The 115,343-nt window shown below is 35.9% G+C and carries 101 protein-coding genes and 4 tRNA genes (1 of these 105 only partly in view); 66 read left to right on the top strand and 39 right to left on the bottom strand.

Annotated elements, in window-relative coordinates; translation table 11 throughout:
* The 6 genes from ACXX8U_RS10075 to ACXX8U_RS10050 all read right to left on the bottom strand — a co-directional run.
* On the bottom strand, positions 1-625 hold the 5' end (the start) of the coding sequence (locus tag ACXX8U_RS10075; RefSeq protein WP_458566403.1) for an aromatic amino acid hydroxylase. It extends 1,133 nt beyond the left edge of the window; 625 of the gene's 1,758 nt are visible here — the first part of the coding sequence; it begins with the start codon at positions 623-625; the stop codon falls past the left edge of the window.
* A gap of 219 nt (positions 626-844) precedes the next feature.
* On the bottom strand, positions 845-1,981 hold the full coding sequence (locus ACXX8U_RS10070) for an esterase-like activity of phytase family protein (RefSeq protein ID WP_458565734.1): 1,137 nt from the start codon (positions 1,979-1,981) through the stop codon (positions 845-847).
* 44 nt (positions 1,982-2,025) lie between these two features.
* Positions 2,026-2,424: a group III truncated hemoglobin gene (locus ACXX8U_RS10065; protein ID WP_458565733.1), complete on the bottom strand. Its 399-nt coding sequence runs from the start codon at positions 2,422-2,424 to the stop codon at positions 2,026-2,028.
* A 59-nt stretch (positions 2,425-2,483) separates the two neighbouring features.
* On the bottom strand, positions 2,484-3,020 hold the full coding sequence (locus ACXX8U_RS10060; protein ID WP_210788418.1) for a DUF4136 domain-containing protein: 537 nt from the start codon (positions 3,018-3,020) through the stop codon (positions 2,484-2,486).
* Between the two features lie 45 nt (positions 3,021-3,065).
* Positions 3,066-5,078, bottom strand: coding sequence for a urocanate hydratase (hutU, locus tag ACXX8U_RS10055; RefSeq protein ID WP_458565732.1), 2,013 nt, complete (start codon positions 5,076-5,078; stop codon positions 3,066-3,068).
* A 65-nt stretch (positions 5,079-5,143) separates the two neighbouring features.
* On the bottom strand, positions 5,144-5,320 hold the full coding sequence (locus tag ACXX8U_RS10050; protein ID WP_458565731.1) for a C1orf53 family protein: 177 nt from the start codon (positions 5,318-5,320) through the stop codon (positions 5,144-5,146).
* 729 nt (positions 5,321-6,049) lie between these two features.
* Between ACXX8U_RS10050 and ACXX8U_RS10045 the strand changes: the two genes are divergently transcribed.
* From ACXX8U_RS10045 to hemL, 4 genes are all read left to right on the top strand, one after another.
* Positions 6,050-7,888, top strand: coding sequence for a DUF8693 domain-containing protein (locus tag ACXX8U_RS10045; protein WP_458565730.1), 1,839 nt, complete (start codon positions 6,050-6,052; stop codon positions 7,886-7,888).
* Between the two features lie 91 nt (positions 7,889-7,979).
* Positions 7,980-8,876 carry a 1-aminocyclopropane-1-carboxylate deaminase/D-cysteine desulfhydrase gene (locus ACXX8U_RS10040; RefSeq protein ID WP_458565729.1) on the top strand — a complete coding sequence of 299 codons (897 nt, stop codon included), beginning with the start codon at positions 7,980-7,982 and terminating at the stop codon, positions 8,874-8,876.
* On the top strand, positions 8,869-9,759 hold the full coding sequence (locus ACXX8U_RS10035; RefSeq protein ID WP_458565728.1) for a glucosaminidase domain-containing protein: 891 nt from the start codon (positions 8,869-8,871) through the stop codon (positions 9,757-9,759). Before ACXX8U_RS10040 ends, ACXX8U_RS10035 begins: the two co-directional genes overlap by 8 nt.
* A gap of 30 nt (positions 9,760-9,789) precedes the next feature.
* Positions 9,790-11,076, top strand: coding sequence for a glutamate-1-semialdehyde 2,1-aminomutase (gene hemL, locus ACXX8U_RS10030; protein WP_458565727.1), 1,287 nt, complete (start codon positions 9,790-9,792; stop codon positions 11,074-11,076).
* A 71-nt stretch (positions 11,077-11,147) separates the two neighbouring features.
* Here hemL and ACXX8U_RS10025 read toward each other — a convergent pair whose 3' ends face one another.
* Positions 11,148-11,612: a DUF4890 domain-containing protein gene (locus ACXX8U_RS10025; RefSeq protein ID WP_458565726.1), complete on the bottom strand. Its 465-nt coding sequence runs from the start codon at positions 11,610-11,612 to the stop codon at positions 11,148-11,150.
* A gap of 405 nt (positions 11,613-12,017) precedes the next feature.
* Here ACXX8U_RS10025 and ACXX8U_RS10020 point away from each other — a divergent pair, with 405 nt between their 5' ends.
* Entirely contained in the window at positions 12,018-13,556 is a 1,539-nt protein-coding gene (locus ACXX8U_RS10020) for a DUF4394 domain-containing protein (protein WP_458565725.1), read from the top strand.
* A gap of 78 nt (positions 13,557-13,634) precedes the next feature.
* Here the strand turns inward: ACXX8U_RS10020 and ACXX8U_RS10015 are convergent, their stop codons facing one another.
* Both ACXX8U_RS10015 and lysS read right to left on the bottom strand, forming a co-directional pair.
* Positions 13,635-14,150, bottom strand: coding sequence for a hypothetical protein (locus ACXX8U_RS10015; RefSeq protein ID WP_458565724.1), 516 nt, complete (start codon positions 14,148-14,150; stop codon positions 13,635-13,637).
* Positions 14,151-14,375: 225 nt separating this feature from the next.
* Positions 14,376-16,085 (bottom strand): lysine--tRNA ligase, encoded by a 1,710-nt coding sequence (gene lysS / locus ACXX8U_RS10010; protein WP_166133475.1) that lies wholly within the window; start codon positions 16,083-16,085, stop codon positions 14,376-14,378.
* Between the two features lie 310 nt (positions 16,086-16,395).
* On the opposite strand from lysS, the gene ACXX8U_RS10005 reads away from it, so the two are divergent.
* Both ACXX8U_RS10005 and lipB read left to right on the top strand, forming a co-directional pair.
* The gene (locus ACXX8U_RS10005) at positions 16,396-17,124 is read left to right on the top strand and encodes a hypothetical protein (protein WP_458565723.1); all 729 of its coding nucleotides are present in this window, start codon (positions 16,396-16,398) and stop codon (positions 17,122-17,124) included.
* Between the two features lie 112 nt (positions 17,125-17,236).
* Positions 17,237-17,953 (top strand): lipoyl(octanoyl) transferase LipB, encoded by a 717-nt coding sequence (gene lipB / locus ACXX8U_RS10000; RefSeq protein WP_458565722.1) that lies wholly within the window; start codon positions 17,237-17,239, stop codon positions 17,951-17,953.
* Between the two features lie 4 nt (positions 17,954-17,957).
* Here lipB and rnhB read toward each other — a convergent pair whose 3' ends face one another.
* Positions 17,958-18,617, bottom strand: coding sequence for a ribonuclease HII (gene rnhB / locus ACXX8U_RS09995; RefSeq protein WP_458565721.1), 660 nt, complete (start codon positions 18,615-18,617; stop codon positions 17,958-17,960).
* A gap of 196 nt (positions 18,618-18,813) precedes the next feature.
* Here rnhB and ACXX8U_RS09990 point away from each other — a divergent pair, with 196 nt between their 5' ends.
* The 7 genes from ACXX8U_RS09990 (at position 18,814) to ACXX8U_RS09960 (ending at position 29,387) form a co-directional block, all read left to right on the top strand.
* Positions 18,814-21,849 carry a SusC/RagA family TonB-linked outer membrane protein gene (locus ACXX8U_RS09990; protein WP_458565720.1) on the top strand — a complete coding sequence of 1,012 codons (3,036 nt, stop codon included), beginning with the start codon at positions 18,814-18,816 and terminating at the stop codon, positions 21,847-21,849.
* Positions 21,850-21,866: 17 nt separating this feature from the next.
* A complete protein-coding gene (locus ACXX8U_RS09985) occupies positions 21,867-23,408 on the top strand; it encodes a RagB/SusD family nutrient uptake outer membrane protein (protein WP_458565719.1) in 1,542 nt (513 codons plus the stop codon).
* 209 nt (positions 23,409-23,617) lie between these two features.
* The gene (locus ACXX8U_RS09980) at positions 23,618-25,576 is read left to right on the top strand and encodes a putative porin (protein ID WP_458565718.1); all 1,959 of its coding nucleotides are present in this window, start codon (positions 23,618-23,620) and stop codon (positions 25,574-25,576) included.
* 175 nt (positions 25,577-25,751) lie between these two features.
* Positions 25,752-27,113 (top strand): pyridoxal-phosphate dependent enzyme, encoded by a 1,362-nt coding sequence (locus ACXX8U_RS09975; RefSeq protein WP_458565717.1) that lies wholly within the window; start codon positions 25,752-25,754, stop codon positions 27,111-27,113.
* A gap of 123 nt (positions 27,114-27,236) precedes the next feature.
* Complete coding sequence (locus ACXX8U_RS09970; RefSeq protein ID WP_458565716.1) at positions 27,237-27,737, top strand: 3'-5' exonuclease; 501 nt, start codon at positions 27,237-27,239, stop codon at positions 27,735-27,737.
* A gap of 88 nt (positions 27,738-27,825) precedes the next feature.
* On the top strand, positions 27,826-29,100 hold the full coding sequence (locus tag ACXX8U_RS09965; protein ID WP_458565715.1) for a DUF2851 family protein: 1,275 nt from the start codon (positions 27,826-27,828) through the stop codon (positions 29,098-29,100).
* Positions 29,101-29,159: 59 nt separating this feature from the next.
* Complete coding sequence (locus ACXX8U_RS09960) at positions 29,160-29,387, top strand: PspC domain-containing protein (protein WP_166133493.1); 228 nt, start codon at positions 29,160-29,162, stop codon at positions 29,385-29,387.
* A gap of 43 nt (positions 29,388-29,430) precedes the next feature.
* On the opposite strand, the gene ACXX8U_RS09955 is transcribed toward ACXX8U_RS09960, so the two are convergent.
* Positions 29,431-30,894, bottom strand: a complete 1,464-nt coding sequence (locus ACXX8U_RS09955) for an APC family permease (protein WP_458565714.1) — start codon at positions 30,892-30,894, stop codon at positions 29,431-29,433.
* Between the two features lie 250 nt (positions 30,895-31,144).
* Between ACXX8U_RS09955 and ACXX8U_RS09950 the strand changes: the two genes are divergently transcribed.
* The 22 genes from ACXX8U_RS09950 to ACXX8U_RS09845 all read left to right on the top strand — a co-directional run bounded on the left by ACXX8U_RS09950 (position 31,145) and on the right by ACXX8U_RS09845 (position 51,195).
* A complete protein-coding gene (locus tag ACXX8U_RS09950; protein WP_458565713.1) occupies positions 31,145-32,041 on the top strand; it encodes a ComEA family DNA-binding protein in 897 nt (298 codons plus the stop codon).
* A 176-nt stretch (positions 32,042-32,217) separates the two neighbouring features.
* Positions 32,218-33,387, top strand: a complete 1,170-nt coding sequence (locus ACXX8U_RS09945) for an acyl-CoA dehydrogenase family protein (protein WP_458565712.1) — start codon at positions 32,218-32,220, stop codon at positions 33,385-33,387.
* A gap of 299 nt (positions 33,388-33,686) precedes the next feature.
* Positions 33,687-33,881 carry a 30S ribosomal protein S21 gene (gene rpsU / locus ACXX8U_RS09940; RefSeq protein ID WP_072993116.1) on the top strand — a complete coding sequence of 65 codons (195 nt, stop codon included), beginning with the start codon at positions 33,687-33,689 and terminating at the stop codon, positions 33,879-33,881.
* Between the two features lie 241 nt (positions 33,882-34,122).
* Entirely contained in the window at positions 34,123-34,659 is a 537-nt protein-coding gene (locus tag ACXX8U_RS09935; RefSeq protein ID WP_458565711.1) for a hypothetical protein, read from the top strand.
* Positions 34,641-35,294: a hypothetical protein gene (locus ACXX8U_RS09930; RefSeq protein WP_458565710.1), complete on the top strand. Its 654-nt coding sequence runs from the start codon at positions 34,641-34,643 to the stop codon at positions 35,292-35,294. Before ACXX8U_RS09935 ends, ACXX8U_RS09930 begins: the two co-directional genes overlap by 19 nt.
* Before the next feature lie 185 nt (positions 35,295-35,479).
* Positions 35,480-36,370, top strand: a complete 891-nt coding sequence (locus ACXX8U_RS09925) for a tyrosine-type recombinase/integrase (RefSeq protein WP_458565709.1) — start codon at positions 35,480-35,482, stop codon at positions 36,368-36,370.
* Positions 36,371-36,408: 38 nt separating this feature from the next.
* Positions 36,409-36,711, top strand: a complete 303-nt coding sequence (gene hpf, locus ACXX8U_RS09920) for a ribosome hibernation-promoting factor, HPF/YfiA family (RefSeq protein ID WP_210788394.1) — start codon at positions 36,409-36,411, stop codon at positions 36,709-36,711.
* A gap of 90 nt (positions 36,712-36,801) precedes the next feature.
* A tRNA-Thr gene (locus ACXX8U_RS09915) sits at positions 36,802-36,878 on the top strand.
* Positions 36,879-36,908: 30 nt separating this feature from the next.
* A tRNA-Tyr gene (locus tag ACXX8U_RS09910) sits at positions 36,909-36,989 on the top strand.
* 76 nt (positions 36,990-37,065) lie between these two features.
* Positions 37,066-37,137, top strand: a tRNA-Thr gene (locus ACXX8U_RS09905).
* A 52-nt stretch (positions 37,138-37,189) separates the two neighbouring features.
* Complete coding sequence (gene tuf, locus ACXX8U_RS09900; protein ID WP_166138789.1) at positions 37,190-38,377, top strand: elongation factor Tu; 1,188 nt, start codon at positions 37,190-37,192, stop codon at positions 38,375-38,377.
* Positions 38,378-38,436: 59 nt separating this feature from the next.
* A tRNA-Trp gene (locus tag ACXX8U_RS09895) sits at positions 38,437-38,507 on the top strand.
* Between the two features lie 17 nt (positions 38,508-38,524).
* Complete coding sequence (gene secE / locus ACXX8U_RS09890; protein WP_086455318.1) at positions 38,525-38,722, top strand: preprotein translocase subunit SecE; 198 nt, start codon at positions 38,525-38,527, stop codon at positions 38,720-38,722.
* Positions 38,723-38,730: 8 nt separating this feature from the next.
* Positions 38,731-39,282 carry a transcription termination/antitermination protein NusG gene (nusG, locus tag ACXX8U_RS09885; RefSeq protein ID WP_166138786.1) on the top strand — a complete coding sequence of 184 codons (552 nt, stop codon included), beginning with the start codon at positions 38,731-38,733 and terminating at the stop codon, positions 39,280-39,282.
* Between the two features lie 66 nt (positions 39,283-39,348).
* On the top strand, positions 39,349-39,786 hold the full coding sequence (rplK, locus tag ACXX8U_RS09880; protein ID WP_166138783.1) for a 50S ribosomal protein L11: 438 nt from the start codon (positions 39,349-39,351) through the stop codon (positions 39,784-39,786).
* A 13-nt stretch (positions 39,787-39,799) separates the two neighbouring features.
* Positions 39,800-40,489, top strand: coding sequence for a 50S ribosomal protein L1 (rplA, locus tag ACXX8U_RS09875; protein WP_039111376.1), 690 nt, complete (start codon positions 39,800-39,802; stop codon positions 40,487-40,489).
* 22 nt (positions 40,490-40,511) lie between these two features.
* Positions 40,512-41,024 (top strand): 50S ribosomal protein L10, encoded by a 513-nt coding sequence (gene rplJ, locus ACXX8U_RS09870; RefSeq protein ID WP_458565708.1) that lies wholly within the window; start codon positions 40,512-40,514, stop codon positions 41,022-41,024.
* Between the two features lie 86 nt (positions 41,025-41,110).
* Positions 41,111-41,479 (top strand): 50S ribosomal protein L7/L12, encoded by a 369-nt coding sequence (gene rplL / locus ACXX8U_RS09865; protein ID WP_166138772.1) that lies wholly within the window; start codon positions 41,111-41,113, stop codon positions 41,477-41,479.
* A 275-nt stretch (positions 41,480-41,754) separates the two neighbouring features.
* Positions 41,755-45,567 (top strand): DNA-directed RNA polymerase subunit beta, encoded by a 3,813-nt coding sequence (rpoB, locus tag ACXX8U_RS09860; protein WP_458565707.1) that lies wholly within the window; start codon positions 41,755-41,757, stop codon positions 45,565-45,567.
* 267 nt (positions 45,568-45,834) lie between these two features.
* Positions 45,835-50,148 (top strand): DNA-directed RNA polymerase subunit beta', encoded by a 4,314-nt coding sequence (gene rpoC, locus ACXX8U_RS09855; protein WP_458565706.1) that lies wholly within the window; start codon positions 45,835-45,837, stop codon positions 50,146-50,148.
* 82 nt (positions 50,149-50,230) lie between these two features.
* On the top strand, positions 50,231-50,536 hold the full coding sequence (locus ACXX8U_RS09850; RefSeq protein ID WP_210788391.1) for a DUF3467 domain-containing protein: 306 nt from the start codon (positions 50,231-50,233) through the stop codon (positions 50,534-50,536).
* 305 nt (positions 50,537-50,841) lie between these two features.
* Positions 50,842-51,195 carry a hypothetical protein gene (locus ACXX8U_RS09845; protein ID WP_458565705.1) on the top strand — a complete coding sequence of 118 codons (354 nt, stop codon included), beginning with the start codon at positions 50,842-50,844 and terminating at the stop codon, positions 51,193-51,195.
* Positions 51,196-51,288: 93 nt separating this feature from the next.
* Here ACXX8U_RS09845 and ACXX8U_RS09840 read toward each other — a convergent pair whose 3' ends face one another.
* Together ACXX8U_RS09840 and ACXX8U_RS09835 are read right to left on the bottom strand one after the other, a co-directional pair.
* Positions 51,289-52,878 carry a peptide chain release factor 3 gene (locus tag ACXX8U_RS09840; protein ID WP_458565704.1) on the bottom strand — a complete coding sequence of 530 codons (1,590 nt, stop codon included), beginning with the start codon at positions 52,876-52,878 and terminating at the stop codon, positions 51,289-51,291.
* Positions 52,879-53,049: 171 nt separating this feature from the next.
* Positions 53,050-54,486, bottom strand: coding sequence for an alpha-amylase (locus tag ACXX8U_RS09835; RefSeq protein WP_458565703.1), 1,437 nt, complete (start codon positions 54,484-54,486; stop codon positions 53,050-53,052).
* A 582-nt stretch (positions 54,487-55,068) separates the two neighbouring features.
* Here ACXX8U_RS09835 and ACXX8U_RS09830 point away from each other — a divergent pair.
* From ACXX8U_RS09830 to ACXX8U_RS09810, 5 genes are all read left to right on the top strand, one after another.
* Positions 55,069-56,484, top strand: a complete 1,416-nt coding sequence (locus tag ACXX8U_RS09830) for a peptidylprolyl isomerase (RefSeq protein ID WP_458565702.1) — start codon at positions 55,069-55,071, stop codon at positions 56,482-56,484.
* Positions 56,485-56,596: 112 nt separating this feature from the next.
* Positions 56,597-57,550, top strand: coding sequence for an AAA family ATPase (locus ACXX8U_RS09825; protein ID WP_458565701.1), 954 nt, complete (start codon positions 56,597-56,599; stop codon positions 57,548-57,550).
* A 325-nt stretch (positions 57,551-57,875) separates the two neighbouring features.
* The gene (locus ACXX8U_RS09820) at positions 57,876-60,647 is read left to right on the top strand and encodes a bifunctional aconitate hydratase 2/2-methylisocitrate dehydratase (protein WP_458565700.1); all 2,772 of its coding nucleotides are present in this window, start codon (positions 57,876-57,878) and stop codon (positions 60,645-60,647) included.
* A 123-nt stretch (positions 60,648-60,770) separates the two neighbouring features.
* Entirely contained in the window at positions 60,771-63,038 is a 2,268-nt protein-coding gene (locus ACXX8U_RS09815) for an aconitate hydratase (protein WP_458565699.1), read from the top strand.
* 882 nt (positions 63,039-63,920) lie between these two features.
* On the top strand, positions 63,921-65,339 hold the full coding sequence (locus ACXX8U_RS09810; protein ID WP_458565698.1) for a C40 family peptidase: 1,419 nt from the start codon (positions 63,921-63,923) through the stop codon (positions 65,337-65,339).
* A 38-nt stretch (positions 65,340-65,377) separates the two neighbouring features.
* Here ACXX8U_RS09810 and ACXX8U_RS09805 read toward each other — a convergent pair whose 3' ends face one another.
* Both ACXX8U_RS09805 and ACXX8U_RS09800 read right to left on the bottom strand, forming a co-directional pair.
* Entirely contained in the window at positions 65,378-65,830 is a 453-nt protein-coding gene (locus ACXX8U_RS09805) for a VOC family protein (RefSeq protein ID WP_458565697.1), read from the bottom strand.
* A 32-nt stretch (positions 65,831-65,862) separates the two neighbouring features.
* Positions 65,863-66,918, bottom strand: coding sequence for a glycosyltransferase family 9 protein (locus ACXX8U_RS09800; protein WP_458565696.1), 1,056 nt, complete (start codon positions 66,916-66,918; stop codon positions 65,863-65,865).
* Positions 66,919-67,324: 406 nt separating this feature from the next.
* Here ACXX8U_RS09800 and ACXX8U_RS09795 point away from each other — a divergent pair, with 406 nt between their 5' ends.
* Positions 67,325-67,552, top strand: coding sequence for a CDGSH iron-sulfur domain-containing protein (locus ACXX8U_RS09795; protein ID WP_166138710.1), 228 nt, complete (start codon positions 67,325-67,327; stop codon positions 67,550-67,552).
* 142 nt (positions 67,553-67,694) lie between these two features.
* Here the strand turns inward: ACXX8U_RS09795 and ACXX8U_RS09790 are convergent, their stop codons facing one another.
* From ACXX8U_RS09790 to ACXX8U_RS09750, 9 genes are all read right to left on the bottom strand, one after another.
* Positions 67,695-68,828 carry a GAF domain-containing protein gene (locus tag ACXX8U_RS09790; RefSeq protein WP_458565695.1) on the bottom strand — a complete coding sequence of 378 codons (1,134 nt, stop codon included), beginning with the start codon at positions 68,826-68,828 and terminating at the stop codon, positions 67,695-67,697.
* Positions 68,829-69,126: 298 nt separating this feature from the next.
* Positions 69,127-69,990, bottom strand: coding sequence for an NAD(P)-dependent oxidoreductase (locus ACXX8U_RS09785; protein WP_458565694.1), 864 nt, complete (start codon positions 69,988-69,990; stop codon positions 69,127-69,129).
* Positions 69,991-70,226: 236 nt separating this feature from the next.
* Complete coding sequence (locus ACXX8U_RS09780) at positions 70,227-70,703, bottom strand: hypothetical protein (protein ID WP_458565693.1); 477 nt, start codon at positions 70,701-70,703, stop codon at positions 70,227-70,229.
* A 163-nt stretch (positions 70,704-70,866) separates the two neighbouring features.
* Complete coding sequence (locus ACXX8U_RS09775; protein ID WP_458565692.1) at positions 70,867-71,721, bottom strand: carboxypeptidase-like regulatory domain-containing protein; 855 nt, start codon at positions 71,719-71,721, stop codon at positions 70,867-70,869.
* A gap of 240 nt (positions 71,722-71,961) precedes the next feature.
* Entirely contained in the window at positions 71,962-72,399 is a 438-nt protein-coding gene (locus ACXX8U_RS09770) for a hypothetical protein (protein WP_458565691.1), read from the bottom strand.
* A gap of 155 nt (positions 72,400-72,554) precedes the next feature.
* Entirely contained in the window at positions 72,555-72,953 is a 399-nt protein-coding gene (locus ACXX8U_RS09765; protein WP_458565690.1) for an energy transducer TonB, read from the bottom strand.
* 177 nt (positions 72,954-73,130) lie between these two features.
* Positions 73,131-73,562, bottom strand: a complete 432-nt coding sequence (locus ACXX8U_RS09760) for an RDD family protein (protein ID WP_458565689.1) — start codon at positions 73,560-73,562, stop codon at positions 73,131-73,133.
* 142 nt (positions 73,563-73,704) lie between these two features.
* Positions 73,705-74,430 (bottom strand): SIMPL domain-containing protein, encoded by a 726-nt coding sequence (locus ACXX8U_RS09755; RefSeq protein WP_458565688.1) that lies wholly within the window; start codon positions 74,428-74,430, stop codon positions 73,705-73,707.
* A gap of 253 nt (positions 74,431-74,683) precedes the next feature.
* Positions 74,684-76,408, bottom strand: a complete 1,725-nt coding sequence (locus tag ACXX8U_RS09750; protein WP_458565687.1) for a T9SS type A sorting domain-containing protein — start codon at positions 76,406-76,408, stop codon at positions 74,684-74,686.
* A 491-nt stretch (positions 76,409-76,899) separates the two neighbouring features.
* Here ACXX8U_RS09750 and ACXX8U_RS09745 point away from each other — a divergent pair, with 491 nt between their 5' ends.
* On the top strand, positions 76,900-78,306 hold the full coding sequence (locus ACXX8U_RS09745) for an APC family permease (RefSeq protein ID WP_458565686.1): 1,407 nt from the start codon (positions 76,900-76,902) through the stop codon (positions 78,304-78,306).
* A gap of 1,064 nt (positions 78,307-79,370) precedes the next feature.
* Here the strand turns inward: ACXX8U_RS09745 and ACXX8U_RS09740 are convergent.
* Together ACXX8U_RS09740 and ACXX8U_RS09735 are read right to left on the bottom strand one after the other, a co-directional pair.
* Positions 79,371-80,819: a glyceraldehyde-3-phosphate dehydrogenase gene (locus ACXX8U_RS09740; RefSeq protein ID WP_458565685.1), complete on the bottom strand. Its 1,449-nt coding sequence runs from the start codon at positions 80,817-80,819 to the stop codon at positions 79,371-79,373.
* A 158-nt stretch (positions 80,820-80,977) separates the two neighbouring features.
* Positions 80,978-82,378 (bottom strand): trypsin-like peptidase domain-containing protein, encoded by a 1,401-nt coding sequence (locus ACXX8U_RS09735; protein ID WP_458565684.1) that lies wholly within the window; start codon positions 82,376-82,378, stop codon positions 80,978-80,980.
* 137 nt (positions 82,379-82,515) lie between these two features.
* Between ACXX8U_RS09735 and dapF the strand changes: the two genes are divergently transcribed.
* From dapF to ACXX8U_RS09710, 5 genes are all read left to right on the top strand, one after another.
* Positions 82,516-83,298, top strand: a complete 783-nt coding sequence (gene dapF / locus ACXX8U_RS09730; protein ID WP_458565683.1) for a diaminopimelate epimerase — start codon at positions 82,516-82,518, stop codon at positions 83,296-83,298.
* Between the two features lie 74 nt (positions 83,299-83,372).
* Positions 83,373-83,915 (top strand): GNAT family N-acetyltransferase, encoded by a 543-nt coding sequence (locus ACXX8U_RS09725; protein WP_458565682.1) that lies wholly within the window; start codon positions 83,373-83,375, stop codon positions 83,913-83,915.
* Between the two features lie 80 nt (positions 83,916-83,995).
* On the top strand, positions 83,996-85,036 hold the full coding sequence (mltG, locus tag ACXX8U_RS09720; protein WP_458565681.1) for an endolytic transglycosylase MltG: 1,041 nt from the start codon (positions 83,996-83,998) through the stop codon (positions 85,034-85,036).
* Positions 84,987-85,928, top strand: coding sequence for a DUF2279 domain-containing protein (locus tag ACXX8U_RS09715; protein ID WP_458565680.1), 942 nt, complete (start codon positions 84,987-84,989; stop codon positions 85,926-85,928). The genes mltG and ACXX8U_RS09715 overlap by 50 nt, the downstream gene beginning before the upstream one ends.
* Positions 85,929-86,025: 97 nt before the next feature.
* Entirely contained in the window at positions 86,026-86,667 is a 642-nt protein-coding gene (locus tag ACXX8U_RS09710) for a peptidoglycan-binding protein LysM (RefSeq protein ID WP_458565679.1), read from the top strand.
* Positions 86,668-86,743: 76 nt separating this feature from the next.
* Here ACXX8U_RS09710 and scpA read toward each other — a convergent pair whose 3' ends face one another.
* The 4 genes from scpA to udk all read right to left on the bottom strand — a co-directional run bounded on the left by scpA (position 86,744) and on the right by udk (position 91,405).
* Positions 86,744-88,882, bottom strand: a complete 2,139-nt coding sequence (gene scpA / locus ACXX8U_RS09705) for a methylmalonyl-CoA mutase (RefSeq protein WP_458565678.1) — start codon at positions 88,880-88,882, stop codon at positions 86,744-86,746.
* Positions 88,883-88,942: 60 nt separating this feature from the next.
* Positions 88,943-90,310 (bottom strand): methylmalonyl-CoA mutase subunit beta, encoded by a 1,368-nt coding sequence (locus tag ACXX8U_RS09700; RefSeq protein WP_458565677.1) that lies wholly within the window; start codon positions 90,308-90,310, stop codon positions 88,943-88,945.
* An 81-nt stretch (positions 90,311-90,391) separates the two neighbouring features.
* Positions 90,392-90,715, bottom strand: coding sequence for an FtsB family cell division protein (locus ACXX8U_RS09695; protein WP_458565676.1), 324 nt, complete (start codon positions 90,713-90,715; stop codon positions 90,392-90,394).
* Between the two features lie 81 nt (positions 90,716-90,796).
* Positions 90,797-91,405 (bottom strand): uridine kinase, encoded by a 609-nt coding sequence (gene udk, locus ACXX8U_RS09690; RefSeq protein ID WP_166138832.1) that lies wholly within the window; start codon positions 91,403-91,405, stop codon positions 90,797-90,799.
* Positions 91,406-91,554: 149 nt separating this feature from the next.
* Here udk and ACXX8U_RS09685 point away from each other — a divergent pair, with 149 nt between their 5' ends.
* The 4 genes from ACXX8U_RS09685 (at position 91,555) to ACXX8U_RS09670 (ending at position 93,911) form a co-directional block, all read left to right on the top strand.
* Positions 91,555-92,136, top strand: coding sequence for a Crp/Fnr family transcriptional regulator (locus ACXX8U_RS09685; protein ID WP_458565675.1), 582 nt, complete (start codon positions 91,555-91,557; stop codon positions 92,134-92,136).
* An 89-nt stretch (positions 92,137-92,225) separates the two neighbouring features.
* Complete coding sequence (locus tag ACXX8U_RS09680; RefSeq protein ID WP_458565674.1) at positions 92,226-92,981, top strand: pirin family protein; 756 nt, start codon at positions 92,226-92,228, stop codon at positions 92,979-92,981.
* 38 nt (positions 92,982-93,019) lie between these two features.
* On the top strand, positions 93,020-93,550 hold the full coding sequence (locus ACXX8U_RS09675; protein WP_458565673.1) for a YceI family protein: 531 nt from the start codon (positions 93,020-93,022) through the stop codon (positions 93,548-93,550).
* 61 nt (positions 93,551-93,611) lie between these two features.
* Positions 93,612-93,911 (top strand): hypothetical protein, encoded by a 300-nt coding sequence (locus ACXX8U_RS09670; RefSeq protein WP_458565672.1) that lies wholly within the window; start codon positions 93,612-93,614, stop codon positions 93,909-93,911.
* An 82-nt stretch (positions 93,912-93,993) separates the two neighbouring features.
* Here the strand turns inward: ACXX8U_RS09670 and ACXX8U_RS09665 are convergent, their stop codons facing one another.
* The 5 genes from ACXX8U_RS09665 to dnaA form a co-directional block, all read right to left on the bottom strand.
* Positions 93,994-94,875: an SDR family oxidoreductase gene (locus tag ACXX8U_RS09665; protein ID WP_166138604.1), complete on the bottom strand. Its 882-nt coding sequence runs from the start codon at positions 94,873-94,875 to the stop codon at positions 93,994-93,996.
* Positions 94,876-94,954: 79 nt separating this feature from the next.
* Positions 94,955-96,082, bottom strand: a complete 1,128-nt coding sequence (locus ACXX8U_RS09660) for a methionine aminotransferase (protein WP_458565671.1) — start codon at positions 96,080-96,082, stop codon at positions 94,955-94,957.
* A gap of 223 nt (positions 96,083-96,305) precedes the next feature.
* Positions 96,306-97,028, bottom strand: a complete 723-nt coding sequence (locus ACXX8U_RS09655; protein ID WP_458565670.1) for an SAM-dependent methyltransferase — start codon at positions 97,026-97,028, stop codon at positions 96,306-96,308.
* An 82-nt stretch (positions 97,029-97,110) separates the two neighbouring features.
* Positions 97,111-97,581 (bottom strand): low molecular weight protein-tyrosine-phosphatase, encoded by a 471-nt coding sequence (locus ACXX8U_RS09650; RefSeq protein ID WP_458565669.1) that lies wholly within the window; start codon positions 97,579-97,581, stop codon positions 97,111-97,113.
* A gap of 7 nt (positions 97,582-97,588) precedes the next feature.
* On the bottom strand, positions 97,589-99,016 hold the full coding sequence (dnaA, locus tag ACXX8U_RS09645; protein ID WP_166138592.1) for a chromosomal replication initiator protein DnaA: 1,428 nt from the start codon (positions 99,014-99,016) through the stop codon (positions 97,589-97,591).
* Positions 99,017-99,200: 184 nt separating this feature from the next.
* Between dnaA and ACXX8U_RS09640 the strand changes: the two genes are divergently transcribed.
* Positions 99,201-99,605 carry an acyl-CoA thioesterase gene (locus tag ACXX8U_RS09640; RefSeq protein ID WP_458565668.1) on the top strand — a complete coding sequence of 135 codons (405 nt, stop codon included), beginning with the start codon at positions 99,201-99,203 and terminating at the stop codon, positions 99,603-99,605.
* A gap of 31 nt (positions 99,606-99,636) precedes the next feature.
* On the opposite strand, the gene ACXX8U_RS09635 is transcribed toward ACXX8U_RS09640, so the two are convergent.
* The 3 genes from ACXX8U_RS09635 to ribD are packed head-to-tail and all read right to left on the bottom strand — an operon-like array spanning position 99,637 to position 101,941.
* Positions 99,637-100,260: an IMPACT family protein gene (locus ACXX8U_RS09635; RefSeq protein WP_458565667.1), complete on the bottom strand. Its 624-nt coding sequence runs from the start codon at positions 100,258-100,260 to the stop codon at positions 99,637-99,639.
* A gap of 42 nt (positions 100,261-100,302) precedes the next feature.
* The gene (locus tag ACXX8U_RS09630; RefSeq protein ID WP_458565666.1) at positions 100,303-100,905 is read right to left on the bottom strand and encodes an HAD family hydrolase; all 603 of its coding nucleotides are present in this window, start codon (positions 100,903-100,905) and stop codon (positions 100,303-100,305) included.
* Complete coding sequence (gene ribD / locus ACXX8U_RS09625) at positions 100,883-101,941, bottom strand: bifunctional diaminohydroxyphosphoribosylaminopyrimidine deaminase/5-amino-6-(5-phosphoribosylamino)uracil reductase RibD (RefSeq protein WP_458565665.1); 1,059 nt, start codon at positions 101,939-101,941, stop codon at positions 100,883-100,885. The genes ACXX8U_RS09630 and ribD overlap by 23 nt, the downstream gene beginning before the upstream one ends.
* 103 nt (positions 101,942-102,044) lie before the next feature.
* On the opposite strand from ribD, the gene ACXX8U_RS09620 reads away from it, so the two are divergent.
* Complete coding sequence (locus ACXX8U_RS09620; protein ID WP_458565664.1) at positions 102,045-102,536, top strand: GNAT family N-acetyltransferase; 492 nt, start codon at positions 102,045-102,047, stop codon at positions 102,534-102,536.
* 26 nt (positions 102,537-102,562) lie between these two features.
* Positions 102,563-103,417 (top strand): peptide chain release factor N(5)-glutamine methyltransferase, encoded by an 855-nt coding sequence (gene prmC / locus ACXX8U_RS09615; RefSeq protein WP_458565663.1) that lies wholly within the window; start codon positions 102,563-102,565, stop codon positions 103,415-103,417.
* A gap of 287 nt (positions 103,418-103,704) precedes the next feature.
* Here prmC and ACXX8U_RS09610 read toward each other — a convergent pair whose 3' ends face one another.
* Positions 103,705-104,946 carry an ABC transporter permease gene (locus tag ACXX8U_RS09610; protein WP_236362916.1) on the bottom strand — a complete coding sequence of 414 codons (1,242 nt, stop codon included), beginning with the start codon at positions 104,944-104,946 and terminating at the stop codon, positions 103,705-103,707.
* 373 nt (positions 104,947-105,319) lie between these two features.
* Here ACXX8U_RS09610 and hisS point away from each other — a divergent pair, with 373 nt between their 5' ends.
* The 11 genes from hisS (at position 105,320) to ACXX8U_RS09555 (ending at position 115,032) form a co-directional block, all read left to right on the top strand.
* Positions 105,320-106,696: a histidine--tRNA ligase gene (hisS, locus tag ACXX8U_RS09605; RefSeq protein ID WP_458565662.1), complete on the top strand. Its 1,377-nt coding sequence runs from the start codon at positions 105,320-105,322 to the stop codon at positions 106,694-106,696.
* A 403-nt stretch (positions 106,697-107,099) separates the two neighbouring features.
* On the top strand, positions 107,100-107,678 hold the full coding sequence (locus tag ACXX8U_RS09600) for a nucleotide exchange factor GrpE (protein WP_458565661.1): 579 nt from the start codon (positions 107,100-107,102) through the stop codon (positions 107,676-107,678).
* 57 nt (positions 107,679-107,735) lie between these two features.
* Positions 107,736-108,851 carry a molecular chaperone DnaJ gene (dnaJ, locus tag ACXX8U_RS09595; RefSeq protein WP_458565660.1) on the top strand — a complete coding sequence of 372 codons (1,116 nt, stop codon included), beginning with the start codon at positions 107,736-107,738 and terminating at the stop codon, positions 108,849-108,851.
* A gap of 149 nt (positions 108,852-109,000) precedes the next feature.
* A complete protein-coding gene (locus ACXX8U_RS09590; RefSeq protein ID WP_166138561.1) occupies positions 109,001-109,924 on the top strand; it encodes an ABC transporter ATP-binding protein in 924 nt (307 codons plus the stop codon).
* Positions 109,925-109,975: 51 nt separating this feature from the next.
* Positions 109,976-111,292, top strand: a complete 1,317-nt coding sequence (locus ACXX8U_RS09585) for an ABC transporter permease (protein ID WP_458565659.1) — start codon at positions 109,976-109,978, stop codon at positions 111,290-111,292.
* 179 nt (positions 111,293-111,471) lie between these two features.
* Complete coding sequence (locus tag ACXX8U_RS09580; protein WP_166138554.1) at positions 111,472-112,635, top strand: sigma-54-dependent transcriptional regulator; 1,164 nt, start codon at positions 111,472-111,474, stop codon at positions 112,633-112,635.
* 86 nt (positions 112,636-112,721) lie between these two features.
* Positions 112,722-113,420, top strand: a complete 699-nt coding sequence (locus ACXX8U_RS09575; protein ID WP_458565658.1) for a DEAD/DEAH box helicase — start codon at positions 112,722-112,724, stop codon at positions 113,418-113,420.
* Between the two features lie 11 nt (positions 113,421-113,431).
* Entirely contained in the window at positions 113,432-113,650 is a 219-nt protein-coding gene (locus tag ACXX8U_RS09570; protein ID WP_166138547.1) for a DUF2007 domain-containing protein, read from the top strand.
* Between the two features lie 34 nt (positions 113,651-113,684).
* Positions 113,685-113,930 (top strand): hypothetical protein, encoded by a 246-nt coding sequence (locus ACXX8U_RS09565; protein ID WP_458565657.1) that lies wholly within the window; start codon positions 113,685-113,687, stop codon positions 113,928-113,930.
* 1 nt (position 113,931) lies between these two features.
* A complete protein-coding gene (locus tag ACXX8U_RS09560; RefSeq protein ID WP_458565656.1) occupies positions 113,932-114,231 on the top strand; it encodes a type II toxin-antitoxin system RelE/ParE family toxin in 300 nt (99 codons plus the stop codon).
* Positions 114,232-114,234: 3 nt separating this feature from the next.
* On the top strand, positions 114,235-115,032 hold the full coding sequence (locus ACXX8U_RS09555; RefSeq protein WP_458565655.1) for a Cof-type HAD-IIB family hydrolase: 798 nt from the start codon (positions 114,235-114,237) through the stop codon (positions 115,030-115,032).
* Positions 115,033-115,343 lie beyond the last annotated feature (311 nt).

Below are 115,343 nucleotides of genomic sequence, written 5' to 3'. Positions count from 1 at the left end.
TTTCTGAGAGTTCTCCCATATTATTTTGCAAATCTTCAACCGCTTTTTCAGCAGCAGCAATAGTGGCCTCAGGCGTACCTTCGGCTTCTTTTACAATTGATAGGTAACGAATTGCCTCATACATTTCGTAATCCTTGTGCGATGATATCGCTTTGCAACCAATTTCACCAAATCGACGCAAATATTCAGCATATTCGGGATTAGCAATAATAGGCGCGTGTCCGGCACCTTCGTGAATAATATCGGGAGCTGGAGTATATTCAATATGTTCGAGTTGTCTGATGTCTGATGCAATAACCAATACATTGTAAGCTTGGAATTCCATAAAGGCATTTGGCGGAATAAATCCATCAACTGCAACCGCAGCCCAGCCTATTTCGCTCAAAATACGGTTCATTCCGTACATACTCGGAATATTGTCAATTTCAATCCCTGTTTTCTGTAAACCGTCTAGGTACGAATTGTGGGCTACCTTTGATAAATACGCCACATTTTTTCGCATCACATAACGCCAAACCGCTTGGTTAATGGGCGTGTAATCGCTATAATCTTGAGGTTTAATAAATTGTCGTAAGTGCTTTGGCAATCGGTCTAATAACGGATTGCTTTCTATAGTTGAGTTCATGTCGAAAACGTTGTAGTTCAGCTGCAAAAATACGAATTTCAGGAGCCATTTCCCGCTTTTCATGGCAAGTTTTTGCACATCCGTTTGTTTTTCTACAGTTTCGGCAGGAGCTTCCGTTGGTCGCTCTGCCGCAACAAGAAAAATCAAAACGGCTCTAGCAAAAAGCTTTCTATTTCAATCGGGGCTAGGGGTGTATTGCAAAAAAGTCGCCTCGATTTATTACTCGATTACCTCAAATAACAAAAATTGCGTTTTTTGTTTGTCTGAAAAATTATTGTCGGTTACTAACACTAGCGATCTGTTGCCATTGTCAAGTCGAGGGCCAAAGGTTATTCCCTCAATATTATCGATAAAAATCCCGAGTTCATCCAGATTTAAAATCAATTTTTTTGATGCCAATTGAATGTTGTTTGCTAGCAATGACGTACTGTTTTTTACATCAGTCGCATTTTTTAAATCACACAAGAAGATTTTTACCGTGCACGCTTGCGTACCTGTAGAGTAGGACCGTTCTACCACCAAAAGTTGATTTTTTCCGTAATATTGAATGGCCGAAATACCATTAACAGCAAAGGAACCTGCCGGCGATGGCGCTTTTGCAATCGGCTCTAATTGATAACCGAATTGCGCTATATTCTGATTTTTTTGGGTGTCAAATTGGTACAGCCTGATCAAACCTCCGGTGTTTAAATTCGCCTGTGGACCGTCTTCAAACAAAGGTTCTTCTAAATTGGCAAAGCAATTTTTATAATCGAAATCGAAAGTTAAACCTTCTAGCGTGCCATTGTTTCTTGGGCCTTTTTCAATTTCCTGCATCTGTAAATTTCCAGGTAGTGTCATTTCGGTTACGTAAGTCCCGTTGGTGTCCATGATGGTCAAGGCAGGATTTTGCAACACTTTTTTCCCGGAGCTTAATACGCGAGCGCCTTCACTACTCCAAAGCAAACTTTTAGTTTTTGCATTGTAACGCAAGTCTTCAGGATCGGTTGATAGGTTGGGTGTCGTTTCCCAATTGGCAAAGGATTCTCCTTTTTCGTTTTGCAAACGATAGGTATTTTTAAAAGCAACCTCGCTAATGGCGTTGTTTTGAATCGCGATGGAAGCAGTGTAAAAACGAGCTTCTTGGTAAATAGAACGATCGTCGCAAGCTAGATAATACAAATTGTTTTTAGTATCGTAATCAATTCCAGATAAACCGCCTACCGTTGTGTTTTGAAAACTTGTGTTAAACGGAATTTCAATTTGATTCAAAAATCGCAATTGAGGCGCTTTTTCTGCTGACAGACTTGCTTTGTTTGTCGCGCAAGCTAAAAATAAAAAGGAACTAAGTAAGACGAAAATGGAGTTACGTATCATTATTTTTTAGGGTTTGAAAACTTTTGAACTGAAGTTAATAACTTTTAGTCTTTGTTTTGTTGCTGTTCTAAGTTTCTGAAATAATCAATTTTATAATGAAACATATCGGCCATTCCTTTGGCTCTGTATTTGGCTTCGTCAACCAGCGGTCCCGCAAATTGCGCATCAGCATTTTCATTAAATAGTTGCATCCAACGGTTAAAATGTTCTTTGCCAATAGGCAATTGCTTGTGTGGCGGAAACGGGCTACCAGAATACGAGTGTACTTCGAGTAGAATTGTTTCCCAAAACCCGTACATTTTTTCGAGGTGTTCCGGCCATTTGTCGCCTATTTTAGCATTAAAGATCGGTCCAATCAAATCGTCTGTTTGAACTTTGGCATAAAAGGAATTAACCAAAATTTTAATATCATCTAGTGTTTTTATATCGTGCAGTGTAGTCATAATAAAGTATAAAAAAAGCCTACACAAAGGTAGACTTTTCGTTTTATTAACGGGTGTTCCTATTTTGCTTTCGGCGGAAATTGAGCTAAAATTTGGTTTACAAATTCGCTTATTCTTTTTTCCTTGTTACCGCGATTCTGGGTGATATTACCGATACCTTCTCCTTGCCAGATTAATTCTTTCTTTTTAGCATCGATTAAATCAATAAACAAAGTGCCCTCAACGCTAGAAGAAGCAAAGGTGTTGTTGCCGCCCCATAAAAATGGATTCCAACCCCAACCCCAGCCGTAACCCCAACCCATGTTGAATTGGTTAACGTCGATTCTTTCTCTTTCTTTAGTAAAAATGTTGACTAATAAATCAGGATTTTCGCTTTTAGTCATTCCTTTTGCGCTAAGCTCAACGTCAATTGCGTTTAGAATTCGTTTTTTGTCCAGTTGTGAAATTTCGACTTTATCAATTCCGTTTTTATGGAATGCATACGTTTTGTATTGTGAAAAATCAACTTTCGAATCAAAATCAGATTGCACCCGAACGGAGGCGCAGGAAGCCAATACAAAAACGAATAGTACAGAGAGTAATTTAATTGTTTTCATGGTATTTCAGTTTGATATTAATGGGACTTATTTTATGTTCTTTATTTACTTGCTGAGCAAATCATCGCTAACTTCATTAGGTATGGTCACTTGCAGCAAAGGTTGCGCAGCCATTGCTCTTTTGATTGCAAAAATTGCACCTTCGTTGCGCGCCCAACTACGTCTGGAAATTCCGTTGTTTACATCCCAAAAAAGCATTGATTCTAAACGCTTTGATGCTTCTTTAGTGCCATCAAGAACCATACCAAAACCACCGTTAATTACCTCGCCCCAACCTACGCCTCCGCCATTGTGAATAGATACCCAAGTTGCGCCCCTAAAACTGTCTCCAATTACGTTTTGAATGGCCATATCGGCTGTAAATCGGGAGCCATCATAAATGTTAGATGTTTCTCTGTACGGAGAATCGGTTCCGGAAACGTCGTGGTGATCGCGTCCTAAAATTACTGGTCCTATTTCGCCACGGGAAATTGCTTGATTGAATGCTTCGGCAATTTTTATTCTTCCTTCGGCATCAGCATAAAGGATTCGGGCTTGTGAACCCACCACTAACTGATTTTCTTGTGCGCCTTTTATCCATTGAATGTTATCAGCCATTTGTTGCTGAATTTCTTCAGGTGAATTTTTCATCATTTCTTCTAGAACATCGCAGGCAATTTTATCGGTTTTTGCTAAATCTTCTGAATTTCCTGAGGCACAAACCCAACGGAATGGCCCAAAACCGTAATCAAAACACATTGGTCCCATAATGTCTTGAACATAGCTGTTATATTTGAAATCTATATGGTTTTCTGCAAAAACATCCGCTCCAGCTCGAGAGGCTTCGAGTAAAAAGGCATTCCCGTAATCAAAGAAATAGGTTCCTTTTTCGGTGTGTTTGTTTATTGCATCAGCGTGACGACGTAATGTTTTTTGAACCTCTTCCTTAAATTTAGAAGGATTAGTAGACATTAATTCATTCGATTCTTCGAAAGTATAGCCAATTGGATAATAACCTCCAGCCCACGGATTGTGCAGTGAAGTTTGATCAGAACCCAGATCGATGTGCAAATTTTCTTGGTCAAATCGTTCCCAAACATCAACGACATTTCCGAGATATGCAATCGAAACGACTTCTTGATTAGTTAATGCTTTCTGAACTCTTGGTACTAATTCGTCAATGTTTTCAATCACTTCATTAATCCAACCTTGCGAATGACGAATATGGGTAATTTTCGGATTTACTTCGGCGCAAACAGTTACACATCCGGCAATATTTCCCGCTTTCGGTTGTGCGCCACTCATTCCGCCTAAGCCAGAAGTAACGAATAAACCACCTTTAGGAGCTTTTTTAATTTTTCTAAAACCATTCAAAACTGTGATTGTAGTTCCGTGAACAATTCCTTGTGGACCAATGTACATGTAGCTACCCGCTGTCATTTGTCCGTATTGTGACACTCCCAAGGCATTCATTTTTTCCCAATCATCCGGTTGAGAATAATTTGGAATCACCATTCCGTTGGTTACAACCACCCTTGGTGCCTCTTTGTGCGAAGGGAATAATCCCATTGGATGCCCAGAATACATGCTGAGTGTTTGCTCGTCGGTCATTTCGGCTAGGTATTTCATGGTAAGCAAGTACTGCGCCCAATTTTGAAATACAGCGCCATTGCCACCGTAGGTAATTAATTCGTGCGGATGTTGTGCAACAGCATGATCCAAATTATTTTGAATCATTAACATGATCGCTTTTGCTTGTGTACTTTTCCCAGGATATTCGTTTATTGGTCGGGCATAAATTTCGTAATCCGGTCGAAAACGATACATGTAAATTCGACCGAAAATTTCTAATTCCGCTTTAAATTCTGGAAGTAATTCGGCATGCTGCTGTGGCTCAAAGTAGCGTAAGGCATTTTTGAGAGCCAATATTTTTTCGTCATCAGATAAGATTTCTTTTCGTTTGGGTGCATGATTAATTGCTGTAGGTGCAGTTGGATCAGCAAATCGGGCACTGTCATACGGTTTAAGTTGTGGTAAAACTTTTGGTATTCCTTGAAGTATTTGTTCTTGAAAAGTCATTTTTTGATGTGTTTTTATTCGTTTTTACCTGAATATGTTATTTGAAAACTGAGACTGAAAACTGCTTACTTTTTTAATGTTCCTGTTTTTTTATTAAACCCGTACGGACAATGTCTGCAGCCATTTTTACAGCAATAACCGCGTTTTAAATGGTGTTTTTCGGTAAAGCATTTGTATCCTTCTGGAGTATAATAGAAATCTTCGCCCTCTGTCAATTTATTTTCATTACTTTGGCTTGTCATAGTGTAATTTGAATTTATTGGGTCTTTTATTACTGCGAATTCGAGCTTTTAAAATGGCCTAGACCCATTACAAACTTATAAATTTTAAAGCGAATGTTTTTGATTGTGGCCAAATATTTAATTCCGAAAGGATACCGCAGCATCACTCTTTTTCCGTTTATCATTTTTAATGATAAAAGTGAAAAACAAGATCTTGTGTTGGTACAGCATGAAAAAATACATCTGAGACAGCAACTAGAGCTTTTAATTGTTCCCTTTTTTTTGTGGTACACTATTGAATTTTGTTGGCATTTGTTAAAACTAAAAAAATGGCAGCTCGCGTATCGCGCAATTAGTTTTGAGCGTGAGGCGTATGCACACGAGCGGGACTTGTTGTTCTTGGAAAAGAGACCCCTTTTTAATTTCTTCCGTTTTTTAAACTAGGGTAGTTCTATTTATTGGTAAAATCGAATTAAATAAAAGTCTTTTTAAAAAATGAAATAATTGTTTTCACTAGGTAATTCGATTGTTTGAAGTTTTTTCGTTTTTAAGTTATGAATTATAAGAAAAAGAATATATTTTAATACAAATAATGTATTTAATCGATTTTTTATACTTTTTATCGGTTTTTTTAACCTTTTCTAACTGTTTTTTTTTGTAGCTTTGTCTCGTTGCAGAACAGAAAGATTTATTTCAAATCAATGCAACGAATTTAAGAGGAACTAGAGTCATAAATTAATTGTAGCAATTATGAAGACAAAATTACTTAAGAGATCAGCCGTTTTAGTGATGGTTCTTTTTCAATTTCAAGTTTATGCGCAAATGTATGTGAGTCCAAATAGTTTTGTGTTTGCCAAAAATCAAGTGGTTTTTGTAAAACAACAAGTCGAGCTTTACGCAGCAACAAGTAATCTGTACTTACGAGATAATGCGCATTTGGTGCAAGGAAGTACTGGCGGAAGTGCAAATAAAGGCTTGGGTAGTTTATCTGTTTTTCAAGAAGGGACAACAAATAACTTTCAATTCAATTATTGGTGTTCACCAGTTGGAGGAGCAAATGCAACTGCTGGGAATTCACCTTTTGGTATTTCACAATTAAAAGATGTGACTGGTTTGATTAGTTCTACTGATGCTGTCATTTTACCTATGAATAATTACAATGGCCAAGCAAATCCGTTATCTATTGCTCCCTATTGGATTTACAAATTAGCTGGGACATCCAATTATGCAAATTGGGTTTCAGTTGGTGCTGCATCAAATATCAATGCAGGTGAAGGCTTTACTATGAAGGGAACTGCGGGAACCAATACAACGACTGTATATGGAGTTCCTAACAATTCAGGAAGCAATCAGCGATATGATTTTAGGGGAAAGCCAAATGACGGAACTATTCAAATTCCAGTAGCAGCTTTACAATTTACCTTAACAGGTAATCCTTATCCTTCTGCGATTGATTTGTCAGCTTTTTTGACAGAACAACTAAATACTACTGGTATTGCCTATTTTTGGGAGCATGATAAAACGGTATCTTCTCATTACATTGCTGATTATAAAGGCGGTTACGGAGCTTTTTCGCCTGCAGGTGGTGTTGGTGCAGGAGTTTATGTGCCAGCTACTTTTTATTCGTATGATGGCTCAGGTAACCCAAGCACAGTTGGTACTACAGGTGGATTGTTTGAAAGACGATTTTCGCCAGTTGGACAAGGCTTTATGATCAGAGGTGCGGCAAATGGAATGGTTGAAATGAAAAATAGTTATCGCGTTTTTGTAAAAGAAGGCGCAGCAAACAACTCTCAATTTGAAAGAGTTCAATCTAAAAAAGATAAATCTGTTGATTCCAATGTTGCATTTTTATCACGAGTACAGTCTGTTTCTGGTTTTGATTATAAGACAGTAAGTGTAGCAGTAACACCTCAAATTAGAATCAACGCTTTGTTAAATAATCAAGGAATCCGCCAACTAGCATTGGCTTTTATGCCAGAAGCTACAGACGGTGTTGATCGCGCTATGGATGCCTTGTCTTCCAGTGATAGCGCAGCTGCCGATATGTTTATTGCACTTAATAATGCAGAATATATTATTAATGTTACCAATTTTGACATTGATAAAAAAATTGCTGTTGGTTTTAAAAATGATAAGCCCGCGAATTACAAAATTACCGTAAAAGATATTATGAATTTAGATGCAGTGAATGCTGTATACTTACACGATAAGGTAAGTGATGCTTATTACGATATTAAAAATAACTTTCATGATTTAGATTTGCCTGCAGGAAAAAACACAACACAATTCGAAATTACTTTCCGTAAGAGCACAACATTAGGAATTGATGAATTGAAGGCTGAAAACTTTATTGTTTATCACAATAACAACTCAAAAAGCGTGGTAATCGAAAATCCAGAATCACTAGATTTGAGCTATTGCGGCATTTATGATATTGCTGGGAAATTATTGTTTTCTAAAAAAGATATTGGTTCAAATGTAAAATATGAGTTCCCTACAAATGGTTTAGCAGATGGGATATATATCGTTAAATTAAATTCAGCAGATAATAAAACAGTTGGAAAAAAAATTATTGTAAAAAATTAAGTTAGTGGATTTGGTTACGGAAAAAGTGCAACTCGCGAGGGTTGCATTTTTTATTGTTTAATAGTTTTACCTTTGTCGTAAATTGAGAACATTGAATCAAATCTTGCCGCAGCTTTTTTCTAATAATTGTACTATTGCCATTAAGCGAGAGGACTTATTGCATCCTTTTGTTTCAGGCAATAAATTCAGGAAACTAAAATACAATTTGCAGCAAGCTAAAAAAGAGCAGCACTATACATTACTCACTTTTGGAGGTGCTTTTTCAAATCATATTGCCGCAGTAGCGTATGCAGGTAAAGCGAATGGATTAAAGACTATTGGTGTGATTCGTGGTGAAGAACTCATTGATAAAATATCCGATAATCCTACCTTGCTTTTTGCACAAGAGTGTGGCATGCAATTTCATTTTGTGACTCGTTCACAATATCGAGAAAAGGAAAATCCTGCATTTTTAGAAAATCTACAATCGCAATTTGGTTGGTTTTATACCATACCAGAAGGAGGAACAAATGCACTAGCAATCAAAGGATGTCAAGAAGTTTTAACCCAAGATGATGTCGAGTACGATTTTATATGCTGTGCTGTAGGTACTGGTGGTACAATATCTGGAATCATTGCTAGTACGCAACCTTCCCAAAAAGTTTTAGGATTTCCTGCTTTAAAAGGTGATTTTTTAAGCAATGAAATTCGTAATTTTGTAAATCAAGACAATTGGGAGTTGATTACAGAGTACCATTTTGGTGGCTATGGTAAAGTAAATTTAGAGCTGGTAAAATTCATTAATGAGTTTTATTCAAAATTTAAAATTCCGCTTGATCCAATTTACACAGGAAAAACCGTGTATGGGGTTTTTGACTTGATTGAAAAGAATTACTTTCCTGAAAATTCTAAAATATTGATTGTGCACAGTGGCGGTTTACAGGGTATTGCAGGCATGAATTTAAAATTAAAAAACAAACAGTTACCAACGATAGATGTCCATGTTTAAAAAAATAATACTTCTTTTTTTCGTCATATTATTGGGTTCTTGTAACAGTACAAAACCCATTATTACGACAAAAAAACCGGTTTCAAATACAAAAGTAACTCCTACTAGGATGATTAAAAAAAATCCTGTTTCGACTGTTACCAAAACGAAGCCAATTCCGAAAAAAGTAACCTCTACAAGTACTAAAAAACCCGAAATAGAAACAATTGTTTCTACCTCAAAAACGGTGGTTACCTCTGATGTGATTGTAATGTATGTGGCAAAATTTAAGGATATCGCCATGAATAATATGAAATCTTATGGTATTCCTGCCAGCATTATTTTGGCGCAAGGAATACTAGAATCGGGTGCCGGAAAAGGTGATTTGGCCTTCAATGCCAACAATCATTTTGGTATAAAATGCCATGTAGGATGGACCGGTGACAGTGTTAAACACGATGACGATGCTTCGCAAGAATGTTTTCGCAAATACGAAAGCCCATCAGAATCGTTTCGAGATCATGCTTTATTTTTAACAACTAGAAGTAGGTACGCTAAGTTGTTCCAATTGCCAAAAGGCGATTACAAAGCATGGGCGCATGGATTGCGTGTAGCGGGTTATGCCACTGATCCTAAATACCCAGACAAACTTATTTCGTATATAGACCGATACCAATTGCATCAATACGACAATCAAGTATTAGATATTAATTACATACCATCAAAAGAAACGGTGGTGCTAGTGCAAAATAATGAGCTAAATGAGGCCGAATATGTGGTGCAAAAAGGGGATACTTTGTATTCGATTTCTAAAAAATTTGCATTAAAAATAGAAGAATTGAAAGAAAAAAATAAGTTATCAGACAATAGCCTTTCTATAGGACAACGTCTGGTTGTGAAATAAATCACTAACACTAATTCTCAAAATAATACAATGTTATATCAAAGAAGTAGTCAGCTTTTTGCTGAAGCAGAAAAAGTAATTCCTGGAGGAGTAAACTCGCCAGTTCGTGCCTTTAGGGCAGTAGGAGGAACTCCTATTTTTGTAAAAAGTGCCAAGGGAGCCTATTTGTATGATGAAGATGGTAATCGTTTAATTGATTACATCAACTCTTGGGGTCCGATGATTTTGGGTCATGCCTATGAACCAGTTGTACAAGCAGTAATTGAAAAAGCAAAGTTGGGTACCTCATTCGGAATGCCTACTGCTTTAGAGACTGAAATCGCAGCATTAGCCGTTAAAATGGTGCCTAATATTGATAAAATTCGATTTGTCAACTCAGGTACTGAGGCGTGTATGAGTGCAATTCGTTTAGCTAGAGGATTTACTAAAAAAGACAAAATAGTAAAATTTGCAGGTTGTTATCACGGTCATTCTGACTCGTTTTTAATTCAAGCGGGTAGTGGAGCAATTACTTTTGGTTCGCCAAATAGTCCAGGCGTTACCGCGGGTACTGCAAAAGATACCTTACTAGCCAAATACAATGATTTAGAGAGTGTTAAAGCATTGATCGAAGCAAACAAGGGCGAAATTGCCGCTATTATTGTAGAGCCTGTAGCAGGAAACATGGGATGTATCCCGCCTCAAAAAGGATTTCTTGAAGGTTTGCGTAGCCTTTGTACAGAAAACGGAATTCTATTAATTTTTGATGAGGTTATGACCGGTTTTCGTTTGGGAGCAGGCGGTGTTCAAGAATTAATGCAAGTAAATGCAGATATCGTTTGTTTTGGGAAAGTAATTGGTGGAGGTTTACCAGTAGGTGCTTTTGCAGCACGTGAGGAAATCATGAATTATTTAGCACCACTTGGTCCTGTTTATCAAGCAGGAACCTTGTCTGGAAATCCTTTGGCTATGGCAGCAGGATTGGCTATGTTGCAAGCATTAGATCAAGATAGAAGCATCTTTACCAGATTGGCAGAGAAAACGGCTTATTTGGCTGCTGGAATAGCACGTGTGCTCGAGGCAAACCAAGTAACGTTTACAATTAATACTATTGGTTCAATGATATCGGTTCATTTTGATGCTGATCCAGTTGTTGATTTTCAAACGGCAGCAAAAGGAGATAATGAAACGTTCAAGAAATTCTTTCACGGTTTGTTACAGGAAGGGATTTATATTGCACCTTCGGCTTATGAAACGTGGTTTATCACTGATGCTTTAACGTATGAGGATTTAGATTTTACAATTGAAGCCATAGATAGAGTGTCTAAAACTTTTTAGTAACTTATTATTTAAAAGTAAAAGCCCAAAATGGAATGTCATTTTGGGCTTTTTTATGTGCAATATTAATTTTATTTATTGGTATTAGTTTTACTTGCTTTGCGTTGTTTGTGCATGGCAAGGCGGTCGTGCATGCGATCGGTTTTATTTTCTTTCATCGTTTCCCACTTCTTAAACTGCTCGTTAGAAAGTATTTTTTTCATTCGTGCTTTCATTGCAATTTGATTGTCTAGCATTTGATTTTTTATTGCAAAACGTTCATCAGCAGTTGGTTTTTTAGCATTTTCTGCTTGTTTTTCTTTTCGGTTAGCCAATTCAACCTCTCTTTTGTCGCTCTGCTCGTTTAGAACAGCTCGAATTTTTTTTTGTTGCGCTGTTGACAAATCAAGGTCTAAAGTCATTTTTTTTAAATGCAACTCTTGTCTTTGTTCTTTTGTTAATGGATTCTCTCTCAAATTTCTACGACCTTCCATTTTTTCTTGTGCATTACTTGCCATTCCTACAATTAATGCAACTGCAATTAGTACTTTTTTCATTGTGTTTTGTTTTTTGGATTAATACTATTAAGATGGCTTTGAAAGCTAATAGTTTAATCCTTAACATAAGTTTATCGTTTAGTACATAAGTTTTTGTGTTTAGAATCAAGTGGTATTTTGTAAAGCAATTTATGTTTTAACAGTTTGATTTGCAAGGATTAAATACTTTGTTGTTTAAGATTTACGGCTTGTCATTTATACAAGGGGCTAGTGATTTCAAGTCCAAAATAAAGATTTTCAACATTTTTTTTTGTAAATGAATTAGGAACGGGAGAAGCCAACAAAATAGGGTCTTTTTAGATTTTTAGAGTTGAAAATAATTTTGTTTTTTAATTTTTTTCAGAGTAGCTGGAAACCAGATTTAAAAATCTTTCGTACATCCTTTTATAACTAAATAAACAAACAATGAAAAACAATCAACAAAACTTAGGTTTAGCTTCCATATTTGGACTAGCTATTTTATCAATTTTTACGGTTTCATGTAATGATGATGACGTAAAGGAAATGGAAACTCCTGTTACACCACCTGTTGTGGTAGCACCGGATGTTAATTTTACTGCTTTGGCTAGTAATAATACTATCTTAACGTATAATGCACGTAATTTAAACACTGCAACGTCAACAACTGCTATTATTGGTCTGCCAATGTCAGAAAACATTGTGAGTATTGATTACAGACCAGCAACTGGTCAATTGTACGGTTTAGGTTCTTCAAGCAGACTGTATGTGATTAATGAAAAAAGTGGACAAGCAACGGCGCTAGGAGCTGCAGCTTTCTCTCCGGCATTGGCGGGAGGAAACGCATCAATTGATTTTAATCCAACGGTTGATAGAATTCGTTTAGTAACTGATTCAGGTCAAAATTTAAGATTACACCCTGAATTAGGAACAGTAGCAGCAACTGATGGTGCTATAAACGGTGGTGGTTCAGCTAAAATTGGCGCTGTAGGTTATACAAATAGTATGGCAGGAGCATCTTCTACTTTATTGTATGATATTGATTTTGAACAAGATAAATTATATATTCAAAATCCACCAAATAACGGAGCTTTGCAATTAGTGGGTGACTTAGGCGTGAATTTTGAGGGAACTGGAGATATGGATATTTTGGCAGATAATTCTACAGCATTAGCGGTAACAAACAGTAACAATGTATCTACATTATTTACAGTTAGCCTATTGACTGGGAAAGCAGAAAATGTTGGTAAATTTACTGCATCAGTAATTAGTATTGCATTCAAAACGAATCCAATAGCCTACGCTACAACAGCAGGAAATATGTTAGTTCGTTTCAATCCAACAAACGGTACTAGCAATAGCGTTGCACTTACAGGACTTGCTTCAGGCGAAAGTGTAGTAGGAATCGATTTCAGACCTGCAACAGGTGCGTTGTTTGCTATTACAAATCAAAGTAGATTATTTACAATCAATACAGCAAGTGGTGCTATGACTGTTGTTGGTACAGGGTTAGCTACGCCATTATCGGGTACTTCTTTTGGATTTGATTTTAATCCAACAGTAGATAGAATTCGTCTAGTGAGTAACACGGGACAAAACTTGCGTTTACACCCAGACTTGGGAACCATAGTGTTTACAGATGGTAACTTGAATCCAGGAACTCCATTTGTCAATGCTGCAGCATACACTAATAATTTTGCAGGTGCTACAACAACGGTATTATTTGTACTTGATTCACAAACTGATACCATGTTCCGTCAAGATCCACCAAACAACGGAACATTAGTTTCTATTGGAAGTTTAGGAGTTAATATTGATGCGGATAGTGGATTTGATATTGGAGGAACAAGTGGAAGTGCTTTTGCTCTACTAAAAGTTAACGGTGTAACAGGAGTTTACAGCTTGAACACTACTACAGGAGCTGCAACAAAAGTAGCAGATCTTAATATACAAGCTACTGCAATGGCCGTAGGTTTAGGGTTTTAACAGTTAGATTGTTTTTTGCATTAGTAAGCCAACTCTGGGAAGGGTTGGCTTACTTGTTTTTATATACTGAAGAAGTGCTTAAAAATGCAGTGCAAAACCTATGTTTAGTTGTAAAGCGTTATCATAGAATTGTTTGTGTGTAGCTAGATTGTATCTTATTCCAGGTTCAATACTCACGTTTTTTCCTAAAAATAAGGCATAACCAATTTGTGTACCGACATATGTAGGATTTAAATCAGCATCCCCAAAACCGATACCGTTATACGATAATTCAAAAGGAATCAAACCTTTAAAATAGTATTTAGCTCCAATTTTGTAGGCAATAGGTTCACCAACTCCATCAATTTCTCCGTAGCCCAAACCAAGTTTAATAGCAAGGTTATCTTTAATAAAATAGCCGCCTTCTGCTCCAATATTAAAGGAGTTTACGCCATTAGAATTACTGAAATATAAAGCAGTAGAACCTACATTATTTCCAAAACCAGTATTGGCTTCAATTAACCACTTGCCTTTTAATAGTTGATCATCTTTGGCTTGTCCATTTGCAAATGCAAATGCGCACAGTGCAAATAATGACGTTGTAAATTTTTTCATATCTATTTTTTTTAGTAAAAATAGAACTTAAAACAAAATACGTGTGATTTTTAATACATATTTAACGTCTTTATGATTTTGTCAAAAAATTAGCGAATTCAAACTATATCTTTTAAATTTAGCTAAGGTTTAGTAGCAGTAAAGCTCTGTTATTGTAACTGAAGTTGGTCTAAAAAAAAGGAACTCCATTACGAAGTTCCTTTTAATGTTCTATAATAAGATCTATTATTCCTTCAATCGGCAAGCTTTCACATCACCATCCACTACAACTTCGGTCATGCCTAATGAAGAAAGGTTTTTCATGGCTTTATCCCATTTTTTACCGCTAAGTCCTGCATTGTTCTTTAATAAACCAAACTCCATTTGATTGTTATTTGCTTGCAAAAGTGTTACAATTAGCTTTTCGTCTTCTTCAAGTTCAATTTTAACTTGTTTTTTCTCAGGACGCATTTGCGGAAACAACAATACTTCTTGAATTGATGAATTATTAGTTAAAAACATCATCAAACGGTCCATTCCAATTCCCAATCCAGAGGTAGGTGGCATACCATATTCAAGAGCTCTTAAGAAATCTTCATCGATTGTACCGTTCGCCTCATCATCACCTTTTTCTGCCAAGCGCATTTGATCTTCAAAACGTTCTCTTTGATCAATTGGGTCATTCAATTCTGAATAGGCATTGGCAACTTCTTTTCCGCAAACCATTAATTCAAAACGTTCTGTAAGTTCTGGATTGTCACGGTGTTGTTTACAAAGTGGCGACATTTCTTTAGGGTAATCCGTGATAAAGGTGGGTTGAATGTAATTTCCTTCGCATTTAGCGCCAAAAATTTCATCAATAAGTTTCCCTTTACCCATTGTTTTATCAACATCAATTCCCATGCCTCTCGCTGCTTCAAACAATTCTGCTTCTGTTTTACCAGAAATATCAAAACCAGTAAAGTGTTTGATAGAATCTGTCATCGTAACGCGTGCATAAGGCGCTTTAAAATTGACTTTATGTTCTCCAAAAGTAGCTTCGCTAGTACCATTTACGCTTACAGCGCAATGTTCTAGTAAGTTTTCGGTAAATTTCATCATCCAGTTGTAGTCTTTGTAGGCTACATATATTTCCATAGCGGTAAATTCTGGGTTGTGCGTACGGTCCATTCCTTCATTTCTAAAGTTTTTAGAAAACTCATACACCCCATCAAATCCACCAACAATTAATCTTTTTAAGTACAATTCGTTCGCAATTCGCATGTATAACGGAATGTCTAATGAATTGTGATGCGTAATAAATGGCCTTGCAGCGGCTCCTCCAGGAATAGGTTGCAAAACTGGAGTTTCAACTTCAAGATATCCTGCATTATTAAAAAAAGAACGCATGGCGTTAAACAACTTGGTACGTTTGATAAACGTTTCTTTAACGTGATCGTTTACAGTTAAATCAACATAACGACGGCGGTATCTTTGCTCAGGATCGGCAAATGCATCGTAGGTTTTACCATCGGCATCTGTTTTTACAACAGGAAGTGGCTTCAACGCTTTAGCAAGCACCGTTAATCCATAAACATGAACAGATATTTCACCAACTTGAGTCTTGAAAACCGTTCCGCGTACTCCAATAAAATCACCAATATCCAAGAGTTTTTTGAACACTACATTGTACATTGTTTTTTCCTCGTCATTCGACACATCATCTCTCGAAATATATACTTGAATACGGCCTTCGGCGTCTTTCAATTCAGCAAATGAGGCCTTTCCCATGATACGTTTTCCCATCAAACGTCCTGCTAAAACCACTTCTTTTCCTTCATACTTTTCGAAATCGGCAAGGATTTCGCTAGAATATGCGGTGGTGATAAATTCGGCTGCTGGGTAAGGCTCAATGCCTAAATTACGTAATTCGGTTAGTGCTTCTCTGCGTAATATTTCTTGTTCGGATAATGCCATTTTATGCTGATTTTAAGAGCGCAAAGATACTATATAAGTTTTTAAATCTAAAGCTTAAAATACAAGGTTTTTTGAAGCGCATTTTTTCGTTTTTTATAAACGTTTTTTCCCGCTTTCCACTATATCTTTTTTACTTGTTAAAAAAAAAACAAGTAAAAAAGGATGCCGCTGCAAACGAAGTTCACTGAACTCCGATTGAAATAAATGTATAGTGAAGTAATCGGGGCTAAGGGAGTCGTTTTATTTTTTCAGTAGCTAATTTTTTAAATGTAAAATTCGTACTTTTGGATTCCTGTTCTAAAAAGGAATTATGAAATATACAATCTTGACTTTACTGCTAAGCTTTTGCTGTATAAGTTGTCAGGTAAGCGAAACTTTAACTATTGATGAAAAGGGTCAAGGTTCAATAACAGTTACCGAGCTTCGCGATGAGCAAAGTTACATGCAGCTTGTCGGTGAGGAGTATACAAAAGAATCTTTTTTTAAAGATGAAACTTATCTTTTTCAAGATGTGATTGCTAAACATCAAGAAACATTTGCGCGACTTCCTGATTCTGAAAAAGCAATTTTCCAAAAGTACGCAGTGGTGACAGTACATGAATTTAAGAGTGCAATTGAAAAAGTTTTTCGAACCACAATAAAACACTCTTTTAATTCAGTAGAAGAAATTCCTGATTTGTATAAAACAGAGGATTACGCAGATGATATTGTAAACAATTATGCGTTAGTAGCCGAGGAGCATTATTACGTGGTTAGCTTTTGTTTAAGAGACAATGTATTTTCAAGGAAAGTGAAAATTACGAATCCAACCGAATTAAAAAAGCAGCAAGATGAAATTAGCAATTTAAAAAAGCGATACGAAGCATTTAACCTCAAACAAAATCTATTGCTTGACTATCATTTTGCTCGAAAAATTAAATCGGTTTCCAATCCATTAGCTCAAATTAGTGAAGATCGTAAATCATTGCAATTAAAATTGCTGCTTTCTGATTGTTTATCTGATCCTGAGAGTACCAATTTAGAGGTGTTTTTTGAGTAAGGAACAAAACTCATAACACCTTTTCTTCACTTTAAACTTTGTACCTTTGCATTTATTATATATATAGGTTGTGCACTATGTACTGCATAATCTCCAAAAATTGTATCTAGGCATGAACAAAACCATTCAATTACAGGATTTAGGATTACAAGATTATAAGCAAACTTGGGAGCTTCAAGAGGAACTATTTAAAGGAATTGTTGATTTAAAAATTCGAAATCGCAGAGAAGAGCTCGACTTGGCTACGCCTAATTATTTTCTTTTTGTTGAACATCCTCATGTGTATACACTTGGTAAAAGTGGTGACTTAGATAACTTGCTTTTATCCGAAAAACAATTGGAAGCAAAAGGCGCTACTTTTTATAAAATCAACCGAGGTGGTGATATTACTTATCACGGACCGGGACAAATTGTAGGTTACCCTATTTTAGACCTTGAAAATTTCTTTACAGATATTCATAAATATTTACGTTTTTTAGAAGAAGCCATTATTCTTACTCTTCAAGAATATGGTTTAACCTGCGGCCGAAGCGAAGGCGAAACAGGTGTTTGGTTAGGTGTAGGAACACCATTTGCCCGAAAAATATGTGCGATGGGAGTGCGTGCCTCTCGTTGGGTGACTATGCATGGCTTTGCTTTGAATGTAAATGCTGATTTGGGATATTTTGATAATATCATACCGTGTGGCATTCGTGGTAAAGCAGTAACTTCTTTGCAAGTAGAGTTGGGGGTTGAAAAAGTAGATGAAGCCGAGGTGAAAAGTAAGATAATCAAACATCTTACCGATTTATTTGAAGCCCAATTTGAAGAGACCACTATTAAGGATTAAATTTTTATAATTCTAATTCATATTGTTCAGGTAAAAGTCTAAATGACATGCGGTGGTATTTAGTTACGCCGTATTTACGTATGGCTTCTCGATGTTCTTTAGTTGGGTAGCCTTTATTTTTTTTCCAGTTATACATTGGGAATTCTTCATGTATTTGCTCCATGTACGCGTCGCGATAGGTTTTTGCCAAAATAGAGGCAGCGGCAATACTCCTATATATAGAGTCACCTTTGATAATGCTCGTACTTTTAATGTTGTTTAGGATTTCTATTTCATGTGTGGTGAATGGTCTATTGACTCTTTGTTTAATGCCGCCTTTTGGAATAAAAGGACTGTTACCATCTACAATTATCGATTTGGGTTTAACCGTAAGAGCAATAATGCATTCTTGCATTGCTCTAATAGATGCGTTCAAAATGTTTAACTCATCTACAGCGGGAGCATCCAAATGAACTACTGAAAATGTTATCGCTTCACTTTCTAAAATAGGTTGAAGTTTTAATCTAGTTTTCTCTGATAATTGTTTACTGTCGTTTAAAAGTTCATGTTTGAAATTTGGTGGTAAAATAATAGCTGCAGCTGTGACGGGGCCTGCCAAGCAACCGCGGCCAGCTTCATCAGTACCCGCTTCTAATGCAGCTTCTAAAAAGTAAGATTTTAACATTTTCTGTTTTTTGTGTAAAAGTAGATAAATTCTTTAAATTTTGAGTGATATGGAAGGGAAGTGCTGCTATTGTTGTGATGTTAGTTTTTTTTATGTAAATCTTTTGAGGATTATATTTTGTTAAAAAAATTCAAATGCTTGCTTATTTAAGATTTATTTGTGATTTTTGCGATATAACTAATTCAATTTATTAAATATGAGATCAAAGTACAAATGGATTATGACGCTACTTGTAGCGTTTTCAATGCACTTATCGTTTGCTCAGGAGAAAACGATAACTGGGGTGGTAACAGATGTTACCGGTCCTCTTCCTGGAGTTAATGTTGGAGTAAAGGGTTCTAAGACTGGTGTGCAAACAGATTTAGACGGTAAGTATTCTATTAAAGCTAAAACGGGCGATGTTTTAGTGTTTTCATTTGTAGGTATGACTGAAACAACTAAAGTAGTAGGTGCTGCTAGTAGTGTTAATGTCTTAATGACGGACAATGCGAAGGTTTTATCTGAAGTTGTTGTTCAAGGGTATAGAACAGTTACCAAGAAAACTGCCGTTACTGCAGCCGCTTCTATTTCTGCTCAAACTATTGAAAACAGGCCTAATGCTAACGCATTGAATACAATTCAAGGGCAATTAGCGGGTGTTAATATCACAGCAAGCACTGGTCAGCCAGGTGCTAAGCCTTCTGTAATTATTAGAGGTGTTGGTACACTTAATGGTAATACAGATCCATTGTATGTTATTGACGGTTTTCCATCAAACAGTGATGGATTTAGATCAATCAATCCAAATGATATTCAAAGTTTAGATGTATTAAAAGATGCTTCTGCTGTTTCAGAGTATGGATCTAGAGGATCAAATGGTGTAATTGTTATTAAAACGAAAAAAGGAAGTTTTAATGATGACAAAACTACTTTTAGATATGCCACTCAATACGGTATTTCAACTTTACAAAAGCAAAGATATTCTTATGCAGATTCTAAACAATTGCTGACAATTGAGAAAAGATTTGGAAGAGGAAGAGGTGCTACTCTAACTGATGCTCAAATAGCTAGTTATGGAATTGATACGGACTGGGTTGATTATTTTTTCAGAACTTCAACATCGGTAAATCACAACTTAAGTATCGAACAAAACGGTAAGAATTTAAACTCTTTCACATCTTTAAGTTATTTTGATCAAGACGGTATCTTGTCAGAGACAGGATTGAAAAGATTTACAGTTAGAAATAACATCAATGGTAAATCATCTTCTGAAAGATTCAAATATTCCTTAAATTCAGCTGTTGGTTACTCTAAAAGTAATGAGTCTACAGGTCTTGGTACAGGTGGAATCAATCAGAACATCGTTTTGGGTGCATTTCAATCTGCTCCTTACATCGATCCAAGTGAGTACAAAGGCTCTAGAGAAGTTCTTCAGCTTTACAACACAAGTGGTACATTGTTATACACTCCTCTTTTTCTAATTGATAAATTGAAAAAGTTTAGTAACTTAACTGAAGAAATTAGAATTGACTTAGCTGCTGAGGCTTCTTACAAATTGACAAAAGGGTTGACAGGTCGTGTTAGAACTGCTGGACAATTGCTAGAAAATAGATTTACAGAGGCTAGATTCCCAATATCTTTTAATACATTATTGTTTTTACAGCCAGGCCAAGTTTTTGGAGGGTATGAAATCATGAATCAAAGACGTGAGTTCTTGTTTAGTAATTTATTTCAATTAGATTACAACAAAACTATAGGTGATCATACGTTCAATGTTGCTGCATTTTCAGAGTATAATCACTCTAGATTAAATGTAAACAACTTTACGCAAAATGGTTTAGATCCTGTTTTATTTGTGCCTAATACTGGTGCTGGTTATGTAGGTGATACATCTGCTAATGATTTTAACGTACCAGCAGTATCTGCGTTACAACTTAGAAATGATTTGATTTCTTACTTTGGTACAGTAGACTACGATTACAAAAAAATGTTTGGTTTGGTCGCATCTTACAGAATAGATGGATCAAGTAGGTTTATTAAAGAAAATCAATTCAACAATTTTTATTCTATCGGAGGTAGAGCAAACCTTGAAGAGTTAGGTTTTATAAAATCTTTAGGTTTTGTAAACGTTTTGAAATTAAGAGGTTCTTATGGTACTTCTGGAAATCAGCGTATTGTTGATGGTTCTATCTACGCAGGTATTAATCCACCAGCATTTGCAGATATTTATCCAGGTACTAACAATGCTTACAACAACGGTCAAGGATATGGTCTGACAATTGGTTTTCCTCAATTAAGATGGGAGACTACAACTCAGTACAATGTTGGTCTTGATTTTGAATTTTTCAAAAGTGCTTTGAGAGGTTCGTTTGACTTTTACAACAAACAAACTGATGATTTGTATTTAAGTGAGCCTTTAGCTCCTGCAACAGGTGCTTTAAGTATTACTAAAAACTCAAACGCTTTCGTAATAAATGAAGGTTTTGAATTGAATTTAGCTTACGATTTAGTTAAAAATGAAAATGTAAAGTTAACACTTAGAGCCAACGGATCTATCAACAATAACTCTATAGATGGTATATCTGCAAATAATGGACGTATAGTGGGAACAACTATAATAAACCAAAATGGTGGTAAGTTAAATCAGTTTTTTCTTTACAAATATTTAGGAGTTAACCCTGTAAATGGTAATTTATTGTTTGAAGATATTAACGGAAACCCTACTGAATCACCAACTGGTGCAGACAGAAAAGCTACTGGTAAAAATGCGTTACCGAAATATCAAGGTGGTTTTGGTTTTGATTTTTCTTACAAAGGATTTTTTACATCTACTACCTTTACTTTTGCTCAAGAAGTTGATCGTTTTGATTTTGATTTGTCAGGTCTTTACAGTAGTGGTAGAATTGGTCAATTCAATGTCACAGATGATTTGTTAAATGCATGGACTACTACTAATACTACATCAAATGTGCCTAGATTAAACGCGTCAAATTTTGGTGCAGAATCTTTGTCTGATCGTTTCTTGAGAGATGCATCATACGTAAGACTAAGAAATGCTCAAATGGGTTATAGAGTTCCAAAGAAATATCTTGAAAGAACTTTCATGTCTGATTTAGCATTTACTATTCAAGGTGAAAACTTATTTAACATTACAAAGTGGAAAGGTTTTGACCCAGAAAGCGCTAGATCTGGAGACCAAAGTCAGTATCCAACTGGAAAAACATTCACTTTCGGTGTTGATTTGAAATTTTAATTATAATTTATATGAAAATGAAAAAATTATTTATACTTTCATTACTCGCAGGTGCATTAACTGTATCTTGTAATAATGATTTATTAGAGCCATTTACACCAGGGTCATTAACTGCGGATTTAGCTATTACTTCTTCTAGTGATTTGCAACGTGTTATGAATTCTACTTATGGTCTTGCTGCAAATAGAGAAGACATTGTGTTTTCATCTGTGTTTACTGATGAGGCTGGGATCGGTTTTGCAAACGGAGGACAAGGAATTAGTGATAACTATATTTTCTTTCTAAATATTTCGTCTGCATCGCCAGATATTATTTGGTCAAACAGTTATTTTGTTTTGTCTCGTGCCAATCGTGTTATTACTTTTGCGGATGATTTAATTGCAAAAACTGCTGCAAGTAATACAGCCGAGTTAGCAAAATTGAGATCACTAAAAGCAGAAGCTTTAACTATTAGAGCTATGGCACATTTAAAAATCATGGCTTATTTCTCACCAGATTTGAAAAGTGATGCTGCACTAGCAGGTGTGTTAGCCGATAAGATCATTTTTTCTAGTGATCCTGTGCAACAGAGATCAACTAATGGTGTTTTTTATGCTGCTATTCATAAAGATCTTGATGATGCATTAGCAATTTTTGCTACTACTCCATCTCCTTATACTGGAGCTGCTGCTAAGTTATATGCTAATGCTAACTTGGCAAGGGGTTTAAAAGCCAGAGCTTACGGTTACAAAGGCGACTTTGCTAACGCTGAGATTTGGGCAAATAATGTTATTTCTGGCTCTGGTTTAGTTTTAGCCAATGCTACAAATTATTCAAGTGTATTTTTAACAGACGCTGAACCTGTAAACACCGAAGTTATTTTTAGATTAAAACGTACTTTGCAGCAGTCTGCTCAAGGTACTAACTTAGGAAATGGATGGGCTTCGGTTAATGCTACTTTTGGTGGTTCTCCATTTTTTGAAATTTCAAGAGCTTTATATAATAAAGTTGACGCAACTCCTGGTGATGTAAGAAGAGCTGTTATTGTTGCTCCTACATCTGTAGTTGATCCAAACTACGCTACATCTGCTGACTACATCAAAACTGATGTACTTGTACTTGGAAAGTATCCAGGTTCAGCTTCAGTAGGTAATCTTAATTCAGATTATAAAATAATGAGATTGTCTGAAATGTATTTCCTACGTGCTGAAGGAAGAGCATTTGCAAATGACTTATTAGGTGTTGCGCAGGCTATCAAGGCTATCAGAGACAATCGTTTTGCTACTGCTCAACCATTGCCAGTGTATGCTAATGCAACTGCTGCTTGGAAAGCGATTTTAGATGAAAGAAGAATAGAGCTCGCTTTTGAAGGTCATCGTTTTATTGACTTGAAAAGATTAGGTGTTTTAGCAGGTGGTTCTTCTATCGATAGAGATCCTGCAGATTACAGCTCTAAATCGGCTAGTTATCCTGCTGCGAATCCATCTAATTTACCATTGTCTAGTACTAAATTTGCTTTGCCAATTCCTATTTCGGAATTGAATGCTAATCCAACGATTACTCAAAACCCTGGATACTAATTAGATTTCAAATCTTTTTAAGATTTAGTATATTTATTAAGACCGCAAGTACATACTTGCGGTCTTTTTGTTTTATTTTTATTTGCTCATTTTGAATTTATGAATGTGTAGTATTTTTTTCAATAGTAATTTTTAGAGTTTTTTTTTAATTGACTCATCATTTAAAGGATTAGATTTATCTTTACACCTTAATTTATGATATTTCGAATATGAGAATCGTTTTTTTGCTTTCCTTTATTTTGTTTTCTGTGTTCGTGAGTGCGCAGGATAAAGAACAAAACGCAAACAAAGACCAATCCAATCTGGGTATGGTCAACGCGAAAAAGAAGAGTGCCGACAAAGTTGCTACTTTAGATTTATACCGTTTCATTAGTTTAGATAACGACACTACCTATATAGATACTTCGCTTACCATTCAAAAAGAGTACAGCCATAATTACTTGCGTAAAGACATTTTTGGTCTTTTACCATTTGCAAATGATGGGCAAACTTATAATACCTTGCAATTTGGTCTAAATGCTTATTCTCCACTGCCGGAAATGGGATTCAAAGCAAAACATTTTAATTTTCTTGAGGCGAATCAAATTCGTTATAACTCAGTAGCTACACCTATAACTGAACTTTATTTTAAAAGCACTATTGGTCGTGGACAGTCAGTTGATTCGTTCCTTAGTTTAAATACTTCTGAAAATTTGAATTTTAGTATCGCCTATAAAGGACTTCGTTCAGAAGGTAAGTATTTGAACCAACTCTCTAGTACCGGTAATTTTAGGTTTACGGTTAATTTTAATTCTAAAAACAAAAGGTACTTCGCCAAAGCTCATTATACCTACCAAGACATTTTAAATGAGGAAAATGGTGGTATTACGACTATTACTGATTTTGAAAGTGAAAATCCAAGTTTTAATAACCGCCAGCGTTTTGAGGTTTTTCTAACTGATGCAAAGTCGTTTTTAAAAGGACGAAGAATTTTCTTGGACCAAAATTTCAGAATCAATCCAAAAAAAGGCAGTAATAATCTTTCGGTTGTACACCAAATTAATTATGAAAATAAATTTTTTGAATACAACCAATTAACAGTGCCCTCAAATGTGGGTCGTACAGAGGTAAATCGTTTTGGACCCTCATTTACTGATACCGGTATCAATGACCAAACCCGTTACAACCGCATGTATAACAAAGCGGGTCTTGTTTACGAAAATACCACTTTGGGTGTATTTGAATTTTTTGTTGATGATTTTCGTTCTAATTATTACTACAACCGTGTGTTGTTTTTTGATAATCAGGAACCTATTCCAAATACGTTTAATCAAAATATTAATTCAGCAGGTGGCCAATACACGTATAAAAAAGACAATGTTCAAGGTAAATTTTTATACTCGCGTAGCATTACCAATCAGTCTTTGTCTAACCTAGATGCGCAAGTTGCTTATGACTTGAACGACGATTATCAGTTTACTTTTCAGTATCAAAACTTGAATAAATTACCTAATAATAACTACAATTTATACCAAAGTAGTTACATAGAATACAATTGGTCTAATGATTTTAAAAACGAAAAAATCAATGTTATCAAAGGAACGGCTACAACTCCCTTCCTGAATGCTGAACTTCATTTATCAGTTCTCAACGATCATCTCTATTTTGTAGATGTATCAACCGCTGAGCAAAAAAGTGAGCGTACACAAATCATAGCACCTGCACAGTACAACGGAACAATTAAGTATCTTTCTGTAAAATTGGGTAGAGAATTTCAGTTTGGCAAATTCGCTCTTGACAACACTGTACTGTATCAAAAAACAGAACAAAATGATGCTATTTTAAATGTTCCAGAAATAGTAACTCGTAATACTATTTATTACTCTGATTACTTGTTCAAAAATGCACTTTTTCTGCAAACAGGTATTTCTCTAAATTATTTCACTAAATATTTAGCCAATGAGTACAATCCAGTAATTGGTGAGTTTTTTGTGCAGAATGAAAAAGAAATTGGGAATCATCCTAATTTAGATTTTTTTATCAATGCTAAAATTCAGCGCACACGTATTTATTTCAAAGCAGAGCATTTCAACTCGTCATTTACCGGAAATAATTTCTATGCCTCACCAAACAATCCGTCTCGTGATTTCACAATCCGTTTTGGTTTAATTTGGAATTTTTTCAATTAATCTATTTGGGCGTTTTGTCGTGCTATCCGCTCTATCTTTGCTTGCTTAAAGAAAGCAAGCAAAGGATGCCGCTACTATCACGAACGCAATCTGTCTTGAATAAGATTAATTTCTAACAAAACACTATCTTTGCATTCGTTTTTGTAACAAATCTTAAATTTAAACATACTTTTTTATGCATTACGCAGAAAATATATTAGGTACTATTGGTAATACTCCACTAGTAAAACTAAATAGAGTTACCGCCGAAGTTGATGCCTTGGTACTAGCAAAAGTAGAAACCTTCAATCCGGGAAATTCTGTTAAGGACAGAATGGCCATGAAAATGATTCAAGATGCAGAGGCTGATGGTCGTTTACAGCCGGGAGGGACTATCATTGAAGGTACTTCTGGTAACACCGGTATGGGATTGGCTTTGGTTGCTATCATAAAAGGATACAAGTTAATCTGTGTGATTTCGGATAAACAATCCAAAGAAAAAATGGATATTCTTCGTGCCGTAGGTGCTAAAGTTGTAGTTTGCCCAACTGATGTTGAGCCTACTGATCCGCGTTCTTATTATTCTGTTTCTAAACGTTTGGCTGAGGAGACTCCTAATTCTTGGTACGTAAATCAATACGATAACCCTTCTAATGCAATTGCGCATTATGAGCAAACAGGACCTGAAATTTGGAAACAAACCAATGGGAAAATTACTCATTTTGTAGTAGGAGTAGGTACAGGTGGAACCATTTCTGGAACTGCTAAATATTTAAAAGAGCAAAATCCAAACATTAAAATTTGGGGAATTGATACTTACGGTTCTGTTTTTAAGAAATACCATGAAACCGGAATTTTTGATGAAAACGAAATTTATTCGTACATCACCGAAGGAATTGGAGAAGATATTTTACCTAAAAATGTTGACTTTTCTCTAATCGATGGTTTTACAAAAGTGACTGATAAAGACGCTGCAGTTTACACCAGAAAAATTGCTTTAGAAGAAGGTATTTTTGTTGGGAATTCAGCAGGGGCAGCCATTAAAGGTTTGTTGCAATTGAAAGAGCATTTTACACCTGAGGATGTTGTTGTGGTACTTTTTCACGATTCAGGAAGTCGTTATGTAGGTAAAATGTTTAATGATGATTGGATGAGAGAAAGAGGCTTTCTTGAAGATGAGATTACAAAAGCAGCTGATGTTATCAAAGATCATATTGATAAACCGCTTGTAGTTGTTCGTACCGAGGAATTGGTTTCGCATGCCATAGAGCGTATGCGTAAATACAAAATATCACAAATTCCAGTAATTGATATTAATGGTTTTGTTGGCTCAGTTGACGAAAGTGATTTGTTTCAAAGCTATGTCGCAAACAAAGACGTTGCTGATAAACCTATTAAAGATGTTATGGGCAAACCATTTCCAGTTGTAAGCGAGAGCACTCCAATTGATGAAGTGTCTCGTTTGTTTACGAAAGAAAATGCCGCAGTATTAGTAGAATTGGCTAATGGAAAACACCATATTATTACGAAGTACGACATTATTGGTTCCATAAAATAATATAAGAATTTCAACCGCAGTACAGCAAAATCTAACTACATACGTTTTGATTTGCTATACTGTGGTTTTTTTATACCCCATACCCATCTTTACTATTTGTTTAAATTTTATAATTCACACGCAATGACCTTTACTGCTATTGATTTTGAAACTGCTATTTCTTTTCATCCTTGTTCAGTAGGTATTGTGACCGTTCAAGACGGAATAATTGTCGATGAATACGTAAGTTTAATTCAGCCGCCCAATAATAGTTATAGCCCGTACACTATCGCGGTACATGGAATCACACCAGCTGATACACGTTATGCTCCGACTTTTCTGGATATTTTTCCTGAGATTAAAAAACGCTTGCAAGGACAAATTGTAGTCGCACACAATGAGAGTTTTGATCGGTCTGTACTTCAAAAATCGATGGCGATGCATGAATTGCAGTATCAAGATTTAGATTTAAAAGACAGTTGGGAGTGTACTGTGAAATTGTACAGAGCCAAAGGTCTAAAGCCTACAACTCTTAAAGATTGTTGCCGTGTCATGAATATTAAATTGCAACATCATGAGGCTTTATCTGATGCGCGTGCTTGTGCTAAGCTGTATATAGCTCATCTTTTGGGTGTAATTGATTGATTATCTGTCAGTAGTTGCTTTTGAATCTTTATTTTCTTATTAAATTATAATCTTTTTTTGTACATTAGGTCTGTTTAAATTTAGATCTATGAAGGAAGATTTTTTACATTACATCTGGAGATTTAAAAAATTCAGCAGTTTCGAAATGACAACTACAAGTGGTGAGGCTGTAACTGTGATTGCCGCTGGTCAATATTTAGAATTAGCCGGTCCTGATTTTTTTAATGCTCAAGTCACAATTGGGGATCAAAGATGGGCTGGGAATATTGAAATTCATGTAAAATCATCTGATTGGTACCTTCATCATCATGAGCAAGACCCAGCTTATGAAAATGTGATCCTTCATGTTGTTTGGGAACATGACACCGAAATTTTTAGAAAAAATAACAGTACCATCCCAGTTTTGGAACTTAAAAATTATGTTGACGCTCAAACAGTGCAAAATTACAATGTTTTAATAGAACCTAAATCTTGGATTTTTTGTGAAAAACACCTAGCTAGTATAGCTAATTTTGTTTGGAGTAATTGGAAAGAGCGTTTGTTTTTTGAAAGATTAGATCGTAAAGCAACGCCTATTTTGGCGTTTTTAGACCAATCACAAAACGACTGGGAGGCTACTTTGTTTTGGCTATTAGCCAAGAATTTTGGGTTAAATACCAATGGGGATATTTTTCTAAGGATGGCGCAATCTATTCCTTTTTCAGTTATTCGCAAAGAACGTTTAGAGCTTGCTAATTTAGAAGCTTTGCTCTTTGGTTTGTTAGGTTTGTTAGATCAAGAGCATGAAGATGCGTACTTCAAGGATTTAAAATTTAGATTTTTGTATTTGGTGCACAAGTACAATTTGGAGCCACGAGTTGAAGGTACAGTGCAGTTTTTTAAACACCGTCCGGATAATTTTCCAACTGTTAGATTGTCGCAATTGGCGCAATTATACCATCAAAATGCCAATTTATTCGAACTTTTGATGCAAGTACAAACTATTGAAAAATGGTATCATTTGTTTGAAATTTCAGCATCTTCTTATTGGGATTTGCACTATCAATTTGATAAAAACAGTATTAAAAGGACCAAAAAGTTATCTAAGTCTTTTATTGATTTGCTTCTGATCAATACTATAATTCCCATGCAATTTGCTTACGAAAAGAGTAGAGGTGGCGAAGCTTCAGATAATTTACTGACGATAATGGAAGGAATTGCAGCAGAAAAAAACGCTATAATTACTAAGTTTTCTAGTTTTGGGATTGATGCCTATAATGCATTTGATTCGCAAGCTTTATTGCAGCTCAAAAATGAATATTGTAATAAAAGTAAATGCTTAGAGTGTGCAATTGGTGTCGATTTACTAAAAGCTGGACTTTAATTTTACTAGAGTTATTTCATCCTGTATTTTTTGTAGATTTGTTCTAATAATTAAATAGTATGTCAGTAATTATAAAACTCAAGTTTTTTTTCGAAAAACACGGATTTCATGTGTCTTCACGATTGGCCGATACTTTAGGAATGCGTGCTAGTAGCGTACGACTGTTTTTTATTTACTTATCGTTTGTCACTGCTGGGTTGTGGTTTGCAGTGTATCTAACGTTGGCTTTTTGGATAAAGTTAAAAGATCTTATCCGTGCTAAACGTACTTCGGTTTTTGATTTATAGTATAAAAAAAGGCTCCTAATTTTAGGAGCCTTTTTCGTTTTATTTATTCTTCTGGGTTATTCAGTTTAGAATTTCTTTTTCCGTACAGGAAGTAAATCACCATACCAATTGCTAGCCATCCTAATGAGAATAATTGAGCATCTTTACTCAAGTTTACCATCAAGTAAGTATTGATAGCAATTCCGCAAACTGCAATTACTGGTAAAGCAGGAACTTTAAAACTACGTTCTAAAGTAGGTTGTTTTACTCTCAAAATCCAAACGGCGATACATACCATTGTAAAGGCAAATAAGGTACCAAAACTAGTCATTTCAGCAAGCTTACTAATTGGTGTGAATGCAGCAACGGTAGCGATAAAAGCACCTAAAATCATTAAGTTGGTTCTTGGAGTTCCAGAAAGCGGGTTGATTTTAGAGAATACAGCTGGAATTAATCCATCTTTTGACATTCCTAAAAAGATACGTGATTGTCCCATGATCATTACCATCAATACAGAAATTAAACCTACCGTAGCAGCGATCGTGATGATGTATCCAGCCCAAGCTTGACCTGCAATATCAAATGCGTATGCAACAGGAGCTTTAATTGCCTCTGGGTATTTACCTAGTGGGTTGAAATCTTGGTAACTAATCATACCAGTTAACACAAGTGAAACTAAGATATAAAGAACAGTACAAACTAATAATGATGCAATAATTGCAAAAGGTACGTCTTTCTTTGGGTTGATGGCCTCACCAGCTTGAGTAGAAACAGCATCAAAACCTACATAAGCAAAGAAAATTGCAGCTGCTCCCGAAACAATTCCAGCTAAACCGTATGCTTCATGTGGTTTGTCATCAACAATAATTGTTTGTGCTTCTGGGATAAATGGAGACCAGTTGTCTACATCTATAAAGAATGCTCCAGCAATAATTACGAAAATTACAGCAGATACTTTTAAAATTACAATGAAGTTGTTCGCGCTTGCCGCTTTTTCAGTTCCTTTAATCAGTAATGATATAACTAATAATACGATTAGAAACGCTGGTAAGTTCATACTAAATCCTTCTCCGGTGTAACTTCCTGGATCTGCGGTTAAGTATTCGGGTAAGCTTATGCCAAACATCTTGAGCATCTTATTGAAATATCCCGACCATGACACGGCGACCGTCATCGAGCCCATGGCATACTCTAATATTAATCCCCAGCCAATAATCCAGGCAAATATTTCTCCAATAGTTCCGTAGGCATAGGCATAGGCAGAACCTTCAACAGGTAATATAGATGCAAATTCAGAATAACATAAAGCTGCAAATACACAGGCAATACCTGCAATTACAAATGAAAGAGCAAGTGCGGGACCTGCGTGATTATAAGCTCCAGTTCCTGTTAATACAAAAATTCCTCCTCCTATGATGGCTCCAATACCAATAGCGGTAAGGCTCCACTTACCTAAAACTCTTTTTAATTGACTTTTTTTCATATCAGCTTCAAAAGCCGATACTGGTTTAACTCTCCAGATTGACATGGTTGTTTAATGTTTTAAGTTATTAAGCACCAAATGTATTCTTTTTTACAAAAAATAAAAACAATTATTGAATTTTAAGTTGTAAAAAATGTCTCAAACTCTTTTTTATTATTGATTTGTCATAATTACCGCAATATGATAAAAGTTGGTTGTATGTTGAGAATCAATTTTTTTACAGTAATTCGTAATGAGTTTCGTATTTATTTCTTATTTTTAAAACTAATCTAGTGTGGTGCCAATTTTTAAGCCTATGAGAGTATTAAAAACCATTGTTTCCTATTTTAATTATACCAAACAGCAACGTACGGGTGTTTTAATACTGTTAGTTTTTATCGTCATATTACAAAGCTTAGTGTTTTTTTGTGATTGGTCTGTCATAGAAAAAAAAGATCCTAAAGAGCAAACATGGTTGTCTCTGCAAAGTACCATCGACACACTTAGTGATAATTCTAAAAAAGCGTCAAGCAAAATATATAAATTTAACCCTAATTTTATTTCTGACTACAAAGGATATAAATTAGGGATGTCAGTAGCAGAGATTGACCGCCTATTTGCTTTTCGAAAACAAAATAAATATGTCAATTCTGCAGCTGAGTTTCAAATGGTGACTCAAATTTCCGATTCGCTTTTGCAAGTAATTGCTCCGATGTTTCAGTTTCCGACTTGGGTAGCAACGAAACCCAAAAGTGACTACAGCAAAAAATCGTTTGATTATAAAACGGCTGCAGGGGCTAAAGAAAAAATCATTGTTAAAGATATCAATCTCGCAAGTCAAGATGATTTTATGAAAATTTATGGCGTTGGTGAGGCATTGTCTGCCAGAATTATCAAGCAGCGCTCCACTCTTGGTGGATTTGTAAGTATGGAACAATTAATAGAAGTTTGGGGCTTATCCCCTGAGGTAGTTTCAGAATTGAACACACATTTTCAGATCGGCGCATCGCCGGCTGTTATAAAGTTAGATATCAATAATGCATCTCTAAAAGAATTAAGTCAGTTTTATTATTTTAAAGGTGGCCTTGCTCGCGATATAATTACCTACCGTAGCATGAAAGGAGATTTTGCTAAAATTGAGGATTTAACAAAAATTAAAGGATTTCCTGTTGATAAAGCAAAAATAATTGCCTTATATTTGGACTTTCGTTAGAAGTTGCTGGTTTTGGGAGCTACGTAGGTTTTTTATCTCGTTTAGTTTGAGTGAACTATTAAAGTAAAGGGTCTTTCTTGAGATTAGTTGATGTATTGTTGCATTTAATAATTGTAAGCCTCAGTCCAACAATGACGACCTTAATTTTCATTGTTAAAAGAAAAAAATAATAGAATATGAATTCAGTTTACTTCACAGAAGAGCATCAGGCCTTCAGAGAAAGTTTAAAAGATTTTTTGCAAAAAGAAGTGGTGCCTCACATTGAAAAATGGGAAAAAACAGGTACGATAGAGCGTTTTATCTGGAAAAAATTTGGCGATATGGGATACTTTGGGATTAATTACCCAGAGGCGTACGGCGGGATGAATCTTGATTTGTTTTACACAGTTGTTTTTTTAGAAGAACTACAAAAGATAAAATCATCTGGCTTCGCTGCCGCTATGTGGGCTCATGCCTATTTAGCGATGACGCATTTAAATGCAGAGGGCGATGATAGAATCAAGAAAGATTATCTTGCGCCGAGTATTGCAGGTGAAAAAATTGGAGCATTGTGTATATCAGAACCTTTCGGAGGAAGTGATGTTGCAGGAATGCGTACCACAGCAGTTAGAAAAGGTGATAAGTATATCATAAACGGATCGAAAACGTTTATCACTAATGGTATTTACGCTGATTATTATATTGTGGCAGCCAAAACAAATCCGGAGTTGGGTAACAAAGGAATTAGTATCTTTTTGATGGATACCGGTCTAAAAGGAATATCAGCTTCTAAACTTGATAAATTGGGATGGAGAGCATCGGATACGGCAGAGATTGCATTCGATAATGTAGAGATTCCTGCTGAAAATCTTATGGGTGAAGAAGGGAAAGGATTTCCGTACATCATGCAGCATTTTGCACTTGAACGCTTAATAATGGCAATTAATGCACATGCTAGAGGGGAATATGCAATTGATTATACTATCGATTATATGTCTCAACGTGAAGCTTTTGGAAAAAAGATAAGTAAATTTCAAGCCTTGCGTCACACCCTTGTAGAGCACGCCACTGAAGTAGAGCACTGTAAAATTTTTAATTATGCTGCTGTTGCTCGATTAGATAAAGGAGAATATGTAGTAAAAGAGGCTACAATGGCGAAGCTTAAATCAACCAAAGTTGCTGATGAGGCTATTTACAGTTGTTTGCAGATGCTAGGTGGTTATGGTTACATGGAAGAGTATCCTTTGGCGCGTTTGTTTAGAGATAGTCGCTTAGGGCCAATTGGAGGTGGTACTTCAGAGATTTTAAAAGAAATTTTAGGAAAAATGATTATTGATGATCAAAGTTACGAACCTGCTGTGAAATAGTTTTGACTATTCATTATAAGTTGTAATTAAGTATCATTGTGAGGAATTCCAATGAATAAAATCAAGGAGTGAGCGGTTTGTTCGCTCCTTTTTTTTGTGTGAAGGATAGTAGTGGAAATCCTTTTATGAAGCGTAGCGAAATAAAAGATTGCAACGAATAGCCTGACGGCACCGAAGCTTGATTGATAATGTAATGGATGCGCTTTGTGCCGGCACACCAAAATAAATTGAAGAACAGTAGGGATTAAACGAAAAATAATAACTACTTTTGCAGACTAAAGAAAGGGGGTGTCTATATTATGTTAATTATACCAATTAAAGACGGGGAAAATATCGATAGAGCGTTAAAACGTTACAAAAGAAAATTTGATAAAACAGGAACTGTTCGTCAATTAAGAGCACGTACTGCTTTTATTAAGCCTTCAGTAACAAACAGAATCAAAATTCAAAAAGCGGCTTATATCCAAAATATGAAAGATAACTTAGAAAGTTAGTCGATTCTACATTATTATAAAAATAGCATTAGAGTTTTTTAACTTTATTGCTATTTTTTTTTGTTAAACAAATTTTGTTTTTTTAAGTGTTTTTTAAAATAAATCTTATATTTGTTTTATTATCTGTTAAAAGGAAAATTATGAAAATTACGGTGCAGTGTATAATGATGGTGAATGGTCTGGATCAAGACTTATTCAAATAGAGTAAAACATCTTATTAATTTGTAAAACACTATTAACCATGAAAAAAATCTTAATTTTTACCGCTATTTTAATCTTTTCAACGCTTGCCTATTCGCAAAAAGAAAGTGATTTATCGAGAAATTTATTTAAAGTTAATATTTTAGCGCCAGGCTTGACTTATGAGCGGGTTCTAGGTGATAAGACAGCTTTTAATGTTGATGTTAATTTGTCATTTGGAGGTACTAGTAAGGGAGGTGGGCAATTAAAACTGTTGGCATCTCCATTCGGCAGAGCTCAATATCGTTATTATTATAATTTAGAAAAACGCTTGGCTAAAAATAAATCAATAAGGGGTAATTCAGCTGCTTATATTGCTCCTTCTATTAGTTATTATATGAAGCCTATAAATGATGGTTCTTATTTAAGCGATTATGACGGCCTTACAGCAGGGGCTGTGTGGGGATTTCAAAAAACATATAAAACAGGGATGAATCTTGGTGCGAATACAGGATTGGGATATAATTTCAGTAGTAATTTAGTTCATCAAGTTGTTCCTATTTTAAATTTTACTGTTGCATGGGTTATTCTAAAATAAGTAAATTTTTATTTGTAGTAATTGTCAATACTTTTTTTGTCAATGCACAAAAAGTATTGCCTTTTTTGGGTGCGGGGCAAAATATCAATACATCTTTTGAAAATAATGGTTACCTAAATATTTCTACAGGAGTTCAATATAATCTACAGGATTTTATTAAGCCAGAGGTTGAATTCCGATTCTTTTTCGGCGCTTTGCAAAACAATACCACTTATGATTCTGCAAATTCTTTGATGCGGATAAAAGATATTTTTACAACTTTTCAGGCTTTAAATTGGAGTGTTACTCCCAATTTTTCTATTCCTTTGGATCAAGATAAACATTGGTACTTGGCAGTAAAACCAAAATATAATTATGCCGAAATAAAAGCTTCAGATGCGATTTTTGTTTATCAAGAGACTAAAACAATTTATACAAAAGAAACCCGTAAAGGAGTTAGTCGTTCTTTTGGTTTAAACATGGGGGTTTTGGGTAAATTGTGGTCAGAATCCTATGATGCGGTTTTGTTGTCTGTTTTTGTAGATAATATCAACTTTAACAAGGTGATTAAAAGAACGCCCAATACAGATTTGGATACCAATTATGACTTAGGTTTTGAAGTTACTTACTACTTTAGTTTTAAAAAGAAAAAATAAAGAGAATTCGCAATCAAAGAGCACGTAGTGCTTTTGTTATGCAGTCAGTAACAAACAGAATCAAAATTCAAAAAATGGCTTATATCCAAAATATGAAAGATAACATAGAAAGTTAGTCGATTCTACAGAAAATAGGAGCCGTTAGTTATCAAAATTATTTAACTTTGATGCTAACGGTTTTTTTTATGGTTAAAAGTATAGAAGCATTCGAGCAATACCTCCGCTTGGAGAAAAAGTATTCCAATCACACCATCACGGCTTACAATAACGACTTAGTTTCTTTTAGAGACTTTGTATTTTTGAGATATCAGCAAGCTACAATTGATGATGTGCTGTATGTTCAAATAAGAGCTTGGATAGTAGAGTTGGTCGATCAGTCACTTTCAAACACTACAATTAATAGAAAAATTGCTAGTCTCAAAGCATTCTATAAATTTTTACTCCGAAGCAAGCAAATTAAAGCCAGTCCTTTGGCGACTCACAAGGCCTTAAAAACCCCAAAAATAATTCAGATTCCGTTTTCAGAACAAGAGATGGTGCAGGTTGCGGAGGTTTTTTCAGAAGGAACTGATTTTGAATCAGTACGCAATCAATTGATCGTAGAGCTGTTTTATGCAACAGGCATGCGAAGAGCGGAGTTAATAGGGTTGCAGTTTAAAAACGTAGATTTGGCATCAGGTATTATCAAAGTTTTAGGGAAGCGGCAAAAAGAGCGTTTGCTGCCGTTATTGCCGTTTTTGATACAGTCAATAAGGCGATACCTCGCTGTAAGGACTGATTTAGAAGTGATTGAAGATTCTGATTATTTTTTTCTGACCAAAAAAGGAATAAAATTAAATGAAAGTCTTGTGTATCGGTTAATAAATTCATACTTTAGTAGAGTGTCACACAAGTTGAAGAAAAGTCCTCATATCCTTCGTCACACTTTTGCTACCCATTTACTTAATAATGGTGCAGATTTAAATTCAGTCAAAGAATTATTGGGGCATGCTAGTTTAGCTTCTACGCAGGTGTACACACACAGTAGTTTATCGGTTCTGCAGGAAGTGCATAAAAAAGCGCATCCAAGGGGTTGATGACAAAAAATATTTAATAATTTTTAATAACGATGATTATGAAGGTAAGTGTTCACGCAGTTAACTTTACTGTTGACAGAAAGTTGGTTGATTTTGTTCAAGAACGAATGGATAAACTTGAAAAGTATTACGATAAGGTCGTCTCGTCTGATGTGTATTTGAAAGTGGAAAAAACGAGTGAGAAAGAAAATAAAATTGTCGAAGTAAAAATTAATGTGCCTGGTGATGAGTTATTGGTTAAAAAACAGTGTAAATCATTTGAAGAAGCAACCGAGTTAGCCGCAGAATCTCTAGAGCGAATGCTTCTAAAACGAAAAGAAAAGATTAGTTCGCATATTTAATATAAAATTTTTTCAAAAAATGTTTTGATTGCTAGATAAAATCTATACATTTGCAGTCCGTTAGAAATAGCGGACTTTTTTTATCAATTCGCCAGCGTAGCTCAGTTGGCTAGAGCAGCTGATTTGTAATCAGCAGGTCGTGGGTTCGAGTCCCTCCGCCGGCTCCAAGTTAACATATTTAAAGATAAAGAAAGTGAGGGGAGATACTCAAGCGGCCAACGAGGGCAGACTGTAAATCTGCTGTGTGAACTTCGCAGGTTCGAATCCTGCTCTCCCCACAAGAATAAAACTTAGTTGTTTTAGAAAAGTATATTGCTTTTCTTTATTGAACTAAGCTCTTTGATAAGAGGTTCTGCCGACTTAGCTCAGAGGTAGAGTGCTTCCTTGGTAAGGAAGAGGTCACGGGTTCAATTCCCGTAGTTGGCTCAAGTAAGTAGGAAATAAAAATTAATATATAACAAGATTAAAATTAAGTAAAATGGCAAAAGAAACCTTTAACCGTTCGAAACCACACTTAAATATTGGTACGATCGGACACGTAGATCACGGTAAAACTACTTTAACAGCAGCAATCACAAAAGTATTATCTGATGCTGGTTACTGTCAAGCAAAATCATTTGATCAAATTGATAATGCTCCTGAAGAAAAAGAAAGAGGTATTACTATCAATACATCACACGTTGAGTATGAAACTGCTAACCGTCACTACGCACACGTTGACTGTCCAGGTCACGCGGATTACGTAAAGAACATGGTTACTGGTGCTGCTCAAATGGATGGAGCTATCCTTGTTGTAGCTGCAACTGATGGACCAATGCCACAAACACGTGAGCACATCCTTTTAGGTCGCCAAGTAGGTATTCCTAGAATGGTTGTTTTCATGAACAAAGTTGACATGGTGGATGACGCTGAGTTGTTAGAGCTTGTTGAAATGGAAATTAGAGATTTATTATCTTTCTACGAATATGATGGTGACAACTGTCCAGTAATCCAAGGTTCTGCTTTAGGAGGATTGAACAATGACGCTGCATGGGTTCCTAAAATTTTAGAATTGATGGAAGCTGTTGATAACTGGATCGAAGAGCCATTACGTGATACTGACAAACCATTCTTGATGCCAGTTGAGGATGTATTTACAATTACTGGTCGTGGAACTGTTGCTACAGGTCGTATCGAAACAGGTATTGCAAACACTGGAGATCCAGTAGAAATTATTGGTATGGGAGCTGAGAAATTGACTTCTACTATCACTGGAGTTGAGATGTTCCGTAAAATCCTTGATAGAGGAGAAGCTGGAGATAACGTAGGTTTATTGTTGAGAGGTATTGATAAAGAATCTATCAAAAGAGGAATGGTTATCATTAAGCCAGGATCTGTTAAGCCACACGCAACTTTCAAAGCTGAGGTTTATATCTTGAAAAAAGAAGAAGGTGGACGTCACACTCCATTCCATAATAACTACCGTCCACAGTTCTACGTACGTACAACTGACGTAACAGGAGTTATTACTTTACCAGAAGGAGTAGAGATGGTAATGCCAGGTGATAACTTAACTATCAATGTATCTTTGTTAAGCCCAATCGCAATGAGTGTTGGTTTACGTTTCGCTATCCGTGAAGGTGGTAGAACAGTAGGTGCTGGACAAGTAACTGAAATCGTAGGTTAATCCACGAAATATACAATCAAAAAATAGTGTCGTTTAACGATGACACTATTTTTTATTCTACGGGCGTAGTTCAAGGGTAGAATAGCGGTCTCCAAAACCGTTGATGGGGGTTCGAATCCCTCCGCCCGTGCAAAAAAATAAATCACAATGACAAAAGTTGTAAATTACATATCAGAGGCATTTGAGGAATTAAAATCAAATGTAACTTGGCCGGAATGGTCTGAAGTACAGCGTCTAACCATTGTTGTAGCTGTATTTTCTGTTTTATTTGCCTTGGGGACTTGGGGAGTAGATGAGATTTTCGCAAAAGCTTTAGCTGGATTTTTTAATTGGATAAAAGCTTAATTTTTGTTATGGCAGATAATAATGTGAAGAAGTGGTATGTCGTTAGAGCGGTTAGTGGCCAGGAGAACAAAGTAAAAGCATATATCGAAACCGAAATCGCAAGATTAGGAATGGAAGATTATGTTTCTCAAGTTCTTGTTCCAACCGAAAAAGTCGTTACTGTTAAGGAGGGAAAAAAATTAGTTAAAGACAAGGTTTATTTTCCTGGTTATGTAATGATCGAAGCGAATCTTGTTGGTGAAATACCACATATCATTAAGTCTATAACAAGTGTTATTGGTTTTCTGGGAGAAGTTAAAGGTGGAGAGCCTGTTCCGTTAAGAATGTCGGAAGTTAACAGAATGCTAGGAAAAGTTGATGAGTTGGCTGTTAATACAGATACACGTGCTATTCCATTCAATATGGGTGAAACTGTAAAAGTAATTGATGGACCATTTAATGGATTCAACGGAACGGTTGAAAAAATTAATGAAGAAAAGCGTAAACTTGAAGTAATGGTGAAAATTTTCGGAAGAAAAACACCTTTAGAATTGAGTTTCATGCAAGTTGAAAAAGTATAATTTTTGTTACATCTATAATAATCATTGTTGCCGCTTCCATTGGTAGCAATGTTAAATTTTTTAAAAATGGCTAAAGAAATTAGTAAGGTAGTTAAACTACAAGTTAAGGGAGGTGCTGCGAACCCGTCGCCACCGGTTGGACCTGCTTTAGGAGCTGCTGGGGTAAACATCATGGAATTCTGTAAGCAATTTAATGCTAGAACTCAAGATAAACCCGGCAAAATATGCCCAGTACAAATTACTGTGTATAAAGACAAATCATTTGATTTTGTTGTTAAGACTCCTCCAGCGGCTGTCCAGTTATTGGAAGCTGCAAAGCTAAAGTCAGGATCTGGTGAACCAAATCGTAAAAAAGTAGCTAGCGTTACTTGGGATGTTATCAAGGCAATTGCTGAAGATAAAATGGTAGATTTAAATGCATTCACAATCGAATCTGCTATGAGCATGATTGCTGGAACTGCTAGATCTATGGGTATAACTATATCAGGAGATTCTCCTTTTTAATTAAGAGATAGACATGGCAAAATTGACAAAAAAGCAAAAAGAGGCTGCTTCAAAAATTGAAAAGAACAAATTGTATTCTTTGAAAGATGCTGCTGCATTAATCAAAGTTATTGCTTCTGCAAAATTTGATGAGTCTGTTGATATCGCAGTTCGTTTGGGTGTAGATCCAAGAAAAGCGAATCAAATGGTAAGAGGTGTAGTTACATTACCTCACGGTACTGGTAAAGATGTTAAAGTATTAGCATTAGTTACTCCAGATAAAGAAGCGGAAGCTTTGGCAGCTGGTGCAGACTATGTTGGTCTTGATGATTACCTTCAAAAAATTAAAGATGGTTGGACAGATGTTGATGTTATCATCACTATGCCTGCTGTTATGGGTAAATTAGGTCCATTAGGTCGTATTTTAGGACCTAGAGGTTTAATGCCAAACCCAAAAACAGGTACTGTAACTATGGATGTTGCAAAAGCTGTTCAAGAAGTTAAAGCTGGTAAAATCGATTTTAAAGTTGATAAAACTGGTATCGTACATGCAGGAATTGGTAAAGTATCATTTGGTGCGGAGCAAATTTATGACAATGCACACGAAATTATTCAAACATTAATCAAACTTAAGCCAACTGCTGCTAAAGGTACCTACATTAAAGGTATTCACCTTACAAGCACAATGAGTCCAGCTATTGCATTGGATCCAAAAGCAGTATAATTGGTAGTTAATAATTTTTAGTATGACTAGAGAAGAAAAATCAATCGCGATTGAAGATTTAACTGCACAGTTAGCTGGTACAAATATCATTTACATATCTGATATTTCAGGACTTAATGCAGAGACTACTTCAAGCTTGAGAAGAGCTTGCTTTAAAGCAGGTATAAAATTAGAGGTTGTTAAAAACACTTTGCTTGCAAAAGCAATGGAAGCATCTGATAATGATTATGGAGATTTGCCATCAGTATTAACTGGTAACAGTGCAATCTTTATTTCAGATGTTGCAAATGCACCTGGAAAAATTATCAAAGATTTCAGAAAAAAATCAGCTAAGCCGGTATTAAAAGGAGCTTACATTAACTCTGAAGTTTACATCGGAGACGATCAATTAGATGCATTAGCAACCATCAAATCTAAAGAAGAGCTTATTGGCGAAATCATTGGATTATTACAATCTCCTGCACAAAGAGTTATCTCAGCTCTTCAAAACCAATTCGCTAGTAGCGAAGAGGCAACTGAGGAAGCAGAGGCATAATAGCTATATTTCAAACTATAGTTATTTAAATTAGCGCACAATAAATAAATTATATTTTTACAAATCATTTTAAAACGATAGAAAAAATGGCAGATTTGAAACAATTCGCAGAACAATTAGTTAACCTTACTGTAAAAGAAGTTAACGAATTAGCAACAATATTAAAAGATGAGTACGGAATCGAACCAGCTGCTGCAGCTGTAGTAGTTTCAGGTGGTGGTGAAGCTGCTGCTGAAGAAGTTCAAACTGAGTTTACAGTTGTATTGAAAGAGGCTGGTGCTTCTAAATTAGCAGTTGTGAAATTGGTTAAAGAACTTACAGGTTTAGGTTTGAAAGAAGCTAAAGATGTAGTTGATAGTGCTCCAAGTACTGTTAAAGAAGGTGTAACTAAAGAAGAGGCTGAAGGTCTTAAGAAATCTTTAGAAGAAGCTGGAGCTGTAGTTGAGCTTAAATAGTTAAACTAAGTTTATAAAATAAGGTTTAGGTCTTGAGTTTAGTCACTCAATGACCTAAACCATTTTTCGTATAACAAAAGTCTAGCTTGTATTACAACAAACTAGCACGTTGAATACCTTATTTATTCCCATTACGAGGAAAAAAAATTAATAGATAATAAGAAAGTAGTTATCCTAATAATTAATTTTTAAAGATGTACTGGTTATAAAATGTGTTTTTAGAACTCTAAAATTCACAAAACAAATTACTTTTTTAATCAAAATTTTGTCCATTGATGCTAACAAATCAGACTGAAAGATTGAATTTTGCCTCAACAAAAAATATTCCTGACTATCCAGATTTTCTAGATGTTCAGGTTAAGTCGTTTAAAGATTTTTTTCAATTAGAAACTAAATCAGACGAAAGAGGTGACGAAGGGCTTTACAATACCTTCATGGAAAATTTTCCAATAACTGATACAAGAAACAACTTCGTATTAGAGTTCCTTGATTATTTTGTAGATCCTCCACGTTATACAATTCAAGAATGTATAGAAAGAGGTCTTACATACAGCGTGCCATTAAAGGCTAGACTTAAACTGTACTGTACTGACCCAGAACACGAAGATTTTGAAACTATTGTTCAAGATGTTTATCTTGGTACAATTCCTTATATGACGCCTAGTGGTACCTTTGTTATCAATGGTGCTGAGCGTGTAGTTGTATCTCAATTGCACCGTTCTCCGGGTGTTTTCTTTGGTCAATCATTCCATGCAAATGGTACAAAATTGTATTCGGCGAGAGTAATTCCGTTTAAAGGTTCTTGGATTGAATTTTCTACTGATATCAATAGTGTAATGTATGCTTACATTGATAGAAAGAAAAAATTACCTGTAACCACTCTTTTCAGAGCTATTGGTTTTGAAAGAGATAAAGATATTCTTGAAATTTTCGACCTTGCTGAAGAAATTAAGGTTTCTAAAACTGGTCTCAAGAAATATATTGGTAGAAAACTTGCTGCTCGTGTATTGAACACTTGGCACGAGGATTTCGTAGATGAAGATACAGGTGAAGTTGTATCTATTGAACGTAACGAAATAATTCTTGATAGAGATACGATTATCGACAAAGATAATGTGGAAGAAATCATCGATTCTAACGTTAAGTCTATCTTGTTACACAAAGAAGATGCTAATCAAGGTGATTATGCCATCATTCACAATACGTTACAAAAAGATCCAACAAACTCTGAGAAAGAGGCTGTTGAACACATCTACAGACAATTGCGTAACGCAGAACCGCCTGATGAAGAAACAGCACGTGGTATCATTGATAAATTATTTTTCTCTGATCAACGTTATAACTTAGGTGAAGTAGGTCGTTACAGAATTAATAAAAAGTTAGGTTTAGATACCCCAATGGAAAAGCAAGTCTTGACCAAAGAGGATATCATAACTATCGTGAAATATTTGATTGAATTAATCAACTCTAAAGCGGAGATTGATGATATTGATCACTTATCTAACCGAAGAGTAAGAACTGTTGGTGAACAACTTTCTCAACAATTTGGTGTTGGTCTTGCTCGTATGGCAAGAACTATTCGCGAGAGAATGAACGTAAGAGATAATGAGGTGTTTACACCTATTGATTTGATTAATGCTAAAACATTATCTTCTGTAATTAATTCTTTCTTTGGTACCAACCAATTGTCTCAATTTATGGATCAAACTAATCCATTGGCTGAGATCACGCACAAGCGTAGGTTATCTGCACTTGGGCCAGGTGGACTTTCAAGAGAAAGAGCAGGATTTGAGGTTCGTGACGTTCACTATACGCACTACGGGCGTTTATGTCCGATTGAAACTCCTGAGGGACCAAACATTGGATTGATTTCCTCACTTGGTGTTTACGCTAAAGTGAATGGAATGGGATTCATCGAAACTCCTTACCGTAAAGTAACTAATGGTGTTGTAGATTTAGAATCTACTCCAGTTTACCTTAGTGCTGAGGAAGAGGAAGGAATGTTAATTGCACAAGCCAACATTCAAATGGATAATTCTGGAAAAATTACTGCCGAAGACGTTATTGCACGTCAAGAAGGTGATTTCCCTGTTATTGATCCGTCAAATGTTGATTATACTGACGTTGCTCCAAACCAGATTGCCTCTATTTCTGCATCTTTGATTCCTTTCTTGGAACATGATGATGCGAACAGAGCCTTGATGGGATCGAACATGATGCGTCAGGCTGTACCATTGATACGCCCTGAAGCTCCAATTGTAGGTACCGGTTTAGAGCGTCAAGTAGCTTCTGATTCTAGAGTATTGATTAATGCGGAAGGTCATGGAGTTATTGAGTATGTTGATGCAAACATCATCACTATCAAATACGATCGTTCTGAAGAAGAAAGAATGGTAAGTTTTGAGCCTGATGAAAAAACATACAACCTAATTAAGTTTAGAAAAACTAACCAAGGAACAAGTATCAACTTGAAACCTATCGTAAGAAAAGGGGATAGAGTTGTTCCAGGTCAAGTTTTATCTGAAGGATATGCTACTCAAAATGGAGAATTAGCATTAGGTCGTAACTTGAAAGTGGCGTTTATGCCATGGAAAGGGTACAACTTTGAGGATGCGATTGTGATTTCTGAGAAAGTTGTTCGTGATGACATCTTTACTTCAATCCACGTAGATGATTACTCATTAGAAGTAAGAGATACGAAATTGGGTAATGAAGAATTAACGAACGATATTCCTAACGTTTCTGAAGAAGCTACTAAAGATTTGGATGAAAACGGTATGATTAGAATTGGTGCCGAGGTGAAGCCTGGTGATATTCTTATCGGAAAAATTACTCCAAAAGGGGAATCAGATCCAACTCCAGAGGAAAAATTATTGCGTGCCATCTTTGGTGACAAAGCAGGTGATGTGAAAGATGCTTCTTTGAAAGCTTCTCCTTCTTTACATGGTGTTGTTTTAGATAAAAAATTGTTCGCAAGAGCAGTTAAAGATAAACGTAAACGTACACAAGACAAGGATGCTTTAGGAGCACTTGAAATGGAGTTTGAAGTGAAATTTGTTGAATTGAAAGACAAATTAGTTGAAAAACTTTTCTTGATCGTTAACGGAAAAACATCTCAAGGTGTAATGAATGATTTGGGTGAGGAAGTTTTGCCAAAAGGTAAAAAATATACTCAAAAAATGCTTTATGCAGTAGAGGATTTTGCTCACTTAAGCAAAGGTCAATGGGTAGCTGATGATGCTACTAATACTATGGTTAATGATTTAATTCATAACTATAAAATTAAATTGAACGACTTACAAGGTGCATTACGTAGAGAAAAATTCACCATTACTGTTGGAGATGAATTGCCAGCAGGAATTTTGAAATTAGCTAAAGTATACATCGCTAAAAAACGTAAGTTAAAAGTGGGTGATAAGATGGCGGGTCGTCACGGTAACAAGGGTATTGTTGCTCGTATCGTACGTCATGAAGATATGCCTTTCCTTGAAGATGGAACACCAGTTGATATCGTGTTGAACCCACTTGGGGTACCTTCTCGTATGAACATTGGTCAGATTTACGAAACGGTATTAGGATGGGCTGGTATGAACTTGGGTAGAAAATTTGCTACACCAATTTTTGACGGAGCATCTTTAGACCAAATCAACGCTTTAACGGATGAAGCTGGAGTACCTCGTTTTGGTCATACGCATTTATATGATGGTGGTACTGGAGAGCGTTTCCACCAAGCTGCAACTGTAGGTGTAATTTACATGTTGAAATTAGGTCACATGGTTGATGACAAGATGCACGCACGTTCTATCGGACCGTACTCTTTAATCACTCAGCAGCCACTTGGAGGTAAAGCACAATTTGGAGGTCAGCGTTTTGGAGAGATGGAGGTTTGGGCATTAGAGGCTTATGGAGCTTCTAGTACACTTCGTGAAATCTTGACAGTGAAATCGGATGACGTAATTGGTAGAGCTAAAACGTACGAGGCAATCGTTAAAGGAGAATCTATGCCAGAGCCAGGATTACCTGAATCATTCAATGTATTGATGCATGAATTGAAAGGTCTTGGTTTAGATATCAGATTAGAAGAATAATATTCAGTAAAAAGTGGTCAGTGTTCAATGTATTTTGAATGCTGAACACTGATTACTTTTTAAATTAGTTTTCAAGATTTATACCCGTAAACCGTTCCGATTTTTTATTGAGTTTTAAAGTTCAATAACTAGCACTTCAAGCAAGGGCTTGAGGTTTAGAGAAGTAATTCGTGGTAGTGTTATAGTCGAGGATTGAACCATACGTTTAAAACTAAGACTGGCGCAAAAATCAATTTTTTAATTGCAGATAAATCAATAGTAGAAACTATGATGAATAACAGAAATAATAACAATAAAGATAAAAACCAAGTTAAAAGGTTTAATAAAATTTCTATTGGATTAGCATCACCAGAGTCAATCTTAAAAGAGTCAAGAGGTGAAGTATTAAAGCCAGAAACGATCAACTATAGAACGCACAAACCAGAGCGTGATGGTCTTTTTTGCGAGCGTATTTTTGGACCTGTAAAGGATTTCGAGTGTGCGTGTGGAAAATACAAAAGAATTCGTTACAAAGGTATCATTTGCGACCGTTGTGGTGTTGAAGTTACAGAGAAAAAAGTACGTAGAGATAGAGTAGGTCACATCAATCTTGTGGTGCCAATTGCTCATATTTGGTATTTCCGTTCTTTGCCAAACAAAATTGGTTATATACTTGGTCTTCCTTCTAAGAAATTAGATATGATTATTTACTACGAAAGATACGTAGTAATTCAAGCAGGTATTGCTAAAAATGCTGATGGCGAATCTTTACAAAGATTAGATTTCTTGACTGAAGAGGAGTATTTGAATATTTTAGATACCCTTCCTGCAGACAACCAATATTTAGATGATTTTGATCCTAATAAATTTGTTGCCAAAATGGGAGCAGAGTGTATTATGGATTTGTTAGCAAGAATTGACCTTGATGCATTATCATATTCATTAAGACATAGCGCTAACAATGAAACCTCTAAACAACGTAAAACTGAAGCTTTAAAAAGATTACAAGTTGTTGAATCTTTCCGTGAGTCTAACTTAAACCGCGAAAACCGTCCTGAGTGGATGATTATGAAAGTGGTGCCAGTTATTCCACCAGAATTGCGTCCGCTTGTACCACTTGATGGAGGTCGTTTTGCAACTTCAGATTTGAATGATTTATACCGTCGTGTAATCATCCGTAACAACCGTTTGAAAAGATTAATGGAGATCAAAGCTCCAGAAGTTATCTTGAGAAACGAGAAACGTATGTTGCAGGAATCTGTAGATTCATTGTTTGACAACACGCGTAAAGCATCTGCTGTTAAAACCGAATCAAACAGACCTTTAAAATCACTTTCTGACTCGTTAAAAGGTAAGCAAGGTCGTTTCCGTCAAAACTTATTAGGTAAACGTGTGGATTATTCTGCTCGTTCGGTAATTGTTGTTGGACCAGAATTAAAATTATCAGAGTGCGGTATTCCTAAGGATATGGCAGCTGAATTGTACAAACCTTTTGTGATTCGTAAATTAATCGAAAGAGGAATTGTCAAAACAGTTAAATCTGCTAAAAAAATAATTGATAAAAAAGAGCCTGTTGTTTGGGATATCCTTGAAAATGTAATCAAAGGTCACCCAATCTTATTAAACCGTGCTCCTACTTTGCACCGTCTTGGTATCCAGGCGTTCCAGCCAAAATTAATTGAAGGAAAAGCGATTCAATTGCACCCTTTAGTTTGTACGGCTTTTAATGCGGATTTTGATGGGGATCAAATGGCGGTACACTTACCATTAGGACCAGAGGCTATCTTAGAGGCTCAGTTGTTAATGTTAGGTTCGCACAACATTTTGAACCCTGCAAATGGTGCTCCGATCACTGTACCATCTCAGGATATGGTCTTGGGTCTATATTATATGACCAAAGAACGTTTGTCAACTCCTGAATTGAAAATCTTAGGTGAAGGGATTACATTCTATTCTGCAGAAGAGGTGAATATCGCTTTGAATGAAGGAAGAGTAGAATTGAATGCTCGTGTAAAAATTAGAGCAAAAGATTTCAATGAGGCTGGTGAATTAGTTTACCAAATCATTCAAACTACTGCTGGACGTGTATTGTTTAACGAAGTTGTTCCTGAAGCAGCTGGTTATATCAATGACGTATTGACAAAGAAAAACTTAAGAGATATTATTGGGCACGTACTTAGCTGTACAGATGTACCTACTACTGCTGCTTTCTTGGATAACATGAAAGATATGGGGTACAAATTTGCCTTCAAAGGTGGATTATCATTCTCCTTAGGTGATATTAGAATACCGGACCAAAAACCTAAGTTAATTGCCGATGCAAGAGAGCAAGTTCAAGGTATCTCTGCTAACTATAACATGGGTCTTATTACCAATAACGAGCGTTACAACCAAGTTATTGATGTTTGGACTTCTGCTAATGCACAGTTAACGGAGTTAGCAATGAAAAACATTAGAGAAGATCAACAAGGATTTAACTCTGTGTACATGATGCTTGACTCTGGAGCGAGGGGTTCTAAGGAACAAATTCGTCAGTTAACTGGTATGCGTGGTTTGATGGCTAAGCCTAAAAAATCTACTGCTGGTGGTGGTGAAATTATTGAAAATCCAATTCTTTCTAACTTTAAAGAAGGTCTTTCGATTCTTGAGTACTTTATCTCTACTCACGGTGCTCGTAAAGGTCTTGCGGATACCGCTCTTAAAACAGCCGATGCTGGTTACTTGACTCGTAGGTTACATGACGTTTCACAAGACGTAATTGTAAATATCGATGATTGTGGTACTTTAAGAGGTGTTGAAGTTTCAGCATTGAAAAAGAACGAAGAAATCGTAGAATCATTAGGAGAGAGAATCTTAGGACGTGTAGCGTTACAAGATTTGATCAATCCTTTGACAAGCGAAGTATTAGTTCGATCAGGTGAGCAAATTACAGAAGTAATTATGAAAGCGATCGACGCTTCTCCAATCGAGAAAGTTGAAGTTCGTTCTCCATTAACATGTGAGGCTCTAAAAGGAATTTGTGCTAAGTGCTACGGTCGTAACCTAGCAACTGGTAAAATGACTCAAAGAGGTGAAGCTGTTGGTGTAATTGCAGCGCAGTCTATTGGTGAGCCAGGTACACAGTTAACATTACGTACTTTCCACGTTGGAGGGGTTGCGGGTGGAATTTCTGAAGAATCAAGCATTGTAACTAAGTTTGCAGGTAAGCTTGAAATTGAAGATCTTAAAACTGTTAAAGGAGAAGATAGTGAAGGAAACTCAGTTGATATTGTTGTTTCTCGTTCTACTGAATTGAAATTAATTGACGAAAGAACAGGTATTTTATTAAGTACCAATAACATTCCTTACGGTTCTAGTATTTTTGTTGCAGATGGTCAATCTGTTGCAAAAGGAGAAGTTATCTGTAAATGGGATCCATATAACGGAGTTATTGTTTCTGAGTTTACTGGTAAAATTGCTTACGAAGATTTAGAGCAAGGACAATCGTTCATGGTTGAAATCGATGAGCAAACTGGTTTCCAAGAAAAAGTAATTTCTGAATCAAGAGCTAAAAAATTAATCCCAACTTTATTGGTTTACGGTAAAGATGGTGAATTGATTCGTTCATACAACTTACCAGTTGGAGCCCACTTGATGGTTGAAAACGGTGAGAAAATTAAAGCAGGTAAAGTATTGGTAAAAATTCCTCGTCGTTCTTCTAAATCAGGAGATATTACAGGAGGTTTACCAAGAATTACAGAGTTGTTAGAAGCTCGTAATCCATCTAACCCAGCTGTAGTTTCTGAAATTGATGGTGTTGTTTCTTTTGGAAAAATCAAAAGAGGTAACCGCGAAATTGTTATCGAATCTAAATTTGGAGATGTTCGTAAATACCTAGTTAAATTATCAAGCCAAATTCTTGTTCAAGAAAATGACTTCGTAAGGGCAGGTGTACCATTGTCTGACGGAGCAATTACTCCAGATGATATTTTAAGAATTCAAGGTCCAGCTGCTGTTCAACAGTACTTGGTGAATGAAATTCAAGAAGTATACCGTTTACAAGGTGTAAAAATTAACGACAAACACTTCGAGGTTGTGATTCGTCAAATGATGCGTAAAGTAAGAGTACAAGATCCAGGTGATACTTTATTCTTAGAAGATCAATTGATTCATACTAAAGATTTCATCGTTCAAAACGATAAGTTATACGGTATGAAAGTGGTAGAAGATGCTGGAGATTCAGCTGTATTAAAAGAAGGACAAATCATTACGCCTCGTGAGTTGCGTGACGAAAACTCTTTATTGAAACGTACAGATAAAAATCTAGTAGTAGCTCGTGATGTGGTAACAGCAACAGCAACACCAGTATTACAAGGTATTACAAGAGCATCGTTACAAACTAAATCATTCATCTCTGCGGCATCGTTCCAGGAAACTACTAAAGTATTAAATGAAGCTGCAGTTGCAGGTAAAATTGACTACTTAGAAGGATTGAAAGAAAATGTAATTGTAGGTCATAGAATCCCAGCCGGTACAGGTATGAGAGAGTATGATCACACAATTGTAGGTTCAAAAGACGATTACAATGATATGATGGCTAACAAAGAGGAGTACATCTATTAAGGTTTTAGTGCCTAGTCCTTAGTGATTTTTCATAATGTTTAATCACTGAGGACTATTTAACTAACCACTAAATACTATAAATATGAAAGATCAACCACAAGATCAAATTAATATCGAATTGGATGAAATTACTGCTGAAGGAATTTATTCTAACTTAGCAATAATCAATCACTCTTCGTCTGAGTTTGTTCTAGATTTTGTAAGTATCATGCCAGGTATACCTAAAGCAAAGGTAAAGTCGAGAATTGTTTTGACACCGCAGCATGCTAAAAGATTATTAAAAGCAATTGGAGAAAATATTCATAGATTTGAAATCGCTCATGGTGAGATCAAAGATACAGATCAAGCCCCAATTCCTTTAAATTTTGGTCCTGCTGGCCAAGCATAAAGAATAGTTCAAAAGGCTCCAGTTTTTCTGGAGCCTTTTTTTTATGCACTATTTTAAATTTCTGAAATGGTTTTTTATATGGTAGATATAAAATTTCAATTGATTTTCTATTGTGGGTTTTTCCAGTTGTACTCACCCTTGATTTCTGTTAAGATGCAGTTTAACAGTGCTTCATGTGCTCAATTTGTGCTTTGAACGAGTTTTAAAGCGCTTTGTCGAGAATATTTTTTGACGATATACTAATGTTATACTTTCGTTCTCGAGATATAGGAAAAGCAACTATTCCAATAAAATTAGAAAGTAATATGAAACATTTTTCTCTTAAAGTAAGCAATAAATTTATATTAAACACCGTAATGGTGCTTGCTTTTACTTTAGTGTCTTCTATTTCATCTGCTCAGACTACAAACACGGTTGTAGAAATGAATCAGACAGAAGTAGCTTCTACTAAAACAGAAAATGTTTCCACAGCTACTACTTCAAATTCAATGAACTTCGTTTTATGGTTTATGGGTTCAAAACAAGATCCTAACAAAACAATAAATCCAGAAGGAACAACAACAAAAAAACAAATTATTACATCTGGTACCGCTCCAAATAGATTGCTAATAAAAGCATTCTTAAAAAAAGCTTCAAGTTTAGAAAGTATGATTGCCTAATAATTGATTTAAGAATATAAAAAAAACGCTACTTGAAAAAGTAGCGTTTTTTTTGTTCATGAAACTGACATAATGTTAGTCAGTACATTTTTATTACTCAAACTCTGAGGTAAAGAATAGTTTTACGTTTGGGTATTTACTTTGAGTCATCTGAATTGTAAAGTCTGAATCGGCTAAGAATACCAATTGTCCGTATTTATCGTGTGCCAAGAATTTTTGTTTGATACGTCGGAATTCTTTAAACTCATCACTTTTAGCGTCGTTAGGTTTTACCCAGCAAGCCTTGTGAACTGGAAAGTTTTCGTAAGTACATTTTGCACCATATTCGTGCTCTAATCGGTATTGAATTACTTCGTATTGCAGCGCTCCAACGGTTCCAATAATTTTTCTATTATTCATTTCAAGCGTAAAAAGCTGTGCAACTCCTTCGTCCATTAACTGATCAACTCCTTTATCCAGCTGCTTTGCTTTCATAGGATCTGCATTATTAATGTATCTAAAATGTTCTGGAGAAAAGCTCGGAATTCCTTTAAAACTCATTACTTCACCTTCTGTAAGTGTATCTCCAATTTTAAAGTTTCCAGTGTCATGCAAACCCACAATATCACCAGGATAGGATATGTCTACAATTTCTTTTTTTTCTGCAAAGAAAGCGTTCGGACTTGAAAATTTTAAATTTTTCTTTTGACGTACATGGTAATACGGTTTATTTCTTTCAAACGTACCAGATACAATTTTAATAAAAGCCAAACGGTCGCGGTGTTTAGGATCCATATTGGCATGGATTTTAAATACAAAACCAGTCATTTTTTGTTCAGCAGGATCTACTAATCTCGTTTCGGAGTCTTTTGGTCTTGGCGATGGTGCTATTTGAACAAAACAATCCAATAATTCACGAACCCCGAAATTATTTAAGGCCGAACCAAAAAATACAGGTTGCAATTTACCATCTAAGTAGTCTTGTCTGTCAAATTTTGGATATACTTCATCAATTAATTCTAGTTCTTCGCGAAGTTTATCAGCAGGTTTTTGTCCAATAATTTTTTCCAGCTCAGGACTTTGTACATCAGAAAAAGCGATGGTCTCTTCAATATTCTTACGGCTGTCACCACTAAATAAGTTGATGTTTTGTTCCCATAGATTATAAATACCTTGAAAATCGTATCCCATTCCGATTGGGAAACTCAATGGAGTGACAGCGAGTCCTAATTTTTGCTCCACTTCGTCCATTAGGTCAAAAGCATCTTGTCCTTCTCGGTCTAATTTATTGATGAAAACGATAATAGGGATTTTTCGCATTCTACAAACCGCAACTAATTTTTCTGTTTGTTCTTCTACACCTTTGGCAACGTCAATCACTACAATTACGCTGTCTACGGCTGTTAAGGTTCTAAAAGTATCTTCGGCAAAATCCTTATGACCAGGCGTATCAAGGATGTTGATTTTTTTATCTTGGTAGTTAAAAGCTAAAACGGATGTAGAAACAGAGATTCCTCTTTGGCGTTCAATTTCCATAAAGTCACTCGTAGCTCCTTTTTTAATTTTATTGTTTTTTACAGCACCTGCTTCTTGAATAGCGCCACCAAAAAGGAGGAGTTTTTCTGTAAGTGTTGTTTTCCCCGCATCGGGATGCGATATAATTCCAAAAGTTCTTCTGCGTTGTATTTCTTCTAAAAAAGCCATGTGTATATTTAAATAGGTTGCAAAAGTACTATTTATAAATGCCAATTAAAAAAAATGTACTCTCTAAAAGCAAGAATATCAAAGTGGTTTCAGTATCATATTTCGGCTTGAATTAGAGTTTATTAGTAATGTTGTATAAAAAAAGGCCACCGTATTTGGTAGCCTTTGATTTTACATATTGATAGACCATATGGAATAGCCATTTGGTGGACATTGTATTTTAACCCATTTGTCTGCTTGTGTGGTAGGATACCAACCAGAATTCCCAGTGAAATCTTTTATTTGAGCATTGGTCCAATTGGTTTGAATCCATCGTTCTTGCCAAGTATTAGAGTTGTTTATGTACACAACTAGTCCTGGATTGCCATTGTATCCGTTTCGTCTAGCGATATACTCATCTGTATCGGTATATAAAATAGAGGTGTTCCCAGTAGCTTTGTTATTGTGAATCCAAATTAGATTGTTCATTTTAGTTTTATTCAACCATTCCTCATAATCTCTGTAAAAAATAGTTGGGTAGCCTTCATGAGTTAAAATATAAGCGTAGGCGAGTTCTTTTTTCCAAATTTCGTCAGTGTCATGATTGGCGACAAATGTAACCGCTTTGTATGGATTGCGTTTCCACATCATGTCATCGTTCAAGAGGTTAAGATTGTTATTGTCAAATGCGTCATTCATTTTGTAATAGCATGCAAAATCAAACACAGAACTATTGGCATTGTTAGCCCAATTATTTAGCAAATCAACATTGGCATCCCAAAGTTCACCTACTGAAAATCCACCTACATTAGCATTCCAATCACGTATAACCCAAGGAGCAAAACCTTTGACATAATCAAAACGCCATCCGTCAAATTTCATGGTATTTTTATAAAATTTACCAACTCCATCGGCTCTTTTCCAAAGCCAATCTTGTACATTAGGTACTACGTGAGCAAGATCAGGAAAGCCACCAAATGATCCTTCGTCATTGTTTCCATAGGCATTTTTGTAAAAGTCGGCACTAGTTCTTTTGAATTTTCCTGAGGCCACTCCTGTGAAATTAGTATAGGTTTGAGTTCCTGTAAACGGATTGCTCTCTAATTGCCCGCCGCTGTTATGATTTAGAACCATATCAGCATATACTTGCATGTTTTCGGCGTGAACTTTCGTAATTAAACTTTCCAGTTCGGTTTTAGAACCAAAACGAGTTTCAACGGTTCCATTTTGATTAAAATTTCCAAAATCGAAGTAATCAGTTGGGTCATATCCCATTGAAAATGGTCCGTTTTGTGCTTTTGATACAGGTGGTAGCCAAATTGAGCCAATACCTACGTTTGACCATGCGGTAATTTTTGAATTTACCACATTCCACCAAGTGCCTCCTGCAGGGACATCCCAATAAAATGCTTGCATCATGACACCTCCGCCAGGATTCGCTACATAGCGACCGTTAGAAAGATTAGTTTTTTTACCCGTATCAAATGGGCGACCGTCATGTGTTGTTACATTGATCGTTTTGAATTCTTTTGCTGTTTCAAGGGTGTTTGCCGAATCGTCATTGCTGCAAGAATACAAAGCCATTAAGGCGGTAGTCAGCGCAAAGAGTTTAAAAATTGGTTTTTTCATGGTTTGATAGTTTGGTTAATGTATAAAGGAAAATTTTCTGCTACTTAGCTAGTTAAATTTCTTTTGACTTAAGATATGTTTATTTTAATATGTTTAATTTTATGAATAATTTATTTTTTTACGAATATATTTTTATTATTCGAAATACTGTTCTTTATTTTTTTTCAGCACATTACGAAAACGTTATAGTGTTTACAACTTTATTTCTTACAAAGAATTACGTAGGTAATAATTTATTTTTTTAAAAGCAGTTCTGGTATTGTTGCTGATAATTAGATCGTGCTTCTTAGGTTTTAATTTGGGTTTTTGTTTGTTGCTTTTTTAGGAAAGTTTGCTGAAAATTGTACTAATTTTTTTGCCTATAATTTTTTGTTAATAGTACCAATGAAACTTGTTTTGTGTCAATGAATTGCTATTTTTGTTCGCTTGAACCGATTGAGCAGTTGCATACAATTTTGACTTTATATTTGAAGTTGTTTTTGAAAGTGTATATTTGCCAGCCGCTTCATTTATTTAGTATTGCAAAAGCGAAACTAAAAGCTTAATTATAAAAATATTACATCAATTAATACTACCATTAAAATGAAATTTATCACTAGCAAAAGTGTCTTATTACTTACTTTAGTTTGTCTCCTTTTTGTAAGTACTCAGGCCAATGCACAAGAGATTATTGTCGATTCTGTTGCTGCTCCAGTTAAAAAAGCGCCTTCAAAAGGAAAGCTAAAAGTAGACGGAGTTATTGCTACCGTTGGCGATTACATCATTTTAGATTCGGATATTGATAAGTCATATCTAGAAATTGCTGCTAACGGTGGTTCTGTCAAGGATATTACCAGATGTCAAATGTTAGGTAAATTGCTTGAAGATAAATTATATGCACACCAAGCCGTTCAAGATAGTATTATTGTATCAGATGCAGAAGTAAAAGGAATGTTAGAGGAACGATTGGCTTACCTGGTTGGCCAAATTGGCTCAATGGAAAAGGTAGTTCAGTACTATAAAAAAGACTCTGAAGAAGATTTTAGAACGTATTTTGCAGATATTTTGAAAGAGGGAAAGTTAACCTCTGAAATGACAAAAAAGATTGTTGATGCTGTAGAAATAACACCTGAAGAAGTACGTAATTATTTTAAAGATATCCCAAAGGATGACTTACCTACTTTTGGAGTGGAGTTGGAAGTAGCGCAAATTGTGGTGGAGCCAAAGGTTTCACAGGAAGACAAGCAAAAAGTTATTGATAAGTTAAATGAGTTCAAAAAGGAAATTCAAGAAGGTTCTAGTTTTTCTACAAAAGCGGTTTTATACTCGCAAGATCCTGGTTCAAGAGCTAATGGTGGTTATTACAAGATGAATCGTAAAACTCCTTTTGTAAAAGAATTTAAAGAAGTTGCTTTTAGTTTATCCGAGGGAGAAATATCTGCTCCTTTTGAAACTGAATTTGGTTTTCACATTATTTATGTAGAAAAAATAAAAGGGCAAGAGGTTGAATTGCGACATATTTTATTAGCGCCAACTGTGACTGAAACTTCTTTGAAAGAAGCCAAAGAAAAAATTGCACTTATCAAAAAAAGAATCGAAGCTAAAGAAATTACATTTGCAGAGGCAGCAAGAAGTTTGTCTGATGAAAAACAGACTAGAGCAAATGGTGGAGCGCTAATAAATCCTCAAACTCAGGATACTCGTTTTGAGTTGACCAAAATGGACCCATCGTTTTACAGTCAGGTTTCTAATTTAAAAACCAATGAAATTTCAGCACCAATTTTAGATCAAGATGATCAAGGTAAAAAGAAATTTAAAATCATAACGGTTACTAATAGAATTGATGAGCATGCTGCTGATTATGCAAAGGACTATACAAAAATTAAAGAATTAGCTCTAAACAAAAAACGTATTACCGCTATTGGCAAATGGTTTGATGAGAAAATTAAAGAGACTTACATAAAAATTGTTGGGGAATACAGAGATTGTGCTTTCACCAATAATTGGTTGAAAAAATAAGTACTTGTTTTCTAATTGAGAAGTTTCATATTTTTTTCGATAAATTAATAAAAAGAGTTAGTTTTATGTTTTCATAAAAACTAACTCTTTTTCATTTAAAAATATTTCATACATGTCAGACGTAGCTGCAGTTCAAAATTTAGTTCAAAAAAGAAATGATTTAAAAAAAGAAATCGCCAAAATTATCGTTGGGCAAGATGCCGTTGTAGAACAAATTTTGTTGTGCGTTTTTAGTGGTGGTCACGCTTTGCTTGTAGGTGTTCCAGGTTTAGCAAAAACTTTGTTGGTAAATACATTAGCCCAAGCTTTAGGATTAGATTTTAAACGCATTCAATTCACACCAGATTTGATGCCGTCGGATATTTTGGGAAGCGAAATTTTAGACGAAAACCGTCAATTCAAATTCATCAAAGGACCTATTTTTTCAAACATAATTCTCGCTGACGAGATTAACAGAACACCGCCTAAAACTCAGGCAGCTTTGCTTGAAGCCATGCAAGAGCGCTCGGTAACGATTGCAGGAGCCAATTACAAACTTGCTTTACCTTATTTTGTGTTGGCAACGCAAAATCCAATTGAGCAAGAAGGTACCTATCCTTTGCCTGAGGCGCAACTAGATCGTTTTATGTTTTCTATTAAATTAGAATATCCTAGTTTTCAAGAGGAAGTACAAGTTGTGAAACAAACTACTGCCGATCTAAAACCAATAGTTGATCCCTTATTTACGGCTCAAGAAATTATCGATTTCCAACAATTAATTCGCCGTATTCCGGTTGCTGATAATGTGATTGAATATGCTGTGACTTTGGTGAGTAAAACCCGTCCTGATAATAACTTAGCAACTGACTTTGTGAAAAATTATTTAGATTGGGGTGCCGGTCCTCGTGCTTCGCAAAACTTAATTTTAGCTGCGAAAACTCATGCCGTTTTTCAAGGTAAATTTTCTCCAGATATCGAAGATGTAAAAGCAGTAGCTATTGGAATTTTGCGTCACAGAATTATTAAAAATTACAAAGCCGATGCGGAAGGAATTACAGAGGAAATGATCATTGCTAAGTTGTTTTAAAAATTAAAAACACCATTTTAAGTGCCGATTTCGAGATGAACTACAACGTTTTCTTGAAATCGGTATTTTTTGTTTTTACGAAATAATTAAAAAGTGTTTTGTTTCTTGAGAATATAGCACAAATATGTTAATATTTTATTTTATTCCTATTTTAAAGCCCTTGATTTCAGTATTTACTAATAGTATTTTTTCAAATGCTCGCTTTCATTATATTTTTTTAAATTTCATCTTAATCTACTAAATTTGCTAGATAAATAAATAGTTTCTGCTTTTGTCTCTGATTTGCTCAAAGTAAAAGTTGTAAACATAGAAAAACATTCCAATTATGAGTTTATATAACGATTATCTACAAGAAATCGAAGACAGAAAAGGGCAGGGACTTCATCCAAAGCCTATTGATGGTGCTGAGTTATTAAGCGAAATCATCTCTCAAATTAAAGACACAGCGAATGCACATCGTGACGCGTCCCTTCAATTTTTTATTTACAATGTAGTGCCAGGTACCACACCTGCAGCTGCTCAAAAAGCAGCTTTCTTAAAAGAAATCATTTTAGGTACTGAAATAGTTGCTGAAATTACCCCAGCATTTGCTTTGGAGTTATTATCGCACATGAAAGGTGGACCTTCAATCAAAGTTTTATTAGATATTGCTTTGGGTGACGATGCCGAAAAAGCTTTGGCTGCAGCCGAAGTTTTAAAAACACAAGTGTATTTGTATGAAGCAGATACAGATCGTTTAGAGGCGGCCTACAAAGCAGGCAACGCAATTGCAACTTCTATTTTAGAAAGTTATGCAAAAGCGGAATTTTTCACTAAACTTCCTGAAGTTGCCGAAGAAATTCAAGTAGTTACATTTATTGCTGGCGAAGGTGATATTTCAACTGATTTATTGTCGCCAGGAAATCAAGCGCACTCGCGTTCTGATCGTGAATTACACGGAAAATGTTTCATTTCGCCAGAAGCACAACAAGGAATTGAAGCTTTAAAAGCGCAACATCCAGATAAAAGTGTGATGCTTATTGCTGAAAAAGGTACCATGGGTGTAGGTTCTTCTAGAATGTCTGGTGTGAACAACGTAGCACTTTGGGCAGGAAAACAAGCTAGTCCATACGTACCATTCATCAATATTGCTCCAATTGTAGCGGGAACAAATGGTATTTCTCCAATCTTCTTAACAACAGTTGATGTAACTGGTGGAATCGGTTTGGATTTGAAAAACTGGGTTAAAAAAACAGATGCAAATGGTGAAGTACTTCGTAATGAAAGTGGTGATCCAATTCTTGAAGAAGCTTATTCAGTAGCAACTGGAACGGTTTTGACTATCAATACCAAAACCAAAAAATTATACAAGGACGGTGAAGAATTGATCGATATCTCGAAAGCTTTCACACCTCAAAAAATGGAATTTATCAAAGCGGGTGGCTCTTACGCCATTGTTTTTGGTAAAAAATTACAAACTTTTGCTTCTAAAACTTTAGGGATCGCAACGGTTCCAGTTTTTGCACCTTCAAAAGAAGTTTCTGTAGAAGGACAAGGTTTAACAGCGGTTGAAAAAATATTCAATAAAAATGCAGTTGGAGCGACTCCTGGTAAAATATTACATGCTGGTTCAGACGTTCGTGTGACTGTGAATATCGTGGGCTCTCAAGATACAACTGGTTTGATGACATCACAAGAATTAGAGTCGATGGCAGCTACAGTAATTTCTCCAATTGTAGACGGTGCTTACCAATCAGGATGTCACACTGCTTCGGTTTGGGACAATAAATCGAAAGCGAATATTCCAAGATTGATGAAGTTCATGAATGATTTTGGTTTAATTACAGCTCGTGATCCTAAAGGAGAATACCATGCCATGACCGACGTAATTCATAAAGTTTTAAATGACATTACTGTTGATGAATGGGCTATCATTATTGGTGGAGATTCACATACTAGAATGTCAAAAGGAGTTGCTTTTGGTGCCGATTCAGGAACTGTAGCCCTTGCATTAGCAACAGGTGAGGCTTCTATGCCAATTCCAGAATCTGTAAAAGTGACTTTCAAAGGAAACATGAAAAACTACATGGATTTCCGTGATGTGGTGCATGCTACACAATCGCAAATGTTACAACAGTTTGGTGGCGAAAATGTTTTCCAAGGTCGTATTATCGAAGTACACATTGGAACATTAACAGCAGATCAAGCTTTTACGTTTACCGATTGGACTGCTGAAATGAAAGCCAAAGCTTCTATCTGTATTTCTGAAGACGCTACTTTAATTGAATCTTTAGAAATTGCAAAAGGTAGAATTCAAATTATGATTGATAAAGGTATGGACAACCAAAAGCAAGTGCTTAAAGGTTTGATCGATATCGCAAACAAAAGAATTGCTGAAATTCAATCTGGTGAAAAACCAGCTTTAACTCCTGATGCTAATGCTAAATATTATGCTGAGGTAGTTATTGATTTGGATATCGTTGCGGAGCCAATGATTGCTGATCCAGATGTAAATAATGCGGATGTTTCTAAGCGTTATACGCACGATACAATCAGACCACTTTCGTTTTATGGAGGAACCAAACAAGTTGATCTTGGTTTTATAGGATCTTGTATGGTGCACAAAGGCGATATGAAAATATTGGCACAAATGCTTAAAAATGTTGAAGCACAAAACGGTAGGGTAGAGTTCAAAGCACCATTAGTTGTTGCGCCGCCTACATACAATATTGTGGATGAATTAAAAGCAGAAGGTGATTGGGAAGTGTTACAAAAATACTCTGGTTTTGAGTTTGATGACAACGCACCGAAAGCTGCAGCACGTACCGAGTATGAAAACATGTTGTACTTAGAGCGTCCAGGTTGTAACTTGTGTATGGGTAACCAAGAAAAAGCGTCAAAAGGAGATACGGTTATGGCAACATCAACTCGTTTATTCCAAGGTCGTGTGGTTGAAGATACCGAAGGTAAAAAAGGAGAATCTTTACTTTCTTCTACGCCAGTGGTTGTTTTATCTACCATTTTAGGAAGAACACCTACTATCGAAGAGTATAAAACTGCTGTTGACGGAATCAACTTAACACAATTTGCTCCGTCTCACAAATTATTAGTAAAATAAGGTAAATTTTTGTTAATTTCCTTTCAAAAGCCTGAGTGTTATCGCTCAGGCTTTTTTTTGCTCTGATTTTTTCGTAACTTGTAGGTTCAATAAATGAAACAATAATCACTAAATACAAATTCTATGGCATTTGATATCGAAATGATCAAAAAAGTGTATGCTTCAATGCCTGCACGAGTAGATCAAGCACGTGAATTAGTGGGGCGTCCGCTTACCTTGACAGAGAAAATTTTATACAATCATCTTTGGGATAAAATGCCCGAAAAGCCATTCAGGCGAGGAGAGGATTATGTTGACTTTGCACCAGATCGCGTAGCATGCCAAGATGCCACTGCTCAAATGGCTTTATTGCAATTTATGCATGCTGGAAAAAAAACAGTTGCTGTCCCAACTACAGTACATTGTGACCACTTGATTCAAGCTAAAGTAGATGCCGCCACCGATTTGGCTCGAGCCAAAACGCAGAGTAACGAGGTTTTTGATTTTTTATCATCAGTTTCAAATAAATATGGTATTGGTTTCTGGAAACCGGGAGCAGGAATTATCCATCAAGTAGTGTTAGAGAATTATGCTTTTCCTGGCGGCTTAATGATTGGTACCGACTCGCACACCGTAAATGCCGGTGGTTTAGGAATGGTGGCCATTGGAGTGGGTGGTGCCGATGCAGTTGATGTGATGTCTGGAATGGCATGGGAACTAAAGTTTCCTAAATTAATTGGTGTGAAGTTAACCGGTAAATTATCAGGTTGGACCGCCCCAAAAGATGTGATTTTAAAAGTAGCAGGTATTCTTACTGTTAAAGGAGGAACTGGAGCCATTGTTGAATATTTTGGTGAAGGCGCTGTAGCAATGTCCTGCACGGGGAAAGGAACTATATGTAACATGGGTGCCGAAATTGGTGCGACAACCTCTACCTTTGGTTATGATGAATCAATGGGCAAATACTTGCGGGCTACTGATCGTGCTGACGTGGCCGCTGCCGCAGATGCTATTGCGCCGTACTTAACCGGAGATCCAGAAGTTTACGCAGAACCTGAAAAATATTTTGATCAAGTAATCGAAATTAATTTAGACGAATTAGAGCCTCATCTTAACGGACCTTTTACGCCTGATTTGGCTACTCCTATTTCTAAAATGAAAGAAGAGGCCATCAAAAACAATTGGCCGCTTAAAATTGAAGTTGGTTTAATTGGTTCATGCACCAATTCATCTTACGAAGATATTGCACGCGCAGCTTCTATTGCGAAACAAGTAACGGATAAAAATTTAAAAATTAAATCAGAATTCACTATCACTCCAGGATCTGAATTAGTGCGCTACACCATAGAGCGCGACGGTTTCATTGATACTTTTGACGCCATGGGAGCAACTGTTTTTGCCAATGCCTGCGGCCCTTGTATCGGGATGTGGGACAGAGAAGGAGCGGAGAAAGAGGAACGCAATACCATCGTACATTCATTCAATAGAAATTTCTCTAAACGTGCCGATGGAAATCCAAATACCTTAGCTTTTGTTGGGTCGCCTGAGTTGGTAACGGCTTTGGCCATAGCAGGTGATTTGGGTTTTAATCCCTTGACCGATACGCTTATCAACGAAAATGGCGAAGAAGTGCGTCTTGACGCTCCATTTGGTGATGAATTACCATCCAAAGGATTTGATGCCGAAGATCCAGGTTTTCAAGCACCAGCAGCAGATGGTAGCGGTATTGCGGTGGCGGTTTCTCCAACTTCAGAGCGTTTGCAACTTTTGGAGCCGTTTGAACCTTGGGACAAACAAAATATCACTGGAGCTAAGCTTTTAATTAAAGCTTTTGGTAAATGTACGACCGATCACATCTCTATGGCTGGGCCTTGGTTGCGTTTCAGAGGGCATTTGGATAACATTTCAAACAACATGCTTATTGGCGCGATCAATGCGTACAATCAAAAAGCCAATTCAGTTAAAAATCAAATCACTGGGCAGTACGACGCTGTCCCTGCAGTGGCCAGAGCGTACAAAGCAGCTGGAATTCCATCTATTGTTGTGGGTGATCACAATTATGGCGAAGGAAGTTCAAGAGAGCATGCCGCAATGGAACCTCGTTTTTTAGGTGTAAAAGCAGTTTTAGTTAAATCGTTTGCGCGTATTCACGAAACAAACCTGAAAAAACAAGGAATGTTAGCGCTTACTTTTGCCTCAGAGGCTGATTATGACAAAATCCAAGAAGATGATACCATCAATTTTATCGACTTGGTTGATTTTTCGCCGGGGAAACCGCTCACGCTAGCTTTCGTTCACAGCGACGGAACTACGGATTACATACTGGCAAATCACACCTACAACGAAGGTCAAATCGGGTGGTTTGTTGCAGGATCGGCGCTCAACTTAATTGCAGCGGCTGGCAATGTTTAAAATAGTTTTAATTCAAAAGATCAACTCTCAAGGAAACTTGGGAGTTTTTTTTTAGGAGCTATTTCCCGCTATCCGCTTCCCTTTTTTTACTCAAGTGCTTTTTTTCTAGGTCACAAAAGGAGCTTCTTTTAGTCGCTCTTTGTTCCCAGAAAAAAATAGCACTTGAGTTGCAAAAGAGGTCCGCTACTATCGGGGCTAGAGACTCATATAGATTTCCCGCCCACTCTCCGAAAAACATCTTATTAAAAGCTGTGCGAATGTCTCCGACTTCGCACTCGTAATCTGAATAAGCTATATTAAATCTAAGATAACCGCAGATTAGATAACACAATAATTTGCGAATTTGCGGTGAAAAAATTTTTTAATTGGTGCGAAGGATGAATTGTATATTGATAGGCGGAATTGCATTCCGTGATTCGCTCATCTAAAAATTTCTTATCAAAAGCTGTGCGAATGTCACTCCCAATCTACACTGAGCATCATTAAATCTAATGTAACCGCAGATTAGATAACACAATAATCTGCGAATTTGCGGTGAAAAAATTTTTTAAATAGCGCGAAGTCGAAGATATTCGCGAAGCAATAAAATTGCGTACTTCAAGATAACTTTTTTAGTATTTAATTAAAAACTAACAAGCTTGCGAAGCCAGTATTTCTAGAATGGAATTCAAAAAAAAGGGTTAAATTTTAATTTTTCAACGTTAAAATTGAGAAAAACGACCTGTTTTTTGATTAAATCACTTAAATTAGCTTTTTTGAAATTTGAAATTCTCTAAAAGCAGTTACACAAAGTTAAATAGGCTGTTGTGTTAAAGGAAAACGGTCAGTTGCAAATAGCACTTGTATCGTTGCGGTTTAAAGAGCTAAATTGAAATAAAATATATGAGTTCACGGATAGTATTAATTGTGTTGTTTTTTAATTGTTTTCTTGCCTTTGCTCAAGAAAAAACCATCAAGCATACCATCGTAAAAGGCGAAACTATTTCAAGTATTGCAGAAAAATATGATGTAAAACAAAGCGCTATTTTTAAACTAAATCCAAGTGCTAAAAAGCTATTAAAATTAAATTCGGTTTTAATAATCCCAACTAACGAACCGCTGGCACTTCCACAAAAAAATAAAAAAACAACCACAATTGCTACCAAAGAACACGAGGTACAAGCCAAACAATCCTTTTACGCAATTGCAAAATTATACGGCATTACAATTAATGATTTAAAAGAAGTAAATCCTTTATTGGCTAGTACAGAATTGCAAATTGGTCAAAAAATCAATGTTCCCGCATCAGCCAAAGCAATTGAAAGTAGTACGATTGCAGCAGTAAAATCAGATCTTGCAACCAAAGAAGAAACTACCAAAACAGAAGCAATTTCTGCTGGAGAATCTTTTGAATGGGAAGTATTACCCAAAGAAACTAAATATTCGATTACCAAGAAATACGGAATTACAATCAAAGAATTTGACAAAGCCAATCCAACTTTAGGTGTAAAGGCTTTAAAAGCGGGTCAAAAAGTGATGATTCCAGTCAGTCCCAATAGTAATGTTGCGCTAGCCACGGCAGTTCCAACAACATTAAATAGTATTGCTACTGATAAACAAACTGAAAATAAACAGCCAAATGTAGCCCCTGCTAAACCAGAAGCAAAAACGAGCGAAGCAATTACAATAGTACGCGAAGTTTTACCCAAAGAAACAAAGTACGCAATAGCAAAACAATACGGTTTAAGTGTTCGAGAATTAGAAAATCAAAATCCAGCAATCAAAAACGGATTACCAGTTGGTTTTAAACTTAATATTACTTCAAGTACTATTCCAGAAGGTGAAGCAGTTGCTGCCGCTCCTATTTCTATCAATGACGTAGCGATAGAAAAGAGTAAAATCGATTTTAATGCTACATCTAAGCCTAATTTTAATCACGATTTTTTAGATCAATTGATCGAAAGTGCCTCTGAGAATATCGGTGTGCGCTACCGGTCAGGTGGTTCATCAAAAGCAGGGTTTGATTGTTCAGGTTTGATGTGTAACACCTTTGGTGCTTTTGATATCAAACTACCTCGTACTTCAAGAGAGCAATCAACCGTTGGTGTTCAAGTAAGCGTTGAGGAAGCTCAAAAAGGCGATTTAATTTTCTTTAAAACTAATGGGCGCAGTCAAATTAACCACGTAGGGATGGTAGTTGAGGTCACCGATGGCGAAATTAAATTCATTCATTCCTCGACGAGCAATGGTGTCATAATTTCTTCTACAAAGGAAAAATATTACGAAAAAAACTTCTCGCAGATCAATAGAGTAATTCAATAATAACAAAAAAGCCAAATCATTGATTTGGCTTTTTACTTTTATAGGCTGTTCAATTCAATCCAATACCCATCAGGATCTTGAATGTAAATTTGTTTTACTCCGTCAGCTCTAATGCTAATTGTATCTTTTTTACCGGGCCAATCCCAATACGTAATTTGCAATTGGTTGAGTTTTTTAATTAAGTTCTCGAAGTCTATTACTTTAAAAGCAAGATGTATTGCTTTGTTAATTTGAACAGGATCTTTTATTGTTGATACCAAATGCAATTCTTTTCCTTCGCCTAACGACATCCAGCGGATTCCTTCTTTTTGAGTTTTATTGGTTATCTCTTGAAGTTGTAATACGTTTTTGTAAAACTGTACTGAATTATCCAAGTTTTTTACAGAAAGTGCCATGTGATCCAGTTGCAGGCTGAAATTTTCTTTTTGCTGAGCGCTAATGCTATAGCTGCTTTGTAATACTACGATAAGTAACAGGAATTTTAGTTTCATGGGTCGCTTTGCTGTTTGATCTGTAGTTTACTTTATGAATTAGATTGTAAAGTGCGCTGTACAATGGCCATCCAATCATCAAGATTACCTTCGTTGGTATTAATGGCCACACTATTGTTGTCATAAGGTTTGTAAGTTTCTATATTGTCTCTTGAAAAAAGTCCAATTGTAGGCGTAAGTGAAGCACTTGACAAATGCATAATACCGCTATCAGCACCAATAAAAACCGCCGTGTTGGCAATAACAGCGCCAATTTCTCGAATATCCTTGCTATAAAAAGTAGGCGCAGCAAAACCTATTTGAGAAACGTTTTCTACTGGTAATACTTCAAGAATGGCGTAATCAGGAAACTCACTGAGCAAACGAGCGTAAAATTGTTCCCACCAAGTTGTGGCGTAACATTTATCGTCTGTGGCGTAAGTAAAAATGGCGATCGTTTTGCTAGTGTTCCCTACTATTTTGGCAACGGTATTTTTACCTTGTTCCAATTCTTTTGCACTCAATTTTAAGTTTAAAGGAGGTACTTCTTGTTGATTTTCGGGAAAATTCAATTGCGTTAAAAAGTTCCTGAATTCGTATATAGGATATTTTGCAATATGGCAATAGTCAGAATGCTTTTGAGCTAAAGTAGTGTCTTCTTCTCCAAAAAATTTATATTTTGCGTTAGCAAATTGCGCAGATAAACGTCCCGACGAAGAGTTTTTATCCACATTAATAACTATGTCATAATTTCCTTTTTTGATGGTTGTCCACACCTTGAAGTAAGCAATCAGATCTTTGAAAGGTTTTTTAGGTAGTTCAATTACGGTCTGTATATTTTGATAATTCTCAAAAACAATGGGAGCTAAACCACCTTTTACAAACAAGTCAATTTTACAATCCGGAAAAGTTGCTTGCACCTCTTGTACCAGCGGCGTTATCAACAATAAATTACCTAGTCGATGATTGGGCCTAGAGATTAATACTCTTTTAATTTCTATTTTTTGATTCGGATCAACAACAAATTTTTGTGCTGAAGCACCAATGTTTTTGGTTAAACTTTTGGTTAAAATTCGGCGGTAAATATTTATTTTTTTTAATAATGTCATATTAAAATCTAAGTTTTTAAAAATGTATTTGAAGGATAATATCCTCTTGATTTAAATTGGAGAAAGCTTGTTTTAATAAGCAAGTCTCAGCATTTTTTGCGAGGCTAAATATAAAGTTTTCTTTTTTTGAAAGTATTACTTTTAAGTGTTTTTTACTTTTATTTACCAGAAAGCATATTTGGATTGCATTTTAGACGATCCGATTTTAATTTTTAAACAATAGTGGCGCAATTTTAATGGTGTGCTTAACTTCATACTTGCTTGTTGTTTAATTGGCATTGGTCTCGGCGGGTTCATTAAATTAGAATTATTGTAAATTATAATACCTTATCAGAAAAAAGGTGTTTCAAGTGCGATTGCTTTAAAATAATTCTTGACCTTTGGGGTCTAATATTGATATCTGATTATGAGTACAACTAAATTAACCATCAACAAAAATGGTTCTATAAAAATTGAAGGTGATTTTGAAATAACCGATTGCAATGGTCAAACCTACGGTTTAGAGGGCAGAACGGCTTTGGGCCTTTGTCGTTGTGGTTTATCTGCCAACAAACCATTTTGTGATGGCGCACACCGCAATGGTTTTGAGCATGAGCCAGCAGCGTTTGACTTGCCTCCTGTGAAAACAAAATAGAAAAAACTTATCAGTTTTAGGATAAAAAAACGAAAGCTACCTTGTAATTTGGTAGCTTTTGTTTTTATTAGTAGAAGTACGATTTTTGAAAAAACGGAGAAAGGAATTTTAAAACACCAACATGAAGGTTCAAGGGCATAATTTATTGACAATTTGGCTTAAGTCTACCACTTTTGTTTGTTATTAATTCTTTTTTTCTTTGGTAAATTTCATTTAAGTTTTTCGTAAATATTTCCATTTCTTCCGATACTTTTTTGATATAAGTCACGTATTCTACGAGGCTTTCATGACTGATGTTTTTTTCGTTTTCGATCATATTATTTAATGCCATCAGCGTAGTAACCGGTCTTCGAAGTACGTGCGAAATGTCAAATACAATTTGATCCATGGCGATTTCGTATTCTATACGATCATTTATATTGTGAAAACTGCCATACCAAACCACACTTCCATCTGGCATACGTTCCGGATTTCCTTTCATAGAATGCCATCTGTATTCAGAATCATGCTTCACGCGATACTCAATGTTCAAAAAGGATAAATTCGTAAACGACTCCATTAATTTCAATTTAAAATCATCTAAATCATCTTTACATATTAGTGTAAAACCAATTTCAGGCGTGTCTAACCATTGTTGCATGGTTACGGAAGGGTGTAATTCAATCATACCTTCACTAATAAATTCAAACTTTAAGGCGCCTTCGGCAGTCATTTTTAATTGAAAAATTCCATCGGGCACACTATCTGTTAGTTTTTTTAATCGCGCTGCATTGGTCTTCATCTCATCTTTTTGTTCCAAAAGAAGTTTTCGTGAGTTCAAGCAAACCATAGTTTTTTTTGCCAAAATGTGCAAAACTTTGATTTGATCGGGAGTTAATTGTCTTGGCTTGTGATCAATAATGCAAAAACTTCCGAGGACATTTCCGGACGGAGTGGTTAATGGAACACCTGCATAAAAGCGGATTTTCGGATTATTAATTACGGAAGGATTTTTACAAAAAAGAGGATCTTTTAAAGCATCTTCAACAATTAAATTTTCTAAAGTTCCACTAAGTAGGTGTCGACAAAATGAATCTTCCCTTTTGGTTTCGGTTATATCTAGTCCTTTGTTGACTTTAAACCATTGGCGATCTTCATCAATAAAGGTGATTAAAGCAACGGGTACATCAAAAATTAAAGAAGCCATTTCAGAGAGTATATCCAATTCCATTTCTGGTTCAGTGTCCAAAATTTGATAGGAAATGAGCTCTTCTAATCTGTTATTTTTTGATTCCATTCTTAACAGCGGTTTTTGTACTCTTTATTAAGTAGCACGTCTTAATTTTCTTTCTCAAATATAATGAAAAGAACTTTATACAGAAACAAAAATCGATGAATTAATCCTAAAAAGTATACAATATAATGTGTACTGTATTAAAAGTGAATGTTTTGAGTTTTATTAGTCGATGATTCGAGGTGTCACAACCAGTAGAAATACGTTGATAAGGCTTTTTATAACAAAATTGTAGAGCTTTAGTATTTGAATTGGCCGATTTATTTTTTTCTCTATCAAACGGTTTTGATTTTAATTTTATTTATTGGGAATTTTTTAAACTACTAATAATTGCCATTACATCTTGATCGCCTAATCCTTCTTTTTCAGCTGAGGCGTAACTGTGATATAAAGGATGAATTAGTGGCGAATCTAATCCTGCAGCTTTGGCCAAGCCTAAATCTTTTACCAAGTGTTTCAACGCAAATGCCGCTGGAAAGGAATCATTTAATATAGAAGGTGTTTTGATATTCGTGATGCCGTTACCGCAAGCACCTTGATTGATAATGTTGAGCATGTCCTCTTTACTGACTCCGTTTTTCTCCGCAAATAAAACCGTTTCGGCTATGCCTTGTAAGTTCAAGCCAAGCAAATAATTGATAGCTAATTTAGCTGAACTTGCTACACCGGGTTCTCCTATATGAATGGCAATTTTACCCAAAACATCAAATATTGGTTTTGCAATTGCAAAATTTTCTGGAGTAGCACCTACCAAAATCACGAGTGTTCCATCTTGCGCTGGTTTTACACTTCCCGAAACGGGAGCGTCTATAAATGCTACTTGATGTTGGTTGCAAATGGTATTTAAATAGCGAGAAGTTTCAGGCGAAACGGTGCTCATATTTATGATGGTTTTCCCTGAATTAGCTTTCGATAACAAACCACTCGGACCTTCAAAAACTTCTTTTACAGCTGTGTCATTGGATAACATGGTTACAACCACGTCACTTGTTGCAATTAGTTCTTGCAAGTTATTTGCTGATTTTGCCCCCGCAGCAAGCAATGGCGTTTCTTTGTCTTTGGTGCGGTTAAAAACGGATACTTCAAATCCTGCTTTGAGTAAGTTAAGTACCATTGGGTTGCCCATATTGCCGAGACCAACCCATCCTAATTGTATGTTTTTCATAGTGTTCTTATTCAAAAAAATGATTGGTTTTCTCTCTGGTTTTAAAGTTTTAGAAACCTCTAGAAAACCACACTAAAATACGTTTTAATTTTGGTAACAAAACCATTTTATTGATAGAACATTAAGGAAGAAGTTGTATTGGTTTAAAACTTACAAATAACTCGTCAGTTTCGCCAACAAAAAACCGATTCCAACTCTAATCAGAGACCAAAGAATCCTTTGTTTGATATTAATTTTTAAAGCACTCTATTTTCTAATGCAGCTTTGCGATCTAAATTACTACCGATAATCTGTCCAACAACAATACCGAATAGCATACCCAGTGATAAACCTTTGGCTATTTTTCCATTTGCAGATCCAATTGCCATTCCTACAGTCATCCCCAAAAGCATCCCTTTACTGGTATATTTTTTTTTGAATTTACCCTTTTGGACGTAACTAAAGTTTTCTTCGACAAAGGTTTTTAATTTAGTTATTTCAGTTAAATGTTTTCCATGGTACTGTACTTTTTGTTCTGATGTCTTATTTTGTAGACCATTAATCACCTGTTCAATTTTGGTACAAAGTAATTCACTTTCTGATATATGGTTGTTTTCAATCTTGGTAAGCAAGTTTTTTAAATATTCAAAACTAATATGAATTTTTTCTTGGGGAGTATAATTTTCAGTTTTCTCATTTAAAACCTCTTGCATTTTATGCGTCCAATTTTTCATAACTATTTTGGTTTAAAAATATTTGTATTTTTAATTTTTGTTCAGGATTTGGTGCATTTTTTTTCGGTCCGAAAGCGAGATGCTCGCAATAGTTGTGGTTTTTATGTAGTTATGATAAATATGAAATTTTAAATGTGACTTGTATTATTACAATTACTACTCATTATTTTTCTATTTGTACTTCAATGTTTATCATTGCATTTACATAAGCATCTTTTACTTGCGATTTATGAGTACCTATTTTCCAATTTTTACTTCTAAATCTTATCCAAGTCAAAATGTCCTTTTTTGTGTGTGTAAAGTTAATACTTGGTGCTATTTTAGACATTGAACTTATTTCTTCATTATAGTTGGTGTTAATAATTTCTACCCCAATACAAATACCCTTTGTAGGTAGTTTAATGTTTAAAGTATCAATATTAATTTTCAATTGATAAGTTTTATTTTGTGGCTCAACAATTAAATTTTCAAAATACAATTCTTCTCCTGGTGTTTTATTTATGCTGTCATATTCATAAAACCTAATATTATACGTTGCCAAGTAATCAAATTCTCTTCTCTTATTTAGACTTAAAATTATGCTCTTTATTTTACCGTTTTTATCTGATGGATTTTTTATCAAATTGCAAAATTCATATCCAAATGGAAGACCAGTTCGTACTTTTAATTTTTTCTTTAATCCTAATGTTTTGCTACTGGTATAGTTTTTCTTCTTATTTGCAATTAATATTTCCTCAAGTTTTTCAATTTTAGGGCTTAACTCAATATCTGCAGTTTTATTAAACTTCGATAAATCAACAATTTTTGTTTTATACCCAACGGATGAGATTTGCAAATTATCGGTATTGTCCTTGATTTTAATTTTAAAATTTCCATTTATATCCGAATTAACACCTAAGTCTTTTTTGACAAATGTGATATTCACCAGTTCGATAGGTTTTTTTGTGATACTATCTATTATCCTACCTTGTAAAGTTTGAGAGTAGGTCGTTATGTTAGCAAAAATCATTGTTAACATAAAAATAAATTTCATCTGAAATTTTAAAGTCATTTTTACTTAAGTGTAAAGTAGTAGGTTGTTTTAGTCGTTACTGAGCGTCATACAGTTTGAATCATAAAACGCCCTAGTGTTGGCGAGACCCTCCGGCTCGTGAACATTATAAATATCTCACTATTAAAAAAACTGAATTTTTGACAAATTAAAATTGTAATAATTCTTTAATAATGTGAGCCTGTGCAGCGCTCCCGTGAGTGGGTTTTACTTTATTCGCTTTAATGTAATGGTTGATTCTTTATTTTTTTCACTAAAATCAGTAATTCGAGTACCATCAAAACTTACTGCGATTTGAATATTATCAATATCAATAAACTTAAGGACTCCTTTGATGCGACCTTTTTCTATCTTTTCAGTTCGTGAATAAACGATAAAATCAAACCAAAACGGATTTTTTACAGAATCAATAAAGTATCTTAAATCTGCCTTTTGTCCTTTGATACTAAAATTTTCACCACCCAGTTTTTCACAGTTAATTGTAAACGACACAAAGCTGTCTTCTGTAAAAATTAATTCGGAAGGATTATTCAAATAATCAATTCCTTCCCATTTCCCCACGATATCTGATGGGCTTTGACCGTACATTCCAGTTATTGAAAATATGAATAAAGCTACTATGTAAAATGTTGTTATTTTCTTCATGATGTTCATTAAAATTGCTCTCAACAATCTTGTATTGAGACGAGCTAGTGTTTAAAAGGCGTAAATTTTCGATTAAAAATAAAATTTTAAATAACAAACTTCCATTTAAGCCTAATATTTAAATCCGTTGTAATGGCTGCTATGCGATTGCTATTTTAGCGTGTAGATTCAACATGAATTTTAACAAAATAGGATGTTCTAACAGTATAGCCATTTTGCTGGCCCGGTCGCCATTTAGGAAGCTTGTTTAAAACTTTAATTGCTTCTTCACCGCTACCATGGCCTACATCCTCTCTGACTTTCATATTTGACAATGTACCATCTTTTTCGATAATGCAATCAACTATGATTTTTCCTTTTAAATTTTCCTCTTCGGGAGTTATAAAGTTTTTGGCAATAAATGAGTAAAAACTTTTCAATCCTCCTGGGAACTCAGGTTTTACTTGAACCTCTGAATAATCAATTAAAAAGTCATCTTGAGTTTCTTTTGGGGTTTCTTGTGAAAAAATAGTAGTAGTTGCGATAAGTAATAATAGCAATATTGAATTCTTCATTTTAAAATTATTAAGAGTGAGTTATTGTTTATTGGAAACCTCGGCTGGCGCGACCGTCTCGCTCGAAAATACATTTTAGAATTGAACAGCATAAAAAATCTTATGACTGGCATAAACTAAAATCATTCTAATCCGTTGACACCATCACGAGCGAAAAGCTCGCGCTAAAGGACGGTTTTATTTATTTTCTACTTCGGTAACGATAGTTTTTGCCCAAATATCTCCTAAGCGTTGATTTCGGTCGGTGTTTTTAATTGTAATTATCGCAACCAAGCCAAATGGGAACATATCAATCGGGTCAAATAAATGTCTTTTTATTGATTGGCTCAAACTCAATTCGCCATTACTTTTTGTTAAAGATTGCGGCTTTAGTCCAACTAAAGCATTACCAAGAGTTGCTCCAAGAAAGACTTCGGTAAAAACAATAATTAAAAACCAGAATACAAATGGAATTAAGCTTAGTATTCCCGTAACCGAATATCCGCCCTCATTATTTGGTTCTCCGAAAGCGTAAACAAAAGCAAAGAAGAAACCATAAACTAATAAATAGTCAATTAAACCCGCAATAAATCTTTTTAATAAATTTGGTTTAGTACGATATTCTGTCATTATTTTTTTTAATATTTAATCAATTGATAATTTGTCAATTTATAGAAATTTTGATGTTTTTTCTGCTTTTAATTTGTCATTTTTCACACATTTTTCAAATGCATAACTGGAGCGATCTTCGCGCTAGCGGTAGGATTGCTTTTTATTTTTTTACTATTTCGTAAACGATAGTTATGGTTTCCTCTAATTCTATTTCCTCAACTTCAAATTTGTCGAAGGAAGTTTTTGGATTTGGAGCCGAAGCCGCCATTGTTTTATCAAACTTCATTTCAGATACATCATCCGAAGCTGTGAAATAATCTCGTGGGCTAAATTTCGATACTTGTTTTACATTATTAATCGTAACATTTAATGTATTTGCAACGTTTTCCGCATAACTTTTTGCATCTGCAATTGCTATTTGAACTAATTTTTGCCTAATTTTTTTTTCTAATTCTGCAGAAATTTTAGTTTCAAATCCTATATCTAAATCTTTGATGTTTTCGATTTGAATTTCTTGATAAAATGCTTCAATAACTTTATTGTTCAAAGGAAAATCAATTGACAAAGTATTTGTAGCAGAATATTCTTTTTTATTGTCATCGTTTTCATTACTTGACACTTTATAATCTGAAATTTTAATATTTTTTTCTGTAAAGCCTATTTTAAATAGTACTTTCTGCAACTTATCAATTTCTTCATTTAGTTCTTTGATTGCATTTCTTTCAACCTGATTTTCTTTTTCAATAGTTACTCTTAAATACGCCAAATCAGGTTTTACTTTTGTTTTTGAACTTCCTTGTGCCATTATTTCATTACCACTATTTGTTTGTGAAAATGTGGAAATGGAACAAATAGAAAATACGAGGATTGCAATTATTTTTTTCATCATTATTTTATTTAAAGTTGTAATTCTGTTTAGTGAAATCGGCAGCCAACCTTAGGATGACCTCGCGGATTAGGTGTTAAAGTAAACTTGTATGCAAGCAAGTGCAAGGGTCACGCTTGTGAATACAAATACTATTTCAATATTTTTATAAAACCATATGACTGCTACAAACTAAAATCATTTTAATCCGTTGACACCATCATGAGCGGGACGCTCGCGCTAGCGGGGGATGTTTATTTTAAATCGTTATGGGTTATTGTACAATCACTTTATAACTAAAAGTTTTGTTTTCAACTGAAAAATTAAATAAATACAACCCACTTGGGTAACCAATAAGATTAATAGTTTTTAATCCTTGCTTTGAAAAAGTCTCAAAGACTTTTGCCCCTTGTATGTTATAAATAGACAATGAATCAAACTCAATGTTTGAGCTAAAATTAAAGATTCCATTTGACGGATTTGGATAAATTGTGAAAGTACCTTTTTCAATCTGACTAACACCTAATAAACTATCATCTTCATAAGCTCCAATATCAATCATGTTAACAATCCTTTGATTACCTTGTAAGTCATTATTTGGAAAATAAAATGTTTCACCGTTTACTCCTGGCCAAGATGTTGGAAATACTGTCATATTTCCAGCATTAATTAAACTTGAATTTGATTGAAGTCGAAAATTGTTATTGCTTGCATCAATAAAAGACGGGTTACTATTTAAATTATTTTCATAGACAATTGCATTGCCATAAATAGCTATATCTGATAATCCACCTTGTATATTACAATATCGAAAACTTGGTGTCCAACCTACTACATCGTTGAAAGTTCTAATTTGTGAACCAATCGGACTAGTATTATTCCAAAAAATACTATTGACAATTTCTGGGGCTGGTTTATAAATATAAAGTCCACCGCCAGAAGTACCTGCAGAGTTTTGAACTACAGTATTATTAATAAATTTACCCCAACCACTATAATCCATAAAAACAGCACCACCATTCCAAGATGCTTTATTGTCAAAAAGCAAATTATTTATCAAATCTGATTTACCATCTAAAAATAGAGCGCCACCCTCTCTTGATCGATTTCCAGATACAACATTATTGTAAAAAGATAAATTGTAATTATTAGAATTATACACACTACCTCCTTTATACTGAGCAAAATTATTTGTAAATGAATTATTAATAATTTTTGGACTTGAATATGAATTAATTTTAATGCTACCGCCTTCGCCCCAGTGTAATGCATGCCCAGTTGCTATATTTTCAATAAATTGACATTCTTTGATTGTGGCATTACAATAATATATTTCTAGTGCTCCACCGCTGTAAGCTACATTATTCCTAAAAATACAATTTTCAATCAATGGATTACTACTGGAAATGTACATTCCTCCACCATGACCCGCAGAATAATTTTCTTTTATGACACAGTTCTTCATTTTAAATGACCCACCTAAACCTTGGTATACAAAAATACCACCTCCATAACTGGAACCATTAGTTGTTCTAGCATATCCTTTTGTTATTATTAAACCATCTAGAATTGTATTTTCATTTAAATTCACATATTCACATGAAACGACATGTATTAAGTTGTCTGTTAAATCATTTGGATTACCAATTTCACCACTCAATACTGTTTGATTATCAACCCAATTCCTTTGATTTAAATTGGTTTCGAGTCCACTAAAACCGCCATAAATGGCTACACTAGGTTTTAATTTAAAAGTCATTAGAGTAGGATTTGTCGGAATCTTTTCATTTAAATCAGTCGTGGGAAAATAAGTTCCAGCAGATACCCAAATTTGTCCACTCGAAGTCGAGTTAATAGCTGTGCTTAAATCTTTGTAGGCATTTTGCCAACTACTTCCATTGTTTAAACCAGTTGCATTTTGTTTTACGTAAACAATCTGCGAGTAGCTACTATATGCTATGATTAAAAATGCAATTACAGAAAATGTATGTTTTTTCATTTTTCAATGTTTTAAAAATTTAGTTGATTTTTGCTTATTTATTTAAATATGAATTTTCGTTATAAAAATCCGATCCTTGATGGATTCCGCACAGTCATTAGTGCTAACTAGTATATAAATCTAAAAAAATGACACATCGAACCTTCAAATTAGATCACTTCCTTGATGCCAGCCACATTTATCTGTTTCCAAATATAAGTATAATAGTATTACAAAACAGCAAATACGTTTTAATAGTTTCAACCTTTTCGTACTTAAAACGCTAATGAAATACTTTTCTTTTTCGAGATTAAACTTGAAAAGGAGGATTTTGCATGAAGGATAGCAGCGGCATCCTTTATTTTCTTTCTTTAAGAAAATAAAGATAGAGCGGATAGCCTGACGCAGCTGTAGCCGTGCGGAAGCTGGGACATGCCCAAAATAAGCGCATCTGAATTTAGATTTCTAAAAAAAGTATATCTTTAACCCACAACTAACCAAAAAACCATTTTATGGAAGACCAAAAAACAGACAATTTTAAGAGAGAATTAGGACTACTTGACGGGACCATGCTTGTGGTGGGCTCTATGATAGGATCGGGGATATTTATTGTAAGCTCGGATATGGTGCGACAACTCGGCTCTGCCGGCTGGCTGATTGCTATGTGGGTGCTTACGGGCGTGATTACCGTGATTGCAGCGGTGAGTTACGGCGAGTTGAGCGCGATGTTCCCTACGGCGGGCGGGCAGTATGTGTATATTAAGGAAGCTTACGGTAAACTGATTGGGTTTTTGTACGGATGGAGCTTTTTTGCGGTGATTCAAACCGGTACTATTGCAGCGGTGGGTGTGGCTTTTGCCAAATTTGCGGCTTACTTGTATGCGCCTTGGAGTGATAAAAATATTTTGTATGAAATAGGCGATTTTAAACTAAACGCGGCCCAAATTGTATCTATTGTTACGATTGTGTTGTTGAGTTATGTGAACAGTCGCGGGGTGAAGAATTCTAAGATTTTGCAAACGGTGCTTACGGTGATCAAAGTACTCTCGTTAGCGGGTTTGATTATTTTTGGTTTCATTGCTGCCGATAGTGCGGTTTGGGATGCGAATTGGGCCAACGCATGGCAAGCTCAAAGTTTGAATGTGGAAACAGGCGAGTGGTTGCCTATTGGTGGTATTGCGTTGATATCGGGTATTTCGGCGGCCTTTGTGGGATCGCAATTCTCTAGCGTGGCTTGGGAAGGCGTGACTTTTATAGCAGGCGAAATTAAAAACCCTAAACGCAATGTGGGTTTGAGTTTGTTTCTAGGAACATTATTAGTGAGTGTGATTTATATTGTGGCCAATGTAATGTACTTGGCTGTGGTGCCTTTGTTTGATATTGCTACTGCCGAATCAGATCGTGTGGCTGTGGTGGCTTCGCAAACTATTTTTGGGTCGGTTGGTACTTTGATTATTGCCGTGATGATTATGATTTCGACTTTTGCGTGTAACAATGGTTTGATTATGGCTGGTGCTCGTGTGTATTATACGATGGCGCAGGATGGTGTTTTCTTTAAAAAAGCGGCTTCGTTAAACAAAGCGAGTGTACCAGAATGGTCTATTTGGGCGCAATGCATTTGGGCTTCGGCCTTGTGTTTGACGGGTAAGTATGGTGATTTACTTGATTTTGTGGTGATTATTGTACTGGTGTTTTACATCTTGACGATATTAGGAATATTTATTTTACGCAAAAAAATGCCAAATGTAGAGCGTCCGTACAAAGCTTTTGGTTATCCGGTACTGCCTGCTTTGTACATTTTGATTTCTTCGGCGATATGCTTGGCGTTATTGTACACGAAACCGACTACTTGTGGCTGGGGCGTGTTGATTATGCTTATTGGTATCCCGATTTACTATTTGACAAAGGCGAAGGAGTAGTTTTTTTTAATTATGAGTTATGAATTATGAGTTATTAATTATGAGTTATTAATTATGAGTTATTAATTATGAGTTATTAATTATGAGTTATTATTTATGAATTATTATTTATGAATTATTTAGCTGCGAGATGTATTATATTATTCATGAATTTAAAATAGTTCAACTTACATAAAATTAAATTCCTCATACGTTTTAAAAAGTCATTGTTGATTTCGTTTAGAGGTTTTTAAAAAATCAATAAAAAATCAATAAAAAATCAATAAAAAATCAATAAAAAATCAATAAAAAATCTGCTAAATCCGCGTAATCTGCGTGCCAATTCATTACATAACAAAGCGTTGGCTGTTTTACATTTAAAGCTATTGACTAAAACTAAAAGAATCTGTGAAATCTGTGGTTCAGTCACAGTCTCAGTATTCAGTCTCAGTTTTTAATTTTGGAGTTTAGATTGAATATTTTTAAAGTTGAAAATCTGTGGAATCTGTGAAATCTGTGGTTCAGTCACAGTCACAGTTTTCAGTCTCAGTATTTAATCTCGGAGTTTAGATTGAATATTTTAAAGATGAAAATCTGTGGAATCTGTGAAATCTGTGGTTCAGTCACAGTCTCAGTATTCAGTCTCAGTTTTTAATCTCGGAGTTTAAATTGAATATTTTAAAGTTGAAAATCTGTGGAATCTGTGAAATCTGTGGTTCAGTCACAGTCATAGTATTCAGTCTCAGTTTTTAATCTCGGAGTTTTGATTGAATATTTTTAAAGTTGAAAATCTGTGGAATCTGTGAAATCTGTGGTTCAGTCACAGTCACAGTTTTCAGTCTCAGTATTTAATCTCGGAGTTTAAATTGAATATTTTAAAGTTGAAAATCCGCTAAATCCGCGTAATCTGCGTTCCAATTCGGTACCACATCAAAAAGCATAAACAAAAAATCCGTCTCGTTCTAAAACAAGACGGATTTTGAATTTTATTCAAGTCGGGAAGTGGCTGTTCTAAATTTAAAACTATTTACTAAAACTAAAACTAAAAAAATCACAACCACCCACCACAACTTGTAAACGGTACGCTAGTAGTACGTAAAACGTCTTACTTTAGCAATATATTTAGCCAAGCGTATTACTTGGTGGCTGTAGCCGTATTCGTTATCGTACCAAATGTAAAGTACTATGCTTTTACCATCTTTTGAAACAATGGTAGCATTACTGTCATAAATAGCGGGTTGTGCCGTTCCTACAATGTCTGAGGAAACCAACTCGTTATTCATTGAATATCTAATTTGCTCAACTAATTCACCTTCAAGCGCATACTTTTTCATAATTGAATTCAAAGCTGCTACGGTAGTTTTTTTAGAAACTTCCAAGTTTAAAACTACTAACGAACCATTAGGTACAGGAACTCTGATCGCATTAGAAGTTAATTTTCCTTCTAACGATGGTAATGCTTTTGCAACAGCGCTTCCGGCACCAGTTTCTGTAATTACCATGTTCAAACCAGCAGCTCTTCCGCGGCGGTATTTCTTGTGCATGTTGTCTACCAAGTTTTGATCGTTGGTATAGGCGTGAATGGTTTCTAAATGTCCTTTAACAACGCCTAAGGTATCTTCAACCGCTTTTAGAATCGGAGTAATCGCATTGGTTGTGCAAGAAGCTGCTGAGAAAATACTGATTTCATCTGGGTTGTACTCGTTGTGGTTAACTCCGTGAACAATATTCGGAACTCCTTTTCCAGGAGCAGTAAGCAATACTTTATCAGCTCCTTTTGAAGTAAGGTGACGACTCAAAGCTTCTTGAGTTGTAAATGCTCCCGTATTATCAATCACTAAGGCATTATCAATATGGAATTGCGTATAATCAATTTCTTCAGGACTGTTTGCAGTAATAACATGAACAGTTGTACCGTTGATGATTAACGCATTGTTTGCAGGATCGGCAGTAACTGAACCTTCAAAATCACCATGAATAGAATCGTATTGTAACAACGAAGCACGTTTTTCTAATGAAACTGCATCGTTTTTATCGCGAGTTACAATAGCACGCAAGCGCAATTGACTTCCTTTACCTGTTTTCGACATTAATTCTCTAGCCAATAAACGACCAATACGTCCAAAACCGTACAATACAACATCTTTAGGTTGAATTTCTTCTGAATTTTTAGCGTTTTTTAGTTTGTCAATTACAAAATATTTCGCGTCAGGATAATTGTCTTCTTCCTGGCCAAACTCATACGTAAGTTTTCCAATGTCTAATTTTGCGGGCGGCAAGTTTAATTCTAAAATCGCTTTAGCAATTTTAACAGAATTAAAAATAGAAATAGGTTTGCCAACAAATGCAGCAGCATACTCATGTAGGTTGATTACCTCGCTTACATTGCGATCGATCAATTGGTTGCGAAACAAAACCATTTCAATGGATTTGTCATACCATAAATCACTGATGATTTTAATCAATTCTACTCCTGCACGTCGCCTGTCGGCTTGCAAAGAGACTTCTTTTTCGTATAAAGTTGTAGTTGTCATGTTGAAAATTTAATGAAAATAAGGTCTTGTATTTTTTTAAAATTTGTGCAAAAGTACCCATTTCAATCGATTTCGTAGCGTGTTTTTCATTTTTTTTGCAAAATAAAAAAGCCACCTTGTTTTGCAAGATGGCTTAGTGTTTTAAACTTTAAAATTTTTTACATAAAGAAGCGTAGCAATTCACCGTTTTTACTGATCAATTCAATGCGTACTTTTTGATTGTCATCAATTTTACTCATTAATTTTGATACGGTTTCTACATTAGTCGCTTTCACATTATCGATACTCAAAATAATACTTCCAACCAATTCCTCTTCGTATTGCTGCCATTTTTGGTCGCTAATGCCTTTGATGCGCACACCGTAATCGATTTTAAATTTCTTTTTATCGGCTGCTTCAATATTTTCTAAGGTCATTCCTTTGAACTCCGCATTAAAAAACTCGTTTTTGCTCAACGTAACCGGAACGGTTTTTATTTTTCCATCTCGGTTGTAAGTTACTTGTACTTTATCGTTTGGACGTTTGGTGTTGATGTAGCCTGACAAATCTGCAAAAGTGCTGATGTTTTGTTCGTCTATTTTTACAATAACATCTCCTTTGGCCAAACCAGCCTTGTCAGCACCTGAATTTTTAGTGACTTTATTGATGTAAAATCCTTGAGTCAAACTAATACCATAATCTTTAGAACTCATGCTGTTCAATTCACCACCTTCAACACCTAGAATTCCGCGTTGTACATTCCCAAACTCCATTAAGTCTTCAATGATTTTTCGGGTAATGTTAGAAGGAACGGCAAATGAGTAACCAGTATAACTTCCTGTTGGTGACGAAATCATCGTGTTAATTCCAATCAATTCACCGCGAGTGTTCACCAAAGCACCACCACTGTTTCCAGGGTTTACCGCCGCATCTGTTTGAATGAACGATTGAATTCCGCTTGTGTCTAAATTTCTGGCTTTCGCCGAAACGATACCTGCCGTAACAGTCGAGTTCAAGTTATACGGATTTCCTACCGCCAAAACCCATTCACCCACTTTAACTGAATCAGAATTCGCGAAAGCGGTGTATTGTAACTTTTCATCGGCATCAATTTTAAGCAAGGCGATATCCATTTTTGAGTCGGTACCAATCAGTTTTGCTTTGTATGATTTCTTGTTGTTAAGTGTAATCTCAATTTCGGATGCATCTTTAATCACGTGATTGTTTGTCACGATGTAGCCATCTTCAGAGATAATTACGCCAGATCCAGTTCCTACTTGCTCCTGCGATTGTCCGCCTCGAAAGCCATAAAAGTATTCTAGAATTGGGTTAGAAACAGTTGTTCTTGAAACGTTTTTTACGTGAACCACCGTATGTATGGTCTTGTCAGCAGCCTCAGTAAAATCAAGCACTTCTGATGCTAAACCAACTCTTTTTCCGTATGAATTGGATGCCATGGTGACTACTGAACCATTATCTTTAGAAAAATAACCATCAGTATCAAATAATAGCTTGTAGGAACCTAAAGTAACCACACCGCTTAACAAGGAAACTCCAAATAATGTTGATAAATTTTTCATCTTTAATTTCGTTTTAAAAAATAATTACGAGTAAAATTAAAACTTTTTTGGTTTGTTAAAATACCGTTTAACGCTCTTTAACAATGATTAACATTTCATTAATAGTTTGTACTTTTGTACTTCACAAAATTAAAAAAATGCAATTAGAATTTTATAAATACCAAGGCACAGGCAACGATTTTGTTATGATTGACAACCGTTCGCTTTTTTTTCCAAAAGAGAACACAGCACTTGTGGCAAAATTGTGCGACCGACGTTTTGGGATAGGAGCTGATGGCTTAATTTTACTGGAAAACGATGCTGAAACCGACTTTAAAATGGTGTATTACAATTCAGATGGAAATACGAGTTCTATGTGCGGGAATGGTGGTCGTTGTTTGGTAGCTTTCGCCAAAAAGCTACAGGTTATTGAAAACAAAACTACGTTTATTGCAACAGACGGTTTGCATCACGCTACTGTTGAAGAGAACGAAATTGTTGCACTGCAAATGATTGATGTAGCCGATGTCAATGTGCAAAAGGATTATGTTTTTATGAACACCGGTTCGCCACATCATGTGCAGTTGGTAGCTGATTTACCAAATTTTGACGTAAAACAAAATGGAGCTGCCATTCGTTATGGCGCTTTATACGGTCAAGCCGGAAGTAATGTCAATTTTGTGAACCAAATCGATCCGAATACCTTTTCTTTACGTACCTATGAAAGAGGAGTAGAAGATGAAACACTTTCTTGCGGTACTGGTGCAACAGCCGTAGCCATAGCCATGAATGTGTTAGGAAAAACAGCTGAAACCGAAATTAATTTGAATGTTGAGGGCGGAAAATTAACCGTTTCGTTTGAAAAAGAAGGGGAGCAGTTTACAAATGTTTTTCTGAAAGGACCTGCTCAATTTGTATTTAAAGGTACGATCGAAATTTAATTTCCCAAATCAATATTAAAACCAACTTTGGTGCATCGCTGCGATTCCTCAATGTAACTTCCTGAAATAATTAAATGAAAACATTAAAAGGCAAAAACATCTATATTCGTGCGCTAGAGCCCAATGACTTGGAGTTTGTCTACGCCATTGAAAACGATCAAAGTATTTGGGAAGTAAGCAATACGCAAACTCCTTACAGCAGATTTTTGGTCAAACAATATCTTGAAAACGCCCAACAAGATATTTATGAAGCCAAACAATTGCGATTGGCTATTTGTCAAGACGAAGATTTTCCGGCAGTTGGCTTAATAGATTTGTTTGATTTTGACCCCAAAAACAATAGGGCAGGTGTAGGTATCGTTATTCAAAAATCAGAAAACAGAAATCAAAACATCGGTTCAGAAGCGTTAGATTTATTAATTGAATATGCTTTTACAAACCTCAATTTACATCAATTGTATGCAAATATTAGTACCGAAAATGCTGCAAGTACGGCACTTTTTACTAAATTTGGATTCGAAAAAATTGGCGTCAAAAAAGATTGGACTTTCGTAAAAGGAGTCTACAAAGACGAAGCCATTTTTCAACTCATTAACAAACATTGGCCATCGCTTTAATTGTACAAAATGAGTTGTTGTTTTTCAAATAGTTAGGTATAAATTAGAAAACATATTTCTTCATTCATAAAAGCCCTCAAATGAATATTAAAAAAATTATTAGCATTGTATCTGTAGTTGTAATCTCCATTTTATTGGTTTACGGTTTGTATTTTGTACAAAAAGTATTTTCGCCGAACACCAAATTTTCAGAAAATGAAGTTTACTTATACGTTCCTACTGATGCAAATTATGAGCAGGTAAAACAATTGCTTGTGCCTTATGTTGAAGATATGGAACGTTTTGAAACGGTTGCGAGTAAACGTGGGTATACCGAGAATGTGATTCCAGGTCGCTTTCTTTTGACAAAAGGAATGAATAGTTATGAATTGGTTAAAAGTCTGCGCCTTAATTCAGCGGTTAAATTGGCTTTTAATAATCAAGAACGCATCGAGAATTTAGCAGGTCGTGTGGGTTCACAAATTGAAGCTGACAGTACTTCATTATTGCAAGCTTTCAAAGACTCTACTTTTTTAAAAGAAAACGGATTTAATGAAGAGACGGTTTTGGCCTTACTTATTCCAAATACCTATGAGATTTATTGGAACACATCTGCGGTTAAATTCAGAGATAAAATGCTAAAAGAATACCGTAATTTTTGGACTGAGGCGCGTATCGCTCAAGCGCAAAAACAAGGTTTAACACCTATTCAGGCAACAACTTTAGCATCAATCGTTCATAAAGAATCAGTAAAAAAAGACGAAAGACCACGCATTGCAGGCGTATACTTGAATCGTTTGCGTTTAGAAATGCCTTTGCAAGCCGATCCAACCGTGATTTATGCCTTGAAAAAGAAATCTAACGACTTTGATCAAGTGATAAAAAGAGTTTTTTACAAAGACTTGGTAACGCCACATCCGTACAATACATACATGAACATTGGTTTGCCTCCGGGACCAATTGCCATGCCAGATATCACTGCGCTCGAAGCAGTTTTAAATCCTGAAAACAACGACTTCATTTACTTTTGCGCCAGCGTAGATCGTTTTGGGTATCATGAGTTCGCTACAACTTTAGAGGAGCACAATGTTAATGCAAAAAAATACTCTGATTGGATTAACAGTCAAGGCGTGCAAAGATAAAATGCGTCTTGTTCTTTGTTTACTCCTTTTTTTTCAACTAAGTTTAGCACAGCGTTTTTTTGAACCTGCTGATTCTTTAAATGTTAAACGACAAAAAGCAGTAGGGATTTCCCAAGCCACACTTGCAGCTGGAACATTAATCGGGTTAAATCAGTTGTGGTATGCTTCGTATCCTCGGTCGAAGTTTCATTTTGTTGATGATAATGCAGAATGGCTTCAAATGGATAAGGTAGGACATGTTTATTCTTCTTATCAATTAGGTCGCCTGAGCGCTGAACTTTGGCAATGGAGCGGTGCCAGTAAAAAAAAACAAAGGTTGTATGGTGCCGGAAGGGGCTTTGCTTTTTTAACTGCTGTTGAGGTTATGGATGGTTTTTCTCAAGAATGGGGAGCATCTGTAGGTGACGTAGTGGCCAACGCAACGGGAACAGGCTTGTATCTCGCACAGGATCTTCTGTGGGAAGAACAACGTATTATTCCTAAATTTTCTTTTCATCAAACCACTTTTGCAAAATACCGTCCAGAAGTTTTAGGCGCCAATTTGACGGAACAAATTTTAAAAGATTACAACGGTCAAACCTATTGGCTTTCGGTGAACTTGCATTCCTTTGCCAAGCAATCAAAATTGCCCAAATGGTTCAATATTGCCTTGGGATACGGCGCCGATGGAATGCTAGCAGGAAACTCTAAAGATCAAGTTGCAACGGGCGGCTTTAATGCAAGCCGAACGAGACAGTTTTACCTTAGTTTGGATGTTGATTTAACCAAAATAAAGACCCAATCTCCGGTTTTAAAGACTGTTTTTTCTTTAATTAACACCATTAAGGTACCCGCTCCAACACTCGAAATCAGTCAGTTCGGCGATATAAAATACCACTTCGTCTATTTTTAGAAAAGTTTAACGTGCTGATTATCAGGCTTGCTATTTTTTACGTACCTTTGCGCATAGAAATTTCTTAACGGGACAGCGTTTTGAAGAAAAACAATTTATGATAAAGAAGTGGTATTTTTACACTAGTCTGACTGTGGTTACAGTTTTTTTGAGTTTAGGTTTTAAGCCTTTAAATTTAGAAACTAACCCCTGGTTTCTCATTAATGAAGAAGATGGTTCACACTACTTATTTCCATCTGAACAAGCAAGTGAATACAAGAATTCAAGTATTCCTTACACTGGTAATTTTTTTGTTGGTTTTAAAGAAGCTATCGGAAAAAGAGAATCAGAAAGCAAGTATAAAAAAATCAATTCCTTAGGTTATTTAGGTAAATATCAATTTGGAACCGAGACATTGAAATCGGTAGGAGTAAAAAGCAGTTCTCATTTTTTAAACAGTCCAGAATTACAAGAAAAAGCATTTTTGGCCTTGTTAGCTAAAAATAAATGGGAATTAAAAAAAGAAATTGAAAAATACGAAGGAACCGTTTTAAATGGTGTTCGTATTACAGAGTCAGGAATTCTGGCAGCAGCTCACCTTGGTGGTGCTGGATCAGTTAAAAAATACTTTAGGTATAAAGGAAGACGCAATTTTTCTGATGCTTACGGATCGTCAATTCGCAGTTATATGAAAATGTTTAGCGGGTATGATACTTCGTTTATAGAAGCAGATGGAAACGCAACTGTTACGTCTATTTAAAATTACAAGAATAGAAAAAGGCTAGTGCAATACTAGCCTTTTTTGTGCTTATTAGTTTTCAAGATAAAAAACTAATTTATTCTTCACTACCAATTAAAATTTCTAAAATACTAATGGCAGCTTCGCTAATTTTAGTTCCTGGTCCAAATACTGCTACCGCTCCCGCATCAAATAAAAATTGATAATCTTGTGCCGGGATTACACCGCCAACTACTACCATAATATCTTCTCGGCCGTATTCTTTTAAAGCATCGATTACTTGTGGTACTAAGGTTTTGTGTCCTGCAGCTAATGACGAAACGCCTAAAATATGCACGTCATTTTCAACGGCTTGTTTTGCTGCTTCGACTGGTGTTTGAAAAAGTGGACCTATATCAACATCAAAACCTACGTCAGCGTAACCTGTGGCTACTACTTTTGCGCCACGATCATGACCATCTTGTCCCATTTTTGCAATCATAATTCTAGGTCGACGCCCTTCTACAACGGCAAAATCATTGGCCAATTGTTTAGCTTTTTCAAAGCTTTCGTCATTTTTGATTTCCTTACTGTACACGCCGCTAAATGATTTGATTTGTGCTTTATACCTTCCAAAAACCGACTCTAAGGCATCACTAATTTCTCCTAATGTCGTTCTGTTTCTAGCTGCTTCTACTGCAATTTCTAACAAGTTTCCTTCGCCAGTTTTTGCACAGTGAGTTAGTTTCTCTAGTGATTGTTTTACTTTTTCACTATCTCGTGTAGCTTTAATACGATCTAGTTGTTCCAACTGTTGCTTGCGAACCATTTGGTTGTCTACATCCAAAATTTGCAACGGGTCTTCTTTTTCTAAACGGTATTGGTTAACGCCAACAATAATATCTTGTCCGCTATCAATTCTAGCTTGTTTTCGAGCTGCAGCTTCTTCAATACGCAATTTCGGGATACCAGATTCAATTGCTTTGGTCATACCGCCTAATGATTCTACTTCTTCAATAAGTTTCCAGGCATTATCGGCAATTTCTTTTGTAAGGCTTTCTACGTAATAGCTTCCTGCCCATGGGTCTACTGTTTTGGTGATTTTCGTTTCTTCTTGCAAGTACAATTGAGTGTTACGAGCAATTCTGGCAGAAAAATCAGTTGGTAAAGCAATGGCTTCGTCAAGGGCATTGGTGTGCAACGATTGGGTTCCTCCAAAGGCTGCCGCTGCTGCTTCAATACAAGTACGAGCTACGTTATTAAAAGGATCTTGCTCTGTTAAACTCCATCCAGAGGTTTGACAGTGTGTGCGTAATGCTAATGATTTATCGTCTTTTGGCTCAAATTGTTTGACTAGTTTAGCCCAAATCATTCGGCCAGCACGCATTTTGGCAATTTCCATAAAATGGTTCATACCAATGGCCCAGAAAAAAGATAAGCGAGGTGCAAAATCGTCAATTTTCATTCCCGTTGCTAATCCGGTACGAATGTATTCCAATCCATCAGCAAGCGTGTATGCCAACTCAATATCTGCGGTAGCTCCAGCTTCTTGCATGTGATAGCCAGAAATAGAAATGGAATTGAATTTTGGCATTTTTTGACTGGTATATTCAAAAATATCAGCAATGATTTTCATTGAAGGAGTGGGAGGGTAGATGTAGGTATTGCGCACCATAAATTCTTTAAGGATATCATTTTGAATGGTTCCCGAAAGTAATTCTGCAGCTACACCTTGCTCTTCGGCGGCTACGATATAAAAGGCCATAATAGGTAAAACAGCACCGTTCATGGTCATTGAAACCGACATTTCATCTAGTGGGATTTGATCAAAAAGAACTTTCATATCCTCGACAGTGTCAATGGCTACTCCAGCTTTTCCTACGTCACCAACCACGCGTTCGTGATCTGAGTCGTAACCGCGATGCGTTGGTAAATCAAATGCAATTGACAAACCTTTTTGGCCTGCTGCCAAGTTTCTTCTGTAAAAAGCATTACTCTCTTCGGCAGTAGAAAATCCAGCATACTGACGAACAGTCCAAGGACGTCGCACGTACATCGTAGCGTATGGCCCTCTTAAATTGGGAGCAAATCCAGCTCCAAAATCAAGATGGGATACTGTTTCTAAATCCAATTTAGAGTAGGTAGGCTTTACTGAAATTCCCTCGGCAGTTAAAAAAACCGACTCGTTTGCTGCCTCCGGTTGATTTGCAGTTGCTGAAGGTTGTAATTGTAAATGTTGTAAATCTTTTCTTTTCATTTGTGTCATACCAAATTGTACAAGTTGGAAAGGTGTAATGTGTTGAACCCTTAGTTTGAATTACGCTTCGGAACTCAATCGTTCTTGTTCTAGTTTTTCAGCCAAACGTTTTTCAATGATTGGCGTGATAAGGGTTTTGCGAGGTTTTATTTTTACAAAAGGAAACAATTCTAGGTCGTGTTTCATCTTGTCGTTTTTGTTAGGATGTTTATTGGTTCCCAACAATATTTCTTTGCCATTATCAAAAAGATCTTGACTTGCATCAGCGCTTTCTTGAATTTTTCGCTTTATGATTCCCTCGTTCAATTGTTTCAAAAAGCCGCCGTTAGCTTCGATATCTTTGAACAAAGTCAATGCTTTTTCAGCCAATTGATTCGTTAACGTCTCGATGTAATAACTTCCATCTGCTGGATTATTTACTTTGTCAAAATAACTTTCGTTCTTTAAAATAAGTAATTGGTTGCGAGCAATTCGGTCGCCAAATTCATTGTCTTTATGGTACAAAGCATCGTAGGCTAAATTCGCAACAGCATCAGCTCCGCCAAGAATAGCACTCATACACTCTGTCGTGGTGCGTAACATGTTTACATTGTAATCGTAAAGCGTTTTATTGCGTTTGGTTGGTGTTGCAATAATGTGACAATTTGGGTTGGCCTCATATTCTTTTGCAATTAGTGAAAACAACAAGCGTAAAGCTCTTAATTTCGCTATCTCGAAAAAATAATTGGTTCCAACGGCAATTTCAAACACCATCGGTTGCTTTTGGTACGACAAATGATTGAAATATTCTGTGGCGTGACCTAAAGCATAAGCAATTTGCTGCACCATATTCGCTCCTGCATTTTGGTACAAGGCCGCATTAATGCTCAGTACTGAAAGCGAAGGATGCTTTGCGCAAATGTTTTGCAGGGTTTCAAAATTGTTTTTTTCTTTAGTAGTAAACCAGTTTCCTTCTTTGGCTAAATGCCCAATTGGATCTAGGTTCAGGAAAATTTTCGCACTACTATTTGCAGCAAACGCAGCGATTTTGTTCACGAAATCGATTGAAATAAACGACAGGTTAAAGTAAACCGTTCTGTCGTTCAGAGGTGTTTTTTCTAACAAGCTAGTAACATCAATAGCCTCGTTATCAATAGAAAAACGAATGGAGTCTGCGCCGCGTTGTAAAGTATCGGTAGCTCTTTCTATCGATTTTTCGAGATCGTAAACATAAATATTTTGACAAATACTAAAATCAGCCGCCTTTGTGGCAACATCAAAAGTATTTTTGCTATCCTCTTGAGTGTAAAAAGGTTTTACTTGAATGTCTTCAGGCGATGTCCAAACCAAGGTTTCATTGTAGTCAGCGCCTTTGAGTTCAAATTGAATTTTTTGTTTCCATTGTTTCGCCGAAACGGAATCGAAATCATCAAAAAGGTTTGTTGTCATTGTGTTTGTTATTTGAAACGGCTCCAATTTTTGTAAAAACAAGAGCCGTTTATTAGGAGGTGTAAACTTTATTTTGAGGTTTTACTCTTGCTTTAGTGAATCATTTTCAAACTCGATGATGTAAATGTCCTCACTGTCTTTCTTCATGTAATATTTTTCTCGAGCATACTTTTCAATTTGTTCGGGATTTTTCAGTTGCCTAATGTTTTCCTGATCTTTTTTGATTTCTTCTCGATAGTAAGCAGCATTGTCCTCTAAACTTTCAATTTCATCATTCAGAAATTGATGGTCAAAATAGGAGTAATTGTCCAAGAAAACCATCCAAATGGTAAAAAACAACAATACCCAAATGTATTTATTGCTTAAAAATTTAAACCATGGATTGTTTTTAAAACTGCTTTTCATATTCCTGTTTTGTTGCGGCTGTAAAGCGCCAAATGCTTTTTGTTGATATGTATTCTAGAATACCCGAAAGGTACAATTAAATTATAAAATGCGTTGATTAATTACGGCGCGTACTACGTCGATGGCAACAGTATTGTATTTGTCATTTGGGATAATGATGTCTGCAAAAGCTTTCGTTGGTTCAATAAACTGCTCGTGCATTGGTTTAAGCGTATTTTGATAACGATTAATCACCTCATTCATGTCACGACCACGCTCTGCAATGTCTCTTTTCATACGACGAATCAAGCGCTCATCTGAGTCAGCATGAACATAAATTTTTACATCAAAAAGTTCTCTCAACTCTGGGTTGGCCAAAATCAAAATCCCCTCTACAAGCATTACTTTACGCGGATGTGTAAAAACGGTATCGTCAGTCCTGTTGTGGGTTACAAAAGAATATACGGGTTGGTGAATATTGTTTCCAGCTTTTAATTCTTTTAAATGCTCTACCAACAATGGAAAGTCTATCGCACGTGGATGGTCAAAGTTAATTAATGCTCTTTCATCAAATGAAAGACCGTGGTTTTCCTTGTAATACGAGTCTTGTGAAATAATACCAACCTCTGCTTGTGGTAATTCGTTCATGATTTGATGTACAACTGTTGTTTTTCCACTTCCTGTACCACCGGCAATTCCAATAATGAGCATAATAATTTTGTTATGTTTTTGATGGTGCAAAAATAACAATTTAAATGGCAGCAGTTTTTGTTTTTTACATAAATATTGGTGCATCTTAACCATTTTTTTTACCAAAGGCAGTGCTTATTTTTGTAACTTTCCACTCTAAATAAAAAGCTTTGTACGAACAAATTAACACAAATATCTCTCGCTACGTACCTTTTGATTCAGAGGAATTAAGGATTTTTAATTCTTTGATGGAGTATCAGCAAGTGCCCAAAAAGACAATGTTGCTACAAGCAGGCGAGATGTGCAATTTTGAAGCTTTTGTTATAAAAGGTTGCGTTCGTAAATATTATATTGATGCCAATGGCTCTGAAGTAATTTTACAATTTGCTATTGAAAATGCTTGGGTTAGCGATATTTCATTTAGTATTTATGAGCATAAACCGAGTCAAGTCTATATTGAAACGCTAGAGGATTGCTCTTTTTTCATTTTTACTCCAGAAAACAAAGAAGCACTTTTTGCGCAAGCACCTCGATTTGAACGCGCTTTCCGAATCCTGATGCAGCGTAGTTTGGCGGTTACCCAAGAACGCCTATTTAATACTATTGCTAAGTCGGCAACCGAAAAATATTTGGAGTTTTTAGAACAGTATCCTACACTTTCGCAGCGTGTAGCCCAGCATTACATTGCTTCGTATCTCGGTATTTCAGCTGAATTTTTAAGTAAAGTCCGTCATAAAATCGCTAAAACGTAAAAAAGGAGTTTTGTTTTTCTTGTCCTAGTTCAATGTTTTTATTTGGCTTTTGCTACAACTTTGCAAAGTACTTTTAAACAACTTGAAAAATGGAAAATACAAATACTACCCCAAGCATTGATACCAATTTTAAACATGTGTTGCACAAGGCTGAGACTCGTGGTCATGCCAATCATGGTTGGTTAGAATCATACCATACTTTCAGTTTTGCAAATTACCAAAACAGAGAACGCATGAATTTTGGTGTGCTTCGTGTTTTAAATGATGACAGAGTCAACCAAGGAATGGGATTTGGTAAGCATCCACACGACAATATGGAAATTATTTCTATTCCACTCGAAGGCGATTTGGAACACCAAGACAGTATGGGAAACACTACTGTAATTAGAGAAGGTGATGTACAAGCCATGAGTGCTGGAACAGGAATTTTTCACAGCGAATACAACAAAAATCAAGACCAGTTGGTTAAGTTTTTGCAAATTTGGATATATCCGAACAAAAAAAATGTCACACCTCGATACGATCAAGTGACGCTTGATTTAAACGATCGTCATAACAAATTACAACAAGTTTTGTCACCAAATCCTGAAGATGAGGGAGTTTGGATTCATCAAGATGCCTGGTTTCATATGGGGAAATTTGATGCTGGTGTTGCAACTGAATATCAAATCAAAAAGCAAGGAAACGGCGTTTATGTTTTTGTGTTGAAAGGCGATTTTACGGTGCAAAACATCAATTTGAATCAACGTGACGGTTTAGGAATTTGGGATACGGATTCGTTTTCGATAACTGCAAATTCTGACGGTGCCGAAGTCCTTTTGATGGAAGTACCAATGCAACTTTAAATAACAAACAATCAATTAATTTTTTAAATAAAACAATTATGGCTACAACTAAATGGGCAATTGACCCAACACATTCTGAAATTGGATTTAAAGTAAAACACATGATGTTTACGAATGTTTCAGGTAAATTTTTAACTTTTGATGCTACTATCGAAACTGAAACTGAAAGTTTTGAGAATGCTAAAATTAATTTTACAGGAGCTGTAGCTTCAGTAAATACAGGTAATGCCGATAGAGACAAGCATTTGCAAAGTGCCGACTTTTTTGATGCAGAGCAATTTCCAGAAATCACTTTCCAAGCGACTTCATTTACACAAAAAAGCGGTTCTGATTATGAATTGGTAGGCGATTTGTCATTACATGGCGTAACAAAATCTGTTAATTTAGCTGCTGATTTTGGTGGAACAATGCAAGATCCTTGGGGAAATACTAAAGTAGCTTTTGCTTTAGAAGGTAAAATTAGCCGCAAAGATTGGGGCTTGACCTGGAATTCAGCTCTTGAAACAGGTGGTGTTCTTGTAAGTGATGAGGTTCGTTTGGCAATCGAATTGCAATTCGTAAAACAATAAATTCTATTGTAAAAAGTAAGTCGTTGTTTAGGCTTTCGCCGAAGAAATGTATGCTCATGCCATGAAAAAAGTCAATATTTTATACATAGGAAGGCATCTTGAAATATTGCAAACGGTAATTCGTTTGATCAATAAGCAAGATAATTGGCAGGCGCAAGGCGTATTAGAAGATGAGGAAGCCAAAGCAATTTTTGCAGCATATAATTTCGATATCGTTTTGTTGGGATGTGGAATTTTAGAAGAAGAAGAAACGGCTTTACGCTCTTTTTTTGAAAAGCAACAGCCCCATTGCCGAATCGTACAACATTACGGCGGTGGCAGCGGATTACTTACTAGCGAAATCTTACTGGCTTTAGAATAATAATTTTTCTAAATAGGAAAGGCAAACCAAACAAGGGTTACACTTGGTTGGTTTGCCTTTATTTATTTTTATAAACTGATGTTTATTTATTCTTTTTGGCTTTGATCATCATTTCTAGTTGATCCCAAAGCTCTTCTGGAATAGCTTCTAAAAGGTTGAATTGTCCCGCTCCTTTTAACCATTCGCCACCATCAATGGTAATAACATCTCCGTTTACATAAGCTGAAAAATCAGATACCAAATAGGCAGCTAGATTAGCAAGCTCTTGGTGATCTCCCACACGTTTTAGCGGAACTTTTTTAGCCATATCAAACTTTTCAGCCAAATCACCAGGCAATAATCGGTCCCATGCGCCTTTGGTAGGAAACGGACCTGGAGCAATTGCATTGGTACGAATTCCGTATTTTGCCCATTCTACAGCCAAACTACGAGTCATGGCCAATACACCAGCTTTTGCAGTGGCGCTAGGTACTACATATGCTGATCCCGTCCAAGCATAAGTCGTAACAATGTTTAGCACCGTAGCCGAAGCTTGTTTGGTGTCAATCCAATGTTTACCAAATGCTAAAGTACAGTTTTTAGTACCTTTTAATACAATATCAATTACTGTATCAAATGCATTAGCTGACAATCGCTCGGTAGGTGAAATGAAGTTTCCGGCTGCGTTGTTTAGCAGTACATCAACTTTTCCAAAAGTTTTTAAAACTTCTTGCAACATGTTCTCCACCTCGGTGTAATGACGTACATCACACTGAATTGGTAAGCAGCTACCGCCTGTTTCTTGTTCTAATTCTGCAGCAGTTGTTTTCAATTTTTCTAAATCGCGAGACGAAATAGCAACTTTGGCACCCAACTCTAAAAAATATTTAGTCATGGCTTTTCCTAGGCCACTTCCGCCGCCAGTAACCACAATTACTTTGCCTTCTAGGGCATTATCGCGTAACATTTTATCTGTATAACTCATCTTTTTTCTTTTTTACAATTGTAAATATACTAAAAATTAAATAGTATGCACGCATAATAAATTTATTTTCACACCAGTTTTAAAGCGCACACAGGCGCGCTGCAGCCGCTTCAAGGGTCTCATTGTCTTTGGCAAAACAAAACCGAATTAGTTTTAAATCTTTTCCATCGGCATAAAAAGTAGAAATTGGGATGGCCGCTACTCCATAATCGGTAATCAAACGTTTGCAAAAATCGACATCACTTTCTTGCGAAATTGCCGCGTAAGAAGCCACTTGAAAATACGTTCCCTCGCAAGGCATTAGTTTGAAGCGACTGTTTTGCAAAAGACTTCTAAAAAAATCTCTTTTTTCTTGATACATCGTTTTGATGTCGGCAATAGCAACTACATCTAAATATTCTGCAATTGCAACTTGGCAAATGCTGTTGACGCTAAACACTAAAAACTGATGTACTTTTTTAATTTCGGTCATCAAGGCTTCTGGAGCAACTAAATACCCAATTTTCCATCCGGTGATGTGAAACGATTTTCCAAAAGAGGATACAATTATGGTTCTATCATTCAAAAAGGGACGAGTGTGAGCGGAAATATGGTTTTCTTCGAACGTGATGTATTCGTACACTTCGTCAGAGAGTAAAAGTACTTTTGGAAATTTTGCCAATAATCGTTCTAGTGCTTCAAAATCAGTTGCTTTAAGGATTTTTCCTGTTGGATTGTGCGGATTATTAATGATCAGCATTTTGGTTTTTGAGTTAAATGCTTCTTCAATGCGTTCCCAATTTGTTGCATAGTCGTCATCGAGTGGTACTCGAACAGGTATAGCGCCGGCTAAGAGAATCGGAGTCTCGTAGCAATCATAACTTGGGTCAACAATTACTACTTCGTCATTGGTTTGAATGAGCGCCGTAATCGTAGTAAAAATTCCTTGGGTTGCACCGGTGGTTACCATAACTTCGGTTGCGGCTGTTAACTTTCTTTGATAGGAATCTTGTATCAATTTTGCTATTTTCTCTAACAAGGGTACATATCCAGCCATAGGTGCATATTGGTGGACATTTTCATGGGTGAGTCTTGCAGCAATGGCGGTTAGTCGCTCATCAACGGGAAAATTAGGAAAGCCTTGAGATAGGTTTATCGCGTTGTGCTTTGCTGCCATCTGCGACATTACTGTAAAAATACTTGTTCCGCTGTTGGGTAATTTACTCATAGTTAAGGTGCCAAATTAGGACCTCAATATAGCTAATTTAAAGTAAATTTTTTGCAAACTTTGCTATGAAATTGTTGTATAAAGCAGATTTTTTTTTCGTCAGAAGTTGTTTTTTACAGAATGAAAACTCTCAAAACTATTTACAAAACAGAACAAAAATAAAGAGTTCCTTTTACTAAATTCTCGCATTACCAACTTACAAATGACGTTTAAAAAACAACTTTTACATTTTATGAATGATAAAAATGGTAGGACGCTTGTGTAAATCTATGGATTCCTTTTTCCAAGCGGCAATTTTTTTAGTTCGAATATATTCTGTTGGTAAAGTAATATCAGTAGCAATGCACAACAAGGTTTCGGGATGTAAAACTTGAATTAAATCTTCTAGTAGTTTGTTGTTGCGATAAGGAGTTTCAATAAAAATTTGAGACTGATTTTTTTCAAAAGAAACACGCTCTAAGGTTTTAAAGCTGGCTTTCTTTTCGTCTTTTTCGATAGGTAAGTAGCCGTGAAACGTAAAACTTTGACCGTTCATGCCTGAGGCCATCATTGCTAAAAGTATAGAGGAAGGACCAACTAACGGAATAACTTGAATGCCTCTATCGTGCGCTAGTTTTACAATTACAGCGCCAGGATCGGCAACTCCGGGGCAACCTGCTTCGCTCATTAAACCCATGTTCTCGCCTGCAAGTAAAGGTTTTATAAAGTCAAGATGCTCTTTGGTTTCGGTGTGTTTGTTTAAAACAAAAAGCTTCAATTCTGATTGCTTTTTTTCAGGAACAACCAGTCTTATTGATTTTCGAGCAGTTTTGTCGTTTTCTACAATATAATGATCAATCAGTTCAATACTTCTTTTTATTGTTTGTGGCAACACATCCATCGGGTCACAATCGCCCATGGTTGTTGGAATTAAATAGAGTTTGCCAAAAGTGTTGGTTGATTGCATAAAATAGATTTGTAAAATGTAAAAAGAACAGCTAACGGTTCAATTTTATTGCTAACTTGAATTGAACGACTATAAAAAGGAATTAATTTGAATTTTGAGCCAATAGCTTTTTTGCAATTTCATCACATGCTTGATCTAGCATTTGATAAACCATATCAAATCCATTGTTCAAACCGTAATACGGATCTGGAACATCTACATTTTCACCAGGAAAAATTTCGTTCAAAATCATTTTTACTTTAGCCGCTTCTACTGTGTTACGAGCAAGTCGTATTACATTTTTATAATTTGAACTATCCATCACGTAGATGTGATCAAAGTGCTCAAAATCAGATTCACTAAACTGTCTACCACGTTGCTGCGTGATGTCGATGTTGTTTTTGCGAGCTACCGCAATAGAGCGTTCGTCTGGGCCATTGCCTACGTGCCAAGCGCCCGTACCAGCGGAGTCAACGGTAAAAAGATCTTTGGGTAGTTTAGCTGCTAAAATGCCTTCTGCCAAAGGTGAACGGCAAATATTTCCTAAACAAACCATTAAAACTTTTACGGACATGATGCTATTACAAAGTTAGTTTCTTGTTGATATCGTCTACAAACTTTTTGAATTGCTTGTCGGTTGCAACCAAATTGTCAACTGTTTTACACGCGTGCAATACAGTAGCGTGATCACGATCTCCTATTTGAGAACCGATGTTTGCCAAAGAAGCTTTGGTGAATTTTTTGGCAAAAAACATAGCCAATTGTCTGGCTTGAACCACATGACGTTTGCGCGTTTTCGATTGAAGCGTTTCTAAATCCAATTGAAAATAATCCGATACGATTTTTTGAATGTAATCAATAGAGATTTCTCTTTTTACATTTTTAACAAACTTCTCAACTACGCTTTTGGCTAGTTCAATTGTTACTTCTTTTTTATTGAAAGATGATTGCGCGATTAATGAAATAATAGCACCTTCAAGTTCACGAACATTTGATTTGATGTTGCGAGCCACGTACTCAATGATGTCTTCTGGAATTTCAACACCATCGCGGTACAAAATATTCTTTAAGATAGAAATACGAGTTTCGTAATCTGGTTGGTGCAATTCAGCAGATAATCCCCATTTGAAACGAGACAACAAACGTTGTTCAATGTCTTGCATGTCAACAGGCGCTTTATCCGAAGTTAAAATAACTTGCTTTCCGTTTTGGTGCAGGTAATTAAAAATATGGAAAAATACATCTTGAGTTCCTGATTTACCTGATAAAAACTGAACATCATCAATAATCAAAACATCGATTAATTGATAGAAGTGAATAAAATCGTTTCTGTTGTTTTTCTTTACAGAGTCGATGTATTGTTGTGTGAAAATTTCAGCTGAAATGTATAGAACTGTTTTCTCAGGATATTTGTCTTTGATTTCAACACCAATAGCGTGCGCCAAATGTGTTTTTCCCAAACCAACTCCACCAAAAATCAATAATGGATTAAAAGAAGTTCCACCCGGTTTGTTAGCCACGGCCATACCTGCTGAACGAGCCAAACGGTTAGAATCTCCTTCTAAGAAATTATCGAAACTGTAATTCGCGTTCAGTTGCGATTCGATTTTTAAATTACGAATCCCCGGAATTACAAATGGGTTTTTAAGTTCTGGATTTAAGTTTTTGAATGGAGCATCAACTTCCTGTGGTTTCATAGGAACTCTATTGGCACTTGGCAACTGTTCAGTAAACGGTTGTTTGTTGCCATAAGTGTTTTCCATTCTAATTTTATAAAGTAACTTTGCATTTTTGCCTAGTTCTTTAGTAAGCGCCACTTTCAATAATTTTACATAGTGTTCTTCGAGCCACTCGTAAAAAAATTTACTTGGTACTTGAATATATAATGCGTTATCGGTAAGTTCAACTGATTTGATTGGTTCGAACCAAGTTTTGTAAGCTTGGTCTTGAATGTTGTCCTTTATAAAAGACAAACAGTTTTCCCATACTGATTGAGCAGTTTTGTTCATATATTCTAAATAAAATGTTTTGTTTTGTAACTTTTAGCTTACTAAAAGAAAGATGTTTGGTTACTTATTTTCGGGGTAACAAATATGTGAACAAATTTTTTTAAAAAAAAATATATGGGGTGGTAATTTTTCAAAATATTGTTGTAAGGCACCTTTTTTTAATTCAAATTTTAATATAAATATAATGAAAAGTCATCAAGTAGAAGTTCGAGTTCGATACTCAGAAACAGACCAAATGGGAGTTGTTTATCACGGAAATTATATCCCTTATTTTGAGATTGGAAGAGTGGAATGGCTTAGAAACAAAGGGATTTCATATAAAGAGATGGAAAAAAGTGGTATTGCTTTGCCAATTGTTTCAATGAATATCAATTACAAAAAATCAGCACGATATGATGAACTTTTAACAGTTCATACAACATTTAAAAGTCAAAGTTCAGTAAAGATTGAATTTGATTGCGAAATATATAATGAAGGTGGTGAGTTATTAACAACGGCCCAATTTATTCTGGTTTTTGTGTCCTTAAAAACAGGAAAAGCTACCGCTCCGCCTGATTACATTTTGGATTTGCTAAAAACGGTCGAATAAAGCGCGAAAAATGCAATTTTAAGAGCTAATTTTAAGCTCTTTTGATGTTAATTTCAAACATAGAATTGAAAATGTCGAAAGTAATTTCGGCATTTTTTTTGCGTGTTTTTATTGTAATTACACCTAATGGCGCATCCGTTTCAGGATTTATTTTCATTTCTTGAGCTACAATTTCTAGCTTTTTTTCTTTAATCACGCGCATGACTTTGTTCATATTTTGGTAGTCAAATTCGATTATAAATTCGCTATCGACTGTTTTTTCGATGACGCTTGCTTCTTTTAAAACTTCTTGCGCTGTGGTTTTGTAAGCTGAAATCAAGCCGCCTACACCCAATTTTACACCACCATAAACTCGAGCTACAACAACAAGCACATTAGTTAACCCGAAAGACTGAATTTGGCCATAAATTGGCATTCCTGCGCTATTACTTGGTTCGCCGTCGTCATTAGCGCGATAAGTTGTTTGTTCCGTTCCTAGCTGGTAAGCGTAGCAAAAATGTCCGGCTTGTGGATGTGTTTTTCGAAGGGTTTCAAGTATCGGTTTTAGCTCTTCCTCGTGTGTTATTGGAAAAGCATATCCATAAAATTTACTGTTTTTTTCTTTAAACAGAATTTCTTCAGTAGGATTGGCAATAGTGAGGTAAGTATCTTTCAACGAAGTGCGATTGGTGTATTTATAGATTCGAAATGTGTTCTTTTAAAGTAGGTCTTTTTCGTAAAGTTCTGTAACATCTTCTTGGCCCACTTGTAAATTCCATACTTTGATTCCTAGCTTTGCTGCAGCATCGGTGTTTTCTTTTTTGTCATCTACAAATAAAACAGTTGCAGGATAAAGTTCTTGCTCATCAAGGACGCGTTGATAAATCGCTGAATCGGGTTTGCGCATGCCCATTTCAAAAGAAAAATAAACTTTTTCAAAACAATTATAAAAAGCTTCGTAAAACGCTTTTCCGTTTTGTTCTTCAAAATGTGAAATATGAATGGAATCGGTATTCGACAATAAAAACAAACGGTATTTTTTAGACAGCTCTTGTAAAAAGGTCAAGCGGTGTTGCGGAAAATCCAATAACACAGCATTCCATGCAGCCAATATTTGCTCCTGAGTTGCATTGGGTAATTGTTGTTGCAATCCTTCTAAGAATGCGTTTCGGGATATTTCTCCACGTTCAAACTGTTCATTAAGTTCGTCAAGAGCAGCATTCCATTGTTGTAAACCTAGTTTTTGCAGTGCGTTTAACGTGGCTTGTTTATCTAAATTGATAAAAATATCACCAAAATCAAATACTATCGATTGAATCATGATTGTTAATAATTACAAGTTGATCAGTCCCTATTTGTTGTTCTTTCGAGCTAAAATAAGGAAAAGAGGGAGCTTTTATTCCATTTCCCAAAAGTGTTTTGCTGGTAAAAATTCGCGCTTCGTCCCATATCCCACAATCAATAAAGGCCTGCAAGGTATGTCTTCCGCCTTCAATTATAACTGATTGCAATTCTTTCTCGTATAAATGTTGCATCATTTGTGACACGCTATTTTGATCAAAATCAATCGTGACATAAGTGGTGTTTTCTGTCTTTAGAAGATTCTGATTTCGAGTAAAAACAATTGTTTTTTGCTGGTCGTCAAGCACAGCACTTGAACTTAAGATCCGATTGTTCGGGTCAATAACCACTCGTGTAGGTTGTAAACCAAACCAATCTCTGGCGTTGAGTTTTGGATTGTCATCCAATATCGTTTGTGCACCAACAAGTATCGCTTGTTCTTCGGTGCGCCATTTGTGAACCAATTGTCTTGAGTGATCAGAGGTAAGCCAAACTGGTGCAGCAATATCTTTTTGCAAAGGCGCCAAAAAGCCATCACGACTTTGCGCCCATTTCAAGATTATAAATGGTCGTTTTTTTTGGTGAAAAGTAAAAAAACGCTTGTTCAATTCGTTGCACTCTTTTTCTAAAACCCCAACAGAGACGTTGATACCGTTTTCAACCAATTTTTTAATTCCGTTTCCAGCCACTTTTACATTAGGATCTACCGTCCCGATGACTACGTTCGGAATTTTATTGTTCACAATCAAATCACTGCAAGGTGGTGTTTTTCCGAAATGACTGCAAGGTTCCAAGCTGACATAAATAGTCGCTTTTGCAAGCAAGCTTTTGTCTTTTACTGATGCAATGGCGTTTACTTCGGCATGAGCTTGTCCCGCTTTTTGGTGCCAACCCTCGCCAATAATAGTATCATTGTACACAATTACACTTCCTACCATTGGATTTGGGTAGGTGGTACCCAAGCCATTTTTGGCTAATTCGATGCAGCGCTGTATGTATTTTTCATGTTTGTTCACGGCGCAAAAGTACTAATTTTTCAGCGGATGTTTTTGTTTTGAACTATTCAAAAATTTGTCATAAAGTATTTCTATTTTTGCCAATAAATAATTGGCTCATAAAATGGAAAATTACACCATCAGAAAGATTGAAAAGCAAGATAATCCTGCTGTTGCAGCACTAATCCGTGCTATTTTTGACGAAATGAACATCCCAAAAGTAGGTACTGCTTACGAGGATCCGTATCTTGATTTGATGTTTGAGGAGTACAGCAAACCAAGATCCGTTTATTATGTAGTAGAACATCAAGAGACAATCGTGGGTGTAGCTGGAATTGCACCTTTGGCCAACCAAACCGACAATATTTGCGAATTGCAAAAAATGTATTTTCTACCACAAACACGCGGATTAGGAATTGGTCACGAAATGATGTTGTTGTGTTTGCAAAGCGCTAAAAATATGGGGTTTGATAAATGCTACCTCGAAACAATGCCGTTCATGACTGATGCTCAAAAGCTCTATAAAAAAGTAGGTTTTGAATCGCTTACTGAGCCAATGGGTTGCACCGGTCACAGTAGTTGTCCGATCTGGATGCTGAAAGATTTAAACGCCTAATTACGCAATTTTCAAACCTCCTTTCCATGAAAATCAGAGACTATCGTGCCTATTTTATTCAAGAATTAACACCTATTTGTTCTGCTGAAGAAGCCGAGAGTTTTTTTTACATTATCTTGGAAGATTTGCAACAGCTCAAAAGGGTCGATTTAGCTTTAAGTCCTGATCTTTCGTTATCAGAAGATCAGCTGAATCAATGGAACGCCTATTTGACACAGCTGAAATTAGAAATTCCGGTTCAGTACGTTTTAGGTAAAACCAATTTTTTCGGATTAGATTTTGAGGTGAATCCTGCTGTTTTGATTCCGAGACCTGAAACGGAAGAGTTAGTCGACTGGATCATTGAAAGTCAAAAAGAAACTGCAAAAGATTTAAATCTGCGAATTATTGACATTGGTACCGGCAGCGGTTGCATTGCAATTTCTTTAGCAAAAAATATTCCGAACGCCCAGGTTACCGCACTTGATATATCTATCGATGCTTTGGCAACAGCCAAAAAAAATGCACAAAATAACCAAGTTGATGTTGTTTTTAAAAATCAAAATATTCTAGAAACAAATGATTTACAGGAACAGTTTGATGTAATCGTTTCTAATCCGCCATACGTTCGGGATCTTGAAAAAGTAGAAATCAAGAAAAACGTTTTGGATTACGAGCCACACTTAGCGCTTTTTGTTGAAAATGATAATGCGTTGATTTTTTATAAAAAAATAGCCGAATTGGCGCAGAAAAATCTAAAACCAAACGGCTTTCTTTTTTTTGAAATTAATCAGTATTTAGGCCCTGAAATGATTGGAATGTTGAAGGATATGGGTTTTAAAAACATCGCTCTCAAGAAAGATATTTATGGTAATGATAGAATGATATGTGCTACGTATTAGTTTATTGTGAATATTAGTCCATAGCAAGTACCAAAGCTTTTTTGACACAGATTAAAAGCATTTTCGCAGATTACTTCCATAATTCAATTACACTTTTTTCTTGATTCAATAGAAATCTGCAATATAAAAAAAAGTCGGTTGCGGAAGTCTAACGTAATGTTGTCTTAAAGCAAATTGCCGCAGCGAAGCCGAAAAAAGGAAGCCATATAAAAAGGAGCAACAATTCAATACGATTTGTTGCTCCTTTTTTTTGGTCACGACGACCAAATTATGTCATAAAATCTCTCTTACTCGTATCGCAACGCTTCAATCGGATCTAAAACAGCCGCTTTAATAGCAGGGTAAAGTCCAGATGCAATCGCCACGATAAAACTAGTGATAAAAGCAGCCATAATTGCTCCCCACGGAATCACGAATGCAAAACTCATGGCGGTTGCAATTCCAAAACCAATTAGAATTCCAAAAATAATTCCAACCAGTCCACCTAATTGTCCAATAAGTAAGGTTTCAATAAAAAACTGAATCGCAATAGTAGTTTTTTTAGCACCCAACGCTTTACGCACACCAATTTCGCGCGTTCTTTCGGTTACAGATACAATCATGATATTCATCAAGGCAATCGAAGAGCCCAAAACGGTGATTACTCCAATCAACCAGGAGGCAAGTCCTAAATATTGTGTGATTCCCAAAATACGGTTAATTAAATCGTCGCTGCGTACAATTCCAAAGTTGTTGTCTTTTACCGGGCTTAATTTTCGCACACGTCGCATCGTACTTGTTGCATTGTCAAGCGCTTGTTCTAGCAATTCTTTTTTGCCCACCATAACACTCACGGTATAATTAATATTAGGAGCGGTAAATAACGAACGCGCCACTTGAATTGGAATCAAAATTCGCAAATCCTGACTGTTACCAAAAGTAGATCCTTTCTCTTTCAGCACGCCAATAACTCTAAATTTTGCCCCACGAATGGAAATTATTTTATCAATTGGGTTAACATTTTTCAGCAAGCCTTTTTCAAAATCAGAACCTACTACACAAACATAAGCGTTGTTGTCAATGTCAAATCGGGTGAAATTTCTACCTGAACTAGTTTCTAATCCGGAGTTGGTCATAAAATATTCGTCAACGCCTACAATTGAATTTTCAGGATCGGTTTTCGTGGCTTCGTATTTAACTTCAGCCGCCGATGTAGCTGTAAATGACAAAGAAGTTTCGGTAAACGGGTAAGTGTATTTATTTTTAAAAGCAACCGCTTCTGGGTACGAAATAATCGGGTTGATGATTTCGCGCTCGCCACCACCACGATTACGAGTAGTATTTTCGTACTGTTTGATGTTAAAAGTATTGGCTCCCATCGATGCAAAATCAGAAGAGATGGTGTTCTCCAAGGCAGATACAACGGTTAAAATACTCACCAATGCAGTGATTCCAATAGCAATAATCATTACCGTAAGCACCGTTCGCAACAATTGTGTTCTAATGGAGCCTAAGGCAATTCGAACATTTTCTTTGAATAATTTTATCATAATACTACGTTTGACACCAATTGACTTATTTCGTTACAATTTTCTATCGTAACCTGCTTTTTTGTTCTTCTACTTTTCTATCAGTAGCTTTTTCCCGCTTTTTGTTACCATTCGCAGCAACAAATTCTTTGTTTTTATTTCACCCAAGGAGCTTCCGTTGGTCGCTCTTGGCTGCAATAAAACAATAGCATTTGTTTCGCTGCACCTGTTCACTTCAATCGGGGCTAGGCGTATTGCAATAAAATGACGTTTTTTCTAAAGAGAATAATTTTAAAAATATGATATTTGCACCTTAATTCATCTTTTATTGATCAAGATTTTAGCCATCGCGTTTTTGATCTAAAAAGGTATTGTAAAAAGCAATCATAAAATCATGGCATCAAAACCAAGTATTCCAAAAGGAACGAGAGATTTTTCACCTGCTGAGGTGGCAAAACGCAATTATATCATTCAAATTATAAAAACCAATTTCGAGAAATTTGGTTTCCAACCTATCGAAACGCCTTCTTTTGAAAACTCTGAAACCCTCATGGGTAAGTACGGCGAAGAAGGAGATCGTTTGATTTTTAAAATTTTAAATTCAGGTGATTATTTGGCTAAAGCCAATGCCACGCATTTAGAAGCGAAAGACAGCACGAAGTTAACAGCAAGTATCTCTGAAAAAGCATTGCGTTACGACTTGACAGTGCCCTTTGCACGTTATGTAGTACAACATCAAAACGAAATCGAGTTTCCTTTCAAGCGTTACCAAGTGCAGCCTGTTTGGCGCGCTGATCGTCCGCAAAAAGGCCGTTTCAGAGAGTTTTTTCAATGTGATGCTGATGTGGTAGGTTCGCAATCGCTTTGGCAAGAAGTAGAGTTGGTGCAATTGTATGACAGTGTTTTTGCAACACTCGGATTGCAAGGAGTGACTATTAAAATTAACAATCGAAAAATTCTTTCAGGAATTGCTGAGGTAATTGGTGCCTTAGATAAATTAATTGATTTTACCGTAGCACTTGATAAGCTGGATAAAATTGGCGAAGACGGCGTTAAAAAAGAAATGACCGAAAAAGGCATTACCGCCGATGCCATTGCAAAAGTGCAGCCACTGTTTCAATTTTCAGGAACTTTTGCTGAGAAAATCCAACAACTTTCAGCGCTTTTAGCAGATTCTGCCGAAGGTATGAAAGGAGTAGAGGAGTTGCGTTTTATTTGTGACAATGTGGCAAATTTAGGGTTATCAGCAGCAACTTTAGATCTTGATGTAACCCTAGCACGAGGTTTAAATTATTACACCGGAGCTATTTTTGAAGTAGCAGCTCCTAAAACCGTTGCAATGGGTTCTATCGGTGGTGGTGGCCGTTATGATGATTTGACGGGTATTTTTGGACTTAAAAACATGAGTGGCGTTGGAATTTCATTTGGTCTTGACCGCATTTATTTAGTAATCGAAGAGCTAGGCTTGTTTCCACAAACGGTTACGGCAACTTCGGCAGCTTTATTTTTGAATTACGGTCACAAAGAAGCCTTGTACGCCATGCAAGCCATTGGCAAATTACGCCAAGCTGGCGTGCGCGTTGAGTTGTATCCTGATGCGGCAAAACTAGCCAAACAATTTCAGCACGCTGACAAGCGCGGAATTCCCTACGCAGTTTTAGTAGGTGAAACTGAAATGGAGGCAGGAACTTACGCTCTTAAAAACTTAGCTTCTGGAGAGCAGCAAAACCTCACTTTAGACGAATTGTTAAAGGTGCTTAAAGAAAAATAATAGCATAAAAAAAAGCTTCGTTTGTCTCAAACGAAGCTTTTTTCTATAATGTAATGGTGAATTAATAATTACTTGGTATTCTCGTGGCATCTCAAATTTTCTATTTGCACTACCATCAATCACAAAACTATAAAAATAGAATTGATTTAATCATAAAATAATCCTAATTTTTTTCTTTTATTATCAAATAGCGCAATCTAAAATTCGATTTCCTTATTCTGTACAGCTAGCTATCTTATTGAAAAAGAGCTTTTTTTTGCTGCTATAATTAGGTCAAGACGACACCTTAACGAATTGTTCTGCAGTATTACAATCAAAACTTTGACAACTATAAAATATAAAGAGTGACAATTTGACATTTTAAAAGAATTGGCAGTACTTTTGCAATCAAAATGAAATTAAAATGAATTTTAAGAATATTTTTAAAAATAAGAATACTATGACTACTGAAAATACAGAAATCGATCAAGAATTAGAGGGCACTACATTAGAGAATACCACTAGTGAAGAGCAAACAGTTGTTGAGGAATTAAGTGTAGAGGAGCAATTATCTCAGGATTTAGCAAAAGAAAAAGACAAGTATTTACGCCTTTTTGCTGAGTTCGAAAACTATAAAAGAAGAACAACTAAGGAGCGTATCGATTTGTTTAAGACAGCAAATCAAGAAGTTTTGTTGGCTTTACTTCCTGTTCTTGATGATTTTGACAGAGCAATTATCGAAATCAATAAGTCAGAAGATGAATTGTTGACAAAAGGTGTAGAGTTGATCCACGAAAAACTAAAAAATACTTTAGTTGCCAAAGGATTAGAGCAAGTTGATGTAAATGCAGGTGATGCTTTCAATGCTGATTTTGCTGAAGCAATCACTCAAATCCCAGCTCCATCAGATAGTATGAAAGGAAAAATTGTTGATGTTCTTGAAAAAGGATACAAATTGGGTGACAAAATCATTCGTTTTCCTAAAGTGGTTATTGGTCAGTAAGGCGCTACAATCACTAGCAAATTAATGTAAGCTGAACAGGCACAAGAAAAAATAAAGATGAAAAAAGATTTTTACGAAATATTAGGCATTTCAAAAAGTGCGGATGCGGCTGCAATTAAAAAAGCATACCGAAAAAGTGCGTTGCAATATCATCCTGACAAAAATCCTGGAGACAAAGAAGCAGAAGAAAAATTCAAATTAGCTGCTGAGGCCTATGAAGTATTAAGTGATCCTCAGAAAAAAGCCAAGTACGATCAGTACGGGCACCAAGCTTTTGATGGCTCTGGCGGTTTTGGCGGCGGTGGTCACGGCGGTATGAATATGGATGATATCTTTAGTCAATTTGGAGATATTTTTGGCGGTGGTTTTGGCGGCTTCGGTGGCGGAGGTGGCGGCGGAAATCGTCGTACTAAAGGAAGTAATCTACGTATCAAAGTAAAATTGACTTTGGAAGAGATTGCCAATGGTGTTGAGAAAAAAGTAAAAGTAAAACGTAAAGTACAAGCTGCCGGCGTTACTTATAAAACTTGTAATACTTGTAACGGACAAGGTCAAGTAATGCGTGTGACGAACACCATTTTAGGTCGTATGCAATCTGCTTCTACTTGCCCAACTTGTAATGGTTCAGGACAAATTTTAGATAAGAAACCAGCTGATGCAGATTCACAAGGAATGGTTCTTGAAGATGAAACGGTTTCGATCAAAATACCAGCGGGTGTTGTTGACGGAATGCAGTTAAAAGTTTCAAACAAAGGAAACGATGCTCCAGGAAACAGCGTACCAGGTGATTTGATCGTAGCAATCGAAGAGTTAGAGCACGACTCCTTGAAACGTGAAGGTGAGAATTTGCACTATGATTTGTACATTAGCTTTGCTGAAGCGGTTTTAGGAATCTCTAAAGATATTGAAGCTATCAACGGAAAAGTACGTATCAAATTAGAAGAAGGAATTCAATCAGGTAAAATTTTACGTTTAAAAGGAAAAGGAATTCCAAGTATCAACGGATACGGAAACGGAGATTTGCTAGTTCATGTAAATGTTTGGACACCAAAAACATTAAACAAAGAACAAAGACAGTTTTTTGAAAAAAACATGAATGATGACAACTTTCTCCCTAATCCAGAAAAGTCAGACAAGTCCTTTTTTGAAAAGGTAAAAGATATGTTTTCATAATACAAACCCAATCCAAGTTGGATTGATTGTATTTTGATAAACGCCAGCAAACCCATCCTGTTATTTAGCACGGATGGGTTTTTTTATGCACCCGTTCCGCTACATATCAGGACTAATTTTTTTACATTTACAGCAATTAAATACAACGTATGAATAATTTACTTGAAGTCAATTCTATTGTCAAGCAATACGGCGATTATGTTGCACTCAATTCCGTTTCTTTAGCCGTGCCAAAAGGAAGTATTTATGGTCTTCTTGGTCCTAATGGCGCTGGTAAAACTTCCTTAATCCGAATCATTAATCAAATTACTTTGCCTGATCAAGGTCAAGTTTTTTTAGATGGCGAACCTTTGCAACCCAAACACGTACAATATATTGGTTATTTGCCTGAGGAGCGCGGTTTGTATCATACGATGAAAGTAGGAGAGCAGTGTTTGTATTTGGCTCAAATGAAAGGATTGTCTAAAGCTGAGGCCAAAAAACAATTGGAATACTGGTTTGATCGCCTTGGAATTCAAGGTTGGTGGAACAAAAAAATTCAAGAACTGTCTAAGGGTATGGCCCAAAAAATTCAGTTCGTTGTTTGCGTTTTACACAAACCAAAACTTTTAATTTTTGACGAACCATTTTCGGGTTTTGATCCAGTGAATGCCAATATTATAAAAGACGAAATTTTAGCACTTCGCGATCAAGGTGCTACCATCATATTTTCTACGCATCGTATGGAAAGTGTCGAAGAATTATGCGATCATATCGCACTTATTCACAAATCCAATAAGTTGATCGAAGGAAAATTAGATGATGTCAAACGTCAATTTAAAACCAATAGTTTTGAAGTAGGTATTTTAACCGACAATGTTGAAGGCCTGATGTACGATATTACAAAACAGTTTACGGTAAGCCCTGCTCATTTTAAATCTTTAAATCAAGAACTAAAATTAGAGATTCAAATAGGCAAGTCGGCACCAAACGAGTTGTTGCACTTACTCACACAGCGTGGTCAAGTGACGCATTTTGTTGAAAAAATCCCGTCTGTAAACGATATTTTTATTCAAACCGTGAGCCAAAAGTAAAGAACCTCTCCAAACGGTTCTGGTTTTTAAATCTGAAATCAAAATTTTTAAATGAGCATTATATCATTAATCATCAAAAGAGAATTTATTGCCAAAGTCCGCAATAAATCCTTTATCGTAATGACTTTCTTAAGTCCGTTACTGTTTGTAGGAATTGCGGTTTTTGTAGGCTATTTGAGCACTATGAAACCAGATACCAAACGCGTTGCCATTCATGATGTGCAAGGCAATTTTGCGAAAGAGTTTGTAGCGCGCAATGCCAAAAGCGAAACCTATAAATACCAAGACTTGTCTGCTATCGATTTACAGTTTCTTAAAGACAGTCTTTCTAAGGAAAGTCTCGAAGGCATTTTGTACGTTCCTGCAACAAACAATCCAAAAGATTTTGAAACCAAAATTCAATACATTTCTAACGAAAGTCCAAGTTTAACCTTTGTCAAAAACATACAAGATGTTATTGCTACAAGTCTTACCAAGAGCAATTTGGTAAGAGCAAACTTAGATACTTTGGCCATAAACAAAGCGCAAGCAAAGGTCAATGTCAATTTAACTAAAGTTTCTGGCGAAGAAAGTGTCAAGGGAATCAATGAAATCAAAATCGGAATTGGTGGCGCTTTTGGTTACCTTATTATGATGTTTATTATCATTTACGGCAACATGGTCATGCGCAGCGTAATCGAAGAAAAAACCAGCCGCATTGTCGAAATCATTATTTCCTCAGTAAAGCCATTTCAGCTCATGATGGGCAAAATCATCGGTACGGCGCTTGCCGGTTTACTACAATTTTGCATTTGGGCCGTACTTGGTTTGCTGCTATTTTTTGCAATTTCTACCTTTTTTGGTGTCAATGTAGGTCCAGCCGCTAGTGTTTCGCCAGAGATGATGCAGGCTGCGCAGCACGAAATGAGCAGCACGGCACAATTGTACATCAAGGAACTTTGGAACTTGCCTATTGCTAGTATTCTCATTGGGTTTATCATTTATTTCATAGGTGGTTACTTTTTGTATAGCTCTTTTTATGCGGCCATTGGCGCTGCGGTCGATAATCAAACCGACTCGCAACAGTTTTTATTGCCTATCATCATGCCACTCATGCTCAGTGTTTATGTAGGCTTTTTTACCGTAATTAATGATCCGCACGGTACCGTAGCAGTCGTTTTTTCTATGATTCCGCTTACTTCGCCTATTGTAATGCTTATGCGCATCCCATTTGGCGTACCTTTGTGGCAAATTGCAATTTCGATAACGCTGCTTTTAGGCTCGTTTTTTGCAGTGGTTTGGTTTGCCGCAAAAATTTACCGAATCGGAATTTTAATGTACGGCAAAAAACCAACGTGGAAAGAAATGTACCGTTGGCTCAAATATTAAGCTAAATTGTTTTTTAGGAGCTGTTTCCCGCTTTTCATTACAATCTTTTCTACTTTGCTAGCGCGCCGCAGTAAAGGATTTCCATTGCAATCGGGGCTAAGGAGTACGTTTTTAAAGAAAACTAGTGTACGCTAGCAAGTAACAATACCAAGCCCAATGGGCAACAAAAAATTAGAATTATGTCAAAAATATTGATTATCGAAGACGAAGCAGCAATACGCAGAGTGCTGTCAAAAATTCTTTCAGAAGAAAACGATTCCTATCAAGTAGATGAGGCCGAGGACGGAATTGTAGGTTTCGAAAAAATAAAAAACAACGACTACGATTTGGTTTTGTGCGATATTAAAATGCCAAAAATGGACGGTGTCGAAGTATTGGAAGCCGTAAAAAAAATAAAACCCGAAATCCCGATGGTCATGATTTCTGGTCATGGCGACATGGAAACCGCAATCAATACCATGCGTTTGGGCGCTTTTGATTACATCTCAAAACCGCCTGATTTGAACAGATTACTTAATACTGTTCGCAATGCTTTGGACAAAAAACAACTTGTAGTTGAAAACAAAATTCTCAAAAAGAAGGTTAGCAAAAACTACGAAATGATTGGCGAAAGCGAAGCCATCAACCACATCAAATTGATGATTGATAAAGTAGCGCAAACCGAAGCTAGAGTTTTAATCACCGGGCCAAACGGTACCGGAAAAGAATTAGTCGCGCATCAATTACACGAAAAAAGTGAGCGCGCTAATTTCCCGCTTATTGAGGTGAATTGTGCTGCAATACCAAGTGAGTTAATCGAAAGTGAATTGTTTGGTCATGTAAAAGGCGCATTTACTTCTGCCGTAAAAGACCGCGCTGGTAAATTTGAAGCAGCTGATAAAGGAACTATTTTCTTAGATGAAATTGGCGATATGAGTCTTTCCGCGCAAGCCAAAGTATTACGTGCCTTACAAGAAAACATGATTACCCGTGTAGGTGCCGACAAGGATATCAAAGTAGATGTTCGTGTAGTTGCCGCAACCAACAAAGATTTAAAAACAGAAATCGCTGAGGGCCGATTCCGTGAGGATTTATACCATCGTTTGGCGGTCATTTTGATCAAAGTGCCAGCTCTTAACGACCGTCGTGATGATATCCCGATGTTGATTGCTCATTTTGCAGAAAAAATAGCATCGGAACAAGGAAATGCGGTTAAGAAATTTTCGGCAGCGGCTATCACGCTTCTGCAAGAGTATGATTGGACTGGAAACATCAGAGAGTTGCGCAATGTAGTAGAACGATTGATTATCCTTGGCGGAAGCGAAATTTCTGAAAATGATGTCAAACTATTTGCATCAAAATAATTAAATAATTTAGAGGTTGAATCATTTAAAAAGTAGTGAAGTAATCATTTAATTTTTAAATTTTTGAACCTTTCAATATAAAAAGAATGAAATTAAAAAAAATAAACGAAACGCTGCAGCAAAACCTAATCGATAACGGGTTTTTAGAGGCAAATGACATTCAGAAGGAAACCTTTGGAACCCTAAAAAGTGGCGCCGACGCTATTATTGTTGCACCTGCTGGCAGCGGAAAATCGACTACCATTGTGATCAATGTTATCCAGCGTTTGGTGGGTTCAGTTGAGGAGTCGCCACGCGCTTTAATCATTGTTTCTGATAAAGAAAAAGTGGTCGAGATGGTAGCGCAATTTGAAAAATTGGCTAAATATACCGACTTGGAAATTTATGGAGTGCATGACAAAGGCGACATGGATTACGATAAAAATTACATTTCGACTGGCATTGATGTATTGATTGGTACACCAAATAAATTAAGTGAAATGTTTTCATCCGCAGGTTACAACGTGAACCGCTTGAAAATGTTTATTCTTGACGATGCCGACCCGATTTTAAAATTGCGTCACGAAACTAAAATCATGCGTATTTCGAACAGTATCGATAAAACCCAACGTATTATTTTCACCGAGCAGTTCACAGAACGAATTGAAATCATGGCTGAAAGAATGTTGATTGAGCCTTTTGAATTTGATTTTTATGAAGATGAAGATGAGGATGAAGAGGATGAAGAGGACGAAGATGAAGAAGCTGAAGACAACGAGGAAGAAAACAATGACGATAATAAATAAATAGGAATAGCATGGGATTAATGAAAGTGTTTTCAGGAAGTGAAATTTTAGCATTGGCACTTAAAGAAAAAATTGAAGCAATTGGCGTAGAGACTTTGCTAAAAAATAATATTCAATCGGCACGTTTGGCGGGTTTTGGCACTACAGGACAAGCAGTCGAATTGTTTGTACAAGAAACAGAATTTGCAAAAGTAAATCCGGTTATCGAGGAATTCCGAATGAGTATTTAATAGTTGTATATTTGTTATTCTAATAAATTGGGAAATGGATATTGATGCAAAAAAAATAGAATTATTAGATTGGTTGCTTCATATTAACGATGAAAGTAAACTAAAAAAAATAATGGCGCTGAAAATAGTCTTGGAAAAAGAGACTGTTGGGCATACTATTAGCGGTTATCCTGTCGACAAACAAGAATACATTAATTTGGTAAAAGAAGCTGATGAACGAATTACATTAGGTAATTATACCACACTTGAAGATTTAGAAAAAGAAATCGAGAATTGGTAAAATGAGTCGACCAATTAGAATACTTTGGGATAATAAAGCCAAAGCCGATTTAAAACTAATCTTTGATTTTCTCCAATTAAAGTCGCCCGAAGGAGCTAAAAATGTCATCAGAGATATTGTTTTGCAAAGTAAAAACATTCATTTTGCAGAGCAATATCAGGTAGATGAATTTTTAGGAGAACTTTTCAGACGAATGGTGGTCAGAAACTTTAAAATCATTTATAAAATCCATTCTGAAACTGAAATTAGAATTCTTCAAATTTTTGATACAAGACAAAATCAAAGCACATTAAAAAAATAAAAGATGCAATATAAAATGCTGGTTTTAGACCTAGATGATACGTTGCTTACGGATGCGCATACCATTTCAATCGAAAATAAATTAATGCTTGAAAAAGCAAAAGCGTTAGGCGTTCGCATTATTTTGGCTTCGGGCAGACCTACTCCGGCAATGGTTCAGTTTGCTGAAGAATTGCAGTTGACGGACTCTTACATGATTTCGTACAATGGCGCTGTCATTACCGATTTAAAAACCGATACCGTAATTTTTGAACAAACGCTAAGTCAAGAACAAATTCATGAGTTGTATGCCTACAGCCTAAAAAGCAAAACGCATATTATCACCTATTTGAAGGGCGAAATTATAAGCGAAACCGACTCCGAATACATTGAAGTTGAAAAAAATATCACTGGTTTAGCTCATAATAAAGTGGCTCGTTTTACAGATGCAGTGCAATCATCGGCGGTGAAATGTATTCTGCTCGAGGAGCCTTCTTACTTGAAAGAAGTGGAGCAAGATTTAAAAGCGGCCATGCCACATTTAAGTGTGAGTATGTCGAAACCTTTTTTTCTGGAAGTAGCCCAAAACGGAATTGACAAAGCGGCAAGTATTAAAATCTTGGCTGAAAAATTAGGCATTCATCAAAGCGAAATTATCGCGGTTGGTAATGCTGGCAACGATTTAACTATGATTGAATATGCCGGCTTAGGCGTGTGGGTTGACAATGTTGATCCTGAATTACGTTCAAAAGGTGACGCTATTGTTGCCTCGAATAACAATCACGGAGTAGCCGAGGTGATTCAAAAATACATTTTGGTCTAAGCTATTTAACCATTTTTTTTAAACCATTAAGAAATTAAGGGATTTAAGATTTGTTCTTAAACTTGATTTTTTGATGGTTTTTATTTTCAGAAAATTGTGCATGTTTTTTTGTCATTCCGACGAAGGAGGAATCTCAAAAAACCTGGCGCTAAACTGGTTTGATTGATTTTGCATAAACTAAAAATCGTAGGATTACATATTTTTTGCACGCAGATTTTGCAGATTTCCGCTGAAGAATCAATTTAAATTTGTTGAATCTGCGTGCTAGGTTTTTTACTTTTAAATTAATAACATTGAACCATTGCTAGCGG

The sequence above is a fragment of the Flavobacterium sp. GNP001 genome, assembly GCF_054343775.1.
The sequence above is the reverse complement of the archived record's forward strand: the minus strand, read 5'-3'. Positions and strand labels throughout refer to the sequence as shown.

Bases quoted from the DNA above. Each gene is read 5' to 3' on its own strand.
- ACXX8U_RS10070 (WP_458565734.1), bottom strand. From the start codon at position 1,981: ATGATACGTAACTCCATTTTCGTCTTACTTAGTTCCTTTTTATTTTTA.
- ACXX8U_RS10065 (WP_458565733.1), bottom strand. From the start codon at position 2,424: ATGACTACACTGCACGATATAAAAACACTAGATGATATTAAAATTTTG.
- ACXX8U_RS10060 (WP_210788418.1), bottom strand. From the start codon at position 3,020: ATGAAAACAATTAAATTACTCTCTGTACTATTCGTTTTTGTATTGGCT.
- hutU (WP_458565732.1), bottom strand. From the start codon at position 5,078: ATGACTTTTCAAGAACAAATACTTCAAGGAATACCAAAAGTTTTACCA.
- ACXX8U_RS10050 (WP_458565731.1), bottom strand. From the start codon at position 5,320: ATGACAAGCCAAAGTAATGAAAATAAATTGACAGAGGGCGAAGATTTC.
- ACXX8U_RS10045 (WP_458565730.1), top strand. From the start codon at position 6,050: ATGAAGACAAAATTACTTAAGAGATCAGCCGTTTTAGTGATGGTTCTT.
- ACXX8U_RS10035 (WP_458565728.1), top strand. From the start codon at position 8,869: ATGTTTAAAAAAATAATACTTCTTTTTTTCGTCATATTATTGGGTTCT.
- hemL (WP_458565727.1), top strand. From the start codon at position 9,790: ATGTTATATCAAAGAAGTAGTCAGCTTTTTGCTGAAGCAGAAAAAGTA.
- ACXX8U_RS10025 (WP_458565726.1), bottom strand. From the start codon at position 11,612: ATGAAAAAAGTACTAATTGCAGTTGCATTAATTGTAGGAATGGCAAGT.
- ACXX8U_RS10020 (WP_458565725.1), top strand. From the start codon at position 12,018: ATGAAAAACAATCAACAAAACTTAGGTTTAGCTTCCATATTTGGACTA.
- ACXX8U_RS10015 (WP_458565724.1), bottom strand. From the start codon at position 14,150: ATGAAAAAATTTACAACGTCATTATTTGCACTGTGCGCATTTGCATTT.
- lysS (WP_166133475.1), bottom strand. From the start codon at position 16,085: ATGGCATTATCCGAACAAGAAATATTACGCAGAGAAGCACTAACCGAA.
- ACXX8U_RS10005 (WP_458565723.1), top strand. From the start codon at position 16,396: ATGAAATATACAATCTTGACTTTACTGCTAAGCTTTTGCTGTATAAGT.
- lipB (WP_458565722.1), top strand. From the start codon at position 17,237: ATGAACAAAACCATTCAATTACAGGATTTAGGATTACAAGATTATAAG.
- rnhB (WP_458565721.1), bottom strand. From the start codon at position 18,617: ATGTTAAAATCTTACTTTTTAGAAGCTGCATTAGAAGCGGGTACTGAT.
- ACXX8U_RS09990 (WP_458565720.1), top strand. From the start codon at position 18,814: ATGAGATCAAAGTACAAATGGATTATGACGCTACTTGTAGCGTTTTCA.
- ACXX8U_RS09985 (WP_458565719.1), top strand. From the start codon at position 21,867: ATGAAAAAATTATTTATACTTTCATTACTCGCAGGTGCATTAACTGTA.
- ACXX8U_RS09980 (WP_458565718.1), top strand. From the start codon at position 23,618: ATGAGAATCGTTTTTTTGCTTTCCTTTATTTTGTTTTCTGTGTTCGTG.
- ACXX8U_RS09975 (WP_458565717.1), top strand. From the start codon at position 25,752: ATGCATTACGCAGAAAATATATTAGGTACTATTGGTAATACTCCACTA.
- ACXX8U_RS09970 (WP_458565716.1), top strand. From the start codon at position 27,237: ATGACCTTTACTGCTATTGATTTTGAAACTGCTATTTCTTTTCATCCT.
- ACXX8U_RS09965 (WP_458565715.1), top strand. From the start codon at position 27,826: ATGAAGGAAGATTTTTTACATTACATCTGGAGATTTAAAAAATTCAGC.
- ACXX8U_RS09960 (WP_166133493.1), top strand. From the start codon at position 29,160: ATGTCAGTAATTATAAAACTCAAGTTTTTTTTCGAAAAACACGGATTT.
- ACXX8U_RS09955 (WP_458565714.1), bottom strand. From the start codon at position 30,894: ATGTCAATCTGGAGAGTTAAACCAGTATCGGCTTTTGAAGCTGATATG.
- ACXX8U_RS09950 (WP_458565713.1), top strand. From the start codon at position 31,145: ATGAGAGTATTAAAAACCATTGTTTCCTATTTTAATTATACCAAACAG.
- ACXX8U_RS09945 (WP_458565712.1), top strand. From the start codon at position 32,218: ATGAATTCAGTTTACTTCACAGAAGAGCATCAGGCCTTCAGAGAAAGT.
- rpsU (WP_072993116.1), top strand. From the start codon at position 33,687: ATGTTAATTATACCAATTAAAGACGGGGAAAATATCGATAGAGCGTTA.
- ACXX8U_RS09935 (WP_458565711.1), top strand. From the start codon at position 34,123: ATGAAAAAAATCTTAATTTTTACCGCTATTTTAATCTTTTCAACGCTT.
- ACXX8U_RS09930 (WP_458565710.1), top strand. From the start codon at position 34,641: ATGGGTTATTCTAAAATAAGTAAATTTTTATTTGTAGTAATTGTCAAT.
- ACXX8U_RS09925 (WP_458565709.1), top strand. From the start codon at position 35,480: ATGGTTAAAAGTATAGAAGCATTCGAGCAATACCTCCGCTTGGAGAAA.
- hpf (WP_210788394.1), top strand. From the start codon at position 36,409: ATGAAGGTAAGTGTTCACGCAGTTAACTTTACTGTTGACAGAAAGTTG.
- tuf (WP_166138789.1), top strand. From the start codon at position 37,190: ATGGCAAAAGAAACCTTTAACCGTTCGAAACCACACTTAAATATTGGT.
- secE (WP_086455318.1), top strand. From the start codon at position 38,525: ATGACAAAAGTTGTAAATTACATATCAGAGGCATTTGAGGAATTAAAA.
- nusG (WP_166138786.1), top strand. From the start codon at position 38,731: ATGGCAGATAATAATGTGAAGAAGTGGTATGTCGTTAGAGCGGTTAGT.
- rplK (WP_166138783.1), top strand. From the start codon at position 39,349: ATGGCTAAAGAAATTAGTAAGGTAGTTAAACTACAAGTTAAGGGAGGT.
- rplA (WP_039111376.1), top strand. From the start codon at position 39,800: ATGGCAAAATTGACAAAAAAGCAAAAAGAGGCTGCTTCAAAAATTGAA.
- rplJ (WP_458565708.1), top strand. From the start codon at position 40,512: ATGACTAGAGAAGAAAAATCAATCGCGATTGAAGATTTAACTGCACAG.
- rplL (WP_166138772.1), top strand. From the start codon at position 41,111: ATGGCAGATTTGAAACAATTCGCAGAACAATTAGTTAACCTTACTGTA.
- rpoB (WP_458565707.1), top strand. From the start codon at position 41,755: ATGCTAACAAATCAGACTGAAAGATTGAATTTTGCCTCAACAAAAAAT.
- rpoC (WP_458565706.1), top strand. From the start codon at position 45,835: ATGATGAATAACAGAAATAATAACAATAAAGATAAAAACCAAGTTAAA.
- ACXX8U_RS09850 (WP_210788391.1), top strand. From the start codon at position 50,231: ATGAAAGATCAACCACAAGATCAAATTAATATCGAATTGGATGAAATT.
- ACXX8U_RS09845 (WP_458565705.1), top strand. From the start codon at position 50,842: ATGAAACATTTTTCTCTTAAAGTAAGCAATAAATTTATATTAAACACC.
- ACXX8U_RS09840 (WP_458565704.1), bottom strand. From the start codon at position 52,878: ATGGCTTTTTTAGAAGAAATACAACGCAGAAGAACTTTTGGAATTATA.
- ACXX8U_RS09835 (WP_458565703.1), bottom strand. From the start codon at position 54,486: ATGAAAAAACCAATTTTTAAACTCTTTGCGCTGACTACCGCCTTAATG.
- ACXX8U_RS09830 (WP_458565702.1), top strand. From the start codon at position 55,069: ATGAAATTTATCACTAGCAAAAGTGTCTTATTACTTACTTTAGTTTGT.
- ACXX8U_RS09825 (WP_458565701.1), top strand. From the start codon at position 56,597: ATGTCAGACGTAGCTGCAGTTCAAAATTTAGTTCAAAAAAGAAATGAT.
- ACXX8U_RS09820 (WP_458565700.1), top strand. From the start codon at position 57,876: ATGAGTTTATATAACGATTATCTACAAGAAATCGAAGACAGAAAAGGG.
- ACXX8U_RS09815 (WP_458565699.1), top strand. From the start codon at position 60,771: ATGGCATTTGATATCGAAATGATCAAAAAAGTGTATGCTTCAATGCCT.
- ACXX8U_RS09810 (WP_458565698.1), top strand. From the start codon at position 63,921: ATGAGTTCACGGATAGTATTAATTGTGTTGTTTTTTAATTGTTTTCTT.
- ACXX8U_RS09805 (WP_458565697.1), bottom strand. From the start codon at position 65,830: ATGAAACTAAAATTCCTGTTACTTATCGTAGTATTACAAAGCAGCTAT.
- ACXX8U_RS09800 (WP_458565696.1), bottom strand. From the start codon at position 66,918: ATGACATTATTAAAAAAAATAAATATTTACCGCCGAATTTTAACCAAA.
- ACXX8U_RS09795 (WP_166138710.1), top strand. From the start codon at position 67,325: ATGAGTACAACTAAATTAACCATCAACAAAAATGGTTCTATAAAAATT.
- ACXX8U_RS09790 (WP_458565695.1), bottom strand. From the start codon at position 68,828: ATGGAATCAAAAAATAACAGATTAGAAGAGCTCATTTCCTATCAAATT.
- ACXX8U_RS09785 (WP_458565694.1), bottom strand. From the start codon at position 69,990: ATGAAAAACATACAATTAGGATGGGTTGGTCTCGGCAATATGGGCAAC.
- ACXX8U_RS09780 (WP_458565693.1), bottom strand. From the start codon at position 70,703: ATGAAAAATTGGACGCATAAAATGCAAGAGGTTTTAAATGAGAAAACT.
- ACXX8U_RS09775 (WP_458565692.1), bottom strand. From the start codon at position 71,721: ATGTTAACAATGATTTTTGCTAACATAACGACCTACTCTCAAACTTTA.
- ACXX8U_RS09770 (WP_458565691.1), bottom strand. From the start codon at position 72,399: ATGAAGAAAATAACAACATTTTACATAGTAGCTTTATTCATATTTTCA.
- ACXX8U_RS09765 (WP_458565690.1), bottom strand. From the start codon at position 72,953: ATGAAGAATTCAATATTGCTATTATTACTTATCGCAACTACTACTATT.
- ACXX8U_RS09760 (WP_458565689.1), bottom strand. From the start codon at position 73,562: ATGACAGAATATCGTACTAAACCAAATTTATTAAAAAGATTTATTGCG.
- ACXX8U_RS09755 (WP_458565688.1), bottom strand. From the start codon at position 74,430: ATGAAAAAAATAATTGCAATCCTCGTATTTTCTATTTGTTCCATTTCC.
- ACXX8U_RS09750 (WP_458565687.1), bottom strand. From the start codon at position 76,408: ATGAAAAAACATACATTTTCTGTAATTGCATTTTTAATCATAGCATAT.
- ACXX8U_RS09745 (WP_458565686.1), top strand. From the start codon at position 76,900: ATGGAAGACCAAAAAACAGACAATTTTAAGAGAGAATTAGGACTACTT.
- ACXX8U_RS09740 (WP_458565685.1), bottom strand. From the start codon at position 80,819: ATGACAACTACAACTTTATACGAAAAAGAAGTCTCTTTGCAAGCCGAC.
- ACXX8U_RS09735 (WP_458565684.1), bottom strand. From the start codon at position 82,378: ATGAAAAATTTATCAACATTATTTGGAGTTTCCTTGTTAAGCGGTGTG.
- dapF (WP_458565683.1), top strand. From the start codon at position 82,516: ATGCAATTAGAATTTTATAAATACCAAGGCACAGGCAACGATTTTGTT.
- ACXX8U_RS09725 (WP_458565682.1), top strand. From the start codon at position 83,373: ATGAAAACATTAAAAGGCAAAAACATCTATATTCGTGCGCTAGAGCCC.
- mltG (WP_458565681.1), top strand. From the start codon at position 83,996: ATGAATATTAAAAAAATTATTAGCATTGTATCTGTAGTTGTAATCTCC.
- ACXX8U_RS09715 (WP_458565680.1), top strand. From the start codon at position 84,987: ATGCAAAAAAATACTCTGATTGGATTAACAGTCAAGGCGTGCAAAGAT.
- ACXX8U_RS09710 (WP_458565679.1), top strand. From the start codon at position 86,026: ATGATAAAGAAGTGGTATTTTTACACTAGTCTGACTGTGGTTACAGTT.
- scpA (WP_458565678.1), bottom strand. From the start codon at position 88,882: ATGAAAAGAAAAGATTTACAACATTTACAATTACAACCTTCAGCAACT.
- ACXX8U_RS09700 (WP_458565677.1), bottom strand. From the start codon at position 90,310: ATGACAACAAACCTTTTTGATGATTTCGATTCCGTTTCGGCGAAACAA.
- ACXX8U_RS09695 (WP_458565676.1), bottom strand. From the start codon at position 90,715: ATGAAAAGCAGTTTTAAAAACAATCCATGGTTTAAATTTTTAAGCAAT.
- udk (WP_166138832.1), bottom strand. From the start codon at position 91,405: ATGCTCATTATTGGAATTGCCGGTGGTACAGGAAGTGGAAAAACAACA.
- ACXX8U_RS09680 (WP_458565674.1), top strand. From the start codon at position 92,226: ATGGAAAATACAAATACTACCCCAAGCATTGATACCAATTTTAAACAT.
- ACXX8U_RS09675 (WP_458565673.1), top strand. From the start codon at position 93,020: ATGGCTACAACTAAATGGGCAATTGACCCAACACATTCTGAAATTGGA.
- ACXX8U_RS09670 (WP_458565672.1), top strand. From the start codon at position 93,612: ATGAAAAAAGTCAATATTTTATACATAGGAAGGCATCTTGAAATATTG.
- ACXX8U_RS09665 (WP_166138604.1), bottom strand. From the start codon at position 94,875: ATGAGTTATACAGATAAAATGTTACGCGATAATGCCCTAGAAGGCAAA.
- ACXX8U_RS09660 (WP_458565671.1), bottom strand. From the start codon at position 96,082: ATGAGTAAATTACCCAACAGCGGAACAAGTATTTTTACAGTAATGTCG.
- ACXX8U_RS09655 (WP_458565670.1), bottom strand. From the start codon at position 97,028: ATGCAATCAACCAACACTTTTGGCAAACTCTATTTAATTCCAACAACC.
- ACXX8U_RS09650 (WP_458565669.1), bottom strand. From the start codon at position 97,581: ATGTCCGTAAAAGTTTTAATGGTTTGTTTAGGAAATATTTGCCGTTCA.
- dnaA (WP_166138592.1), bottom strand. From the start codon at position 99,016: ATGAACAAAACTGCTCAATCAGTATGGGAAAACTGTTTGTCTTTTATA.
- ACXX8U_RS09640 (WP_458565668.1), top strand. From the start codon at position 99,201: ATGAAAAGTCATCAAGTAGAAGTTCGAGTTCGATACTCAGAAACAGAC.
- ACXX8U_RS09630 (WP_458565666.1), bottom strand. From the start codon at position 100,905: ATGATTCAATCGATAGTATTTGATTTTGGTGATATTTTTATCAATTTA.
- ACXX8U_RS09620 (WP_458565664.1), top strand. From the start codon at position 102,045: ATGGAAAATTACACCATCAGAAAGATTGAAAAGCAAGATAATCCTGCT.
- prmC (WP_458565663.1), top strand. From the start codon at position 102,563: ATGAAAATCAGAGACTATCGTGCCTATTTTATTCAAGAATTAACACCT.
- ACXX8U_RS09610 (WP_236362916.1), bottom strand. From the start codon at position 104,946: ATGATAAAATTATTCAAAGAAAATGTTCGAATTGCCTTAGGCTCCATT.
- hisS (WP_458565662.1), top strand. From the start codon at position 105,320: ATGGCATCAAAACCAAGTATTCCAAAAGGAACGAGAGATTTTTCACCT.
- ACXX8U_RS09600 (WP_458565661.1), top strand. From the start codon at position 107,100: ATGAATTTTAAGAATATTTTTAAAAATAAGAATACTATGACTACTGAA.
- dnaJ (WP_458565660.1), top strand. From the start codon at position 107,736: ATGAAAAAAGATTTTTACGAAATATTAGGCATTTCAAAAAGTGCGGAT.
- ACXX8U_RS09590 (WP_166138561.1), top strand. From the start codon at position 109,001: ATGAATAATTTACTTGAAGTCAATTCTATTGTCAAGCAATACGGCGAT.
- ACXX8U_RS09585 (WP_458565659.1), top strand. From the start codon at position 109,976: ATGAGCATTATATCATTAATCATCAAAAGAGAATTTATTGCCAAAGTC.
- ACXX8U_RS09580 (WP_166138554.1), top strand. From the start codon at position 111,472: ATGTCAAAAATATTGATTATCGAAGACGAAGCAGCAATACGCAGAGTG.
- ACXX8U_RS09575 (WP_458565658.1), top strand. From the start codon at position 112,722: ATGAAATTAAAAAAAATAAACGAAACGCTGCAGCAAAACCTAATCGAT.
- ACXX8U_RS09570 (WP_166138547.1), top strand. From the start codon at position 113,432: ATGGGATTAATGAAAGTGTTTTCAGGAAGTGAAATTTTAGCATTGGCA.
- ACXX8U_RS09565 (WP_458565657.1), top strand. From the start codon at position 113,685: ATGGATATTGATGCAAAAAAAATAGAATTATTAGATTGGTTGCTTCAT.
- ACXX8U_RS09560 (WP_458565656.1), top strand. From the start codon at position 113,932: ATGAGTCGACCAATTAGAATACTTTGGGATAATAAAGCCAAAGCCGAT.
- ACXX8U_RS09555 (WP_458565655.1), top strand. From the start codon at position 114,235: ATGCAATATAAAATGCTGGTTTTAGACCTAGATGATACGTTGCTTACG.